We start from the raw sequence: 115343 nt of genomic DNA, 5'->3' as shown, positions 1-115343 counted from the left end.
ACCTATCGTATAGAGAGAACGGGAGGAGTAATTGAGGATGAGGATATTAGTAACTGGGGGAGCCATCATTCGAGACAACCAAGGTAGGATATTACTCCAAAGAAGATCTGATTACGGTAATTGGGGACTTCCTGGCGGTGGGATGGAAGCGGGTGAATCTATTGAAGAGACTATGATACGAGAAGTATTTGAGGAGACAGGATTAGAAGTACAACAATATGAACTTTATACGGTTTATAGTGGTTCACGCATGAAGTATAGATATCCTGACGGGAATGAAGTTGTTTTCGTTATGTTTATTTTTAATGCTAGGGTTGATTTAGAGGGGAGAATTGCTGAAGACAGGAAAACTCTTATTTATTCCGATGAAACCCGAGAATCATTAAAACTTGAATTCAAATCAATCGAGGATATTAATATTGAAGACATAAGTACTGTACAAAGACCTGTATTTGATGACCTAAAGAAAGAGGTAAGTACATTATTGAGGACATAAAGAAATCACTACAAGATACATAACAATAATCAAAATATGGAGGCAATCAACAATGACAAATGAATTAGCCAAGCAAATTTATGAGATCGCTCATTTAACAGGTGAATTTACTCTAAGATCGGGACAGGTTTCGAGTGAATATTTTGATAAGTACTTATTCGAATCAGATCCAGTTATATTATCTAAGGTCGCAGAAGAATTATTTGATTTATTACCTGAAGGAATCGAAGTGTTAGCCGGTTTAGAGATGGGAGGTATACCTATTGCTACTGCCCTCTCACTGAAGTCAAATATTCCTGCAGCTTTTGTACGAAAAAAAGCAAAAGAATATGGAACCTGCAAGCTTGCTGAGGGAACTAGTATTGTAGGCAAGCGGATTTGTGTAGTAGAGGATGTAATTACAACCGGTGGGCAAGTGATTTTAAGTACCCATGATTTAAGAGAAGCGGGAGCTATCGTTACGGATGTTATATGTGTCATTGAGAGAAATCCAGAAGGTAGAAGTAAGTTAGAAGAGATCGGACTTAAAGTACATTCGTTATTCAAAATGGAAGAACTATTAAGCGCGGGGAACGTTAGATAGATAATAAATCATTCATTTTCTGAAGTAAAGGAAGGTGTCATATGGAAGTAAGACAAATGGCAACGGCTTTTTTGTTTAACCAAGACAATGTATTGATGATGAAAAAGGAAAGAAGTAAGATATTTGATTTCGAGTTTTGGGGCGGTATTGGAGGGCATCTCGAATATGAGGAGCTTAATCATCCCAAGCTAGCAAGTTATCGCGAGATTGAAGAGGAAACTGGATTCAAAAAAAGCGAGATTAAGAACTTTAGACTCAAGTATATTTTAATAGAAAGTGGCAGTGGAGAAATTCGTCAGCAATATGTTTATTTTGGTGATACGGAGCATACGAATTTTATATCTTCCGATGAAGGTGAATTATTCTGGATACATAAGAATGATTTAATGAGTTTACATATGTCTAAAATTATTAAGTTCACGATCGAACATTATTTACATAATCCAAATTCAGAGCATATTTATGTTGGAATAATCACGACAAGTAAAGAACAGATACCTAGCATACAATGGTCCAGGCTTGAAGAGACAAGTACATTTTAAGGTGTATAAGTGTGTGAAATGGCTATAGAAACTGAATTCGACTTCTTATAACAGTGGTATTTTGGTGGTGTATATTTGATTTTCTGAAAAGTATCTAGGATTTTTATATCGTAAATACACATAAAGTAGGTGTGCACTCTGATTCGAACTGCTGCAAGGGCCATAATCATTCAAGGAGGTAAACTTCTTGTCTTAAGAAGAACTGGTGCTCAAGGGGTCTTTTACGTTCTCCCGGGTGGAGGACAAAATCATGCCGAAAGTATTACAGATGCCTTAAAGCGGGAAGTTAAGGAAGAAACCGATTTAGAAGTTTTAAGTCATGAGTTACTATTTATTAACGAGTTTATAGCTAAGAGAGATTCACAATTTTATGAACTGGAACCGGATGTACACCAGATTGATTTTACTTTTCTATGTGAAGCAAGAGCGGATGGAGAAGCTAAAGTAGGACAGACCCCAGATGTACATCAAATCGGAATAGCCTGGATACCTTTAGATGAAATTACTGATTATATGGCGCATCCGAAGCAAGACCATAATTTTATAATGGGTGCCCCTACAAGAGATGTATTAGCTGAATGGATAACGAATAGAAACTCTGTTAAAGTACCAAGATTTATTGAAGGTTAAATTAGTTTGAGTAGAAGAGGAGAGAAGCATATGAACCATAAAATGATTGTAGTTGTTTCCATCCTAACGCTTACTCTAGTTCTATTTGGCTGTCAGAATATCAAGGAAAATAATAGTGCGAACACATGGGAAAATAACAACAATATCAGCGTAGAAAATATTAGTGAAATTAAAATAAAGAATAAAAAAGACTCTGCTCGGAGTCTGACTCAGCAAGAAATTAAAGTGTTTATGAATGCAATAAATAATAGTGTTTACAATCAAGGTAAACTTGATATTCGACCTCCTGATTATGAGGTGGAGATGAGCTTGAAGAGTGGCCAGTCTAAGAAATTATACTTGTGGATAGATGATGGTGGTGATTTATTTATGGATGAAGATGAGAGTGGACATTATATTTTAAATGAAACAGATCGGACAGAACTTAAAGATATTTTTAAATGATTCATTTCCTAAAATCTGGAGATGAAAAAGCTAATCTAACCCCTATATTCATTGCCAATTCCTTCGTCCACATGATATTATTGTGATATCACATTGATATGTAGGGGGTTTGTAGAAATGCACGAGAAACAAGCATTCAAAATGAACGGTTATTACGGTATTATTGTGTCACTGCTCCTTATCGTACTCGCTGGATTTATGTTTATTTCCACGGATACGGTTAGCGCAGCTTTGGTTATTCCAGTTCTTTTGTTCATTGTAGCTTTGTTTATTCTTTCAGGCATAACCGTTGTTCAACCAAACGAAGCCAAAGTGCTTACTTTATTCGGAACGTATATCGGTGTAATTCGAGAGCAAGGGCTATGGGTAGCTCTTCCCTTAACCGTTAAGTCGAGAGTTTCTCTTCGTGTCATTAACTTTAACAGTGAAAAGCTAAAGGTAAATGATCTGGAAGGTAATCCGATTGAAATTGCCGCAGTCGTTGTTTATAAAGTATCGGATAGTGCAAAAGCTACGTTCGATGTAGAAGATTACGAAGAGTTTGTTCAGATTCAAAGTGAAACAGGCATTCGTCATATTGCAAGTCAATATGCGTATGATCATTTTGATAAAGATACGGATATGTCACTACGGAAGAATAGCGATGAGATTGCTGACTTTTTGGCACAAGATCTTCAAAGTCGTCTGGCGGTAGCTGGCGTTGATGTTATGGAAGCACGTATTATGCACCTAGCTTACTCATCTGAAGTTGCATCTGCTATGTTACAGAGACAACAAGCACAGGCCGTATTATCAGCACGTAAAGTCATTGTAGATGGGGCTGTCGGTTTAGTAAAAAGCGCAATAGAGCAATTAGCGGCTGAAGGGGTAGTTGAGTTAGATGATGATAAAAAGGCACAAATGGTGAATAACCTGATGGTTGCGATTGTTTCTGAAAAAGGGACGCAACCTGTCATTAATACAGGAAGCATCCACTAGGATTAACTAAATGGCCAAACGTAAAGCTTACCCGCTAAGAATTGACCCCAAGCTCTATGACGCGCTTGAAAAATGGGCAGATGACGAGTTGCGAAGCGTCAATGCTCAAATCGAGATTATTCTAAAGCAAGCAGTGAAGAAAGCTGGAAGATTGAAAAAAGATAGTGATGACAAGGAAAGTCATGAGTAGGAAGTAAATAGTGTCTAAATAAATACAGACTGAGCAGTAAAAAGGATAGATACATCAGATCATCTTATCTGTTATGTATCTGTCCTTTTGTATCTTATAAGAGGAATTAGTCTAGAAATACCGAATTCTAAGATTAATTAATTCTTATAACAACGTATCTTGGAGTAGATGAACATGGTGCAAAACTCTAAGGGAGGAATGAATATATGAAAGAACACACCATTAAAAGCCAGGAGGATCTCTTTAGGTTGCTAGATTCCCAATTCAAACCTTCAACTCATTTTTGGGATCCTTTTTATTCAGATCGGGAACGAAAGGTTCCCTTTTTCAACAATAAACCAGATGAGAATTTAGTTTCTTATGTACATACTGGCATGATTCAAAGGGGCAGAGTTTTGGAGTTAGGATGTGGGCCTGGAAGGAATGCTCTTTTTCTAGGTGCTAATGGATTTGATGTAGAAGCAGTCGATATATCCCAAGTGGCGATCGATTGGGCCAAAGAAAGAGCGGTAAAGTTATCTTTGGATGTTCAATTTAAATGCCAATCGGTTTTCGAATTATCTCCAATCAACGAATATGATTTTATTTACGATTCAGGGTGTATGCATGGACTACTTCCTCACCGCAGGATTCAATATCTTAAGATGATTCATGATGGATTAAAGTCTGGAGGATATTTTGGTTTAACTTGTTTTGCTCCGGGATTTGGTGGATTAGGCGGGCCAGAGTTTGAGTTGAGTGATTGGGATGTATATGAAGAGCAGGGAATGAGAGGCGGGCTTGCATTTACAGAAGAAAAGATTCGATATCTTTTATCTGATTATTTCGAGTGTATAGAATTAAGGATGATGAAGGAAATGAATGAAGACAGTGAACGGTTCGGTGTGCCATTTTTGTGGACGTCGCTGTGGAGGAAAAAGTAAGAATTATGAAGCGCGAGTGATCACAAAAAAAGATACATAAAGAGGGAACCCCATTGGAGTTAATCGCTGAAATACTTGAAAGTGAAATCATTGAAAGCAGTAGTGAACTTGAAAATATTAAATTTCATGTTAGAAAAGCATGTAGAGCTGTATTGGCGAACTGCGAAGGAAAGATTGCCTTATTATATGTCTCCAAGAATAATTACCATAAACCCCCTGGCGGTGGTGTTGAAGGAGAAGAGAGCTTACATACTGCTCTGAAACGAGAAATCATAGAAGAAGTTGGATCACAGATAGATATCATGGACGAGATAGGAATGGTCATTGAGTACAGAAATAAACATGAATTACTTCAATTATCCTACAGTTACTTCTGTAAGGTGGTAGGAGAGATTGGCTCGCCTAAATATACTAACCAAGAATTAGATTCAGGTTTCCAGCTTATTTGGATTGGAATTGAGGAAGCAATTTTAACACTTAGGAATGATAGACCTAACAACTATATCGGGCAATTTATTCAGCGAAGAGATTTAGCGATTTTAGAGAAGGTTAGAGAAAAAGTGAATGGTTGATTTGAAAATAGCTAGATGAAGTACTAAGAAAAAAATATTAATAATAGTAAAGGAAAATGCATAATGTCTTTTTCATTTGAATTGTTTAGAGAGCGTATTGACCGGATAGCCAAACGGATTAGAGAAATCGGTGGAGAGGTTCATGAACTAATCATTAAAGATCCTGCTACGAAAGATCAAATACAATCCGTAGAGAATAAGTTGGGCGTCTTATTACCGGAAAGTTTTAAGTATATCTTGTTAAATTTCTCAGCTGAATTTAGTTTTCGCTGGTATTTACCAGATAATTTTGAACTTCCTTATGAATATAGAGGGGTTTTTAGTGGACGAGTTTACTGGAACTTAAACAAAATTGTGGAGCTTGATGAAGAGAGAAGAGGATGGGTCGACCATGTTTTTCCTGATCCAGAAGACAATTATGATAAAGTGTGGCACCAGAAGCTAGCTTTTCTAGAAGTAGGGAATGGTGATTATTTTGCATTTGATTTAAGTAAACAAACAGAATATTCAATTATATATTTGAGTCATGATGATGGTAATGGACATGGTTATACGCTAGGCCATAATTTTATTGCGTTTATTGATAATTGGTCAAGAATTGGATTCGCTGGACCTGAGGACTGGCAGTGGATTCCATTTGTTCTAACGAGAGAAAGTGGAATAGTACCTGAAAGTGATTTAGCACATGAGTTAAGAGATTTTTTAGACATAAATATATAAGTAAGGTGGAAAATACGAAATAAGGAGTCTTCATATGGGAGTTCAGTTAAAGAATTCAAATCAAGTTTCTGGTGGAGGTGAGGAACATAAATATGATTGATATTCCAAGTGTCATTCCTCATCGATATCCATTTTTAATGATAGACCGGATTACAGCGATAGAACAGGGCAAATGGGTTAAGGGTTATAAGAATGTGACATGGAATGAGTGGTTTATTACTGAATCACATCAATGTATGCCGAGTATGATGATTGTGGAGGCATTAGCGCAATTGGGAGCATTTGCAACAATTGAGCAAGAGAAAAGTTTAGGATTTCTTTCGTCTATTAGTGGTGTAGAAATTTTAGGAGAGGCATATCCTGGTGATCGAATTGAATTGTTTTATGAGGTTGTGAAGAACCGAAGAGGCTTTGTACTAGGTAGAGGAGAAGCTACAGTTGAAGATAAAGTCATTATCAGAGCAGAAGAGATTATGATATATATCCAAAAGTCTACTGAGGGATAGTTCATCAGAGAGAAAAGAAGAAAGCGGAATAGATACCGTGGTTTCCCACTTGATTGGGGTTTATTCGAATATAGTACTTATAGAGGAATATCTAGGGGACAGGAATACGAATGGATTTATTACTGAGCTGAAAGAGTCTAGTTTATGAGAATAGAAGACTGGAGATACGCTGCTCTATGCGAAAATAAAATAATACATATTGGCTGAAAAGGACTGAGCATACGAGCTCTAGTCCTTTTTCATTGCTTAATCATCTTCCAGATATTAGTATGAAGGTGCTAGATGCTGTTACTTCTGGTACAAAATTATTGATGTAAAAAGGATGATACTCATGAGACAACGTGCCCAAGCAATAATTATTAGAGATCAAGCGATGTTATTCGCATATGGGATGGCTTCTAGCCATAACGAATTACGTCATTCTTTCATTGGTGGAAGGATCGAACAGGGGGAAACTCCAGAGGAAGCGGTTTTACGAGAACTGATGGAGGAAGCTCAAGTAAAAGGGGAGATTCTTTTTAGGTTCAATCAAGAAATAGCAGAAGGACATCATACCTTCCTGATTGATATTGGGAACCAGAGCTGTAAGTTAGGATGCGACCCAGAAGAGATGCACCTAACTATGGATGAACGAAATCTGAAGGATTTAATCTGGATTAGTTTATTAGATAAGGAATCTTTTACAGAATGTGATCGTGAGTATATTGCAAGATTAATTAATGAATGTAAAGAACGTGATTATTATCCAGAGTGGCTTGGTAGTTTGCAGGAAATAATAGAAGAAGTATAGGGCCATGCTGTATAAGAGGAGGTATTCGTTCATGTTTTATGTTAATGCAAGGGCCTTTATTGAACGTGAAGAGAATGGCACAACTGAAATCGTTATTCAAACTCGAAATAAAAAGAACGAGCAAGCATTGGAATTACCAGGAGGAAGATTAGAACTATATGAACCCATCTTAGATGGGTTAAAGCGTGAGGTACTCGAAGAAACGGGTTTAACAGTTGTTGAGGTGGAGGGTAGTGAGAAGCGTATCGATACCCGGGGAATTAACCCGGATTTCGAAGTGGAATGCTTGGAACCTTTTTGTGTATACCAGACGGTAAAAGGGCCAGTAGATTCTGTAGGGATGTACTTTATTTGTAAGGTGGAAGGAAGTCTCCTGACCGTTGGGGATGATACTAAGGATGTTCGATGGGAAAAGGTAGAAGAGGTTAATAGATTAATGTTTGAAAATCCAAGGCAGTTCTCTGATGTAGATCGGGCAGGGTTGCAATATTATTTAAAACATAGGGTTTAAGAAAGCTTTTGATTAAGAAGGTCTATCTTTTATAGTAGAAGTTATGACAAAAGGAGGAAGTCTGATTTTTAATCTTTTACCAAGGAACAAGCATGATTTCGAAAAAGTAAATGACTTAAAAAAATTACCAAAAGAAGACATCGTTCAACTTATACCGGAATTGCTAGGTTGGCTTCAAGATATAAACTGGCCAATAGCTATCAATATATCACAAATCCTATTAACAATCCCTGAAGAAACAATCCCACACATAAGTCTTGTACTCTCAGGTGATGATGATATTTGGAAAGAATGGTGCCTAAGATATTTTGTCATGGAATTACCGGATGAGTTGATACTATCTTTACAAGAAGAAATTAAGAGAATAGCTTATACACCAACGAAGGGAGAAGAACTTGAGGAAGTACATATTACAGCTCTGGAAATTCTAAAAGATTTAAAATAATGCGAAACACCGTATAAAGTGAGGTCAAGTCGTTCATGAAACTATACCATTTTAGTGAAGAGTCAAATATTCAGGTCTTTGAACCAAGGAAGATATAAAAACAGGAAGAGGCAAAGGTATGGACCATTGATGCATATCATGCTCCCCATTATTATTTTCCTCGCGAATGTCCGAGAGTGTGTCTATGGCACAAAGAAGATACTACTGAGGATGATCTAGTAAAGTTCTTTGGAATGTCAAAGACTAAGCGGATTATTGCGATTGAGGCAGGTTGGTACGACCGGTTAAAAAAAGGAACCATCTATAGATACACGTTTGATTTCGATGGATCTAAATTAGAGGAACCGAATGCAGGTTATTACACCACAAATCTTACCGTTAAACCCTTAAGTATCGAGAAAATTGATGATTTGATAAGCGTAATTTTACATAAAGGGATAGAGCTGAGAGTGACCCCCTCATTAATCCCATTGAAAGAACGTATTTTAGAGTCTACGGTCAATTTCTCTATGATTGGTATGAGGAATGCGGTACAGGAGTGATGGGAATAGGTGGAAGGATGAAAAATGTCTATCAGTAATTATGTTTTTGATAAAACTATTATGATTAAAGCTAAGCTAGGGTACAAGTTATCTGTTCCTATTCAATATGGACGGAGTAAACAATGGCCAATCATCTTATTTTACATGGAATTAAGAAACGAGGCTCTGGTATTAGTTTTTAGATGATTATGAATTATTGAAATATGCTGAGAAGAACAGTGATTTTCCTTTTTTTATCCTAGCTCCTCAATGTCCTTCATTTGCTTCTTGGCCGGTAGTAAGGAACGAAGTGATGGGGTTGTTAGAGCAAATCCTAACGGAATTTAGAATAGATTCAAGGAAATTTGACTGGCTTTAGTATGGGTGGACATGGGGTTTGGGACTTCGCTGCCCATTCATCAAATGTCTTTGCGGCAGCTGTCCCCATTGCTGGTTGGTATGGACCAGAAGCAGCCAGCAATATTGATATACCTGTCTGGGCATTCCATGGGGAATAAGATGATATTGTTCCTTTTTCGGGATCACTTGATATGGTTAGAGCCATGCAAGCAATTGAAAGGGAGGTAACATTTACGAGTTATTCTGTATTAAAGCATGAACATCATGTCATGGATATAACGTATTCAAATCCAGAATTATACGAATGGTTATTAATTAGATAATGAAAGGAGTTTGAACATGATTGTATTTGTTTTTATTGGTATATATTTAATGCCTGTTATCGCTTTTTTCTTCATTTTTGCATTATTAAGAGCCATCAAAAAAATCGTTAAGAACAAACCTTATAAAGTAGAATTATTCTGGTCAGGATCATTATTTGCACTAATCGTTTGGACCATAACCATGATAGCTTATATAAGTACACAATATTAAAAGGAAAAGGATTAGTATGATGAACCACATTTTATATCATTATTTTGATTGGTACCAAACAAGAAATAATGAAAGTGATAGAGGAATTTGGGTTTCCACAGCATTGGAACAGACATGGAGACAAGGGGCCGGAAAGATATATTGAAGTGCAGGTTTGGGATGACGAAGTGATTAAGAACTATTTAAGACATACATAACGCATGGGGTGAGGATGAATGTATGGTGTCATCGCTTTATTCGATGAACAAACAGAACAGATCATCAGAAGCATTTGGGATGAGCTGAAGGAGAGATCTATTTCTTTTTATGCAGGTGAAGTGGTAGATAGGAGGCCTCATATTACGCTGGCGAGCTATAACCATTTCATTAAATCTGAATTTATAAAACAAATGGATGATTTCTATAACAACGTCCCCGAGTTAGATATCTCACTTAGCTCATTTGGATCTTTTTTGAGATCAGGAGCATTGTATTTCACGCCCATTGTCACAAGAGAACTACTGGATTTTCATTCTAATCATCACAAATGTTTTGAACCGTTTAACGATGATCCTGAGTCTCTATATCTGCCTGACAGATGGATACCTCATTGTACAATCGCGAATCGATTGTCACCCGAGAAGTTAGCCGAGGGATTTCACTTTTGTTCTAGAAGGAATGACGCGATCTACGGAAAAATAACAGAAGTGGCCGTCATTGAATTTATTGATAAGAATAATGTGCCTGTAATCTATTCGAAAAAATTAGTGAGGTAGTAAATGAATGATTGAAATTAAACCACATATCGTAAGATCAGGCAGACAGATTGAGGAAAAATACGGGGTTAAAAACTGGTTGGAACTTATACACACGGATAAGCAGTATGTTGATATCGATAATGTAGAAGAAGTATATGAAATCATACATGATGATAAATTCTCAACTCGACATATTCAGATGCTTTTTACTATTACATATGATCAAGAAGTTATCGCCGGATTTAATGTGCCTAGTGCACTTGATTTGTGGCTGACATATTTAAATGCTGCTGAGGAAGTAATTAACTATGGTGAATCTAGACGACAATATGGTATTGACCCATACATTATAGAGTTGAAATCGCTCAATCAAGAGTTCCTTCATCTATCCATCTACCAAGAGTTTGATATATCTAATAAGTGTGTGGATGCGCAGCTTCCATATCAAGCGTTCTTGGTCTCTTTACTAAAAGCGATTCAACATTTTTATACTAAAATGAACAATGACTATGATCAATCCTTCGAGGATGAGGGAATAGAAATACGGATTGAGAATCTTATATGCCGAGTTGTGAATTATCCTATATAGAAGCGGTGATATCAATGAACATTAGAGACTTCAAACCTAGTGATTTAGAATTTTGTGTCGAGTTATTTATAAATGTATTTAACAGAGAGCCTTGGAACGATCAGTGGACAAATGATAGGGCTAAGCATTATTTAATGGATTTTGTAAGTACACCGGGCTTTATTGGCGTAGTAGCAGCGAACGACTCAGGAATTCATGGATTTATTTTTGGAGTAAGTAAGTGTTGGTGGAAGGGGAATGAATTCTTCATTCATGAATTGTGTATTAGATCGGATTTCCATCGTACTGGAACTGGAACGAACATGCTTCAATATCTTGAGCAGACATTAACTACAGAGGGCATAGAGGACATTGTTTTACTTACGAACCGAGATATACCCGCAGAGAAGTTTTATGTGATGAATGGCTTTAAGGAAGTCAACAGAATAGTCTTTTTAGCGAAAAACCTCAATGGATAATATGGGGTGGAGGTGAATATACATGAGAATAACGATAGAAGACGGATCGCCAGACGATGATTGGAATCCAGATGATTTTAAGGTAAGGGAAATTGAGTATATCGAATAAAGAGTTTGAACTGAAATCTTCGTGGTATGACGGGAGTGAGGGCATGGAGAGGGAAGCTGGGTTTTGGATCAGATTAGGCGCTCTGGTGTTGGATGGTCTGATTATCGGGATTCCATTAGGTTTTCTTTCTTATCAAATTGACGGAGGAATGGATCGGGAACCGATTACTGACATTTTGTCGATGTTATACTCGCTGCTACTACCGATATTCTGGTATGGTTACACAATTGGAAAGCGTATTTGCGGGATACGTATTCGCAAGGTATATGATCATATGCCTCCCAGTTTCGGAACCATGTTAATGCGCAACGTTGTCGGGGGCGTAGTCTACGCACTGACTCTAGGTATAGGATTAATCGCAAGTATTATTATGATCAGCATGAGAGAAGATAGACGGTCACTGCATGATTTAATTGCAGGCACAGAAGTGGTTTATGATCGTGAATAGTAAGCGTTCTAGCCTATGGCTGGGGCGCTTTTTAGTTTTGATGATTCTTTATGTAAACTCACACCATTGACTTGCTATCCCTTTACCTTATTGTAGTTACATGAGCAAGCGCTTTCATTTTGTTGTGAATAATGAATTGAGCATCACGCAGGCAGTAAAAAAACATCAATAATCGGTGTAAAACACACATGTAAACCATGAATTCAAAAGGTTATATTTAAAATGCTCATTACAGTAAGGAGAAGAATAGAAAGGGAGGGTGAATTCATGAAAAAAAGAAAGGGCTTGTGGAATAAGTACTTTAGTTCACTTCTAGCTTTAACGATGTTACTCGGGCCAAGTGCAGCATATGCCCAAGACCAAGCTCAGGTTGATGCATCGGTTACTACAGAGGCACAGCAGTCGAATGCAGCTTTTGAAGCACAATTGGCGAGCGCTGCTGCAGAAGTACAACTAACAAATGTTGCTCTTAAAGGTATTGCGAGCGTTAACAAAGGAGGGAGTTCCGATCGACCAGCAAGGATGCTGAATGATGGTATCATTGGTACAAATTCAGATGTTAACTACGCAGAAACCGGAAGGGATATGGCTCAGACCAAGTTAGACCCTTATTATGTACAGATCGACTTGGGTAAGAACTATGATCTGGAAAAACTGAATTTGTGGCGTTATTTTAATGATAACCGATCGTATAAAGATACGATTATCTTCATTTCGGAGGATGCTAATTTCTCAGCTGAAGATATTGTGTACAACGCAGATGAAAGCGATTTCTTTGGTTTTGGTGCAGGTACGGAGAAAGCATATGCAGAAACGGCTGCAGGTAAAGAAATCAGATTCACTGCACCGATTACGGGTCGATATATCCGAATTATCAACAATGGGCACGATAAGGGAGGGAAAAAGGGGGGACATTACGTCGAGTTACAGGCTTGGGCTAAGGCAGAGTCAACCAATCCAATAGTAAAGTTGCCATTCCCAAATGCTGAGCAGCCACTTGATTTAGGGGATATTTTCACAGCTAACGGCAAGCAAAAAGGGGAGACGCATCCCGATGTGCTTTATTTTAAAAATGGTTGGAATGGCTACAAGTACTGGATGGCTACAACACCTAACCAGAACGGAAACTCACAGTTCGAGAATCCAGCACTACTTGCTTCTAACGACAATGTAACGTGGGTGGCTCCGAATGGTATAAGTAATCCGTTGACAGGGGTTAAGGAAGAACCACGTCCGTATCATAACTGTGATGCAGAGCTTGTCTACAATCCGAAGAATGACTCCTTGTACTTCTACTATAACTGGGCAAAAGATGACCCTGGTTATGGTGGCAATGGATTTGCACCTTCAGAGATTCGATTGTTCATTATCTCTAAAGGAGAGAGTGGCGCAAGTGTCGTAACTCCAAAGTACCAGACGGTAATTAAGACTACATATCGTTATGATGCTCTTTCTCCTTCGGTGATTAGGGGGGATGATGGGATCTGGAAGATGTGGACAGTAAACACAGGAGATCGGGGCTACAATAACCAATCCAACCGGATCGACTACAGACTATCCAAGGACGGTATCCATTGGAGCGAGCCTGTATCACTGGCTGACACCTTTGATCTAGCTAATTATCAAATATGGCATATGAACGTTCAGTACATCCCTGAGAAGAATCAATACTGGGCTATCTTCCCGGCCTATCCAGATGGGGGTAGTTCTGCGCAAACGTATCTCTTCTTCGCAAAATCGAATGACGGGAAAGTATGGACAACTTACGATAAAAAGGTCATGGATGTTGCTCCAGGGAAGTGGGACAGCAGCTTTATCTACCGATCAAGCCTGATTTATGATGCTGCAACAGATAAGGTAAGAGTTTGGTATAGTGGCGGCACGAATGGTGTTCAAAATGGCTGGAGAACAGGATACACAGAGAACACATTCGCGAACCTGAATCTTTATCTGGGTCAAGGAAGTACACCAACTATAGCACCTCCAACTGATCCTATTATTCCAGATGTAGGGCCAGGTGTTGAGGCAACATGGCATGATGTTGATGCCCTAGGTAAAGATATTGTCTATGATGAAGGCTGGGGTAATCTGGATAGCGAAGGAATTGCGATTTCATCTACGAAGGGCGCTAAAGCTACTTTAACGTTCTATGGTACTGGTATTCGCTGGATTGGGCAGAAGGATGTGAACTTTGGTATCGGCGAAGTATGGCTCGACGGTGTAAAAGTTGCAACTGTGGATACCTATGGACGTGGAGCGGATGCTACGTTTAACAAAGTTCATTATGAAAATATGAATTTAACCGAGGGTGTTCATACGATTAGTATCGTACCAACGGGAACTAAGAATCCTAGTTCGTCAGACCATATTATCGATATCGATAAGCTTGTAGTAAAGTATAGCGATTCTGCGGTAATTGGTGTAAATGATTTCACAGTAACTCCTGCTACGGTAGAAATGTACAAAGATGAGTCTATTCAAGTCATCGCAAATGTGCAGCCTTACAATGCAAATAATAAATCCTTATCTTGGTCAACTTCCAACAGTAGCGTGGCTAGTGTTACGAGTGCAGGATTCATTACTGCATTAACAGCAGGAGACGCTGTGATTACAGCAGCGTTAACAGGTACAGATATTACTCGTACGATTAAGGTACATGTGAAAGAATATCCTGCCGGTGTTCCACTCCGAATGACAGTTAACAATGAGAATCCGTTATTCCTACATCACCTGTATCGTCAGGTTAACTCTAATCTGCCTGGACCACTGCAAGGTGGAAAGAGTATTCAGGGATTCTGGGATAGCATCGTAAACGGTGATATTAACGGAAACCGAATTCGGGAAGATCTGGTCGATAACCAAGTTATTATCATTCATGCTTCTGGTAGCGTAAAAGGAAACGCAAGTACTCTTGCTTGGTACGAGGAACGCTTTGCTGAGACTTTGAACAATACACCAAATGATACGAGTGATGATATCCCGTTCTTTATCATGGTGTCCAATTCCGGAACATCTGACGGTGGAGAATACACGCCTCCATCCATCGAATGGACTAGAAAAATGTATGAGCAATATCCGAACATGCGAGGTGTACTCTTCTCTGAGAATCACAATGCAACTGCAGGATGGCAGAGAACTGCACGTTCTGAATATATGAAACAACAAGTTTTACTTGCCGCCGAGCAAGGTGGATATGTGGTTTATTCGGATATGAACGACAATAGTGATTATGTCGAAAGTATTCTGGATCATGCGGGCTTGTTCAATACACTGAAAGAGTTCAAACAGAACTTTATCCTGCTCGCTAAAACAACAAGTGCATGGAGTAATGTAAGTTACAATTCCCATGAGAGCGTAGCACAAGGCGCATGGATGGCAGATATTGCTGGCAACTGGGGGTCCTTGATCGATTCATGGATGTGGTTTATTGAAGGCTTCGGACCATTATATGGTGATGAGACCTTTGGTGTAATGGGTGGTGCAGAAGAGTGTAGAGGTCCATTCACATTCCCAGAACTACTCGCTCCAATGCGGATGATCCAGCAGGCAAGAGTAGGAGCAACGGTATTCTCTTATGAGCATCCGGATCATATGACATCCATTGCAACGAACAATGGTGCGAACAATCAATTTACACCCGTATTTACAGAGGCGATTGCAAAAGCGATGGAGTATATGGAAGATTACGATATCCCAACGAAGGATGAGGTTATTGCGAAGACGAAGTTTGCTTACTCCGCGGAAAAGGGAACACTCGATAGTCTTTCACGGACAGCTACTGGTAATCTTCTGAATCCATTATATGGTGATAAGAACAATAATGGATACAACAATACGACGATGATGACTTACTTCACAGGAAGATATGGCACGATTCCATCCTTACCTAAGCGTACGGGTGAAGATGTGAAAGCTAAGTTCCAATACGTTTATGACAAGGATCAAGTTGTTAGTATTCTCAAGAATCAAGCGGGCATCAAAGCATTCTTTAATGAGCTGTATCCTGAGACCTATGAAGGAACCGCTTATGCTCAAGAGCTGAATAACACATGGTTCCTGTATAACCATAACTGGAATATTGACAGTAGAGTAGATGCAGAGCTTGATGCTACACAATTCGCAAAAGTAAGTCTGAGTAACAACCGTGTAACGGCCAATGTTGAGTTTGCACCGTATACGTATGTCATGATTGACGACCAAAAGCAAGGTGAAGTATTTTTCAATTTTAACAACTATCTGGTGGATAAGAACGATGTCTGGGATGGTTACATTCCTGGAAACGGTAGACCAGGTGATGGATCTACATGGCACTGGGATTCGGATAATGATCGTCAGTTCTATGATTATGTATTAGATCATTACATTCCAGATGCAGTACGAAATGATGACAGATACAGAGCGGCGACGATTAAGTTGACGGGATTTACACAAGAACCGGCTTTGGAGATCAAGCAAGGTTTGACGAATAACGATGGTACGCATCAATATGCAGAGCCAGTTACTACTTGGGATGCTGCAACAGGTACCTTCACGATTCAGATCAGTGCAAATGGCTGGGTGGATTTCACTGTGAAATCGGATGGGTCCGTACCAAGCACTTCATTGTCAGGCATATTATCCGGCGCGAAAGAGGTTCAAGTGGGTGATGAGGTTAGCCTTACTTATGGATTAAAAAATGTTACAGATGCCATTTATGCTAAAGATGTAACGTTTGACTACGATCCAGCTCTTCTGGAATTGGTGTCCTATAATTCTCTCTTTGAGAACTTTAAGATTGTGGATGCCGTTGAATCGCTTGGAAAACTACGTATTATTGCTGCGGGCCTCGGAAGTGAGGGCGGTATTTCTAAAGATAGTGATGTACTGCAACTCAATTTCGCAGCTAAAGCGGTTACTAATGCTGGTGGAACCGCGGTTCAAGCGAAAAATGGAGTTGTATCGAATGCTGATGGGGAAGAGACGATCATAGCGAATACTGAACTGGATATCGTCATCAAGGATACTCCTCCTGTTACGAATCTAGAGGATGTTAATGGCGATGGCAAGATCTCCATTGGTGACTTGGCAATGATCGCGGCTGCATATGGAAAGACATCGTCTGATCCGGATTGGGCGAAGTACGCTAAGCTCGATATCGTGAAGGACGGTAAAATCGACATTCAGGATCTTGCAGCAGTAGCATCTAAGATATTGGTAGCTAATTAATTGTAAGATTAAGCATTTTGCAAAAGGCTGAATAGCTATTAGATATTTGAAACATAGGGTGCACCTCTTCTTAATGCAAAGTGATAGTCTATCGATCACTGTCATGCTGATGAGGTGCAACTCTATTAAAATGGGGGACTTGCAGATGAGGAGAAGAACATTCTTTAATCGCTTTTCATGCACATTACTCGCTATATTAGTCGTCGTATGTAGTAGTGTTTCGAGTATGGGAACAGCTAGTGCCCAATCTGAGAATCGACTGATACGGTTCGAAGCGGAAGAATCGGATAATAATGCAGAGATACAGATGAACAGTAATGCATCAGGTGGGATCGCGCTTGGAAATTTTGATCATGTGGTAGGCCGATATGTGGACTTTAATGAGATTTATGTGCCAGCTGCAGGAAGTTATGATGTGAATATTGGATATTTTGCACCATCGAATACCACATTCTCTCTTCAGGTAAATGGTGTTGCGGCAGCGAAAAGCGCTAAAGGCAAAGGGAATTGGAATGCATTAGGCACGGAAACCTATAAGGTTGAGTTAATCACAGGGGTAAACTCTATTAAGTTCGTAAGTGTAGCTGGAACGGTGATGGATGTTGATTACCTTGAAGTGGTTGGTGCAGTAGATGCTCCGTTACAAGCAGGGTGGACTGAGGTGGAGGATGGTTCCAATCTAATTACATATCAAGGACAATGGAGTACGGTAAACAAGAGTGCTAGTAGAGGTGGTAAGGCAAAACAGACAACTGAGGTTGGAGCGAGCGCAACCTTTACATTCACAGGAACAGGTATTCAGTGGATTGGTAAGAAAGCTCCTAATTTCGGATCAGCCAAGATATATGTGGATGACCAACTTGTCGGTCTTCAAAGTGCGAATAACACACTCAAATATCAACAAGATCTCCATACACTTATAGGACTTCCACTTGGCGAACATACCGTCAAGATTGAGAATGTTGGCGGATCAGGCACCAGTGCTAGCATTGAAGTGGATTCTTTAGCATTCACAGCAGATATAACCCCAGTTGAAGCCGATTCGCTTGTAGTTACACCAGAGAAGAGCAGAGTTAAGATTGGTGAGACCAAGCAATTGACTGCGTCCGCCATGAGCGGTTCACAGCATGTATATGGTGGAGGTGTGACGTATAGTTCTAGTGATGTAAGTGTTGCATCCGTAGGCGAGCATACGGGTCTAGTAACTGCGGTAGCAAGCGGGACTGCTATCATCACAGCTTCTTATGGTAGTTTTACTACGACAGCAACAATCATTGTTAGTGAGCCTCTAACAGGAGGTAAGCGAATTCAGATTGATAACGATCATCCATTATTGATCATTCCTGTCTATGGGAAAGAATACAATCCTGTGGAAAGTACATTCCAATGGGAAGATACACTTCTGGGCAGATGGGAATCCATTCCCGATGATGTAAAGCCATATACGGTAATGGAGATTCATGCAGGGAGCATCGGTATGGGAAAAGAAGCCGAGATGAAAGCCTTCTACACACAGCAGATGGAGATTGCAGAAGAGAATAACATACCGGTCCTCTTATTGACTATGACTGCAGGAAACAAGTCGTATTATACTGGGGTAAGCAGTCTTACTCCGGCATGGGCACAAACGATGTACGATCAATATTCCAGCTTAGTAGGCTTAATGTCTTCTGAAAACTACTGGATCTATGATGATAGTCTTGCAAGCTTGGCAGCGGATTACATTAAGGTATCCGCTGATAATGGTGGTTACTTCGTATGGAGTGAACAAAACCAAGGGAACACCATAGAAAAAGCGATCAGCAATGCTAAATTCCGAAAGGCAACTGAAGATCATGGGGATAGCTTTATTTTCACCTTCAAGAACACTCCAACAACAAGCGGCACTAGTGCTGAAACGATTAGTTACATAGCTGGACTGTGGTTAACGAATCATGTTGCTCATTGGGGCGGTCTTATTGATACGTGGACATGGTGGGAACGCAAGGATTGGAAGTTGTTTGAACAATCCAGATTACCTGGCCTCGCGAATGGTGGAGAGGAAGACCGTAGTGTAGCTACGTTCCCAGAGGCATTATTATCGATTCAAATGATGAACATATACTTGAATGGAGGTAATGTATATAACTTTGAGCATCCGGCATATACAACGGGGATTGAAGATAAGACTACACCGGCATTCGATAATGCAATTATAGACTTTATGCGTTATGCAATCGAGCACCCAGCACCAACGAAGGAAGAGATGAAGGCAAAAACAAAGATTGTGGTACACGACAATATTAGTAGCCTTGGTGGAAAGAATTTTTATAACGGTCTAAATGTTGAGGATGCTAAGACGACGACATATTCAACAGGAAGATATGGAATTATTCCGGTAGTTCCTGCATTAATGTCTAGAGCTTCTGTAACGTCTGCATTTCCAGAAGCTACAATATTAACAAGAACTTCTCCAGAGATCGCATCGCAGCAGCAGAAGGTGGATTTCTTTAACCGTGTGTATCCAGCTAATTATACGGGAACAGCTTTCGCACAGGTCATCGATGAGACATGGTATTTGTATAACCATCTGGAGAACAAAAATGTGAATCAAAATGCTAAATTTAAGCTTTCAGAAGCAGATACAACGGTGGATGCTTTGCTCGAACCACATACCTATGTCATTCTGAAAGATAATAAAGGTTCGGTTAACGTTAAGTTGAACAACTATCGTGTAGATAAAGATAACATCTGGGAAGGGTATACAGCGTCCACGCAGCGCTGGAATACAGATGTGAACAACCTATTCCAGGATTGGATCAAGTCAGAGTACATGACCAATACTCAGGACGATGTAATGAGAACAACAACACTGACGTTAGACAATCTAACTGTATCACCTAAGATTGAAGCGCTAACGGGCCTTGCTGAGCATTATGAACAGCCAGAGGTTGCCTTTGATCAAGAGACTGGTGTAGCCACAATTACGATTTCTAGTAACGGATACATGAACTTTAACATTGTGACTGAACCCACAGACCCTGGCCATATTGGAAAATTGTCAGGTGTACTTCAAGGTATTGAAGAAGTCGAGCTCGGTCAAGATTTAACCGTTGTTTATGGTTTACAGCATGTAACAGACCAGATCTCTGCCAAGGATGTTACATTTACTTATGACGCAAGCAAGCTTGAGCTCGTTTCCTACGAGTCGATTAGATCGGAATTCAAAATCGTAGATACCGTTGAAACTCCTGGTAAGCTTCGCGTTATCGCCGTAGGTTTGGGAAGTGAACACAGCATTACTGCTGACGGTGATGTATTGCAACTTCAATTCAAAGCGAAATCAGCTACAGATGGAGCGGGAACGAAGGTTCAGGCGGTAGATGGAGTCGCTGCGAATGGAAGCGGCATAGAGACAGAAGTCGCTGATGCTGCAATGAATATCGTCATTAAGGACGCTCCTGTCACAAATCCTGAGGATGTAAACGGAGATGGCAAAATTTCGATTGGTGATTTGGGTCTTGTCGCAGCAGCATACAGTAAGACATCGTCTGATCCAGATTGGGCGAAATACGCTAAGCTCGACATCGTTAAAGATGGTAAGATTGATATTCTGGATCTTGCCGCAATAGCTTCCAAGATTGTAACTACTCCATAAGGATGTAGAAACACCTCTTCGTTTGAATTCGTGAGGATTTGATCCACACAATGACAATGAAGAGGTGTTTTATGTTACTGGAGTTTTTACGCTTAGTTACTATACCTATCCTTATACTGCTTCGGAGACATGCCGGCGTACTTCTTAAAGAAATGAGAGAAATATGTAGTGTCTTCAATACCAATGGACTCAGCAATCTCATATATTTTCATATTCGTATTACTAAGGAAATCCTTAGCTTTTTCAATCTTCTTATGATTGATCGTATTAATTAACGTGTCCCCAGTTTTCTCTTTAAAGAGTCTGCTTAAGTAGCTGCTATTAACATTCGTGTGCTTTGCTATATCATTCAGCGTAATGTTCTTGGCATAGTTCTCATTAATATAGTGCATCGTCTCGATGATGATATTATTCTTGCCCTTTGATAACTCATATATATAATCACAGGTTGCGATGACCAGTTGCTGCAGGAGTTCCTTGTATTCACTAAAAAACACACTTTCGAGCAAATCGCTTTGCGTCTCAGTACGATACTCAAAAACCTCTGCTAGCGTTGTATTATAAGCAGCTGCATACTTCTTGCATTTATTTTCAATTAGCAACCCGTCTTTCTTAATATCGACTTCACTTGAATGGTTCTGCATTTGAAACTCGAATAACTGCTCTAATATTTGTACAGCATTGTCTGACAACCCCTTCTGGATTTCGATACTAAGCTTATCTATGAATTTATCCGTTTGGTGTGAATAAACGCCGGTCTGCTTCTCTAATCGTCCATAGTGATATATATTTACCTCTTCACTTAGGAATCGAGTTGATAATGCAAGTGCGGCTTGCTGATATGCTTTACTCAGCATATGAGGGGCATCCGCCAGTTCACTGATACCGATATAAACTCGTCTCATCATAAAACTATCAACCACATTCACAATATCTGAACAGATTTGATCAGCGATGTCTGAATAATGACTTGAAATGTGGTGGATAACGACACAGAACGTATTCTTGGTTAGCGGGACAATGGAAGAGTGATACTCGCTCAGTGACATTTTAAGAAATTTCTCCATATTGCTATGTATCTGCTCATCAAGGGGATCTTGTAATGAATTCGAATCTATTTTAATCGCAAGCGCAACGTAATCAGTAAGCTCTAAATTGTATTGAACAGCTAGTTTATTTATGGCGTCTGCTTCAAACACGGTACCATCGATGATTGATTTCATCACACTGATCTTCATGGCGTCCAGTTGACCGAGATTAATCTCGGATTGTTCTCTTTTTAGTAGTTCTTTCGATTTCTCAACAGCTTCTACAATTCCATCCAGTGCACCTGTCTTGGTCACATAATCAACAACGCCATATTTGATAGCCGATTTAGCATAGGAGAAGTCCGCATAAGCGGTTAGAAGGGTTAGCTTCACTTTACTATTCTGTTCCCAGAGGTAACGTGCCACATCGATCCCATCCATTCTAGGCATTTTGATATCAGAGATCAGAATGTCAGGATTGTACAGCTCCAGATGCTCAAGTATGTCTTGCCCGTCCACGGCAGCATAAACGAGCTCACAGTCAATCTTCTTCCAATCTATCAAATGAACAAGCCCTTTGCGTACCATATGTTCATCATCAGCGATCATTACTTTGTACATCTTGATCCTCCTTACGTGAAATAGTGGTGTCCAAAGGAAGCTGAATACTGACAGTCGTCCCAACATTTCGTTTGGTCGTAATCTGAATGCCGTACTCTGGTCCATAAAAATGCTGAATGATCTTATTCGTATTCTGAAGCCCGACCCGATTATGTCCGTCCTTATCATCTCTAGCTTGCAAGGGCAGCTCCACAACTCCGTCCACGTGTTCAAAGCCGATCCCATCGTCGATGACATCAATAATCAAGCGATCATTCTTCGTGTAGATATGGACTTCAACCGATCCATTCTCATACTTGGGTTCAATACCATGAACAACAGCATTTTCAACGATGAACTGAATTGTTAGCTTCGGTACGTAAAGCTCTAGCAGTCTATCATTTTCATAATGAATCTTATAATTCAGCTTCTCTCCAAAACGATAGCTTTGAAGATAGAGATAAAAGTCAATATAAGTTAACTCCTGCTTAATCGTAACGAGTTCCTTATCGGTCCTATATATACTGGCCTGAATAAGCCCTGCAAACGAACTGATCATGCGATAAATCTCTTCATTGCCATCTATCTTGGCTTTAAGAGCAATGGTATTCAGGACATTGAACATAAAATGAGGATTTACCTGAGTCTGTAAGAATTTTAGCTCAGATTCCCTGATGATCAGTTGCTTCTTATAGACATCATTAATTAAGTAGTCCATCTTTTCTGTCATCGTATTGAATACTCTGCTGATATGAGCAAATTCGAGGCTTGAAAATTCAGGCATTCTTGTACTTAAGTCACCATTTCCTACCAGCTTTATATTGTCAGCTACTTCTTTTAACGGTTTGGTTAGCTTATAGATCGTCACAATGGAGAAGATAATAACAATCAATAGGATGAGAAGGAAGATATACACATAAGGCCCAATCGAATCAAAGAGCAGAAAGGACAATTGGTTGCTCGGCACCCCAATCACCATGTTCATTCCCATATCCATGCGTTTCGTATGTATTAAATATTTTCGATTCTGTACTTTTTCTTCATACACGTCATTTTGATAGGTGGATATCATATTCAGCTTGTCATCTAACGTTAATCGTTTAGTCGGATGCTCAAGCAATACATTTCCATACTTGTCGAACATGAACCAGAACGCATTCTCGTAATGGTCGATACCCTGCATCATGCCATGAATGATCTCTTTATTGATGACAAAGATAATAGTGCCGATATTTTGCATGGATTTAGAGTAGAGGGTGAATACCACATTGATGTTTTCTCCATCAAGTACATACAGTACGTCACTGGATTGATTTAGAAATGTTTTGTGAATTTCTTCAAATTTATGGTCGAATTCAGCTTCTAGCTTCTGTAATGGTGAATAGTAGAATTCACTTAAGGATTTACCATTACGATCAAATAAATAAACTTGCTGTATAAAAACTGATCCGGGCGCAACTACATTCTTATCCGAATAAATATCGATCGATTGCTTGAATTGTTCATGAAGTGTGTCACTGGTCTTCGTGGTGTAGGATTGATTTAGAATATCGAGTAAATAATCTTCAAGTATCGCATTATCTCGAACTCTAAGGAGTGTATCTTCGAGGAGTAGTGTTTTGTTCTGAATGTTGTTGTTTGTTTCTTTAAGGAAGAACTTCATATCATTGCGGATAAAGTCTGTAAACACATTGAATATAAGAATGAATAAGATAACGGTACAGAGCACTAACGGTATCAGCGTAGTCATAATATCAAAGAAAATGATTTTGGAACGCAGTGTTTTTTTTCGTTTGCGATAAAACAAAATCAATCCTTTCACCTGCTCATCTCAGTCATTTATAATTTCTAGTATACCAGATACTGTAAAGCGCTTTCATTACATGTTAAGATAATTGGGAAGTACTGATGAAGAATACATATGGGGGATGTTTTATGATGAAGCCACATCCGAGAATCTTCCTGCTTATTTTAATGATGCTACCGATTGTGCTAACTTCTTGTGGGAGTAAGCCAGCGCAGGAGCAAGTGGTCATTACCCTAATGCATGGATGGGGATGGGCTACACCAGATCATGTCGCTATGCGGCAAATTTATAAAGATTTTGAGCTTGCAAACCCCGATGTGAAGATTATATTTGATTCTTCGCCGAATTTGAATGTTGTTATTGAAAAAGCGAATGATATGCTCGCTGCTGATAAGATGCCAGATATCATCTCAACCAATGGATCTAGTCAGTTTCTAAATAATGCGTTAATTAAGAGGTACGCACTAGACCTTAAGCCTTATATTGATGCAGACGAGGAGTTCAGGAATTCGATTCACCCGTCTACTTTGGATGTCTGGATGAAGGACAATCAAATCTATACGCTTCCAGATGCACTTGAAGTCATCGGTTACTGGTACAATGAAGATATTATGCGGCAAGCTGGAATAACTGTCGATTCTACACCGGATTCAGCTATCAAAATTCCAACGACATGGGACGAATTCTGGGAGACTTGTAATCGCATTCAAGGATGGGCGGAAGCGAATAATAAGGATGTTATTCCTCTAATGATGGAGAAAGAGCAGAATACGGCCTTTCTTGGTGCCCGAATTGCTGGTGATAGCCCTAATGGCTATAAACTGATTAATGACTCTATTGATTTTCAAAGTCAAGAATTTAGACATGCAATTGATGATTTACGTAAAGCCCAATCCTATAGTAATGATACAAAAATAAATATATCGGATGCCAGACAAATGTTCCTGGACAAGAAGACCGTCTTCTATTTTAATGGGGTGTGGGAGAGTGCTGATTTTAGTATGAGCTCGATCAAGGACCACATTAAATCTGCAGTCTTTCCAGGTTATGATCAGCATACTATCTCCTATATATCACCTTCCTCAGGCTATGTTATTGGGAACACAGGAGACCCTCGTAAGATAGAGGCTTGTGTCCGGTTTCTGAAATATATGCTAAGCGAAGAGGTCCAGAAACGAATGGTACAGGAAACAAAGCAGGTACCTTCAAATCCGAATGTGAGTTTAAGTTGGATTAAGGAAACCACAGGTCTACTTGGTCAAGCGCTAGAGACCGCCTATCAGGCTGATATACAGATCCGAACGCTAGAGTCATCCGGTAACAAAATATTACTGGATGCCATGCAGAATAATGTTGAAAGAGCAATCAAGAATGAGATAACAACAGATGAATTAATACAGATATTATCTAAGAACCAATAGAATAATAAAGAACAGTTTAAATTCAGCCTATTCCTAGATAGCCGCCATTGGTGGACTATTGGGAATGGGCTTTTTATGTTGCAAGTTTACATAGGGGCTTTTCCCCCTAAAAAAATCAATAAATCCAAAAAAACACAACATTACATTGATGACATTAGAAAGAAAGCGTTTTACGCAAAAGAGACTCAACCATAAGTCAATTTAATGGATTAAGTTTTTTCGTTTAGTTTGTGAAAATAAAGATACAGGGCGGAAGGGGAAAAGCTCAAAACTTAGAAAAGGGGATTACAACATGAAGAAACTATTAAGGACAGTTCTTACTTTAAGTTTCGCATCTATGATATCGCTTACAGGTTGTTCAGGAAGTAATTCGAATGAAGGTTCACCTACACCACCAACAACTCAAAATGAAGAGAAGACGGAACCTCCTGCGAATGCTGAGAAACCAGAAATCACGTTCTATCATTCATTCTTTCAAGATGACTGGCAGCCAGCAGTTGAAATGAGAAAGATATATGATGAGTTCGCGGAGCTACATAAAGATGAGTTTACATTTAAAGCAGTTGCTCTAGAAACAGGTCCCCAGGGGGTCTATGACAAAGCCATTCAGGAGATTTCCAGAGGTCAGTTTCCTGACATCGTAGATACTGCTGGATATAACATTGTCCCTGCTGGATCTGAAGCAGGATTGATCCTTGATCTTAAGCCGTACATTGATGCAGATCCAACCTTCAAAGAAGGCGTTGGTGTTAACTATGAGCAAAACATGGTTGATGGCAAGATTTATACAGTTCGTGAACAGCTCGAAACGATGGGCTTCTGGTATAACGAAGATCTGTTTACGAAAGCTGGTGCAACAACTCCAGATCAATGGAAGACATGGAATGATTTCAACGCAGCGGTGGAGAAACTGAATGCTTCACCTGACGTAAAGACGCCATTCTCCATGAATCAAGGCTGGCCAACAGACATTCTCTTTAATGCTCGTCTAATTGCAACAGAAGAAGGTAGAGTGTTTGCTAGTAAACTGCCAACTACATTTAACAATCAAGCATTCAAAGATACAGTTCAATTCGTAAGTGATAGTGCGCTGAAGAAGATCAAAACGCAGTATTTCGGTGCGGCAGATTCCGAGGCATATCGCGATGACTTCATGAATGGTGATGCAGCTATGCTGTTCAATGGCGTTTGGGAAGCAGGAAGCTTCGTAGGTGATATGAAGGTTAACCCTGACAGTATTAAACCGGCAGTATTCCCAACGAATGAAGAAGGCAAGCGAGCGGCTATTGTATCAGCATCCACGGGTTATGTGATTAGCAGCAAACAGGATGAAGCGAAGATTAATGCAAGTGTTGAGTTTGTTAAGTATATGACTAGCCCAGAGATTGCAGATCGAATCTTCTCTAAAGTTATGGCAATGCCTGCATACAACGGTCTGGACTACGACAAATACATAAATGGTGACGATGCTGGTCTGATAAAACTTGCAGAAGCATGTAAATTAGCTGCAGATGCAGCATATCAGACGAAAGCGATGAGCTCTAACTGGAACCAGGATATTACTGCAGCCATTGGTGGGAAGTATGCTGGAATGCACGATGGTAGCAAAGATGTCACGGCGATCGTTAAAGAGTTGGACTCAACGCTTCAATAAATACACGAAGAAGAATGAATAGGATGATAAAAACGGTGGGAACTAGGATACAGGCTAGTTTCCACCGTTGTCCTTAGGGGAGGCTAAAGCCATCATGGAATCAAAGATTGATATCGAAGCAACTCCGGCTCCCGTCATGAATAACAAAACGAAGATGAGAAAGAGATTATTTATCATTGGCTTCTTAACGCCAGCAATCCTTTTGTTTTTGTTTATTTATGCCTATCCGTTAATTACGATATTTATCACGTCGTTCAGTCAATGGAACTTCAAGAATCTAGCATCGCCCGAATTTCTTGGTGGGGCACATTTATTCGATAACTACAAAAAGTTATTTGTAAGCGACTATTACTTTCCTGTCGCCCTTGCTAATTCTTTGAAATGGGCTGTGCTAACCCTACTAATACAGGTTCCCATATCCATTATTGTTGCACTTGTACTGTCAAAGAAACCAAGGGGTTGGGCTTTTACACGTAATGCCTTTCTGATTCCGAACATTATCTCAACTGCAGCGATTGGTCTTATTTTTGTGAATCTTTATGATCCTACAAGAGGACTTATCACCGAAATCATTCGGTTATTCAATCCAGATGTGAATCTAAATATTCTAGCTAATCCAGATGAAGCATTCTGGGGTGTAACCTTCTCCTTTATCTTATTTGGAGGAACAAGCTGTATTCTGCTTATGTCGCAAATCTTTTCTATCTCACCAGACCTATATGAAGCAGCCACCATTGATGGAGCGAACAAGTGGCAGTGTGACATGAAGATTACTTTGCCGCTACTTAGACCGATGATTGGAACCGTTGCAATTCTCGCAACGAATTATAGCTTGCTTATCTTCAATGAGATTCAACTCTTAACCAAAGGCGGTCCGGATAATTCAACTTACAGTTTGAGCTATTACATATTCAAGACTTCGATTGGAGGTAGTAAGCTGGACTTTGCGCTTGGGAATACAGCTGGCGTTCTCCAATTCATTCTTGGCGTTATCATGGTAGCGCTCATTACTCGCATATTTAGAACGAATGAAAGTCACTAGCATTGGAGGTTACCACCATGGGTAACAATAAGCCCTCGATTATAGGAGCTGCATTAAGTGGAGTATTGAACTATATCGTCATTATTTTCATATGTCTGATATCGGTCTATCCGATATTATGGGTCTTTATCTCATCGTTCAAAGAAGTTCCCGGAGGACTTGGATTGCCAGAGGTTTGGGTGTTCGAAGGGTATATCACGATATTTACGAAGCTAAACATCGCATCCTACTTCGGAAATAGTATCATCGTTACTGTGTTTTCGACGCTGATCAGTATAACGGTTGTGACTATGGCAGCCTATGTATCCGCCAGAATTCAATTTCAGGGTAAGAATCTGATTACACTTATGTTTGCTTCGACCTTGTTTATTCCTGCGATCTCGATCAGTTTTCCAATCTATCGACTTATAGATGTGTTGGGGTTATATGATACAAGAACGGGCTTGATTCTGATCTATGCGGGACTTGGAATCGCAATTACCTTCTTTGTTATTCGAAGCTATCTGCTTACAATTCCAATGGAAATGGAAGAGGCCGCTCAGATTGATGGTGCGGGTCAGGTAGGTACGTTTATTCGAATTATTGTACCCCTCGCCAGACCAGGGATTGCAACAGCAGCCATTCTTGCTCTACTTAACAACTGGAACGAGTTTTATTTTGCAGCATTGCTGCTTGAGAGCAAAGAAAATATGACAATCCCAGCCTTGCTGGGTCAATTCCGATCAGCCTATGCTCGTGATTTTAATGGGATGTTCTCCGCGATTATCGTATCTGTTGTACCTACTATTATTTTATTCAGCTTAACTTCAAAAGTATTTATCAAGAGCTTAACAGCGGGTGCTGTTAAAGGATAGAGAGGGATACCCATGTCAGATTTATTTACTAGAACCGAATGGTTCCGTCAAGATCGCTTTGGCATGTTTATTCACTGGGGGCTGTATTCAATACCTGCACGCGGTGAATGGATGATGAGTGAAGAGCGAATGTCTGTAGCGCAATACGAGGAATATTACCATCGATTCAATCCAGTGGACTATGATCCGGTTCGGTGGGCGAAGGCTGCCAAGAGAGCAGGTATGAAATATGTCGTCATGACCGTTAAGCATCATGAAGGCTTTTGTCTGTTCGACAGTGCACTCACAGATTACAAATCAACGAATACGGCATGTGGACGAGATTTAACAAGGGAGTTTGTGGATGCGGTTCGCGGTGAAGGACTTAAGGTAGGACTATACTATTCCCTGATAGATTGGCATCACAAGGATTATCCTAAATATAACGACATCAACCACCCTATGCGTGGTAATGAAGCCTATAAGAACGATCAGATCCACTTCGATCAATATTTGGATTATATGCACGGACAGATTCAAGAGCTATGTACGAATTACGGTAAGATTGATATTCTCTGGTTCGATTACTCATATGAGGATTTAAGAGGTGAAGCTTGGCGGGCAAAAGAGCTGATGGAGATGGTTCGTACTTATCAACCAGAGGTTATCATCGACAATCGCCTAGAAACAAGCGGTGAAGGCGGTGGCAGTTTACTAACAGCAAACCCGACAGCATGGAGCGGCGATTTCTACAGTCCTGAACAGATCATTCCGCCAGAAGGAATTAGGAATGAGGATGGCGTACCGATTCCGTGGGAGTTGTGTACTACGATGAATAATCATTGGGGGTACAACCCTAACGATACTGCGTATAAACCAGCCTCCATGCTTATTCGCAAGCTTGTGGAATGCGTCAGCAAGAGTGGAAACATGATTCTTAATGTAGGACCGGATGCCAAGGGCAATTTTAACAAGCAGTCGATGGATCTTCTGGAATTCATTGGCGAGTGGATGGATAAGAACAGTGAAAGTATTTATAACTGCAGTTATGCTGAAATTGAGAAGCCGGAGTGGGGAAGATACACGCGTTCCGGGAACAAAATATATGCACATGTACTCGAAGCATCCATTGGTCCAATCGCATTGACAGGTATACCTGCCGATAAAGTGAAATCAATGTATCGTTTGGCTGATGGCGTTGAGGTGCAGCGAGGGGATAGCTGGATTACGAAAGCTTACGACAATATCCTGTTTGCTTGCCTAGGCAGTGTAGCGCACTTTACGTATATGCTTCCAGATGATACCGATACGGTGCTAGTAATTGAGCTTGAGGATTAAGTCAGAAAAATAGAAAAGCAACTATGGTTTCACAAATATCCACCATAAATAGCTGAACACGATAAATGTGTTCGGCTATTGTATTTCTGGATGCATCAAGGAGGATCTAACACACATGGGTATTAATGGTATATTATAGAATTCAAGGGATCACTTTATCGTAGAAAGAACAACAACGGCCACCTTAAAGGGGGCCTTTATTGTTCTTAGCTGAGATCCTGACGAAACAAGTGAAAGATCATTAATGAGGATGTGATCTAATGTTGAATTATACAAACACGACAAAAGAACTTTCGGAAAGCGGGATTGATACCGCAATCATATCGGTAGGCGCAACCGAACAATTTGGGCCATATTTGCCCATGCACTTGGATAATTTGATTGCTGAACGTTATGCTGAAGAATACGGAAAAGCTTTAAATGCATATGTACTACCAACGTTACCGTTTAATACTTCTGAGGAACATGCGAATTTCAAAGGGACAGTAACGATTAGCCCTAATCTAATTTCAACCATGATGGAGGAAATCATTATTAGTTTAATGAGGCAAGGGTTTAAGAAGTTTGTTGTATGTTCAGGCCATGGTGGCTCTTATTGGGAAGGGGCATTCATCAAACATATAAATTATAAATACCCAGAAATTATAGTCATTCACCCTCATCATAATCATGATGCTTGGGTCTTAGCCATTCAAGCAGCAGAATTAGAAGGATTAGATGAAATGCACGGTGGATTGTTATCCGTATGTACTGCGATGTGGCTATGTCCAGATAAAGTGAAGTTAGAGTCCATGGGATCCTCCATTCCTATTGAGAACAAAAAGTATGCTGATTTTATGGGCTGGGACAAGCTTACCTCAGATGGGTGTTGGGGAAGCTTTGATGCCGAATTGTATACTGCCGAAGAGTTAGCTCGTAAAGGTGAAATTTTTTGTAGTACATTTATGAAAAGGAAAGCGGAAGGTCTTAAAGAACTATTAGAAGACGCATATCATAAAAAAACCTGTCGGTGAATGAAAGGAATGATTGAGGAACATGAAAATGATAGATTTAAACGCGTTTCCAGCCCTGTCTGGCGTAATGGATTGGGGGATTGTTCAAGCTGAGTTTGTCATAACAGATAGAATAGACGAAAGCTTAGTAAGTAACGTCAGCATCATACCTTTTTGCGGAAGCAAGTGTGTTGTCTTTCAAATCGATAATGGGAACTGGGAGCTTCCCGGGGGCACATTAGAAGAAGGTGAGCGATATATGGACGGATTAAAGCGAGAAATGATGGAGGAGCTTGGAGCGGAGCTAATATCCTATCAAGTATTTGGTCAATTTAATTGCTTATCCCGTGCAGATCAACCGTACAAATCCCATATTTCTCATCCTAATTTCGTTCGTTTAATCGGTTATGGAGAGGTGAATATCGTTGATGTTCCATTAAATCCAGAAGATGGCGAGACAGTTGTAGCCGTTGAATTAGTGGATATCGAAGAAGCAATCAAGAGATTCGAAGACATCCAAAGGCATGATATAGCGGAGATGTATAAGCTGGCCAACATGATTAAGGAGGTAAGATGATTAAATACAACTTATGCTTAATCAGACAGGGAAATAAAATTCTATTATTGAATCGAGAACGTTCACCTTGGATGGGCTGTTGGACCAAAGAAGGCATTGGTGATTGTCATTATCGTAAGGACATTGTCATTTCATAGCTTTGAGAGGAGATATGATTTATGAGTATATTTAGCAGCTATTTGTACATACCCGTAAGTGATTTTAAGCGTTCCGCAGAATGGTACAATCAACATTTTGGATTTCGAGTTGTTAAAGAAGATGCATTATTCTTAGAGCTTCGGAGTGAGTTTGGTGTACGAGTGATGCTAATTATGAATGAACCAAGCATTAATTCACATATGAATTATTCTACTGGATCACAAGCTGCCTATGGCTTTGTTGTACATAACATTCACGAGATCTATCAGAAGTTAATATCTTTAGGAATTGAAGTTACATCGATGACGGATTATGAAGGAACTTCTTTTAAATTCTACGATCCAGATCGTAATATTATTGAGCTATGGGGTGATTATCCAGAGGCCGGATGGACTACATTCGAACGAATTGATGAGTAGTTTGTTTTTTTATAATGAAAGGGGGGAATTCATGTTTCTAAATGGTTTGAAAGCTGGAGACAGGATACAGTTATCAGGGAAGTCAAAATTCAAATTCAAAGATAAGAAAAAATATTTAATTGAAGATCATAGTTAAATAAGAAGTAATAACCTACTTATTTCTGCAGATAACTTCTTCAACATCGTGGATAGGACTCGTTGATCTTTTTCAAGGAGGAGGTTCACTATGAATCGTAGAGCCAAAATAACAATAGGTATACTCTTAACTATATTCGTTTTGATCGCGAGTGGATTTTTATTTTATCGTAATCTATCACCGGAATTTATGCCAACGAATATAACAATTGAGAGTACAATACATAAACTGAACGCAAATGAATATATGGTTGAATTACAAGTGAATCAAAAAAAGGATGACTATCATTCGAATATGATTTACCCCATCATACCGGGCAAAGGGAATATTTCCTTCATTCAGGATGATGATCTATTTACACCTTCTTCTATCGGGAATGACCACGCTAGTCTTCAGATGCTTACGAACGAAATTTCAAATATGCCAATGGCTCAAGAGCCTTTTGGATTCGGGATTCCGGGCATGAAGGGGACCTATAATATGAAATTCACGGTAGATGCATTAAGTGAAGCACAAGTGAATTTGAACCCCAAAATTTATTATATTCATAAAGAGAAACGTTACGGTAAGGATCTAAGCTGGATTAAGGGTTTCGAGATGACAGTTGAATGATTTTCGTAACTTTTCAAGTGTGAACTTCGTCAAACATATAATAATCGCTATTATGCGGTGGTTTATGGAGGTGCACTATTCTTGAAAAAAATTATTATCCTGTTGCTTTTATCCATTGTATTTACCTCATGTAGCTCAGATCCCATTCAGGAGAACATTTCATTACACAAGAATATGAGTTTTAGTGAGGCAAAATCAGAAGGCTATGTTGTTACAGGACCATTTGGACTGGCTAATGTGGATAGACTGGAAGAGTTCTATGAGGATGTTCAGAACAAAGTTAAGAATTGGATCACAATCGCTCACTATACAGATGAAGGAGATCCGATCTATATTGATCTGGAGTTTGATGGAGAGAAGTTTATATATGTTTACGATAATACATGGGATGCATTCGGAGGACAGGATAAAGGTGTGAACGAGGCAACTTGTACAGAACTGGGTAAACGGGTCGGTCTTTATGGAAACCTAAACGGTACAGAATATTATCTCACCTCGTGCAAGGATGACGTTGGGTATAGCAGTCCGGAGAAGAAAGAGTACTATTTGTTATTTGTTAGTGATGGAGAGAAGTAGTATGAAATAACATCATTCGGATGGAGGTGAGAAAAATTCAACAATTAAGCTATCGTCTAGCTACATCTGAAGACGCTGAATGGTTAGCCACAATGAACAAGGAATTAATTCAAGATGAACACAGTGATAATTCAATGGATCTTGGAGAACTGGTTACTCGAATGCATCAATTCTTAACAGATGAATGGGATGCAGCCATATTATCGTTGGATGACAAACCAATTGGCTACGCTCTGTACCTATTAAGGAACAATTTATATAACGATAAAAACAAAGAAATTTATATTAGGCAATACTTTATCAAGCGTGAATATAGACAACAGGGGATAGGTAAGCGGGGGATTGAATTACTTGAAGAGGAGCTTTTTCCAGAGCATAGTACCTTGGTCATTGATGTACTAAGTGTTAATGAAAGTGGATATCGATTTTGGGAAGCTATTGGATTTGAACCCTACTATATAAACATGAAAAAAAAGAGAGTAGATCAATACTGATTCTTCAATGTTCAGGAGTGAACTTAGATGATCAAGTACTATTATGAAGAGCACGAGAAGACATATCTTGCGATTAGGGATGGAAATTTAGAGGCGTGGGATCAGTACCATGAACCAGAACATTATAATTTTGATAAGTTTATGATGAGACCATTTTTAGAGAAAGTTATAGATTTGATAAAAGTGGATGCAAAAGAATCTGAAGTGTTTGAGTATGGTTGTGGAACCGGGACAGGAGCATGTTTCTTAGCAGATAAAGGATATTCCGTAGATGCGATGGATATTTCCCCGACTGCCATTGAAATTGCAAAGGCCAAAGCATTTGAACGTAACTTGAAGGTGAACTATACGAATCAAGATATTTTGGCGTTGTCAGGAATGAACAAAGAATATGACATTATCTTAGATAACTATTGCTTGCAGAGCATTGTCACTGATGGTGATAGATCAAAATTGTTTTCGATCGTGAGATCGGGGTTAAAAAAATCCGGATTCTATATCATTGCTACGGCAATGTATAGTGAATCACGTATATATCCAGAGGATACCTATTATTGTGAAGACACGGGGATGGTGTATGAAAGAATTGTAACACCGGAACATTACACTGACGCGGTTATGATTAATAAGCTGTGGTGGCTTCCTCATAGAAGACACCTTAAGCCTGAAGAATTGAGAGCAGAGCTGATTAGCAATGGTTTCTCGATTATTTTTCAAGATGGCGGAAATATAGTGTGCAAGAAATGATTGAAGACTTGTCTATTTCAGAACAGCACTCCGGGAGCAGATGAATATTTGGAGAATTATAAAGATTTTTTTAGTATCCAGGGATTAGGAGGTGAGCAAGATGCTATTTAATAATTCGAACAATGCTATCTCGACATATGATTTTCCGGTTCCAGAACATGTCGCAATGATGATGGATGGCAATGGGAGATGGGCAAAAAAGCGAGGATTGCCAAGAACCTCCGGACACTATGCCGGTATGATGACGATGCGTGAGATTATACGGAATTGTCATCAATTGAAGATTAAGTATTTAACACTCTATGCATTTTCAACTGAAAACTGGACTAGGCCAGAAGAAGAAGTGAATTACTTAGTACAACTTCCGAAGCTATTTTTTCGAGATGAAATTATAGACGAACTAATAAGAGGAAATATGCAGATTCGATATATTGGAGACTTATCTAAATTTCCTGAGTCCATACAAGATATTATGCGAAAAAGTGTTAAATTAACTCGAATGAATACGGGAATGATTATTAATTTTGCTATGAATTACGGTGGGAAAGCTGATATTATTCAAGCCATTCATAAATGCATTGAAGATCACCCGAATTCAAGTGAAATAACGGAAGATATAATGGAATCCTATTTATACACTAACGGTTGCCCTTCCCCAGACCTCATTATTAGAACGAGTGGAGAAAAAAGATTAAGTAATTTCCTCTTATGGCAGTCGGCTCAATCAGAGCTATGGTTTACAGATACATTATGGCCTGACTTCAATTTGAATTTGTTGTTATCGGCGATAGATGATTATAGAGAAAGAAAGGTTAGAGAGTATGCCTGATCCTATTATTATTATTCCTTACGATGCAAAGTGGAAGACAGAATTTCGAGAAATTGGAATGAAAATAAGACAAGCTCTAGGCCAGACAGCAATACGAATAGATCATATTGGTTCTACTTCTATAGTAGGCCTTGATGCTAAACCAATAGTAGATATTCAGGTTTCTGTAGCTAGATTAGAGACCATAGAGCTATATAAACCTCACTTCGAAAGAATTGGCTTCAGACATAGAGTCGACAACATCGATTTAACGAAACGATATTTTCGAGAAACACCAGGAAATAAGAGAGTACATATTCATGTTCGAGAGTCGGGAAGCTGGTCAGAACAATTTGCATTGTTATTTCGGGATTATTTGAGAGTTCATCCAGCCGACTGTAAGAAATATGCTGAAGAGAAGTATAGATTGATGGAATTATTCAAAGATGCACGTGAAAGGTATGTTGAAGGGAAAGAACCCGTAATATGGGATATCATGAGAAATGCAAGTCGGTGGAGTCAAGAAATGGGCTGGAAACCAGGGATAACCGACGTTTAATTCAATTACTTATTATGTAGAAGGTAGTGTGACCCATGCACAAAAAAATAGAAGTGTTTTCTTTAAATGCTTGGCCTGCATTACAGACATTTCTCGATGACGGATGGCTGTTACGTTTTGCAGACGGATATACGAAGAGATCTAATTCAATTAGTCCTATTTATCATAGTCATGAACAGAGCCTCCAAGAAATCGAAGAGAAAATCCGGGGATGCGAATCGATGTACTCCCAGGTTGGACTTGATACGGTCTTCAAAATCACCCCTTTTGTGATTCCTGAACATTTAGACAGCATTTTGGAACAGCGAAGCTATGAAATTCTTGACCTTACAAGTGTTCGGATCTTGGATCTATCAGAGATGGAGGAGCCTCAAACTAACAACGTGACAATACAAAATGAAATTAGTAATACATGGTTAGGAGTTGTAAGTTCGCTTAACAACCTTACAGAAGCAAATACAGAAATCACAAGAAAGCTATTATCTAGTTCATATCTGAAAAAAGGTTTCTTTACACTATACGAAGATTCGATTCCTGTTGCTTGCGGAGTCGGAGTCATTGAACAAGATTATGTTGGACTATATGACATCGTCACGGACCATAGATATCGAAATCGGGGATATGGAAGGGAATTGGTTTTACATATTTTGAAGTGGGCCAAGGCAAATGGAGCAAGCCATAGTTATTTACAAGTGCTATACAGTAATGAGCCAGCCAATCGACTATATGAACGACTCGGTTATCGAGAGATATATACATATTGGTATAGGCGTAAAATCCACTTGAATGGAGTGATATAGACCGTGGAACATGAACAACCCAAACATACAGTATCGGTTTCTGCATTCGTGTTGAACAACAAGGATGAGGTTTTATTACTTAGAACGCATTGGCGTTCAGATACATGGGAAATGCCTGGAGGGAATGTTGAAGAAGGAGAGCCTTTAGACAAGGCAGTCTGTAGAGAATTTTTTGAGGAGACTGGAGTTGTCATCCGTCCATTGGGTGTAACAGGCGTTTATTTTAATGCAACTAAACATGTTTTATCTGTCGTGTTTAAAGCTGCGTATGTTAGTGGAGAGATAAATATCCAACCTGAAGAAGTTGTAGAAGCTAAGTATATTGAAATAAATGAATCCAATATAGACGAATATATCACTCGCCCACAGCAAAAATCTCGGACCCTTGATGCGATGAGAGCAGAATGCTTCGTTCCATACGAAACATGGGAAGTAGATCCTTCATACAATTTACTATCGAGATTGTACCCATGACAATTTTCAAAGAATGTATGCCTAGTGGAGAGAGTTTCATGAAGCTTGTGGATAGTACGGGATGGAATGGGATAACGGATAAAGGACCTGAAAGATTAACTGAGGCGTTAAGGAATAGCTGGTATGTCGTTTCAGCCTTTGAAGAAGATGAACTGATTGCAATGGGCAGGGTTATTTCAGATGGTGTATTTCAGGCTCTTATCTGTGATCTGATCGTGCTTCCCGATTATCAAGGAAGAGGGATTGGAAGCGAAATAATGAGACAACTGTTATCGAAATGTTATGAGAATGATATCTTAATGGTCCAGCTTTTTGCAGCTAAAGATAAGCATATGTATTACAAGAAATTTGGTTTCGAGGCAAGGCCGGATGATGCTCCTGGGATGAGATGGGTGAATAGAGATATTCCATTGGACTGATCAGTATTATTTTCGATACTGGAAAGAGAGTTTTGAAGGCAGATAACAAAGAAAGAGTGATATGAAATGAAATCACCAGGCGGATCAATATTTCCATACTACTATAAGGGTGGGGAGATCCACTGTCTAAAGTATGGAAATAAATATAAAGATGCTGACGCTCTCTTTCATGTGATGAAGCAAGAGGAGGAGTTTATATTAACTACAAATCGGCAATTAAAAGTCTGGGTTGATTTCTACAAGACTTCTATTACTGATAACGTATTGATAGCGTTTGTTGAGAACTTAAATCGTCTAAACGGACATATTAACAAATTAGCTGTCGTTGGATTATCCAGCTTCAATATATGGAGACTGAAGAGGAAAATAAGAAGAACGAAGCTCTCATTGAACATATCATTTTATGCAGATCCAGAAGATGCGAAAACTTGGTTAGTGAGTGATAGATAAGTGACCAACTCTAGCAGAGAGATCAAGAGTTTTGCATCTACTAACAACGTAGTATAACTATGTTAATTATTAATTATTAATTATTAATTATTGGGCCGTCACCACAGATGAGACTAGTAAAGGAAGTGAACACGGTTCGAACAATAACGAAGAAGATATTGATATGGATGTTTGTCATTGGAACACCGGTATTCATAATTTTTTATCATTGGCCGAAGGAAATATCCCGAACCTATTCTGCGATGGAGTATAGGGATGACGAATACAGACCCGTTAGCTTAAAGCTGGATCTTACGATAAAAAAGAAGCTGTTCTCAAAACATTTAATCGATGGTTCGATTGAAATTGATGGAAGTGAATTTGAAGTATCGAATCACTTAGTTTTTACGGGGAGAGAAGAGACGAATGACGGATCCATGAAAATTGCAGACACAAGTAATCCTTTAAAATCTATTAAGGATCATTTATTTGGTGATACCTATGAATTCGGACGAAGAGTTATCGGATATAATGGCTTCACATTTACGGAAGGCGAATCAATGACCATAGTTATAACGAAAGATTTTAAGTATTTGAGTGCGTTCAGAACGGACGGAGAAAATAGTCCATTAAATTATATAGCACCGGCGAACAATATGAACGATGTGAAAGAAGTATCACAAATTTTATTCTCACTTCCCTGAACTCGCTGAAGACCATGTCAAAGGAGTAACTATGAACAGACTCATTGTAAGTTTATTGATCGTCATTCTGATTACAGGATGTGCCGGCAAAAATGAATCAACTCAAGAAGAAGATGATATGAATCGTATATATTCCATAGAGTTAAATTCGATTGAGCCTGAACATGTAGATAAGGTATCAACGTGGCTAGATAAATCTCGTATTGAAGCCAAGGAGAAGCAGTATTTTCTATACTCTGTTAAAGATGATAGCAGTGAATATTCCTATGAATATGTTTACGGAAAGGGCTTTACAGATTACGAAGTAACACTAATTCATTCGAAGAGTCAATCTAACCAACAAGGCTCGATTCATGTTACAGGACTTTCATGGAATGATACAGGAGATAGCTTCGTGAAAATTAAATACAGGGATAAGTCCATCGACATGATCGCTCTGTCAGATATACCAATAGCAGAGAAACTAAAATAATGGGGGGTATTCTTCATGAGTAGAAATCATTTCATTATTACAGGAACATCACGGGGGATCGGGGAGCAATTGGCCAAGATGTTACTGGAGAATGGCGACGTTGTCCATGGTATCTCGAGAGGGGCTTCACATGTTCTTAGTGAGTATGAGAATTACACGCATCATCCATTTGATTTAAGTCAAATATCCGGTATACAAGATTTGCTTCAACATATCTTCAGTCTAATGGATCTTAGTAATTCGGAAATGATATGTCTGATCAACAATGCAGCGATGCTTGAACCACTGAAGACAATAGATAAGTGTACACCAGAAGAGATTAACTTGAACCTCCAAACCAGTCTAATCGCCCCGATCGTGTTGACATCTTGTTTTATAAATCAGACGAGTGAAATGCTGATAAGGCGAAAAATCATCAATATTTCTTCAGGATCAGGCTCTTATCCAGCTCCAGCGATGAGTGTATACTGTACTGCAAAAGCTGGAATCAATATGTTTACTGCCTGTGTTGGAGCAGAACAAGCGAATCAGCTATTCCCTGTCGAGATTGTTGCTGTTGATCCAGGCATGGTAGAAACGGAGCTACAAATGATCGCTAGAGGAAAGGCTGATGAACAATTTGAGATGGCAAAATATTTTCGACAAGCACATGATACAGGTCAGCTACTCTCAACCGAGACGTTAGGAGAGCATTTACTGCGTATCATTGAGAAGAAGATCGAACCTGGAAAGCTTGTCGCGTATAGTGATATTTAATCTTTCGAAGCGAGTGATACTATTCTAATGAAAGAAAACATAGGAATCAGCAAGAAAGAACAGTCTTTTCTTAATAGATGGTCGGTTATTAGAAAAAAAGGGAAGCTCCGTTATATCATAACCAGAGGGTTAATACACGGACTTTCACTATTCTCAGTATGGTTCATAGTCACATTAGTAGAGATTCAAATGTCTGAATACAAACAGGCTTTATATACTCCAGAATATTTAATGAAGAGAAGTATGGCGTGGTTAATAACATATGTACTCATTGGTCTGGTCATTGCGCAAGGTAGCTGGAAGGCGAAAGAAGACAAGTTTAGATACCTATCCTAATCAGTTAAGAGAAAAATCCATCCGGCTTAGTGGTTGAGTCACCTGTAACTTCATTCCATAAGCCGTTTGGATAGTAATTCTTAATCGGGATGGATTAAATGAGCTCCACCATTTTGATATAGTTGGCATTCTGGATAAGGGACAGCAGTTGTTTCATATCGTATTTCACAGGCAGCTTCACCGTTAAATTCAGGATAAGATCGGCCGTTTCACTCCTTTTCTCTGCGTGGAAATGCAATACGGTTACACCTTTCCTATGTAGCAATTCCTGAATATAATCAACTGAACCTGGTTCGTTGTTCATGATAATCGTGATTTGTTCGGATCGAGGTGAGCTAAGCCATCCATTTCCACTGTGTAGCAGCATCTGGGCTACTACAATCAGAATCGTCACACCTATCCCTACTTCGTAAAGTCCAGCAGCTATTGCCATACCTATACCCGCAGTTGCCCATATGCCAGCAGCGGTGGTTAGGCCCTTCACGGTTTGTCTCTGCATGAATATCATACCTGCCCCAAGAAATCCGACTCCACTTACAACCTGAGCAGCAATCCGTGATGGGTCAAGTGCAATATCACTGTTTCCTATAATGTCTTGAAAACCATATTTGGATATCACCATCATTAATGATGCGCCGATAGCTACCACAAAATGAGTTCGGATTCCGGCTTCCTTCATTCGGCTTTTACGTTCATAACCAATAATCAAACCACAAATGCCTGCAATAAGTACTCGAAATAAATAATGGTATTCGATGATATTCGCCTCCTCATAAACAGTCTTCATAGAAATAAGTGACATTATATCATACAAGGCTAAAGGGATAAAAATACGCATGTATTACGCATATCGTAACTTCCATTTGGGAATGAGCCATTTATGTGGTACGATTTTAGAGAATAATTCTTAATGATACATAGAGAGCAGGTTTATCTTGAATGACAGAAAATAGACAACAACGCTACCGCTTCAGTAATGCACCCATATGGGATTTGCAGCGGGCTTATTACGAAGAACAAGGCACAAAGGCATGGAATAATGATCAGGTTCCGCAATATATAACCAGTAACCCGATGATTGCTACTGCTTATGCAGAAATGATATTTGGATTTCTAAGAGATCAAGCTGACAAAGGTGAAGTAACAGAAACGGTAACAATCGTTGAATTGGGAGCAGGAGCGGGACGTTTTGCATTTCATGTGCTCCATAAGCTGTGTGAACTGAGAGACTTCGCAGGAATACAGTTACCTCCTTTCCGTTATGTTGTCACTGATTTACCCATTAAAAATGTAAATGCTTGGCGCGAACATCCAGCGTTCCAACCATATATTCATGAGGGGATCGTTGACTTTGCTCGGTTTGATGCTGTACATGATACGGAGCTTAACTTGGTTGTATCGGGACTCACCATTAAACCGGGCGATTTGAAGCAGCCACTGCTGATCATCGCGAATTATTTCTTTGATGGGATTCCACAGGAACTAATTTATGTTGGTGATGGTCATATTTTTGAAACGGATGTGCTGGTGGAGACTCCTCCTGAAGCGGAGTCCTTGAAGCCTTCAGAAGCACTTAGTCTATTGAAACTGAATTATGAGCATCGCAGGGCACCTGAATATGAAGCAGATGATTACCCGTATCGTGATGTAATCGCCTATTATCAGCAGGAACTTGAAGATTCACACATTCTATTTCCTCATGCTGGACTTGTATGTTTGGAGCGATTGAATCAACTATCTCAGGCAGGTTTTCTACTGCTTACGGCAGATAAAGGTGACCACCTTATCGAGGATTTTAAATTCGCTGAACCACCTGAATTAATTCGTCACGGTAGTTTCTCATTTACAGCCAACTATCATGCACTTAAACATGTGTTTGAGCAGAGGGGGGCAGAGACTCTATTCACAGCCCATCACTATAAGAATATTAATGTTGGCTGTATATTTATGCTGGACAAGCCAATGACCTATACGAATACCCGCCTCTCCTTCCGGCAGTTTATTGAACGCTTCGGACCCGATGATTTCTTTAGTATGAAGGAATGGGTAGACCCGCGTTTAGAAACGATGGGACTGCAGCAAATTTTGGCGTTTTGGCGTCTAGGTGGGTATGATGCAGAGTTCTTCATCCAGTGTGCAAAAAGGATCTCAACTCTAATTCCTGAAGCTTGTGATGAAGAATTGCAGGATATTAAAAGAGGCATACACATTATGTGGTCATCGAATTATGAAATGGAGCAGCGTTATGATCTTGCACTGGACGCAGGGCTACTATTGTTCGAGATGGATATGTATGTGGATGCGATGCAGTTCCTTGCAACATCTGTGGAAACAGACGAAGATGAGCCTGTCCCGACCGTTCTTTATTGCCTGGCTATATGCTGTTATGAGCTTGGTTTGGATGAAGCGGCGCTGGAATATACACGTGAAGCGCTTGTTCTTGAACCAGGACATGAAGAGGCTTTGGCTCTGCTGAAGTGTTTTGAGTAAGCGAAAATTTTCTTAAACAAAATAGTACAAACATACGACCGAAGTCTAGGATAAGGATATCTAGGGTTTCGGTCGTTTTTTCTATGTATTCCTCAGATCTGACGCTTGAAAGGTTCTTTAAGGTAGATCACGAATTAAATATAGATCTGAACCTAATATATTGCTCACAAAAATAATTTTGAGACCCCCCCAACCTTTTAACATTTCAACACACTATTTATTTGATAGGAATTTCTGAAGGGTAATTGCAGGAGGCGACAGATGAGGCACTTAAGTCAGAGTGACAATGCAATAGCAGAAATAATCCGGCCATTCATTAAACCCATCTTCGGGTTTGCAATGAACCGGGTAAAGCAGCGGATAGAAGCAGAAGACCTGGCACAGGAGATCCTGTTACAACTACTTAAATCGATCTCTTCAGGGGCGAATATTCAGAACATGGATGCCTATGTCTGGACCATCGCCAGGTATACTTGGGTCAACTGGTTGAAAAAGCGTACGCACGTGCCCCAATCGATTGAGGTCAATGGGATGTCTGAATGGCTGCTCGATCATCAGAAGGAGCCTCTTGAACAACTGATTGAAATTGAGGCTTACCGGATACTGCGCAGGGAAATCGCGTTTCTATCGGACATTCATCGCCGAATCGTTGTTCTCCATTACTATGAGGGCCTAAAGCAAATTGAAATTGCAGGCATTCTTGGTATTCCTGTGAATACAGTGAAATGGCATCTGAGTGATGCCAAGAAGGAATTGAAAAAGGGGATGAAACGTATGAGAACAACGGGTGTTTTAAGTGTAAATCCAATTAAATTGAATGGTACTGGTCACTCCGGTACACTCGGGAAACTTGGTGAGACAAATGATTTCCTTGGACGCACCTTGGCTCAGAATATCGTATATGCAGCTTATCATAAGGCAATGTCTATTCATGAAATCGCTCAAGAATTAGGGATGCCACCGTCTTTGCTTGAAGCTGAGGTTGAGCATTTGAGTGAATACGGCTATCTCATTGAAGTTGTTTCAGGAAAATATCAAAGTAATACGATCATCTGGGATACAACCCCTGAACATATTGAAGCTGGGCATCAGCATTATAAAAATTGTGCTGCTGAAATTGCTGATTTACATTTTGAAGCATTAATGAACATTCGCAAGGATATTGAGGAAAGTGGGGTGTATTTCCCGGATCAAGACTTTAACTTCCTTCTCTGGACTTTACTGCCCAAGAACATCGAAGAACAGTCATGGCGAAGTCGCCCAGCAGAAGTAAACTTTCACACCGTTGCTCCAATGAGGAAGGATGGAGGCCAGTATATTGCTTATGCAACTCTAGAAAAGAGCAAACAACCGGAGTTAACCTTTGATCCACGCAATTATGATATTTGTGGTTCGATGACTCGATATCAGGAAGGTAGCTCCCTATACTTATGGCAACTTAATACACATTGGAGTGACCGGGAAGGTTGGCGGGATCTTCATTATAAAGATGTAGAGGTTTGCAGTCAGTTTTGGAATGGGGGATTACCCGACGACGAATCTCACCGTGAGCACTATGCTTTTCTTCTTGAAAAAGGTTATATCCGAAAATCAGAAGGGAAATATCGTTTTAATGCCGTTTGGATTGATTCACTTGAAACTCTTCAACGTTTAAATCGAGTTATGCCGGACTTGTCTAGTCTTTATACACCAGCGGTTACTAAGCTGTATGAGAATATGCTAGAACTGAGTATTCTAAACCAACCGAAACATCTGGAACCACAGATTGCTCATTTAGTACATGGGAGAGTCTGTGGGGGAATATTGACCGCCTATGTACTGAAGCATCTTGTGGATAATGGAAAGCTGCAAGAACCGCTATCACATCAGAAAAAGACGATCACTACCTGGATGGGTCCGGTTAAGTAGAACAAAAATCTCTTAGAAAGTAAAACCATTTTTTGTATGGCCTTACTTTCTCGAAGGGGTTCTGGACCATGATGACGAAGATTAGATAAGCTCCGAAAGTATGAATGCAGATTCATGCTTGGATCTTATAACAACCATTTAATAATATCGGAGGAATTAAAGACCAATGAACATATCATATATCCGATACGAACCTTTCAGTGAACAAGATTATAATGCCGCCAAAGAATTATTACGTACTGACATCGAAATGGGACAAGACATCCTTCTTGTACTTGAGGAATACCCGGAATTATTTATTACTGTGCTGTATGAAGATAAGCTTGTTGCGCTTGCCCAAGTAAACGAACCTGGACCACAGTCGTATTTAACCGTGTTCGTGGCTCCACAGTTTCGCAGGCAAGGAATCGGATCAGCAGTTGTAAGGTATGGTGAGAGCATATTACGAGCTGGTGGAACTCAAAAAGTCAGAAGCTCCTTTTTTGCCGGTCGTCCTTCGTCCGTTGCGTTTGCACAGAGACTTGGCTATGCCTCTTATTTCTCCTCGGCTTATATGCAGCGAAACGGCGACCCCTTTCAGATCGAGAAGCTCCCAGTAAGGATGTATACGGACGAAGATTATCTTCCAAGTCAATCAATGTATGCTACAGCTTTTCATGAAATGCGCGTCCGTGTGGGTAGATTTCCTGATTCTGTGATTGCAGAGCCTAGTGAAAATGAGCGGCAAGCTTGGAAAGAGAATGCTAAGGACTATTTCGTATACGAATTAAATGGGGGAATAGTAGGGTTTAGCCATATTCATGGCAATGAGATTAGTAGTGTTTCTATACGTACAGACGCTCAGGGGCAAGGGATTGGAAGAAAATTTATGAAGTACTTATGCAATGAGATCTATCAGCGCGGATACGAAACGGTCAAGCTTTGTTGCGTCATCGGAAATGATAATGCCAGAAGTCTCTACGATAGCCTTGGATTCAGGGAAATGTATATTAAGGACATGATGGTAAAAATGTTGTGAGATTAGATGACAGATTTAATTAGGGACATGGAATGATATGGGCTGTGCAAATGGATGATGTACTCACCCTGCAATAGTTGAACTGAATTAATCGGATGTCTTGAAAAATATCTTGCTACTCTTAGAAAGAAGGGAGGTCGTTGGGATGAATGTGCTGGAAAATTTAAATAGGGCATTAGACTATATTGAACAGAATTTGGAGAACGAAATCGACGAACACGAAATAGCAAGGCGTGCGTATTGTTCGGTTCACCATTTTAAAAGAATGTTCTCCTATCTGGCAGACATTTCACTTCAAGAATATATCCGCCGTAGACGTCTAACGCTCGCAGCATTGGAATTACAGAATAGTGCTGTGAAAGTGATTGATATCGCCATCAAGTATGGATATCTTTCACCCGATGCATTTACACGTGCTTTTCAAATTCAGCATGGAATCACACCAGCAGAAATGAGACTGACGAACCAATCACTAAAAGCATATCCCCAAATGACCTTTCGCTTATCTATTGTAGGGGGCGAGCCGATGAAATTTAGAATTGAGAACAAGGAAGCTTTTCAAGTGATCGGGATTACCAATCGAGTTACACCGATTGAAATGGGTGAACACCCTGGTGTCGAGCAAGTGTGGAGTTCAACAGATCCTAACACGTATGCCGAGCTGATATCACTTAATAACGTCGAACCATTTGGAATTCTTCATGTGGATGTAGGAGAAGGGGTGGGACGTAGGAAGGGCGATTACAATTACTATTTCTCAGTTGCTTCAACAGAGTCATGTCCGGTCAAATTCTCTCGGTTATATGTACCGAGTATGACCTGGGTAGTCATTGAAGTGAAGGTTCCTTGGGAACCAGAGAAATGGAAGCAAATTTATGGAGAATGGTTCCCTTCCTCAGGTTATGAGCAAATTGAAGGTCCTACGATACAGGTTGGACCAGAAATCCAAGTAGGTGTAGAGAAGCAGGTATTTACCGAAGAAGTTGAGGTCGAATATTGGATACCTGTTAAGAAGGTCCGGTAGAAGAATTTAATAAAACATTAAAAAAACTCGTCCTATGCCTAGAAAGCACTGGACGAGTTTTTACTACTATATAGCTTCAATTAACGATTTACTTGATCTGGTTTTACTTGTAGGTGGACATGAATAATAATCATGGTTTGATCATCCTTTTTGTCTTGTGTACTTTAAAACTCGCGAATATGTTGAGCAATCGTATATTTGATGTGGGCTTGCTTCGGGCCACCATCCCATAAGCGGGTAATGGCCACACTAACGATGTTTGCGACTTTCTGGAAGGAGAACTGATTTACTTCAGCGACATGGAATTATTTCCACGTCGTTACCGTTTCAACAGGCAGGCGGTAGGTTTGGAATCCCTCGCTAGCTGCTTTCCCGATGGAGATGAGCATGATTGGAATGTAGCGCTTTTCATCAAGACCCAATGCATTTGCGATTTGATCCTTCTCGTAGCCGCCAATAGGGTTGGTATCATAACCATGTGCACGTGCAACAAGCATGAGCTGCATGGAGACGAGACCTGCGTCGAGGATGCTTGTTTCTCGAATTACAGTCTCGGGCATAGCTGCGTACATCGGTTTGAATGCGTTCAATTGATACTCTTTTATGTCAGCAGGCATGTAGCCTAGTTCAACCGCTTTACCATAAATCTCTTCGGCATAATCAAAATTATTCATATCTGCAAAGACAGCAATGACTGCTGATGAACTTAATACTTTATCTTTGTTGAATTTAGCGAGATCGCCAAGCGCTTTTTTTCCTTCTTCGCTATCAATAACGACAAAACGCCAAGGTTGCATGTTGATAGAAGATGGTGCAAGAGTAGCCTCTCCTAATATCTCTGTCATTTCCTCACGGCTTATTTTTACACTTGAATCATACGTTTTGATGGAACGGCGTCCATACACGATTTCGTTGAAGTCGTTTGTTTTTTGATATTTACTCATATTTATCCCTGCTTTCTTGGTTGTTAAATAATATTTGATGGGTCAATGATTGATATGTCAATTAATATAATGCAAGGATAGGTGTAATTGCAACTCGGAAATGAATGAATACACGTGAAATAATAAATATTTTTCCATATCCAAATCTATCTGAATGACTAACAAATTCAAGAGCCATACAGGAACGAATCATCCAGAATAGAGTGGAATTTTTAATTATATTGGATATAATTACCTATAATATCTTCATTCTTTTTGATAGTTTTTGTGTGTAGAGGTAGCAGGGGAGGGAATCATGACCAAACATCAATTGATACTAGATATGGCCGGTGTGCTAGTCACTAACATGTCCCCACGTTATTGGGAAGAGATCGCTGAATTAGATAACGCTACGAATAAAGATCTCAAGACGATGTTCAAGGTACATCTAAGGGATAGTTATTGGTCAGGAGTTTTACCTGAAGAGGCTTTCTGGGATTGGCTCCGTAAGGAGTGTCCAAATGTCGAGATCGCTGCGGCTAAAACGATGCTGTCTAAGCATCTTCAGACCATGCCAGCTTTTGAACGCATCCCTGAATGGAGTCATTTAGCTGATGTTCACCTGATAAGTAATCACCGTGAAGAATGGTTGACCCCGATATTAAAGCCTTTGGCTCCCTACTTACACAGCGTAACTGTATCAAGTAATGTAGGGTGCTGTAAGCCTCAAGCTGAGATTTATGAGCTAGTACAATCGAAATTAGACCGGAATCGTCCAGTCACTTTTGTAGATGATCAACAGAAGAACTTGAAGCCTGCTCAGGATTTGAGATGGAATACGGTGATAGCAGACCGAGAGGGACGATGGATAGAGCATGTGGAGTTTATTCTAGGTAATCGTTGATGTGGAGGGGAACGTATGGCAGTACAATTCGGGGATTATGTGATCAGTACAGATAAGACGCGCTTAAACTATGAAACGATCCATTCGTTAATAGGTGGGAGTTATTGGGCGAATAATAGACCCAAAGAGCGAATGAATCGGGCGATTGAAACCTCTCTTTGTTATGGAGTGTATCACGGGAATCGACAGATTGGATTTGCAAGAATTATTACAGACTGGGCAACGACATACTGGCTGTGTGATGTGATCATCGACGATGAATATCAAGGACAAGGGATCGGCAAAAAACTGATCGAAACGATCACCACAAGCGAAGATCTTAAAGACTTATCCGGGTTTCTAGGAACAGCTGACGCTCATGGGCTGTATGAGCAATATGGCTTTCAGCGGAACGCTGACCGTTTTATGGTACGTCGTCCACAGTAGAGGACAAGTCTATCAACGTTGCTGCATGAAAGACCAGGTGTTCAAGAGCACCTGGTCTTTTCATATATATTTTCTTTTCTTACGATGTTCTCGAAGAATTTGAAAGGGAGCCATAACCATGGAATCTTTTGAACTCTTCGGGTGTCATGCCTTCTAAGCGTTTAAATACGGTGCAGAAATAACTCGGATGTTCGAACCCGGAGTGCTTAGCAATTTCTCGGATTTTCTGATGTGGTTCCAGAAAAATAAGTTGTTTACTAAGGTTAATCCGCTCCCTATTCACATATTCCATAGGTCTCACGTTCATCGCTTGCTTGAATAAATAGCATAGGTATTGAGGAGTCACATTGGCCTTTGCTGCAAGCTGCTCGATGGTGATCTGGTGCTGGCAATGCTGTTTGATGTATTGGATCACCGGCTGTAGCCGCTGAACACTCTGATGTATCGTATGTTGACTCGTGTTTACACGCTGAGCCAAATCCAGAAGAAAGTTATAGATCAGCTTAGAGCAGCGTAAATCCATATATGAATCTTCTAATGAAGCTGCTGTAATGATTGCGAGTAGATCGGCCTTCATGTTATCAAAATCCGTAATATCAAACACATCTGATTGCCGGACCCCTGCTAGGTCGAGTAGTGGACCACATTGAGATCCTTCCATTGAGAGGAAGATGACGCTCCAAGGCTCGCTGACTGCATGATAATGATGAGGTTCGTCTGGAAATAGACAGATCGCTTGTCCTGCTCTTGCCTTCTTCACTTGCCCATCTACATAGATGACGCCTTCACCCGACAGAACAAACAACCATTGATAAGAGGAGAAGCCGCTTGGTCTTCGTACAGTCTCCTGATTCTTCCACTGGCCCGTTATCGTAAGATAGACGGGAAGTCGCTTGGTTGAATCGGTAATTAATCCGAAATAAATGGAATCGATCATCTCAACCGCTCACTTTCATATTTTTATATCATCATGAATATTGTTTAATAGAAATAAGAAATTCCTGACTCTATAATATGAATATAGTAATAGAATACACCATTTACATAAAACTATCGAACAGGAGTGACACCACTTGAACAAACAAAAGCTAGCTTACCAGCCCCCTTCAAATGGTTATCCCGAATGGAATAATAATCCGGAGACTTTCCAATTGAACCGTATGGATGCTCATTCAACTATGATTACTTACGATTCTTTGGAAGAGGCTTTAGCAGGAAAGTTGGAGCAGTCCCGTAGCTACTGTTCTTTGAACGGAATGTGGAAATTTGCATGGGCGGAGAATCCTACTAGCCGAATCGTTAATTTTTATGAACAAGATTATAACTCCGACGGGTGGGCCGAAATCCCGGTACCATCACATTGGCAGCTGCAAGGATACGATTATCCGCATTATACGAATGTGATTTATCCTTGGGTTGAGCAAGAGGATCTAAAACCTCCTTATGCTCCGACGAAATACAATCCAGTCGGCTCTTATATCCGCACGTTTACGGTGCCAGAAGATTGGAAGGATCAGCCTGTATTTATTAGCTTTCAAGGGGTTGAATCCGCTTTCTATATTTGGCTTAATGGAGAACTTGTAGGATACAGTGAGGACTCCTTCACACCGTCTGAATTCGATCTGACGCCGTATCTTGTTCCTGGTGAGAATAAACTTGCGGTGGAGGTATACCGCTGGAGTGATGCAAGCTGGCTAGAAGATCAGGATTTCTGGCGGATGAGTGGGATTTTCCGGGATGTATACTTATTTACGGCTCCGGATGTTCATATCTATGACTTCCACGTTACTGCTGGATTAGATCACAATTATGAACATGGCTCACTATCTGTTAAATCTCGCATACATAACTACAGTGAAACGGATCATAGCAGCGTTACTCTGGAAGTTCAACTGTATGATGAGGAACATAAATCGGTTTGGGCGAGTGCTCTGTCTGAGCAAGTTTCAATCGGTACGAAGCCGGAGGAAGTGTTGGAACTTGGGGCTGAGGTAAGTACACCTAAGAAATGGAGTGCAGAGTTTCCTCACCTGTATACACTTGTCCTTGAGCTTAAAGATCAGGATGGTCAGACGGTACAATATATTAGCTCAAAGGTTGGTTTCCGTTCTTTTGAAATTAAAGATGGTTTAATGAAAATAAATGGGGAAACCATTGAGTTCAAAGGTGTAAACAGACACGAGTTCTCTCAGACGAAGGGGCGGGCAATCGGTGAAGAAGAGATGCTGGCCGATATCAAGCTCATGAAAGCATATAATATTAACGCTGTGCGGACCTCACATTATCCGAACCATCCGAAATGGTATTCGCTTTGTGATGAGTACGGATTATATGTGATTGATGAAGTGAATCTGGAGACCCACGGAACTTGGACCTACGGGCAAAAAGAATTGGAAGATACCCTGCCAGGCAGCAAGCCTGAATGGCGGGAGAATGTGCTGGATCGTAGTAAATCCATGTTTGAGAGGGATAAGAATCATCCGTCTATCGTGATTTGGTCTCTTGGTAATGAATCATTTGGCGGGGATAATTTTATTCATATGTACGAGTACTTTAAAGAAGCAGACCCATCACGTATCGTTCATTATGAAGGTGTGTTTCATTATCGTGCTTCAGAGGCAGCATCAGATATTGAGAGCCAGATGTATACGCATGTCTCAAACATTGAGAAGTATGCAAAGAGCAATCCGCAGAAGCCTTTTATCGTATGTGAGTACAGTCATGCTATGGGGAACTCTTGTGGTGGGTTAAGCACCTACTGGGAGTTGTTTGATCGCTATCCGGTGCTCCAAGGCGGCTTCATCTGGGACTGGATCGATCAGGCAATTCTTACGCGAAATGAAGATGGACAAGAGTACCTGGCTTATGGCGGAGATTTCGGGGATTCCCCAAATGACGGAACGTTCTGTGGAAATGGATTGATTTTTGCAGACCGTACGGTGACCCCGAAAATTTATGAAGTGAAGAAATGCTATCAAAATGTTAGATTTTCCGCGATTGATTATGATCAAGAGACGGTAAGCATCTCGAATCGGAACCTGTTTACGAATCTGGCTGACTATGATTTACAATGGAACGTTTTAAGGAATGGACAGCCTGTGGCTAAGGGAGTCCATCAGGTTGATATTGCACCTGGTGCTACAGTAGCTGTCGGGATTTCGGAGGCACTAGCGGCTTGCTCCGGTGGAGAATTCAGTGATGAATATGTGTTGACTCTTAGCTTTGTGTTGAAAAAAGAGCAATTATGGGCTGATAAAGGCCACGAGGTAGCCTTCGAACAATTTGTATTAAAAGTAGGCGACGATGCAGAAGTTATAAACAAGGACAAGGATTCTAAAAAACCAGTACAAATCACGGAACAAGATGCGCTTATTAGCGTAAGTGGTGATGATTTCTCCTTGAAGTTTGATAAAGCGACAGGCGCTCTGACATCGTACATGTATGCAGATACAGAGTTTATGAAGCAGGCACCGGCTCCTAATTTCTGGCGTGCATTGATAGACAATGACCGCGGGAACAATCTGGAGGAGCGTAGCGGTGTATGGCGTACGGCAAGTGCGGAAAGAACACTGAAGAACCTAACCTGTGAGCAGGGTGCAAATCTCGTGACTATTCAGGTGGAGTACTCGTTACCAACATCACCGGAGTCTACTTGTACATTGACCTACATCGTAAATGGAGAGGGAGCAGTGCATGTACAGCAAGAGCTAACTCCAGGTACGGATTTGTCAGAAATCCCTGAGGTGGGGATGATGTTCGAGCTGGATGGATCCTTTGATACGTTGACTTGGTATGGAAAAGGACCATTTGAGAACTATTCAGACCGGAATACAGGTGCGAAGATAGGACTTTATTCTGGATTGGTCAAAGATCAATGGGTTCCATACCTCCGCCCGCAGGAATGTGGGAACAAAACAGAGGTGCGTTATGCTTCCATTCATAACAACCAAGGGCTTGGAATGGAAATTCAAGGTCTGCCGAAGTTTGAATTGAACGTACTTCCATTTACACCAATGGAGATTGAGGCTAGCGATCATGCCTATAAACTTCCAATATCAGATAGAACCGTTGTACGCGTAATGAGCCAGCAAATGGGTGTTGGTGGTGATGACAGCTGGGGATCGAAGCCACATCCAGAATATACATTATATGCAGATCGAAGCTATCGTCTATCCTTCTCATTTAAAGGAACGAAGAAATAAGAAGTTTAGATCTGATTATGGAGCAGCATCCGTATTGATTATTAGGATGCTGCTCTTTTTGTATTCGAATGACACGGTGAACGAAGCTCCTTGAGATTATACATATAGGGAGTATTGAATTATCTGTGACATGTCGTAATTTTATATATGGTTTGTCGTATACTTCTACTAAAAAAATGATTCGTGATGTGATACCTTTATAGGTGAATGTCAGGATATTATATATCGGGAGGTAAGGCGAAGTGAGCATTAGAATCGGCAAGATTAGCTACTGGCACGTTCATGCATGGGATTACACAAAACAAGCGCAGGAGCATGATGATACAGACATCGTTGCAGTTTGGGACGAAGATCCGGTTCGCGGAAAGAAAGCTGCCGAGAAGTTGCAAGTTCCTTTTTATGATCATTTAGATGACATGCTTGCTCAAAAAGATATCGACGCAGTCATTGTTGATGCACCTACGAATAGACACCGTGAGGTTATGGTCGCTGCTGCTAAGGCAGGTAAGCATATTTTCACTGAGAAGGTGGTTGCACCTACGCTCGCGGAAACCAATGAAATTGTGTCTGAAACCGAGAAGCAAGGAGTTAAGTTAACAGTCTCGTTACCCCGCTTAAATGACGGTTATACCTTAGCTGTTCAGGACGTGCTGAGACAAGGACTGCTTGGCAAAGTTACATATGTTAGAGTTCGCCTTGCTCATGGTGGAGCTCTTGCCGGCTGGCTTCCCGATCATTTCTATAGTTTGGAGCAATGTGGTGGTGGCGCCTTGATCGATCTAGGATGTCACCCGATGTACTTGACCCGTCTATTCCTTGGAGAAGAAATTACGGGTGTAAGTGCAAATTTCGGTTATATCACAGGTAAAGAGGTTGAGGATAACGCTGTTGCAACACTTCAAACCGCATCAGGAGCGATCGGTGTTGTAGAAGCCGGCTTTGCGAACAGTCATTCACCATTTACCATCGAGATTCACGGTACCGAAGGAACTTTATTGTTCGGAACACCAGAAGAGAAGCTTCTGCTGAAAACGAACCTTGCTAAAGATGAGACACCGGCTTGGACAGAGATCCCGGTATTCGATTCTCGTGAGAGTGCATTCCATCAGTGGGTTAGTCACATCCAGAACGATACAACCGCTGACGATAATATCGCTATGGCTGTTGAGTTGACCAAGTTAATGGAAGCTGCGAATCGTTCAGTTGCAGAAGGAAAAGTAATCAAGCTGGAAGAATTACAAGCATAGAACGATGGATGAGTTAAAGAGAGGCACTACTTTTCCTTACGGAGTGATGTTTGAGAAGCAGGATATGCTCGAACGGCTGGATATTCGGATTTCATGGGGACATTATGAGATTCATGTATTAAGGTTTCATCTTACGAAATTCCCTCCGGGAAAAGTGGTTGATTTTCATAACCATGCCGAATTCGAATTTCACTTTATTCCAAGAGGAAAAGGTAAGGTAATTCTCGAAGAACAATCTTACTCTTTATCGGAAGGAATGTTCTATCTAACAGGCCCTGGTGTTATGCACTATCAGGAGGCAGATGCGCAGGAAGATATGGATGAGCTCTGCTTGCACGTGAATATTACAGAGAAAGCAAGAGATGAAGTGGACCCGTGGGAAGCCGCAGAGGCGGAGGAGTGTATCGAGAAGTTACGACAGCTTCCTCTCATTCCAGCCTATGACTCGCATAAGGCGATGAGTTGTTTTCTTGAAGCTTATCAAGCATGTGATGGTAAATTCGCAGGCTACTATACTTCTATTAAACATTTAGTGGTTAGTATTTTAGTGAAAGCAGTAAGAGCCTACGATTCTGATGGGATTCGAGTAGAGGCGCCTGTGAGGGATATGCTCTCCTACCGTTACCAATATGCCATTCATTTTATGGAGGCTAATTATTCGGCTAGTCTTACACTGGAAAGTGTAGCGGAGAAACTGAATATTAGTCCTAGGCAGTTACAGCGGGTATTCAAACAGGTGAATCCGAGCAGTTCATTCAGCAAAGTGCTTGAGGATATTAGATTGGAAGCCGTATGCCGAAGGTTAGAGGAAAGCTCCTTACCGATTGAGCAGATCGCACAACTTGAAGGGTTTACGAATGCCACCTATTTACATGCTGTGTTTCGCAAGCGAGTGGGCATGACGCCTGGCGCTTATCGCAAGGAACAACAAAACAAAAACTATGAAAAGTGAAGGTGATTAAGAATGAGTAAAGTATATCGTGTAGGAATTATCGGATGTGGCGGTATTGCAAACGGAAAGCATTTGCCTAGCTTAAGCAAGTTGAAGAATGTTGAGCTTGTCGCTTTTTGTGATATCGTTGAAAGTCGTGCAGAAGAAGCAGCGAAGAAATTTGGTACAGACGAAGCAAAAGTGTATGCTGATTACGCAGAGCTTTTGAAAGACAATACGATTGATATTGTTCATGTTCTTACACCGAATGATGCTCACGCTGAAATCTCTATCGCTTCACTTGAGTCCGGTAAGCACGTCATGTGTGAAAAGCCAATGGCTAAGACGGCTGCTGAAGCAAGAAGCATGGTTGAAGCGGCTAAGAGAACGGGTAAAAAACTCACGATTGGATACAACAACCGTTATAGACCTGATAGCTGGCATTTGAAGCAAGTATGTGAAGCGGGAGATCTTGGTGATATCTATTTTGCCAAAGCACATGCAATCCGTAGAAGAGCTGTACCTACTTGGGGCGTATTCTTGGATGAAGAGAAGCAAGGTGGAGGTCCACTTATCGATATCGGAACCCACGCACTTGATTTAACACTGTGGATGATGAATAATTATAAGCCAAAAGTTGTTTTGGGAACAAAGTATCACGAGCTTGCGAAAAAAGAGAATGCAGCAAATGCTTGGGGACCATGGGACCCAGAAAAGTTCACTGTAGAGGATTCAGCATTCGGTATGATCGTTATGGAAAATGGAGCAACTGTTATGCTGGAGTCCAGCTGGGCTCTTAATTCCCTCGAAGTGGATGAAGCGAAGTGCAGCTTGAGCGGTACCGTTGCTGGCGCGGATATGAAGGGCGGTCTGCGTATTAACGGAGAACAGCACAGCCGTTTGTACACGCATGAAGTGGATTTGAAGTCTGGCGGAGTCGCTTTTTATGCAGGTAGTTCGGAAAGCGATGCAGATATTGAAATGAGAAAATGGATTGAAGCGGTTGATCAAGATCTTGAGCCGGTTGTAACACCTGAACAAGCTTGTGTCGTTTCTGAAATCCTAGAAGCTCTTTACGAATCCGCTCGCACAGGAAAAGCTGTTTACATGAATCAGGGGTAATAAACAAGGGAAGCATCTTAACTTATCGAAACAACATCAAGAGACTTATTAGCGCATTAGATGCTGATGTATTAAAAAGGAGCTGTGTATCCATGACAACGACCAAACACGCTATCGTAATTGTAGGCTTTGGCGGTATGGGAAACTACCATTCTAAATTGATTAAAGACAATCAGAAAGTTGAAGTTACTGGAACTTATGATGTTTTGGAAGAACGGCGTAAAGCGTCTGTGGAAGCGGGTTATCCTGCTTACGAGAGCTATGAAGCTGTTCTCAATGACCCTAAGGTAGACGTTGTTCTTATAGCTACACCGAATGATGTGCATAAGGAATTGGCAATTAAAGCTTTTCAGGCAGGTAAGCATGTGATCTGTGAAAAACCGGTGACCCTTTCCGTAAGTGACTTTAAAGAAATGCTCGCTGCTGCGGATGAAGCTGGCCGGGTACTTATGGTTCACCAAAATCGCCGCTGGGATGAGGATTTCTTGACCATCAAGCAAATGTACAATGAGAAGACGGTTGGGGATCTGTTCCGAATCGAATCCAGAGTTCATGGAGCTAATGGAATACCAGGAGACTGGCGTCATCTTGAAGAATTCGGCGGAGGTATGCTCCTGGACTGGGGAGTGCATCTGCTGGATCAGATGATCTTCATGATTGACAGTAAGATCACGAGTCTGAGCAGCCGACTTAGTTTCATTCTAGGCGATGGTGTAGATGATGGATTTGAGGCTTATCTTCAATTCGAAAATGGTGTCTCTGCTGTAGTCGAAGTAGGAACGACGAATTTCATCACATTGCCTCGCTGGTATGTGAAAGGTACCGAAGGAACGGGTATCATTGAAGATTGGTCCATGAACGGTCGTATCGTTACTCGAAATCAGGATGCTGTAAAAGTGGAACCGAAGCCAATTCAAGCAGGGGTAGGTTTAACCAAGACGATGGCCCCTCCTTCAGAAGAAGCAACCATTACGGGTGCACTTCCGGAAGCGTTCCGCCAACCTAGCAGCTTCTTCGATAACTTCGCAGATGTTATAGAAGGCACAGCAGAACCAATCGTTAAGAATGAAGAAGTACTGCGCGTACTGAACATTATTGAAGCTGTGTTTGAATCGGCTAGAACAGGCGAAACGTTGAAGGATTTTGATATATATCCTGCATAACCTGAAAAATTAGTCCACATTAAAAAGTACCACTGCTCTCGAAATTTATTCAGAGAGCGGATGGTACTTTTTTTATGGGAAGTTGTATGATCGATATTCCAAATAAAAAAAATGTTGAATTTTCAATCCGAATATTCTCGATCTTTGCGCCGTATGATGGGATGAACATATCGCGAAGGGGGAAAATGTGTGGTATTGAAAGGACACAGTAATGGATTAATGAGGTGGCTTGTAACAATTATGGCATTATGTTGGCTGCTAAGTACTTCAATCGTCAACGCCTCAGATTCCGAAACCGCATTGGATCCAGTAATCGACACAGTAACGATTAGCGAAGATGCCAATCCGGCTGGAGAGATGGAGATGGCTAGCGAAGATGCAAGTACCGCAGCCGATATGGAAACGGATCGTGAAGATGTAAATAATGCATTTGGTGGGGCAGTGACAGCGTTAAGCACTGGTGGGGTCTCGGTTACAAATATTGCGAATAACGGTGGCAATTACGGAACAAGTACCCTTAATAAAGCAATCGACGGAAATCCGGCTACGCACTGGGAGACGGGCACGCCGAATTCCTCCAGCTTTACGAACAAGGTTACTTTCACTTTTGATCAGGTGTACACCCTATCAAGAATCGAATACCTCGTTCGTCAAGGTGCGGATTGGAAGGGATTTCCACTTCACTACAAATTATATGCAAGCGCTACCGAAACAGGTGAGAATTTTACTCTTTTCAAAGAAGATACTTATGTTTCAGCCATCGGCACGTCCATCGAATTTGAATTTCCAAGCATCGATGCCCGCAGAGTCCGTTTGGAATTCGTTCAAGCGAAAGAGAATTGGGCGAGCATCGCCGAAATCTCCTTTCATCAACCGGATGCCCTTCGAGATCAATTTAAGCAGGTCTTTACGGATCAAACCTATTCGAAATTAACCCCGGCTTACAACAACACATCGTCCATTCAGAACTTGATTAATATAGCGAGCGGTCATCCTGATGAGAGTAAGTATGTACCGATTCTGAATGACGCGCTTACCCTGGTCAATCAACCAACGGCGTTTGATAGCAAGCTCTATACTGCAATACAGCGTGGCAATATTAATCAAGAAGCGAGCCGTGGACAGATGGATTCAAGACACACCATGGTTCCTACAGGCTACTATGTCACGCCTGGAGAAACGCTTCGTGTCTATGTAAAAGCTGATTATAATGGAATCCTTCCACAGCTTGTGTTAGGGCAGGCATTGACCGTAGGAGGAAACTGGGGAAGCTGGATAAAAGTCTACGATCTGGTGCCTGGGATCAACATCATCAAAGCTCCTCCATTAGCCGTTGATGACACGGATGGAAGTAAGATTAGACCTGCAGCAATCTATTTGCAAAACCAAGCCTATCCAAATCAACAGCCCTACGCGCCTCAGATTCGTCTTGTGGGTGGGACGAAATTCCCAATGTATGTTCATGGGGTAACTAATGTGAACGATTTCATGTCAGAACTTACAGCCTATGTAAGTAATGTGGAAAACAATGACTTATATTTTGATTACGATACGATCGTAAGTTCAGGGCAACCACCTAAATTCTACAACATCATGGAGCTCGTAACCGATAATACCATTACGACCACAAGTGCGAGAGCTGCACTAGAGGGGCTTAATGAGCAGTTTACCCAGAGTGGTCAGACCATAGCTGATACCGCAGAGACTTGGGAGAGATTCTATAGAGTTATGAACGAATATTCTGGTTTTGATGCCAACGACCCGAATCCTCTTCACCATGCGCCGAACAGCATGATGATGTCTAGATTGTTTACGAAGGGAGCTCATGCTTGGGCCGGCGGTGGACTTACAGGATATCAAGCCTATGACGATTTAAATAATGGTCCGCGTACGGGCGGATTTGCCAAAGAACTCATTCAGGTGGTTGGTCCTGGAGGAGGATGGGGCGAAGCTCATGAATGGGGACATATCTTTGACAACTATGCTATTGAAATTGGCGAGATTACGAATAATATGTACGCCTTACGTATGGAACGCGAGTTCGGCCTTGCTTCAAGAATAGAACGCGAAAACCGCTGGGATACCATGAGAAGGTTCAATGAGGGAGAAGCGGTCGAACTGAGTGTATTCGAACAAACAGCGATGAATTATCAGCTTGAGATAAAGTACGGCTTAAATACGTTATATCCTTTAGTTAATCGTTATTTACGCGAAGAATCTTTAAAAGGAACATTTGCAGGATTAGACAAATGGCAGACGATGGCGGTTGCAATGAGTCGTGTTATTGGTGTGGATGTCACACCACACTATGCGCACTACGGCAAATCCATGGATCTTCAAAAAGTTCGTGATCTGGTAAGCGGACTGCCTGTACTGCCGGACAAAACTTGGCTTATTACCGACAAGTCCCGTACGCTTGGGAATTTCGTCAACGGAGCGAAACCGCAAATTACATCGGTAGACCGTTTTGATGTAGGCGTAGAGCTAACCCTCGGAATAAATGAACCTTCGAATACAGTGCTTGCCTATGAGATTTATCGAAATGGAGTGCTGCTCGGGATTAGTTATGGTTCAACTTTCGTAGATATAACGGCTCAGCCTAATCAGGTCTATGAATATGAGGTTATCGCTTATGATGGCAAAGCAGTCGCTTCACCAAAGAGCGACAAATATTTGCTTCGCGGTAAAGCAGCTTCCATCTTTGCAGCAGATTGGACATTCAACGCAACACCTGCTGCACAGTCGGCATTCCCGCTTGCGAATGCTTTTGACAAGAACACGGGGACTTTCTTCGAGTCACTCAAACAAAGTGGTAATAAGACGATTACCATTGATATGAAAAAGGAGTTCTATATCAAAGGCTTTTCCTATGTTGCAAGACCATTTGATCAATGGGATGAAGGTATGTTAGTTAACTATAACTTCTACGTGAGTCTGGATGGAACGAACTGGACGAAGGTAATCAATAATGGTACTTTACCTAATCCGAATGCTAGAGGGAACAACTATAACAACATTAATCTGCCTACCATTACCAAAGCGAGGTATATTAAGCTGGAGTCCTTGTCTGTTGTGAATGGTACAGCGCTTGCGGTAGCTGAATTCTCAGTCACGGGAAGTGAGACATTATTTGACCCGAGCGGCACGTACAAAATTATTTCCAAATCAAGTGGGAAAGCAATTGGTGTTCAGGATGGTGCAACGACAAATGGTTCTCAGGTGAAGCAGTTTACTTATACGAGTAAGGATAGTCTGCACTGGAACATTGTCCAGAACTCCAATGGTACCTTCAAGCTTGTCAATAAGCTGAGTGGTAAGGTGGCGGATGTGAACGGTGGCTCGACTGCGAACGGCGCGAATATTATTGTGTATGCTGATTCGGGAGCAGCTAATCAACAATGGCAGCTTTCTATAGGAACACAAGGCTATTACACAATCACAAGCCAACATAGCGCCAAAGTCATGGATGTCAACGCGAATTCAATGCAAGATGAAGCGAATATTATTCAATACGCACCAAGCGGAGCGAATAATCAACAGTGGAGTATTGTACGAGTGGATTAGTAAATAGAATAGACCCAGATCAGCCGATATTTGGCCGATCTGGGTCTTTGCTGTATTATCAAACGATGCAATTTGCTTATAGCGTATCTGTTTTTAGATCAAGCCAGTTCATTTCATCCGTTGTGAGATGGATCAGTGCGCCTTCCTCACAGGAGCGCAGTTCTTCTTCACTTTGAGCTCCGATTAGTGCGCATGTTGGAAATGGTTGATTGAGTACATAAGCGAGTGCAATCTGGATTGCAGTGGCACCTTTGGATGCACCAAGCTGCTTAGCACGTTCTAGGCGCTCCCAATTATCGTCATTGTAGAATACACGGACAAGATCCGCATTGTCACGGATTTCTGGTGAGAATCTTCCGGTGAAGAATCCTCTAGCTTGTGAAGACCAGGACAGGAGTGGAAGCTGCTGCGCTTCATGCCATGCACATGTTTCTTCATCTGCGGACACACAGCCAGACCAGAAGGGCTCATTGGGCTTAGCTAGACTGAGATTTGGGCTGCTAAATGAGAAGCCGGCAAGTCCATACGCATCAGCATATTCGTTCGCAGCTTGAATGCGTTGCCAGGTCCAATTAGATACCCCAATCGCACCAACCGTTCCAGCTTTCACATATTCATTCAAGGCTTCTACAATTTCACCAACTGGTATATTCGGATCATCCCGATGAAGAGCATATAAATCGATGAAATCGGTCTGCAGGCGTTCAAAGCTTGTTGTAATATCTTCACGAATGTGTTTGGCAGTAACACGGGGGCCGTTTTGATCATGATGAGCGCCTTTGGTTAAAATGACCCACTCATCCCGGTTCCCTCTTTCCTTCATATAGCGCCCGATGACTTCTTCACTCTGACCACCACAGTAAATATGTGCGGAATCAATAGAGTTACCACCACTGGCAAAATAAGCATCTAGGTTGGCAGCAGCTTTCTCATAGTTGTCATGATAAAAATAATCAGAACCCTTCATTAAAACAGAGACAGGTTTATTCAATCCTTTAATGGATATCGTGTTCATATTCTCCTAACTCCTTTCAACTTTAGAGTGTGACTCTAATTCGTTCATGGGCAGAGCGAAGACATGCATCGATGACCTTCATGTTGTTTATAGCATCATCGACTCCGTATCGAATCGGCGCGTTATTCAGAACGACTTTAGCGAAATGATCTCCCTGTTCACTATAGGCATTTACAGATGGAACTGGCATCTCTTTACGTTCACCATTCTGGGTAAGAAAGATGCTGGCACCATTAGCTGGGAAGCTATAAGCGTGAGGTACTTCAATAATTCCTGTAGTACCGATGATCTCCAGTGGATTCCGCCCTGCAGCCCACATACCGCAATCAAAAGTGAGTCCTACATTCCCGTCAAATTCAATCAGGCCAGAGGCCATCATATCTACGTTATCATGTTCTGGGGAGAAGAAGGCTTGGACTGTTACAGCTTCAGGTTCAGAACCAAGTAAGATTCGGGCAGCGTTGATCGGATAACAGCCGATATCGTAGATGGAGCCGCCTCCCCAATCTTTTCGGAAACGTACATTCTGAGAATTACCTGAATTATTAAAAGTAAAGGAACTGTGAATTGCACGAATCTCACCAATAGCTCCTGAATCAAGCAAATCTTTAATGATATCGTACCGCGGATGATAACGGTACATGAAAGCTTCGCTTAGATGAACACCTGCCTTTGCTGCAGCTTCCACCATGTCAACTGCTTCGGCTTCCGTTAGTGCCAGTGGCTTCTCACACAGAATATGCTTTCCAGCTTCTGCGGCTCGGATCGTCCATTCCTTATGTAGATGATTCGGCAGAGGAATATAAACAGCATCAATACTAGAGTCTTCCAGAAGTTCTTCATAACTACCGTAAGCTTTCGGGATTTGAAGTTCTTCCGCTGTAGTTGTAGCTTTATCAATATCGCGGCTCGCGATAGCTGTTACTTCATTTAATTCGGATTGTTTAAGGCCGGGAATAACGGCACCCTTGGCGATATTGGCGCAGCCTAAGATACCCCATTGTAGTTTGCGACTCATAAGAGATAATTCAGCTCCTTCGGATGAATTAATATTATATTGCGATTATATTAGACAGGAATTAAAATTAATATAATATTATTTTGCAGTCACTTATAACAATATTGTCATGGAGATGCGATTCGAATGAAAAGACAAATTCATCTGCTAACACTACCGCAAATGCCATTTTTTTGTTTCCCGGAGTCGGTCGGTATTTATAGAGATGAACCTGATCATCGTGTTTTTCGAAAGGCTGGGGCACTGAATAACTTCAATATTCACTATGTAGCTTCTGGCAAAGGATATGTAGAGGTAGATAATAAAGTATATGAGCTTGGGGCGGGGGAGGCGGTACTGTACTTACCGATGCAGACCCAGCGATATTACAGCAGTGAAGATGACCCTTGGGATGTGAGGTGGATCCACTTTTATGGAAGTGGTCTGCAAAATTATTTCATTGAGCGGGACTTTCATAAAAGTCAATTGTGGAGTTTACGTCACCCAGCTACATTTGAGCAAGCACATGAGGCACTGCTTCTAGAAGCTGAAACGCATCGAATGCTGGATTTACCGCATCTATCAACGCTAACCTATGCTCTACTTGCGGTTTTCGTTGAACAAGCTTCTCCTTTAACCGGAAATAAACACAATACCTCGGGCAAGCGTATTCTGGAGCTGCTTCCTATGATGCAGCAGGAGGCGGCAGAGCCATTCATTTTAGAGGAATGGGCAGAGAGGCTTGGGGTTAGTTCGTATTATTTTTGCAAATTATTTCGAAGTGTCATGGAGATGACACCGATGGATTTCATTACACGCTGTCGTCTTCAGATGGCCAAGCAGTGGTTACTTGAGAGGAAGGATATAACGATTGGCCAGATTGCAGTAGATGCCGGATACCCAAGTGTCAGTTACTTCAATAAGCGATTTATGGAGCATGAGGGGATGACACCATCCGAGTACAGACGATTATATGAAGTGTAATACTTGAAATGAAAATGATAGAAACAGCAATAAGCACCTGTATATCGAGCGGATTATCGCCGCTTACAGGTGCTCTTATTCCTCAGGATTCACACATGATCATGATCCTGAGTCCGAAATGTTAATCTAAAAGATTAGTAGGAAGATAGATTTTGTAGTATATGCTGGCTACCTCGTTCTAACACCATTGGATAGAGCTTTACTTTTTCTGGTGACATTGCTTTTACTTCCTCATAGGCAGCTGCGGAAGCATAGATGGTGTCCGATCGCTCGAGCTGTTGAAGTAAATGTTCAGTATCGTTGATACTAGAAATATAAGAATGGATGTTGGTTAGACCAGCTTCTTGAACCCGGTTTACCATCCACTGTGCGCCGGCTCTGCCCAAACATACAAATGTAACGTTACAGCCGGATTTAAGTTTAGAAATATCGAGAAGTGCTGACATGTCAACGGAAGCCCCGATGATGTGTATTTTTTTGTCCAGCTTTTTGAGTAGGTCTTTCACTTCGGTATCATGATTTAGAGTCGTGATGATATGCGTAAACGATTTAAGCGCCTTCATTTGATCCTTTACGGAGCCTCTCAAATCCTCTAAAAAGATAGAATGAACATCTGCACCCGTATAGCGCCTGATCGCTTCTAGGTAGAAAGGGTGATCATGCTCTTTGCACTCTATAAAAAGGATGTGTGCTCGTTCGTGTTTCACGTGATCTCTCATGAGAATGAACGCAAGTGATGCTGTGAAAAATTCATCCAGCGAAATACCCTTCGACTCCGCATCTTCAATCGTACGCAGAATCAGTTCATACATTGGTTTTCTACGGTGGGATAGGTCCTCCACACATTGGTTATCTAGGACTTTTGTTCCTCGTCCCGCGAGCATGGATACGATCCCTTCGTCTTTTAACTGGTTATAGACCATATTCACGGTGTTACGGTTTACCTTGAGCTGCTCTGCTAAATTTCCTGCAGCCGGAAGTAGATCCCCTGGCTTAATATGTCCAATTCCAATTAACCATTTAAGCTGTTCTTTGACTTGGGTACTAACACTGAAGGTCGTATTCGGATCGACTTTAAGGATAAAATCATCATTCATATCCAACATTCCAACCTCTTTTCATAGACCGGTAGTTATTTAACTGTAACGAATTACGAAGGACTAAGCAAGAAAAACTGTTGACAGACAAAGTAAAGTTCGTTTAAATTACAAACAACCAAATAACTAGTTAATTGTATATTATGGAGGAGTTAGATGAAGAATAGCGTGTTGGTTAGCTTACGAAGTGTCTTGAAGAGCAATAGTCCGTTAACAGTTCATCCGAGAAATATGATCATCGGTTTTGTGGGAGGTGCGATGTCCATTGGACTACTTGCCTTATTTTCCTTGAATGGTCATAGTATCTGGATTATGGCGCCTTTTGGTGCGAGTTGTGTCCTTGCATTTGGTGTATGGGATGCGCCGCTATCACAACCAAGAAATATCATCGGTGGACATCTCGTGTCTAGCTTGATCGGACTTTCGGTTCTACATTGGTTAGGCGATGGCATTATCGCTATGGCTGTCGCTGTTGGCGCTTCGATTAGTCTTATGCAGCTGACCCGGACGACTCATCCTCCTGCTGGTGCAGACCCATTAGTCATCATCATGTCAGGAAGCAGCTGGTCTTTTCTTCTGACACCTGTGCTTGCGGGTGCTTTGGTTATTGTTCTCATCGCACTCGTTGTGAATAATGTGGTTAAGGATCGAAAATATCCTACCTTCTGGTGGTAGATATCAGGAATGAGAGCAAAGGCTCATGACAGCACAATTGCTATAGTGTTGATCCAACTTAAAAAAGGCAGGTTCCAATTGGCCAATGTATGGCTTTTGGGACCTGTCTTATTTTAATTCTAATAAAATCCGAAAATAAGTTTACTATTGCCGTTAGCAAGCGAAGAAATCACATGAAATGGGAAGTAAGATGTATTTATTGTTACATCGAACTACCTTTTATAGGAGGCTAAGCGCATGAACGGGAAATTAAGTGAAAATGAAGTGCAGTTTTATCAGAAGAATGGGTATCTTCTCTATAAGCAGCCGTTGTTCGGTGCAGAGAAACAAGCAGAGCTAACGAGTATATTTGAAGAACAATGGGAACTTATCGGACGGAAGCTGAATAGTGAACTTGATACTCCACATTTTCGAGATGAGCGGCTGTTGAAGTTTCTGTTAAGTGATGAGGTCCTTGATCTGGTCGAGCCTATCATTGGACCGAATATCGGTCTTTGGTCCAGCCATTTTATTGCGAAGGAGCCGCTGAATGGCAAACAGACGCCATGGCATGAGGATTCGGCTTATTGGGAAGGTAGACTCGACCGTTTCGATAAGATTGTAACCGTATGGCTTGCGATCGACCCAAGTAATAAGGAGAATGTGTGTATGAGGGTAATACCAGGTACACATAAGAATGGATTTTCTGAGTACGAAGAGGTAGACAGTAACGAGAACATTTTCTCGACAGAAATCAAGTCCAGTTCCATCGATGATTCAAAAGCTGTATATTTTGAGCTGGAGCCAGGAGAGTGCTCCCTGCATGATTCTAGAATTATTCATGGTGCTCCAGCCAACAAAAGTCCTCATAGACGATGTGGTTACACGATGAGATATTTCTCTACGGAGGCGAAAGTGCTACCGGAACGTAATGAGAATTTTAAGGTCTGGTTGGCACGGGGGAAGGATATTGCTGGGAATTCATTTGTGAACACTTAATATAATGCACGGAAGGAGACGGGGAGATGTTAGACAACACCCATACACCAGAGAGATTGAGGAATGAGCATTTTCTGAACATGCTGTCTCCTTTTCGGATTTTTCAACATGAGATTGATCATCCGATTCCTACGCATTGGCATGAGTTTTTCGAATTAGCTTTCGTCATATCAGGCGAGGGTAACCATGTGATGAACGGCATAACTCAACCTATTCGACGTGGGAGTTGCTTTCTGTTAACCCCCGCTGATTTTCATGCCATTATTCCCGCACGAGGCCAGTCGATACAGCTTTATGATGTGATTTTTTTGGAACAATTTATTCGGGAACAAGTGATTGATCTATTGTTCGAAGGGCGGACACAGTATGTTCATACGTTTAATACCGAGGAAGCGGACTTGATTGAGCAAGAATATATTCGGCTATGGGAGGAGTCTGAGAATCCTCAGAAGGGTGGGGAGCTTATCAGGCAGGGTGGCTTGGAGCGGATATTAATTGATCTAGCCCGAAAATGTCCTGCTTTATCCGCATCAATCACAAAGAACCCTATGGAGCAAGATAATATGAACCAGATGAATCCACTGATACGAAAAGCACTTCTCTATATTCACCATCATTTCAGAGAGCCTCTAACGTTAAGAGAAACGGCTGAAGTGTGCGGACTGTCGGCTAATTATTTCAGTGAGTGTTTCCGAAAATATGCGGGATTTACATTCCAAAGTTATGTTTTGAACCAAAGATTATTGTTTGCGAAAGCGTTGCTACAGACGACAAAGTTGCCGGTGACGGAGATATGTTATGCTTCTGGATTTAATACGATGGCTCATTTTGAAAGAGCTTTTAAGAAAAGCTTTGATCTATGTCCAAGGGACGTAAGAAAAGGTTAACCTTGCTGTAAGACCTGACACAAATCATGTGTCAGGTCTTTTTTTTGATACACGGAGATTTACATCTTTCATTTATTGCTTTGGCTTATACTCCGTTGGGGATTGACCGGTCCAGCGGCGAAATTGTCTAGAGAAATGGCTCGCTGATCGAAACCCCAGTTTCTCTGCAATATCGGAGACAGACAGATTTGTTGTGACAAGAAGCTCTTTAGCAGAATTGAGTTTCTGACGGCTTATATATTGTCTTGGAGATAGACCATATACTTTAGAGAAAAGTTTACTGCACTGGCTTCGGCTGAGATTCAGTTCTTTGGCTACACCAGCTACGGACATTTCATCATTTAGGCCTTGAGACAATTTCTCTTCAATGGCATGAGCTACATCTGTGGCTGGTAAAGGACCATCTCTAGTGGGGGCAATCGGTGGTGCTGGTAGTTCTCGCAGTAAAGTAAGTAAATCATGGATGATTAGCAAGGTATAAGATTGAAGTAGCAACTTATCTTCGAAGCGGAACTCCGGAGCTGACTCTTCTCCGTCCTCTGCATGATTACGCTGTACGATAACCTCTAACTCTTGAATGTGAGAGCTAAGCTTGGTGCGCTTGGCTATATCGTGAGGGATATGCCGATAAGGTGCACTAGCCAGCATACTACGAATCTCTGGAACGTCGAGATCGAAGTGAACGTTGAAATACCCGTAAGGCAAATCTGATTCATTGATCAATTGATGTCGGACGCCTGATTTAATAAGAAGCCAATCTCCCGTATGTAACGTAATAGTATCCCGATTTATCTCTTGAACGACTTCGCCTTCAAGACAGAAGAGAAGCTCAAATAGGTGATGGTGATGTCTTGGGTAATACCATCCTGGTGGATGAACACCGAAATGGCAGCCTGAGACTTGTAACGTGTTTATTAAATAGGGGAATTCAAATAAATATCCCATTGGAAGCTCCTTTTTAGGTCATGACGTTCTAATCTTATTTCTTGATACAACTATCATAACATCTGTGAATGACTAGTAAATGTTTATTTGGCACAAATGGTATAGAACATGCCCCATTTGGAGATTGAGGGTTTGCTTCATTTCATGGATGATAAAAGTGAGCGTTTTCAACGTAAAGAAAAATAATGAGGTTTTTGTTAATTATACTTTTTGGAGGGATAAACTTGGCACAACTAACAGTGGCGAATAAACAATTTCAATGGGAAGATAAACCGTTACAGATTATCTCGGGTGCGATTCATTATTTCCGTGTAGTTCCTGAATACTGGGAAGACCGTCTCTTAAAACTGAAAGCTTGTGGATTCAACACGGTTGAAACCTATTTAGCTTGGAATCTACATGAGCCTGAGGAAGGACAGTTTTGTTTTGAGGGTATTGCAGATGTAGAGAAATTCGTTCGGACCGCTGAAAAGGTTGGTCTACATGTCATTTTGCGACCGAGTCCATATATTTGTGCAGAATGGGAGTTTGGTGGACTGCCATCTTGGCTGCTCCGTTATTCGGATATGAAAGTTCGCTGCATGGATGAGCAATTTCTGAAAAAGGTTGATAGATATTACGATGAGCTCATTCCGCGCCTGGTTCCTCTGCTTAGCTCCAATGGTGGACCGGTCATTGCGGTTCAAATTGAGAATGAATACGGTAGTTATGGCGATGATCATGACTATATTAATTACTCGAAAGAGGCTCTTATTAAGCGTGGTATTGATGTTTTGCTCTTCACTTCTGATGGTCCTGGTGATGGTATGCTTCAAGGTGGAACGGTTCCTGACGTACTTGCAACTGTGAATTTTGGATCTAGACCTATCGAGGCATTTGAGAAGTTAAGAGAATACCGTTCTGAGGATCCGCTTGTCTGCATGGAGTTCTGGAATGGATGGTTTGACCACTGGCTCAAGCCGCATCATACGCGTAGCGCAGAAGATGTTGCGAAAGTGTTTGACGATATGCTGCAAGCAGGCGCATCCGTGAACTTCTATATGTTCCACGGTGGAACGAATTTCGGCTTTTATAATGGTGCGAATTATGGTGACAAGTATGAAGCAACAATTACGAGTTATGACTATGACTCCCCGCTATCCGAGTGCGGAGATGTTACTGCTAAGTTTGAAGCTGTTCGCAGTGTTGTCGCCAAGTTTAAAGGGGTAGATGTTTCAGAGTTACCTGAGTTGCCAGCACCGTTGCCGAAGAAGGCGTATGGTATTGTTTCCATGACCCAACAGGCTGATTTGCTTGAACAATTGAATCAAGTCTCTGACCCTGTGAAGCGTGTAACCCCTGTTTCGATGGAAGAGTTGGGTCAAAGTTATGGATTTATCGTCTATTCAACTCAGGTGTCTGGACCGCGTTCAGGGGAAAGCTTGTACATTCAAGAGGTTCGTGACCGTGCTCAGGTATATCTGGATGGAGTATACCAAGGTACAATTGAACGCTGGAATCCGCAAAGTTTACCGTTACAAATTCCTGCTGAAGGTGCCCGCCTGGACATCGTGGTCGAAAATATGGGACGTGTTAACTATGGTCCGAAGTTGTGGGATCATAAAGGAATTACCGAAGGCGTTCGTTTGAACAATCAGTTCTTGTTTGATTGGACGATCTATCCATTACCATTAAATGATACCTCCGCAGTTACGTTTAGTGATATTGCAGACCTTGAGTCTAGCAGAACAGATCGCCCGAACTTCTATAAAGGTGAATTCAATGTCGATGAGACTGCTGATACATTTGTTCGTCTAGATGGATGGGGTAAAGGTGTACTGTGGATTAATGGCTATAATCTTGGCCGTTATTGGGAGCAAGGTCCTCAGAAGACGTTATATCTACCTGCTCCATTGCTCAAAGAAGGTCTTAATGAGATCGTTATTCTAGAGCTGCATCATGCTGAGAAACCTCAAATTGAGCTGGTTGATGCACCGGATTTAGGATAAAGGCATATGTAACTTATGCCGTAATAGAAATACACTTCTTAGAATAGTAGTTGGAAGAACCTCCGGGTTTAACTGATAATTCTAGGGAGTGTGTTTTTTATTTCAACGAAAAGATCAGAAGTTTAAGAAATTCAATTTCATGTTAAATAAAAGGGCGGAGCTATCTAAGGATCGTTAGATTAAATAGAAATACAAAATAAGCGTCAGGATCTGGAGTTAAAACTAGAGTTAGACACCGAATATACGAATTAGAAATGCGTAACAGATGCTAAGTATTGAGGAGACGATTTACTTATCGGCGATCAAGGAACTTTATAATGAAGAGAGAGCATAACGAAAATTAAACAAGCTGACTCCTTAAGTAAAGGAGTCAGCTAACTGATATTCAGAAGAAATTCGGGGCCAACAGTGATTGGAAGAATGATCCGCATTCGTAGTGATGCCTGGACTATCAAATTTCACCAACTAACATAGGTGATTTTCTAGAGACTTTTTTATTTCATGCTCCCCAGACTCTCGGCATCGGCATAGACTCTTTGCCAAGCTCTGCGGATATGTATTTCAGCATGAGTTCAGACTTTAAGGATGCAAATGCAGGGTCATCCCATAAATTATTTAGCTCTTGCGGGTCTTCCTGCAAATCAAAGATTTCGCCATATGTTTGATTATAGTACACCGTAATTTTATATCGTTCATTCACATAAGTCTTCTGATGGATCGTGGTAGGTTCATGTCGGAACTCGCAGATAGCATGGTCTCTTACAGACGCTACAGATCCGGTCCACACCTTACTCTGATCAACACCTGTCATAGCGTAGGGGATAGGGATATCACACAAGGATAAGAATGTAGGCGCTAGGTCCACTAAAGATTGAATGGCCTCGGATGTTTTTCCCGCCGGGACATGTCCTGGATATCTGACGATGAAAGGTAATTTGATGAGATCTTCGTAATGGAATCCGCCCTTCGCCTGCAGTCCATGCTGACCGAAGAAATGCCCATGATCCGTGGTGAATACAATAACCGTGTTATCGGTAAGTCCGAGTTCATCCAACTTATCGAGGATCTGTCCGATATATTTATCCATCATGCTGATCATACCGTAATACGTAGACATTTGTTTTTTCTTAAGGGAGTCATCCAGCTTTACATTCTTGCCATAGCCATAGTATAGATGTGAGTGATAACCGTGAATTCCCTTACCACTTTCGCTTAGATGAGAAAAGTCCGGTTTCTCTTCTTGTGTCATTCCGAAATGTGGAGGGTTCTTCTCATGCTCTCCAGGAACAATGTCAGGAACCGTTAAATCCGCTTCATCGTACATTGTATCCCATGGTTCAGGAACTAAGTATTCAGGGTGAGGATCAAAAAAACTAGACCATAGGAAGAAGCTCTCATCTTCTTCTTGATATTGTTCTAGTAGAGCATTGGTGCGTTCAGCGATCCATGTATTGTAATGATATTCTTCAGGAATGGGCCATTTGTAAGATATGTTCGGATCCATCGTCCCCGTTGGAGCTAGGAAGTAATCTCGCCAGTTCGTGCATCCTTTCTCTTCCATCCATAATACATAATGCTGGCCGACATGTGCCTCATTCGTATGGTTCCTTGCAAGTTCAACATGATCGAATCCATAAAAAGGTTCTTTAAAAGCTTTCCAGTAATCAAGATCCTGCATGAGCGGATAAGACTCTAAAGAAGGAAACTCATCTGTCGAACGAAGCTGCTGAAAATGAGCCTTCCCAATTAGAGCGGTCTTGTAACCAGCTGCTTTAAAGTCTTCACCCACGGTATGACGGTCTTCAAGGAGCTTCGTTCCAAGTGTCCAAGCACCGTGTTGACTTGGATACATTCCAGTTATAATGGAAGCACGGGTTGGTGTGCATGTCGGATTGGGACAATAAGCCCTACCAAAAGTCGTTCCTTCTCTGGCTAGACGGTCTAGATTAGGTGTACTGATCTCATCGTTGAACATGCCAATCGTATTCCAATGCTGTTGATCACTTGTAATAAGTAAAATGTTCAGTTTCTTCATAATAAATGATCACCTCCATCACTTATTCTAGCGATTGATAAGGTATAGAAGAATGGCATCTTGTAAGGTGAATTTATCATTTTGTCAGGTGGAAACTTGAAAAACAAGGGTGGATTGTATGCAGGATTATGGTCACGAAATTGCAGAGTACCTTTACTATTTACCAGAATCTTTAGATAAGGAAGGGGTTTTCTGGCTGCTAAGAGCAGGTATAATGACGGCAAAGCCAGGATATTATGCGGGGCCGAAGCGTATTAGCAGCTATAGTATGCATTTTGTTAGCAAGGGGAGGGTGATACTGGAATATGGCCGGGAGCAGGTTGTACTGGAACAAGGAGATATCTTTTGTCTATTCCCCATGCAAACCTATGTTTACCGTGAATCTGAAGATACGGATAATCTGGAGATGTGCTGGCTGAACATGGATGGGCCGGGAATGGAACAAATGCTGAAAAGATCAGGCTTCACACCGTCCTTGCCTTACGTACAGAATCGATGGACTCAGTCCTTACAGAATACGATTAATTCTATTATCGATCGGATGAAGCAAGATAAACCCATAACATCTGCCTTACGCTTAGAAAATCAAAGTCTGTTATATCAGCTATTCTCACAGCTTCTGGATGGAAGTTGGGAAGAGTCGAATACAGAGCCTGACAATTGGTTGAAGCGGAGCATCGAATATATTGAAATGCATGCAGCCGAAGGGATCTCGGTACAGCAGGTAGCAGAATGGGCAGGGGTTAGTCGTACGTATTTTTCCACAATGTTCTCGAATCAGACGGGGATGACACCGATGATGTATATTACTAAAGTTCGGATGGATCGAGCGATGCGCATGCTCGTGGATACAGATTGCTCGATCACGGAAATAGCCTATACTTTGGGATACCCGACGCTCTATTCCTTTACAAGAGCCTTTAAGAACAAATTTTCCCTATCTCCAACCGAATACCGCAGTCATTCAAAGTCACTACATACGATTCGAGCTCCTAAAGAATAAGTGATGATCCAGTTAGAGCGGGTAAAATAACATCTTTAATACCCAATATATGGAGAATTGACGCATTTTTCACCGGTTTTGATTCTAAAAGACTGTATATATCAGGATAAGATTACTGGTCTTTATTATAGAAGAAACTCATAAGTAGGTGTATTTAACCATGATACGGAATGTTGAATTATGGAAGAATGAAGAGAGTCCCGGTGCGGGACTCTCTTCTTATTTTTAGTGACATCCTAATTATTTACAATCCTTTAATGACGCGGTTTATGGCGTTTTGCATGTCGTACTTTGGTATCAATTCTGTAATATCTATGGATAATGATGTAAAAAAGACCGGAACTTTAACAGTTTTTCGGCGTTTAACTAATCGATTCAAGAAAATTTTCTGAAAACTGTATCTCTTTTTAACGCGATTTACATCCCAATGTTCCCTGTTCTACCTATAGCTGATGCGGGAACAGAGGTTGTTAATCGATGCAATGAAAATGAGAACATGGCTCAGAGGATTTCTTTTGAATTGCTGACAAATAGGTGTTCGGGCTGATTAGGGCAGGAGAGAATCCTGTTGCTTCTTTTTGCCTACGATGGTGATTAGCAAAGTTGGTAAATCAGGTGCATAGCGCTGAGGACGTTGTCAGACGTAGAATTGCCTGTATAGCTGTTGCCGACAAGCGCAGCACAACAGACCGAAGAATTTTGAAGAAAATGAAGAAGGTGAGTTGAGAAAGACAATGAGCAAAAGAAAACGATGGATGCTGCTAGGTATGCTAACCGTCGTACTGCTCTGTGGTGGTGCCGCCATTTTTGGATATCTTCAATCCTCATTAACGACGTTCGCGGATGCTGATGGGAAGAAGATGAAATTCAAAACAGAGGGTACAAGCTTTCTTCTATACGGTGAGGATGAGCAGTGGAACGATATTTTTGTGAAAGGCGTCAATCTGGGAGCTACGGTTCCAGGGCATTTCCCCGGAGAGCTTCCCGCGACGGAAGAGGATTATCTCCGCTGGTTTAAACAGATTGATGATATGGGAGCAAACGTTATACGGCTGTATACCGTACACAATCCGGTTTTCTATTCAGCACTTGTGAAATATAACCGGAATAAAGGTGAAGACCCGCTTTACTTTATGCAAGGCATATGGTCACCAGAGGAGCAGCTCATCGAACAACAAGACGCTTATGCGGACAATATTCATCAGATGTTTAAGGATGAGATCCGAAAAGCGGTAGCTGCAGTGTACGGTGATGTCACGGTAGAAGCGAAGCACGGGGCATCAAGCGGCAAATATAAGACAAACGCAGGGAAGTATTTAATGGCGTGGCACGTTGGTACCGAATGGGACCCGGCCATGGTTAAAAATACGAATAACAAGCATAAGGGTGTTTCTCTTCACAAAGGTGCTTATTTCTCCGCGGCACCAGAAGCAAGCCCTTTTGAGAATTGGCTCGCTGGGCTTCTCGATTACACAGCTACGGAGGAGCAAAAATATGGCTGGCAGCATCCGATAACCTTTACGAACTGGGTTACAACCGATGTACTTGAGCATCCGGGAGAGCCATTGTTTGAAGAGGATATGGTTTCTGTAGATGCCAGACACATAGAACCCGTGAATTGGGATGCAGGGTACTTTGCTTCCTATCATGTTTATCCGTATTATCCTGATTTCTTCCGGACGGATAAAAGCTTACAGACGATTTCTGACGGGCAGGGAGGCTTCAACACCTATAAAGCGTATCTACGAAAACTCAAAGCGGAATATAAAGATATGCCTATTATGGTGACGGAGTACGGAGTTCCTTCCTCTATGGGTGTCTCCCATCATGGCCCTGGAGGTCGTGATCAAGGTGGGCATGATGAACAGGAACAAGGTGAGATCAACGTATCCTTGACGAAGGACATCTATGATGAAGGCTACTCAGGCGCGATTCTATTCATGTGGCAAGATGAATGGTTCAAGAAGACATGGAATACGATGCCCTTTGAACTTCCAGCGGATCGTCGGTCGTTCTGGCTGAATGTGCTGACGAATGAAAAAATGTTTGGTGTTCTAGCCATGCAGCCTGGCAAAGAAGAGCAGATTACTATCGACGGTAATCTGGAAGACTGGGATGAACTGCCTAAAGAAGAAGTTACGCATTGGGAAGGCAAGACCGAGGGTGTGAAAGAAATGCGGATAACTCACGATGAGGCATACCTCTACATTGGGATGAAGCTTGATCAAGCGTTTGACCCGAAGCGCTCTAAACTGTATATCGGTGCAGATACGATTGATGGCGGTGAATTGCCCGAGGAAGAGTTGGCAGGTCGAACCATAACCGGTGGCGGACTAGAGGCATTAATCGAATTAGGCCAAGATCGTGAGTCTCAGGTTAAAATAGCTCCATCTTACGATTTTCATCAGCGTCTTTATGGAAAAGACGGATATTGGATGCTTCCAGAGGAGGAAGAGGGCGCTGGTTCTGATCGTTCAAATAAGCGAATCCAGTTCAACGAATGGAAGCTGGGAATCAGCTTATTAATGAATCCACCGGATACCCGCTTTGCTCATCCGTTTGTCGATGAGAAAGTCGGACTGCTGAAGCGAGGGTCAAGTGATCCGGAAGCACAGGATTTCAGTTCACTTTCGTCATGGCAGTATCAGGGTGACACTGTAGAGATGCGAATTCCGTGGATGCTTCTGGGATTCTCAGATCCAAGCTCGCTGCAAGTCATTGATTACAGCCCAATCGAGGATCGTAGAACATTTAAGACAACAAAGATTGAAGCGATAAATCTGTTGCCGTGGATTACGGAGCGGGCCAAAACGGAGCAATCTGAAAGTAGCACCTCTACGAAGCAATTAACAGAGGGTCAATCAGGTGAAGTACTCAGTTTGGATAACGCCGCTACCTATACATGGGAGCCATGGGAAGCAGTCAAGTATAGTGAACGCTTGAAGCAAAGTTATTATGCGATGCAGGAATTTTTCAACAAAATACCTGATATACGCAAAGAATAATAGAGATGAGAAGGAGGAACCATCGGATATGTTTTCAAATTTAGCCTTGGCTTATATGTTTATCTATGTCTGTCTAGGCATGATCGTGTTCGGCATAATCCTGTTGTTCCAAATGAAAGTGAAGCATAATGCTGAACTTAGGCAAATAGAGCAGTACACTGAGAAACATCGTGATTACTTCATTTACGTGCAGGCTCATCTGCATGACGAAGTTACACTTGAACTTCCACCAGGGGTACTTAAACCGCTGGAACGTAGAGTGATTCAAGATAAATTCATGGAGTGGATCGAACAATTTAAAGGCGATGCACGGCAGAAACTGATTGGTTTGTGCAGTGAAGCTGGATTTGTTAGTCAAGAAATACGTGCCCTTTCAAGTATTCGGTATGGTCGCCGGATCGAATCAGCTTATCGACTGGGTGGCATGCGGGCAGAAGAAGCGGTGCCGGCTCTTGAAGCATTGCTGGATCGAACGAAATATGGACCACAGACGATCATTATTGCTCGGGCTATATCCAAAAGTGCATCTCGTCCGGATCAGATTCGTGCGATGCTTGGGAAGCTATTATCTTATAACAAACCGATTCACCATATGGCGGCAGATATTCTGCTGGAAACTCAGCTTGATTCAGCTTCGCTGATCCGTAAGCTGCTTGATGATCCGAACCCAGACTTAGTGAAGATTGCTTTAGTTGCCATGTGGGGACAAGCCGTACCTTCTGTCGTTCCTGCACTTAATCGACTTGTTGGATCTGACCAGAAAGATGTACGCGCTGAAGCAGTCAAGCTGTACCTTAGCTCCAATCCAGCTTTAAAAGACGAGACTATAACACAGCTGATGAATGATGAAGAGTGGGAAGTAAGAGCAGCAGCAGCGAAAGCGCTTGGTTTACTTCATGCGGCAGGTAGTATACCCCTTCTGACCGCTGCACTTGAGGATGAGAGCTGGCATGTTCGTAATAACAGTGCTGAAAGCCTATCTTTACTTGGAGAGCAAGGCTTTGAAGTTCTATGCCAAGTAGCATCTACAGGGGTGGGAGTCGCGAGGGAGACAGCAATCCACCGAATTGAACGAATGATGGATAAAGAGAACAATCATAAAGCCGTTGAGCAGATGGTTGCATTTAACAAGAATAAATTGATGTATGAAAGTTATTTCGGCATGGAGCCGAACAAACGGACTGTACAAATGGCAAGAGTAGGAGGGGATTCCACTGCTTAGAGATATCCTGCTTACTTATGGAATGATAGCCATTTACTACGCTATGACCGTCAACGTGCTGTATTTTGTAATTCTGATGTTCTCTTTCAGAAACATCGGGAACATTTTCAGAAGGTCCGTGTATTCCAAATTTAATACTTTATCAGGTTCGGAGTTGGTTCCGTCAGTTTCGCTACTGGTTCCGTCCTATAACGAAGAGTTAACCATTATTGAGAATGTTCGCTGTCTGATGACTCTGAATTATCCGACATATGAAGTCATTGTAATCAATGATGGGTCTTCGGATCAGACATTAGACGTACTTATTAAGGAATATGGGCTCAAACGTGTTCAAAATCCCGAGTTTAGAGGGAAGATTAATACGAATAAAGTCCGCGGAGTTTACCATAACGAAAGATATCCACATCTATTGGTTATCGATAAAGAAAATGGTGGGAAAGCAGATTCTCTCAATGCGGGGATTAACATGTCTCGTTATCCGCTTATCTCCTCCATCGATGCAGATTCTTTATTGGAAAAAGACGCACTCATCCGTATGGCAAGGATGTACATGGAGAATCCAGAGGAAACCGTAGCCATCGGCGGTGACGTTCGTATTGCTAACGGCTGTGTAATTGAGAATGGAGCGGTGAAGAATGTATCTCTGCCTCGCCGGATCTGGCCGATGTTCCAATCCATCGAGTACCTAAAAGCGTTTCTTGGTGGACGGATCGGCTGGAGTCACATTAACGGGCTCATCATCGTCTCCGGAGCATTTGGTTTATTCCGAAAGGATTATGTCATTGCAGTTGGCGGTTATCGCGGTGGTTATCCTGGTGAGGACATGAACATTATTATCAAGCTGCATCGATATATGCTCCAGAATAAACTTAAATACCGGATTGCATTCTGTCCTGAAGCCGTGTGTTGGACCCAGGCACCAGATAGCTATCAAATTCTGTCCAATCAGCGCAAACGCTGGGGCAGGGGAAATCTGAAGAACATGATCGAGAATCGCGATATGTTGTTCAATCCGAAGTATAAGACCATGGGCATGATGACGATGCCGTACAACATTTTTTTTGAAGCGTTAAATCCTTACTTTAGAATCACGGGCCTGCTGGCTCTGATAGGATATGTTTTGATGGATATGACCAATTGGCAGATTCTTGTTGTGTTCGGACTTGTGAACATTCTGAGTGGCTACTTGCTCAGTGTAGGAGCACTTCTGTTGGAGGAAATTGCATTCCGCCGATATAACAAGCTGTCTGATCTGGTGAAGATGCTCTTTTTCTCAGCGCTTAAATTTGTTGGATATCATCAATTGGGTGTGCTGTGGAGAGTGCAGGGCCATATTCAATACATGCAAAATAACAATTCCTGGGGAACTATGACTCGGCAGAGCTGGAAAGATAAGAATGAGGCCGCCTGACAACCAGGCCCGTATGATTTTACATTTAAGCATGAATGATGAGAAAGGTGGATTCGATCATGTCTCAAACCGCAACACTGCAAAGAGAGAAAGGCACGGAGCTGTACAATCTTTTGATACAGGAAGTACGTAAAGATCCAAGCGGGACGTGTGCTCTTCTATTTCTTTATTGCGCCGGAGATTCGCCGGGTCTAGAGGATCAGGTGAAAGGATTTTTCAACCCAATGTCCGGTATACAGGCGGAGGTCCGGAAGGACCCCGTCACCAAGACCTTGGCGATTATTCTTCCGGGGGTGACGCTTGATGCAGCCCATTATCAAGCACTGCTGCTAAAGCAGCTTCTGCTTGAGATGAATGAGAATGCTGATCCTCGAATCACGTTGTCTGTGAATTCTGAGGCTCCTTCGCCAAAGATGCTTAAACAGATGGCTGAATCGACTCGTCTAAGCTCATCATCTGATATTCAGATCTTTAGTGAAGATGAATCCGGATCGGATTCAAGTCGTATTCTGATCGTTGATCATGACGCTACAGTGCGTGAATTTTTACAGATTCGCCTGGCCATGCAAGGATATGAAACGCTTGAAGCAGTGGATGGCCTGGAAGCGCTGGAGATGATTCCTAAGTGGGAGCCTGATCTGGTATTAACAGAGCTGAACTTGTACGGCATCGACGGACTTCCATTTATTCATCATATTCAGCAGTTAGATGTGAAGGCACCGCCCAAAATAGTCGTGTTAACCGAGAAACGGGTTGAGCAGACGATTAGTCAATGCTTTCAGAATGGTGTAGATGATTATGTAACAAAGCCCTTCTCACCCGTGGAACTGGATGCTCGCATTCGTCGTTGTCTTCACTAAACAATTGATTCACCCGCTTGTGATCTTCTTAAGATAATACACCAATGGAGGTAGAAAATTATGAACGAAGAATTCAAAACTTTATTAAGCGCAATTGAAACGAAGAAAGCTGTTCTAGGGGTAGTTGGACTTGGGTATGTAGGTCTTCCTCTAGCTGTAGAGATGGTTAAACAAGGATTTACGGTCGTTGGTATTGATTTGGATCCTGATAAAATTGATCGAATTTACCGAGGCGATTCGTATATCTCAGATATATCATCCGAAGAACTTGCAGCTTGTATGCAAACAGGAAGATTTAAGCCTACAACGGATTACAGTATGATTGCTGTGATTGATGCAATTAGTATCTGTGTTCCAACACCGCTGAGTGAGAATCAGGACCCGGACACTTCTTATATCACAATGGTTGTAGACCAGCTCAAGCGCTTTATGAAGCCGAGATTGTTGATCACCTTGGAGAGCACTACATATCCTGGCACAACGGAAGAACTGATTCAGACGGAGATCGAGGCACTTGGCTATGTTGCAGGCAAAGACTTCTTCTTGTGCTTCTCACCAGAGCGTGTCGATCCGTCGAACAGCCGGTTTAATACCCGTAACACGCCGAAAGTTATTGGCGGAACGACCGAAGCCTGCTTGAAACTTGGGGAGGCATTGTACAAAGAATATGTCGATACCGTGGTACCTGTGAGCTCTCCAAAAGTTGCGGAGATGTCCAAGCTGCTTGAAAATACATTTCGAAGCGTGAACATCGCTTTTGTGAATGAGATGGCTATGATGTGTGACCGCATGGGTATCGATGTATGGGAAGTCATCGATGCTGCGGCAACGAAGCCTTTCGGATTCATGCCGTTCTATCCGGGTCCTGGAATCGGAGGTCACTGTATTCCACTTGATCCGATGTACTTATCCTGGAAAGCGAAGGGCTTCCGCTTCTACAGTAAATTTATCGAGCTTGCGCAATCGACGAATGACAATATGCCTTACTACGTCATTACGAAGACAGCGACAATCTTGAACGAATATGCGAAATCAATCAAACGTTCGAACATCTTGCTACTCGGAATGGCTTATAAGCCAGATATTAGCGATCTTCGCGAATCACCGGGACTTGAGGTGTATGAGCAATTCAAAGAGAATGGAGCGAATGTAGATTACTATGATCCACATGCAAGTAGCTTCGTTGACAAACATGGTATAACCGTTCACAGCGTGGACTATGACATGAACAAATTCCGTAAATATGATTGTATGGTCCTTATTACGAACCATAGCAGTCTGGACTATAGCTTAATCGCTTCCATGGGCATTCCAATTCTCGATACTCGTAATGCGTTCAAGACCCATGCACAGCCTCATATTTACAAAATCGGTCACTCGGTTGAGCACGTTGCAGAACCGGGCGAAGCGGTGCTGGTTTAAGGTGAACCGGAGGAGAAGGATAAGTTTTTTGTCGGCAAAAGCCAAGTTGTACATCTTTGCTGCGATCTTCTGTCTTTTGCTGATTATCGTTCTTCTCCCATCCAAGGCCGTGAAGCAAGATAAAGCCACATGGCTTTGGGATACGAGTATCATTCGCAGTGATTCCGATGAGATTATCGATTTCAGCAAAAGAGAAGGGGTAACAACCATATTTCTTCAAATTCAAGAAAAAGTGGAGATGGAGGAGTATCGCCAATTTATCCGTGCTGCACACAAGGCGAATATTTCCGTTCATGCCTTGGGTGGTGAGCCGGACTGGGCTTATGCTGAAAAGCGAGAAGAAGGAGAAGCACTATTGTCCTGGCTCGAGGAATACAATATGGATTCAGATCCAGAAGAGAGATTTGAAGGAATTCAACTGGATGTAGAACCTTATATTTTAAAACGCTGGGAGCGTGAGCAAGAGAAGGTTGTCGAGGAATGGAGCGGCAATATGGATTCTTGGCTTCAGGAAGCAAGACGTCAGAAGCTAAACATCAGCGTGGCAGTTCCTTTCTGGCTGGATTCTATTCGAGGACCTGAAGACTCAGATAGCTTTAGCTACTGGATTCTGGAGCGCTCAGATAGTGTTGCGGTGATGTCTTATCGTGATGACGGAGAGAAGATGTATGAATTGTCCAAGGAAGAATTGGAGCAAGCAGATGAGCTTGGAAAATCGGTCTGGATCGGCATGGAGCTGACGGATACGGCAGAAGGAGAACATCTAACTTTCCATGGTAAAAGTGAGAAAGTGATGAATGATGAAGCGCAACGTGCAGCTAAGTTAGGTACGCCGCATAAGTCATTCGCTGGTCTTGCGGTACATCATTATGAAGCTTGGCATCGGAAGTTGACAGCTTCTGCTGAGGAGAAGCATACCAATTAAACAACAAGCAAAAAGGAAGTAGTACCCATCCGGGGGTTCTGCTTCCTTTTTGCATTAGCTTAATGAATGATCTTCGATTCCCTAGCTTTGCGCACGAAATGGTTACTAGCGCGGTTAATAGGTCCTTTCAGTCCGATGCCGACGACAACAGCGACAGCGGCAAAAATCATGAGGATGAGTAGATCCCGTTGGACGATATCCCATAAGATACCTCCGACCGCTTCACGCATCATACTGATTGCATAAGTGAATGGAAGATAGGGGTGTAGTGATTGAAAGAAAGCCGGCGTCATCTGAATCGGAAATGTCCCCCCAGCGCCAGCGAGTTGAAGTACGAGCAGAACAATCGCCATCGCTTTACCTACATTGCCGAAGACCGATACAAGCGTGTAAACAATCAACATAAACACGGAGCTAATAAGAACAGCGAATAGGACAAACCATACGGGATTAACAACATAGGTTCCAAGAATGAACAAATCACCGATTGTGACGAACAGCGCTTGGAGGATAGCAATGGATAAGAAGGTAAAGAAACGGCCGAAATATACTTCAATGCTGCGGTAGTTTATATTTTCATGGTGCACTTCAACAGTCAATAAGGATACCAGAAGCAAGGCACCGACCCATAGTGACAAGGTTGTAAAAAAGGGTGACATCCCTGACCCGTAATTCGGAATCGGATAGAGTCGATTTTCCTTCAGCACGACAGGCTCTGCGAAAAATTGACTCTCCTTCTCGAAATTGTTCTTGAGTAGACTAATAATTTCTTGGAGTTCTCCGCCTTGTTCCAGCTTCCGAAAGCGGTCTGCCAGATTCTTGATTTGCTGTTCAGCCTCGGGAAGGTGGTTCTGCACGGCTAAGGCTTCTTTGCTACCAGCAGCAAGTCCTGAACTAGCATGTTGAAGCAGTTGTTTTACATCAGGTACGGCCTTTAGTGCTCGATTCAGCTCCGTTTGAACGGTTTGCGCTATGGTTCCGGTCTTCGCGAGCCCTGCCGAAATCTGTGGACCAATCTCGGAGTCGTATCGGTTAAGGATTTCACTTGATACTTTTGCTACATCGTCTGCAAGTTGCTTTAATTTTGCAAGCTGTTCAGCGCTAACCTCGCCATTCTGCTCTAATGCGAGTTCTGCATCCTGAAAACCTTTTTGCAAAGATAACCAACGGTCACGAATGGATATTAGATTAGTGGCCGCAGTTGCTGCACCCGAACCTGGAAATGCCGTATCTAGTTTTCTGAACAACTCCGATAGACGTTCTGCAATGTGTGCAACTTCTCCAGCACGATCACTTCCTTGCTTCAAAAGAGTTTTGACCTCTTCAGGTGAAATATCGGATTGCTGAATTCTAGTGATAACCTGCTGAACTGAAATGGCGGCTTCATTCAGGATGGCCAGGTCTTGTTTCACTCGCGGTTCGAGAGACTCGGAAGAAGCAGATACCTGCTGAGCAAACCCTGCCAGAGCTTCTGCTGCCTCTTGCCCTTTTTGTGCTATTTCCTCCAGCATGGGTAGTGTCTTCTGTGACTCGTTGACAAGCTTTGAAGCAGAGTTCATATCCTTGATGGCCGTATCCATTGCCCGGTTGAGATCAGGAAAATGACTTTCTATGCGGAAAACTAAGTTCTCAACTTTTTTAATTGTTGGTAATTCATTCTCTAGCTCAATACCGAGCTCATTAAAGATTTGAAAAATTGCTCCGTTTGCGGTTTGAATGAAGTTTTTACTAACCTCTTCAACGATACCAGAAGCACCTTTGCTCGTAACCTTAGGAGCAACAGCATTAATTTTTTCATTCGTATAATAAATTATCTCAGCTTTAGTTAGTTCTTTTGAAAGTACGGTTCCAATACGGGCTGAAAAATCTTCAGGAATGATGATAGCCGCATAGTCATCACCATGACGGACGCCCTTTACAGCTGAATCTTCATCCGTAAATCGCCAACCGAGACTGTGATTGTCTTGTAATGAACGGATGATTTCCTCCCCAGCATTAATGGAGGTTCCGCGTAAGCTTGTGCCTTGATCGAGATTAGCTACAGCAATGGATATGCTCGACGTTTGGCTGTATGGATCCCATGAAGATGCGATATTGAACCAAGCATATAGAGAGGGAAGCACGGCTAGTCCCAAAATGAGCACAGTCGCAACCCAGTTCGTTGTTATATTTTTAAGGTCGGTGATGTAGATATGGATAATATTCCGGATGACTTATCCCTCTCTTTCAAGTTCATTTTAGGCTAGTATGCCGCGATTGTTGAGCTAGAATACCGAAACCGTATACTTTGGAAAATATCGTCCGGATAAGAGACCTTATCTTTTTGTTATAATGAATAGATAGTTTCTAAATGGGAAGGGAAAGAAGTGTATGATCTTACATAAAGGCGAAGTATTATTTCATCAAGGAGATAGCGGTCAATTCTTATACCATATTAAGAGCGGATTATTTAAGGTAACTCGATTACATCAGAACGGGAATATAGTGTTGTTTAATATTTTGTATCCTGGTGAGACCGTACCTCATCATTCATTAATAAGTCCCAAAGAAACACACGGTACGGCTACAGCAGTCATTCGAAGCGAGATTGAGATTATTCCGGCGAACGAATGGTATCGTGAACTGCAAGAGAATCCGGAAAAACCATTGGAAGTAGCAAGATTATTGCAGGAGAAGTTGCGATTTATGCAGCAGCGTCTTGATCATCTGACGGTCGGTACGCCCGCTGAGCGGCTTGAATTACTAACACAGTGGATGAACGATTATTCCCAAGGAATGGATTTAGCTGAAATATTGACTCAAGAAGAGATCGGGCAGTTAATTGGGGTACGGCGTGAGACGGTTAATCGATTGTTAAGAGGAGTGTAAATCGTCTTCTATCATGGAAATGGGGGATGTTAGATGTTGCATCATGTAGAGATAAATACAAGTGATTTGAGGCGCAGTCGAGAGTTTTGGGGATGGTTACTTACGGAACTCGGATATGTGCAATTTCAAGAATGGGACGGTGGGGTTAGCTGGAAACAAGGTAATACCTATCTTGTATTCGTTCAGACAGAGGAACGTTTTCTCGGGGTTCCATATCACCGCCGCACTACAGGTCTTAACCACCTAGCATTTCATGCATCATCAAGGCAGCAGGTGGATAATATGGCTTCTGAGCTGAAAAAAAGAGAGATACCTGTCCTATATGAGGACAAGTATCCCTATGCTGGTGGACCAAATCATTACGCGCTTTTTTTCGAGGATCCTGATCGAATCAAGGTTGAAATTGTAGCGCCTGATAATGAATAGCCTAATCTTAGGCTTCTAAAGATGCTGCGGGTCCAAAGAATTCATAATGAATATTTTCGTCTGCTACGCCCAGTGCCTTGAGGTTCTTGTAGACCGAAGCCATAAACGGTTGAGGTCCGCAGAAGTAGCAGTCGGACAACGGAGCTATTTTATCTGCTAAGAAGGTTTCATCGATGTAGCCTTCTTTATGGCAAACTTCACCTTCGCGTGGGCATTCATAAACGATGTAGGTGCTGAGTTGATTATGTTTTGCTGCAAGCTGCTCAACATGGTCCTTCATCGCATGATAACTGCCGTCGATCGCAGCATGAATGTAGGTTACAGGACGCTCAGGTTGATTTACGAGAACTGTTTCAAGCATGCTGATCATTGGAGTTAATCCTACACCCCCACTAATAAGCACAAGAGGTTGATCATTCTTCATATCTAGAGTAAAGGATCCAGCTGGCGCACTAAGCTCAACAACTGTTCCAACCTCAGCATGGCGATGAAGCCAAGATGAGACGACACCTTCTGGTTTCATATCTGTTGCGTCTTCGCGCTTAACACTGATTTTGTAGTAATTCTGACCAGGAGCTGTAGATAGGGTATAGTGACGAATGTGAGAATACTGTTCTCCATCTGGTTTAACACGCAATGTAATATATTGACCTGGTTCATACTGAGCAATTGGTTGTCCATCTTCCGGCTTTAGATAGAAAGAAGTGATTACGCTACTCTCTTGTTCTTTACGGTCAATGATGAAGTTACGATAGCCTCTCCATCCACCCGTAGTTGATTCGGCAGCTTGATACATTTCAGCTTCTACACTAATAAATGCATCTGCGATGACCTGATACGCTTTACCCCAAGCATCAATAATTTCTGGTGTAGCGGCATCGCCAAGCACCTCTTGAATAGCAGCAAGCAATGTTTCACCAACAATAGGGTAATGCTCAGGCAGAACGTTAAGTGCGCGGTGCTTCTCACCGATCTGTTTTACAACGGGTAGAATGTTCTCTAGTTGATCAATGTTAGCTGCTGCAGCGTAGACTGCACCCGCAAGTGCTGTTGGTTGTTTACCCTGACGCTGATTCGCATGATTAAAAATGTTCAGGAGCTCTGGGTGATGGTGAAATAGCTTTTGGTAAAATACAGTCGTTATGTTTTTCCCGTGGACTTCCAGAACGGGAACCGTGGATTTAATAATTTGAATGGTTTGTGTGTCAAGCATAGTAATATCCCTCTTCTCCAAAGTGCTAAATATCCTTGCCCTATTAGTATATCCAGCCTAGAAGAGGGGGATTAGTGATTATGATCACACTGCATATTTCAGATTGATGAACATATATATTATTCATAAACCCTTTCTATGAATGTCTTCGATGAAAGCGAAAGACATTCATCATAGAGAGCAAGCTGTTTAGTTAACATTGTAATTGTGTTATAATATATTTAGCGAAAGATTGAACGGAAGGTGATTTCACCGGTGAATCCCTGCGTCAGTTCAATCTATTTAATACAAAATTAACAACAAGAAAGGATCAGGATACCATGTGTCCCCGAAGGACGAATCCCCAAAGGACGATTTGGAAACGTTATGATCTCTCATACACTTAGCTTCTTCCGTAGAGCAAAGTCGGACGTCTGAAGACAAGGACAGCCTCTGCGAAAGGAAGGAAGCTTTGATGCGAAGGATGAACTCCTCAAGGGTACCTTACCGTGGAGGTTGGCCGTTGTCTGACCAATCTACTAGGACAAGAGGGAACCTGTATGAGGACAAGAAAAGACATCAAAATGTTGATGTATACTATGTTAGCTATGTTATTCGGAACTTTTTTATTAGCGTTTACTTATTACCACATTAATTTTCAGAACCATTTATCAGAAGGCGGATTTATGGGGCTAGCCCTACTAGGCAAATATACATTAGATATTCCGCCGGCACTTAGTATGCTCCTGATGGATATACCTGTGCTAGTGATCGCCTGGTTTTTAAAGGGTCGGAAATTTATTCTGAATACGATGATTGCATCCGGCATGTTTACATTCTTTTATGCCATGATGGAGCGGTACTCTCCGTTAGTGATTGATCTTAACCATAACTTACTGGTAGCCGCAATTTTATCGGGACTACTTACTGGTTTTGGAGCTGGAATTGTTCTTCGCTTCGGCGGAGCGACCGGTGGAGACGATGCGATTTCCGTTTTGGTGAGTGAATGGAGCGGAATGAAGGTGGGAACGGTGTTCTTCATTATGGATGCCGTAGTACTTCTATTATCGTTATTCTACATGCCGCTAATTGAAACATTATATACAATTCTTGCTGTATCCATTGCTGGACAGATGATTACGATTACGGCAACGTATGGACTGATCAAGAAACCAGCACGTGTGCAGCGGAATAAGGTTACTCGGACCGCACCACAATCGGTTGGAGGCCGTTAATTTTATTACGAGAAGCTCGCCCGGATCAGGGCGAGCTTTTTTAGTTGTGTGAAGCAATAATATGCATTCTTGAAGGCTCACAAGGATATACAGGTTCAACAAAGGAAGCCTAAGATTTCCCGTGCTTTGGATGGTTATCATTCCATTCCTCAGCCTTAGATGTAGCGATTGCAATGGCACGACCTTCTTCATAATTTTCTTCCAGCAATGCATTCGCAATTTCGATAGCTTTGTTTCGAACACGTGGCTCCAGATTTTTCATGGATGTGGGGTAATCCTCTTTATTCCAAGGCATACCATGACCCTCCTCAAAGTTAAATGTAATATGTAATTACCCTTTTACCTTGATCGTAATCGAAAACATGAAAAAGCCCTCTGCTAAGAGGGCTTTTGATTCAGGTCTATTCAAATAGTTGCAGATATTCAGCATATCCTTCTTTCTCCATGTCCTCTTTTGGGACAAACCGGAGAGCAGCAGAGTTGATGCAGTAACGTAGTCCGTTCGGGCCGGGGCCATCCTCGAATACATGACCCAAGTGGGAATCGCTGTGTTTACTGCGGACCTCAGTACGTATCATCATATGGCTTAGATCGGTTTTTTCTTTAACATTATACTCACGAATCGGACGGGTGAAGCTTGGCCAACCACAACCAGCGTCATATTTGTCTAGAGAACTGAAGAGAGGCTCTCCAGAGACTATATCAACATAAATCCCTTCGCCATCATGATCCCAGTACTCATTACGGAAAGGTGGCTCTGTGGCACTGTTCTGTGTCACTTCATATTGCAGCGGGGTTAGACGAGATTTGAGTTCTTGTTGATCAAAGGATGCTGACCAATGGGATTCAATGAAATCTTCACGTCCAGAACCTTTACGATAACGCTTGTAGTGAGCTGGATTTTTCTTATGATACCCTTGATGATAATCTTCAGCCTCATAAAAATCACTTGCTGGAATAATAGAAGTTACAATCGGTTTGTCAAATCGACCACTTGCCTCAAGTGCTTGCTTGGATGCTTCAGCCTTCATCTTCTGATCTTCATTATGATAGAAAATAGCTGTACGATAAGAAGCACCTCTGTCATGGAATTGCCCTCCGGCATCGGTTGGGTCAATTTGCTGCCAGAATAGCTCAAGCAGCTTCTCGTATGGGAAAACCTGAGGATCGAACGTTATTTGTACGGCTTCATAATGTCCGGTTGTATTCGAGCAGACCTGTTCATAGGTTGGGTTTTCAATATGTCCGCCGGTATAACCGGAGACAACCTTAATGATGCCAGGCATCTCTTCAAAAGGAGAGACCATGCACCAGAAGCATCCTCCCGCAAATGTGGCTAGCTCTGTTGCGTTAGATTGTATATTATTCATGATATCCCTCCATAAGTCATAGATAAATGGTTGCAATCTTCATTATATCGCATTTTAGTGGAGTAACCAAAAAAATACTATACCCGCTTTTTTCGTCGGTTTAATCCATAATGAATTGCGAAACTGATTACTGCAATTCCGGCAATCATGGATGTAATTATCGTAACCTGAACCGGATTATTGGCAAGTCCATTCCCAATGAAGGAATAGATAAAGATCGCAGGGATCTTTCCAAGACCGGAGGCTATCGTATAGATCCAGAAAGGAATCGATGCGACACCCGCATAGACATTTACCGCCATCTGAGGAACAATCGGTATCAATCTTGCGATAACCATGGTTTTGAAGGGATGCTGTTCTAATGCTGATGTAAATCTATCCAGTGATTTGAATTTGGCCAGAAACCTTCTTCCAGAATTCCTATAAATGCTGGCTGCTGCAGCGTAGATAATTATTGCGGCAATGGTCGTGCCAAGCCATGCAACTAAGGCCCCCCAGAAAGTGCCATAGGTATATCCTAATACAGCGATGACGGCTTTATAAGGGAGGATAGGAAATAGAGCAAGTACTGTGGCTAACCCAAGAAGAAGTAAGAAGGAATCATTTGTTTGTAACCATTCAAATATTTCATTTCTATAAATAAACGCGAAGGTTAGCGCTACGACATAGATAACAGGTGTGATCCATTTTTTCATAGAGATTCCTTTCTACACTTATAGAGAATGGATTGTATAGGATAATCATAACAAATTACAGGCAAAAAATAATAGTTAGCCAAGAAAGTAAGCCTTATGCTATAATATGTCCAACCGAATATTTCCCAAAGGGGAGTAGCTTTAAGCAGTAAAGTCGTCATTACGGGATCTATTCAATCCCCGGCTTTATTGGCAACGAATTATAGTTGTTAGCGAGACCTTTGCCTATTCTTGAATAAGGTAAAGGTCTTTTTATGTGTCTAAAAAGCGCCGTTACCTTATTTAAGGGGATGGCGCTTTTTTTTCATGGGATGGAGGTCATCGGGAAGAGGAAACATAGAGACATACAAAGAAAGGTGGGGGAAGCATGGATATCATGACCATGGAATTTTGGATGGCACTCCTGTCAATCGTCGTCATTGACTTGGTGCTGGCTGGAGACAACGCGATTGTCATAGGTCTTGCAGCTAGAAATGTGCAGAAGGAAGACCAGAAAAAAGTAATTATTTGGGGTACCGTCGGTGCGATTATAATCCGCATTGTTGCCACGCTTCTGGTCGTTCAGCTCTTATTGATACCGGGCTTGAGACTGGTCGGAGGTCTGGCATTGCTGTGGATTGCCTACAAGTTGCTTGTAGATGAGAAACAACATGAAATATCTGCAGGCAGTCAAATGTGGGCTGCAATTCGTACGATTATTATCGCGGACGCAATGATGGGACTCGATAACGTACTTGCAGTGGCAGGTGCAGCTGAAGGCGACTTCATGCTTGTTATTATCGGACTTGCAATTTCGGTTCCGATTATGGTGTGGGGAAGTACTCTCATCTTGAAGTTAACGGATAAGTATCCCATCGTCATTACAATTGGAGCGGCTGTACTAGCTTGGACGGCATCCAAAATGATCGTGGAAGAACCGATGATCCACAATTGGTTTGCTAATTCGATCGTGAAGTATGGCTTTGAAATTGTCGTTGTAGCTCTTATTATTGGTCTAGGCACATGGATCAAGAAGAAGAAAGATGAAAAAGCAAAGCATGATCCTGTTCATGTCAAAATGGTGGATTAGGCATTATTTTTAATTTTGACCATAAAAAAGGTATAATGACTTCATGAACAGAAGGAAGGCTGCTGACAGTGCTTCCCTCAGCATGAGGAGGAGAAATTTATGGAATCTGCGGACAAATCCGTAGAAGAGCGGATTGTGGAAAGTTACAGACAAGATGAGGATATGATGATTCTCGTCTTTGCACAGTGGTGTGTAAATCACAGTATAGATCCTGCTGAATTATACAGAAAGGCTTATCCTGATCAAGTAGAGAATGAGTCTTTAACGCGTGTGCTTGAATTAACTGTTCCTAAAGAAGAAGCTGGAGATATTCCGGATCAGACATTACTGGGAGTACTCTCTTTGTTCGGTAATGATGATCTAGCGATGACCGTTACCGAAGCCATTAAACAACGGGATCAAGTCAACTCCACTCCTAACGAATAAGTCCTTATCATTCATACCGATACACGAAAGCCCCCTGAAACAGGGGGCTTTGTGCTGTTCATATGTACACAGGAATGAGTTCTACATGGATGTTCGACTAGCAATTCGAAATTGTTTAGGTGATATGCCGAATCGTGAACGGAAAACTCGGTGAAAATATGTATAGTTCGCAAAACCAGATGTTTCAGCTACATCTTCAAGTGACATTCCGCTAAATATGATTCTTTCGCGTGCCATATCGATGCGAACGTCAAGCGTGTACTGCATAATCGTTGTACCAAATGCCTCTTTGAACAGATGAACGGCACGTGACACACTAATATCAACATGTGCAGCCACATCTTCCAGTTTAAATATGGATGAGGCATTTTCTTCAATATAATTTTTCATCCGATGTGCAAGATACAGTTTAGGCGTAGTGGATGGTTGCTCTGAAAGTAAACGATCGACCTCAAGGCAAAGTACACGGACGGTATAATCTGATATTTCTGGACAAGGATTCGATAATCTTCGCTGTTCCATGATAACCTGACGGAAGAGTCCGATATGACGTTCATCGAGTGGAATACGTATCCGCGTTGGTCGTCTGCGTGATTGCCACCATGAGTCTATCCAAGGTCCTTTGAAAAAAATGTGGTAATCGCCGCTCTCTACAATGCATTCTCCCTGTGGATTCATTTCTTCATCGATCCTCAGCTCATATGGTTCTCCAGGGCTGAATATGAGAAGATCACCTGATTCAATAAGTGACAGTTCATTGTCGATTCGAGCACGACAGCGGCCATCGGTTTGAAGGCGCATTAAATAGGTATCAAAACCGTTTAACATCGTCATTTCGAATGGTTTTCGATGAAACGAGAAATTGGCTGCCATGACTTGTGTGGAAATATCTTCAAGCATTGGTGAGTCCCCTTTAAACAAAAAATAATGACCAGATTGTTCATGTTTTGATCATATAATTCATTTTAAATGAATTCATTTCAGAATACCATGATACTAGTTGCTCGGGCATCTTCACAGTCATAAAGTGACCATAATAATCGAGCAATTATGGGGGCAATTAGCGTCAAGCCTATTACAATACAGATGCCGATACACATGACGGGAATAGTGGACATCGAGAACGGCGCCATTTTAACCATGATTACGAATGAAATAATATGTTTGGTCGCTCTGGGGTAACTGCACTTGACGAGATAGCTAAAGGCTCTCTAAACCCAACCCACCCCTTGAAGGAGGAAACATAAGTGTCTAAGACATTAAAGATTGGAATTATCGGATGCGGTGGCATCGCAAACGGCAAACATATGCCAAGTTTGAAGAAACAGAAGCAAGCAGAGATGGTTGCGTTCTGTGATATTATTTCGGAGCGTGCAGAACAAGCTGCAGCAGATTTTGGTGCAGAAGGCGCGAAGGTATACACAGATTTCCGTGAACTTTTGAAAGATGGAGGTCTGGACGTCATTCATGTATGTACGCCGAATGATTCTCACGCCGAGATTACCATCGCTTCTTTAGAAGCTGGTAAGCATGTAATGTGCGAGAAGCCAATGGCAAAAACGGCTGCCCAGGCTAAGGACATGCTTGATGCTGCGAAACGTACAGGCATGAAGCTGACGATCGGCTATCAAAACCGTTTTCGTAATGACAGCTTATACCTGAAAGAAATGTGTGAGAACGGAGAGCTAGGAGATGTTTATTTTGGTAAGGCATTAGCAGTACGGCGCCGTGCAGTTCCAACTTGGGGTGTGTTCCTTGATGAAGAGAAACAAGGTGGCGGACCATTGATCGACATCGGTACTCATGCTCTGGATTTGACACTTTGGTTAATGGATAACTACAAGCCGAAAAGTGTAATGGGATCTACATTCCATAAACTTGGTGGACGTGAAAATGCAGCTAATGCATTTGGTCCTTGGGATCCAAAAGAGTTCAAGGTAGAGGATTCAGCTTTTGGTTTCATCACGATGTCCAATGGAGCTACGATTGTTCTTGAATCCAGCTGGGCGTTGAATGTAGTTGAGACAGGTGAAGCCAAGACTATTCTTGCAGGTACTGAAGGTGGAGCGGATATGAAGGATGGTCTGCGCATCAATGGTGAAAAAATGAGCAGACTGTATGAAACAAAAGTTGATCTCAGTGCGGGCGGCGTTGCATTTTATAGTGGATCATCGGAGAATGAAGCAGATCGAGAAGCAAGACTTTGGATCGAAGCCGTTCTCGAAGATAAAGAGCCAGTTGTGAAGCCAGAGCAAGCCTACGTTGTTACACAGGTGCTTGAAGCTATTTATGAGTCTGCCAAAACAGGTAAAGCAGTCTATTTTGAAGATTAAGCTATTATAAAATTAAATTATACTTACTACACAATGAACCAGGAGGGATCGTATGAAACTCGGAGTATTTATGGTATTGCTAAGCGGTCGTAAATTGGAGGATGCACTTGATTATGTGGCTTCAAAAGGTCTTAAGGCTGTAGAGATTGGGACAGGTGGTTTTCCTGGGAACGCTCACTGTAATCCAGCAGAACTACTTGAGAACGAAACTGCACTGAAGAACTTTAAAAATGCGGTTGAATCTCGTGGTCTAATCATTAGTGCGCTAAGCTGTCATGGTAACCCACTTCATCCTCAAAAGCAGATCGCTAAGGAATTTCATGACACATATGTAAAAACCGTAGAGCTGGCAGAAAAGCTTGAAGTTCCCGTCGTAAATACGTTCTCCGGTTGTCCTGGTGATCATGAGGATGCCAAATACCCTAACTGGCCTGTAGCGCCTTGGCCCAATGATTTCCAAGAGATTTTGACTTGGCAATGGGATAATAAAGTAATTCCTTATTGGACCGAGTGGGGGAAATACGCTGCTGATCGCGGAGTGAAGATCGGTCTGGAGCTTCATGGTGGATTCTCAGTGCATACCCCTGCTACGCTGCTTCGCTTGCGTGAAGCTGCGGGAGAGGTTATCGGAGCGAACCTTGATCCAAGTCACATGTGGTGGCAAGGTATTGATCCGGTTCAAGCCATTCAAATTTTGGGTCGTGAGGGAGCAATTCATCACTTCCATGCAAAAGATACAGTCATTGATCCCGTGAACGTGAATAAATATGGTCTAACAGATATGCAATCCTACACGAATATGATGGATCGTGCTTGGCAGTTCCGCAGCGTAGGTTATGGACATGATCTGAAAGCTTGGGCAGATATGATGAGTGCTCTGCGTCTCGTAGGCTATGATTATGTTGTAAGTATTGAGCATGAAGATGGTCTAATGTCCGTTGAAGAAGGTTTCTCTAAAGCGGTTCAAAACTTGCAGCAGGTATTAATTGAAGAGCCACTTGGTGATATGTGGTGGGTGTAAGGCTCAACACATTGAACATGTAATACAATAGGGGGAAACAAACAATATGTTGAATGTTACCATTTGGAACGAGTTCGTTCACGAAAAGATTCATGATGAGGTTAAAGCGGTATATCCGGAAGGAATTCATAAGGTATTAGCTGATGGATTGAGCGATCCTGAGTTTAACATCCGAACAGCAACCTTAGATGAACCGGAACACGGCTTAACAGATGAGGTTCTGAACTCGACAGATGTGCTTCTATGGTGGGGACACATGGCTCACGATCGTGTTGAGGACGTAATTGTAAATAAGGTTGTTAAGCGGGTACAGGAAGGTATGGGTCTGATCGTACTGCACTCGGGACATTTCTCGAAGCCGTTTAAAGCACTAATGGGTACAAGTTGCGATTTGAAATGGCGCGAAGCGGGAGAGCAGGAAATTCTGTGGTCTGTGAATCCAACTCATCCAATTATGGCTGGAGTGAATAGCCAGATCATACTGGAGCATGAAGAGATGTATGGCGAGTTTTTTGACATCCCTGCACCAGATGAGCTGATCTTTGTTAGTAACTTTGAAGGTGGAGAAGTATTCCGGAGTGGGTGTACTTTCAAGCGTGGACAAGGGAATATATTTTATTTCCGCCCTGGACATGAGACGTATCCTACGTACTACAATCCTGAGATCATTAAAGTAATCTCTAATGGTATCCGTTGGGCAGCGCTAAATGCCCTTACAGTTAAGCCTGTATTCGGAAATAGCCAGCCAGTCCGCTCATTGCGTGTTCTAGTATAGTCAAATTCTGTTCTGAATAGAAGGTTGCCCATAGCGATGTTTGGGTGACCTTCTTTTTTCTGTTTCATGCATATAAAGGTTATAACTGGGTAAATGTATATATTAAGTAGAATCTTATAAAATATTCCCCCTTTTGTATTCGGTAAGTCATCGCTATAATAGATAGATAATATAGAGAGACAACAATTTACAGATCAATGGTTTTCAGTTCCAAGAATATATGGTATTATTATATGTACTAACTAATTGTAAGTTTTATGAAGAAACACAACTAGGTAGTGTGACTCTGTAAAGAGGTGAATGATATGGAAGCTACGAATCTCTGCTTATGTCCTCGTTTTGAGTCCGCATTTGCTTTCCTAGGAAAGCGCTGGAATGGGCTGATTATTCAGACACTGATGAGTGGTCCCAAACGTTTTAAGGATATTTCAAACTTCATTCCATCGATGAGTGACAAAATGCTGTCCGAACGAATGAAAGATTTGGAAAGTGAAGGGATCTTAATCCGCCATGTTTATCCTGAAACTCCAGTTCGGATTGAATACGAGTTGACTGATAAGGGAAGAGCACTGAAACCCGTTATGGAACAGATTTCGAACTGGGCTGAGCAATGGGTAAAGTAAAAAGATAAGATGTTTCACAGAAACCCTAGCCCAAAGCTTAATGCTTTGGGCAGGGTTTTTTCTAATTTAACAAGAGGACTTGCACCACAAGTTATCCTGTGTAGTATAATTTGAAAAAAGCTCTGAAACACATTCAAGGAGGCGATTCTTTATGAAAGATACGGTCAAACTACCGCATATTCATTATGGACAAGAGGAAGCCGCCGAGCTTGAGAGGGCTTCTTTAAGAGTACAGCATATTTTTGATAAGACTCAGAATCTTTTGGAACAATATTTGCCCGTTTCTTTAAGAAATGCGCTATCTGGAATAGATTCTGATGCGAGGGATCAAAGGTACTCGATCCGAAGCAATCAGGAAAGTGGAATATTTCAGAAATGGGTTAAGAGTCCAAAAGGATGGAAGTGTATTGGATACGAGAGATACAACGAATTGCTGATGGATGGAGATTCATCGAAATCGAGTTCAATCATGGATGCCCAAGAAACAGCTATACTCCATGACAAGGGTCTTACCGGCAGAATGCTGCAAATGGTCATTTGGTCATTGTTCGAGAAGATACAGCTCCTACATCCATTTTTGGGTGATGATCCGTTTTTTACTGACGATGAAATGGAAGTTATATCTAATTATTTAGTGCCAACATACTTAAGTCCTTTACCCTTGAAGGAAAGAGGTAAAGATTTCAAGACCCTTTCGACGAGAATTCCTTTATACCAGGAACATATTCCAGCGCCTTCACTAGTTATGTCCACAGAAGGTGTCAGTGTATCGGGCAATTGGATGACAGGAGTTGATCTAAGTTCGAAAGGTTTTACCGGTCTTCGTCCGTATCTAAAAATTCCTCAAGGTGGGCGAGCATACTTGAAAGCGTTAATTGTATAAATGAGATTATGATGAGACAGTGAAAGCTGTCTTTTTTTTGTATCTTTTTTAATAAATATTGTGAAAGTATTCACAATTGGTGTGAACATAATCACAATAAGCATTAAATTTTAAATGTATAATGTTGCCATAGAGCATAATTTTGGAAATTCAAAGCGCAGGACATTCAAATCTGAACATGAGGACGGCTTGCTCACAGACATATCAAGCAGGCTGGTTATGCCTTTAAGGAGGAAGAGAACATGACTGGAGATCACAAACAAAAGCTAGTTGTCGTCGGTAATGGTATGGCCGGAATCAGTACGGTGGAGCAAATCATTAAATTAGGTGGCGCTTATAATATTACCGTGTTCGGCAGCGAACCACACCCGAACTATAATCGGATTATGTTATCTTATGTGCTTGAGGGAAGCAAAACGGTAGATGATATCGTACTGAATGATTGGAATTGGTATAAAGAAAATGATATTACACTTTACACCGGAACAACCGTCACAAAAATAGATGAAGAAAACAAGGTAGTGGTGGCTGAGAATGGCCTCGAGGTTCCATATGATCGAGTAATCATTGCCACAGGTTCAAATCCGTTCATTCTTCCTGTACCAGGTAGCGACAAAAAAGGTGTTGTTGGTTTTAGAGACATTGCTGATTGTAGCCAAATGCTTGCAGCGGCTAAGTTGTATAAGAAAGCTGCGGTTATAGGCGGTGGCCTTCTGGGTCTTGAAGCTGCTAAGGGACTTGTCAATTTAGGCATGGATGTGACAGTCGTCCACTTGATGAAAGATCTTATGGAGCGTCAGCTTGATCATCAGGCATCGGCTATGCTTCAAGCAGAGCTGGAGAGACAAGGAATAAAGTTTGCCATGGGCAAACAGACTGCCGAGTTGTTGGGTGAAGATCGAGTTACTGGGCTTCGTTTTAGTGATGGAACAGAATTAGAAGCGGGGTTTGTCGTCATGGCTGTCGGGATTAAACCGAATGTGGCTGTGGCACAGGCAAGCGGAATTGAAGTTAATCGCGGGATCGTGGTGGATGATTATCTTCAGACATCGATGGCAAACGTGTATGCTGTCGGAGAATGTGATGAACACCGGGGAGTTTGCTACGGCCTCGTAGCACCATTATTCGAACAAGGTATGGTGCTTGCGAAGCATCTATGCGGTGTAGACACCATGCCATATGAAGGATCGGTCGTTTCGACCAAGCTGAAAATCAGTGGAGTAGATGTATTCTCGGCCGGTGAGTTTATTGAAGGTCCAGAGCACACTGTCATTGTAGCTAAGGATGAATGGAAAAAAACATATAAAAAGATTCTGCTTAAAGACAATGTGATCGTTGGTGCTGTTTTGTTCGGAGATGTGACTGAATCGGCAGCTCTGCAGAAGCTAATCAAGCAGGAAGCCTTAATGACAGATGAAATATACAGTACGGTGATGGGTACGGGCTGCTGTGGTGGAGGTGCGAATAAAGGAGCTTCGATCGAAAACATGGCGGACGAAGAAATTGTCTGTGGATGTAATGGGGTAACGAAGAAGAATATTGTGGATGCGGTAACGCTTCAAGGCCTGACCACTGTGGATGAAATTAAAGCATGTACAGGTGCAACCCGTTCGTGTGGCGGATGTAAACCCGTTGTAGAACAGATCTTGCAATATGTCCTTGGAGACGGTTTCCAAACTGTAGCTAAGCAAGGAATATGTGGATGTACGACACATAGCCGTGATGAAATCGTAACTGAGATTCGTGCCAAAGGATTAAGAACGACCAGAGAAGTTATGAACGTTTTGGAATGGAATAATCCTGAAGGGTGCTCGAAGTGCCGCCCAGCGATTAACTATTACTTAGGTATGATTTATCCTGAAACCCATGAAGATGAGAAGGAATCGCGCTTTGTTAATGAACGGATGAATGCTAATATCCAGAAGGATGGTACGTATACAGTTGTTCCCCGGATGTATGGAGGTGTAACGACACCAGAGGATTTGAAGCGGATTGCAGACGTTTCGCTCAAATATGACGTTAAGGTCGTGAAGGTCACGGGTGGACAGCGCCTAGATCTTATCGGTGTGAAGAAGGAAGATTTACCTAAGGTGTGGGAAGAGCTCGAGATGCCTTCGGGTTACGCCTATGCCAAATCCCTTCGTACTGTAAAAACATGTGTAGGTTCGACATTCTGTCGTTTTGGAACACAGGACTCGATGGGCATGGGAGCACAGCTTGAGAAAAAATTCGAGAGACTGGATCTTCCCGCCAAGTTCAAAATGGCTGTAAATGGCTGCCCACGTAACTGTGCAGAATCGTGTACCAAAGATATAGGTATCGTTGGTAATGATGGAGGTTGGGAAATTTTCATCGGTGGGAACGGCGGAATTAAGGCGCGTATTGCAGACACTTTCTGTAAGGTGAAAACGGATGAAGAACTATTTGAAGTATGTGGTGCTATTATCCAGTACTATCGTGAAACAGGTAACTATCTGGAGAGAACTTCGGAATGGGTAGAACGTATGGGGCTTGATCATATCAAAAAAGTTATTCTTGAGGATCATGAAGAGCGCAAAGCTTTAGTTGAAAGAATCGAGGTTGCCCTGCAGCAGGTGGAAGAGCCATGGCAGAAAGTGATCAAGGATAGTCAAATCCGTAAAGCATTATTTCAAGATGTTAGTCCTGTAGTCGCTGAGTAGATTGTAGTAAGGGAGATGATGACATATGAAGACTAGTCAGTATATAGCTATTGGTAAAATTGACGAGTTTATGGTGCGAATCGGAAGGGTTGTGGTAATGGAGAACGAGGAGATTGCGGTGTTCAGAACATCTGATGGCCGATTTTTTGCACTAGAGAATAAGAACCCACACCCGAAAGGTGGGCCAATTGCGGAGGGAATTGTATCAGGTCATTATCTATATGATCCTTTATATGATTGGCGAATTGACTTGGAGACTGGAAATGTGCAGGAGCCTGACAGTGGAAAAGTCCGGACTTATACCATCCGACTAGAGAATGATATTGTACAGATTGCCGTGTAGTGAATAGCGATTACTCGGAATAACAATTCAGGAGGTACCCCTATGTTTACACAGGGAGTGGAAACCATCATTGAAGCAGCAGTCAAGAAGAAGGAACAGATGAATGCGAGTATGACTCGTTATATAGTCTCAGCTATGCTTGCCGGCGCCTACATTGGAATTGGAATCATTCTGATCTTTAAGTTGGGAGCTCCGTTTGCAGTAGAAGGATCACCGTTACAGACTTTAGTCATGGGTGCATCATTCGGGATTGCATTGACATTAGTTGTTTTTGCAGGAGCGGAGCTGTTTACCGGTAACAATATGTTTTTCACGATGAGTACTCTAGCTGGGCGAACATCCATCAGAGATACATTGAAGAACTGGGTGATCGTATTCCTTGGTAACCTTGGTGGGGCAGTGCTTCTTAGCTTATTGATATGGGGAACCGGCTTGTTTAAAGCTATTCCATCGGATCATTTGCTCTTTACGGTTGCAGCTAATAAGATGAATACACCGTTTATGGAGCTGTTTTTCCGAGGCATCTTGTGTAATTGGCTTGTCTGTCTTGCGCTGTGGATGGGAAGTCGTGCAAAGGAGGACACTGCGAAGCTTATACTTATGTGGTGGTGCTTGTTCGCCTTTATTGCTACCGGTTATGAACACAGTGTTGCGAATATGACACTTCTGTCCTTGGCAACGATATTACCCGGCCATCCAGAGACAATTTCGATAACCGGCTGGGTAAGCAATATGATTCCGGTCACGCTTGGTAATATCATAGGGGGAGGCTTGTTCGTTGGGATGGCTTACTGGTTCATGTCTCCGGTAAAAGGGAAAAAGATAATGTAATCTACATTAAAACACAGATAAAGAAAGGGGACGTTCTAAAGCCAGATGTATGGCTTACAGAGCGCCCCTTTGGTTATATCCTCCAAAACAGTCTACCGGTGTTCTACTAAGTCGATCGCACCCAGTACGATGTGGGCAAGACCGAATCCGAGAATTCCAGTTGCGGCAAGTTTGTACTTACTGCTGCTAAATAGAGCGGCGCCAGAAGCAGATACTACTGTTCCAAGAACGGCAGGAATCAAACCTTCTCTCATGCGAAACACTCCCTAGTGATTGATTTGGAAAGACCTCGTTATTGTGGACTGTGTATCGTTTTTTATGCACCCCATAACAAAAAGACACCCGGAATCAAATATCATATTCGGGTGTCTTTAGGCTAACTATACAAACAGATTAGATCCGGCAAATTTCATGCGGGCATAGTTCACAGTGGCATATTTCTTGAAGTGCAGCTAAGTCTTTAATAACGATCATCCCGCTGATATATTCCACGACATCTTTCTTACGAAGATCACTGAGCATGCGGTTTACGCTCTCACGAGTAGCTCCGATCATATTTGATAGATCTGTATGTGTAATTTTCTTATTAATTAGAATCGATTGATCTTCAAGAGTCTCACCATAGGTGTTACTAAGACGGATCAGCGTTGAGCTAAGGGCACCCGGTTTACCATACATCATAAGGTCTCTAAATTTCGTTTGAGTAATACGATGATGGATTCCCATCCATTTCATAAAGTCGATCGCAAAATCACAGTGTTGGCAGATAAGGATTTCTAAATCTTTATGTTCAATGACTCCGACTTCACTTTCTTCAAGAACTTCAGCCGAGAAGCTGTGCTTCGTGCTAAAGAATGGATCCGCCTGACCAACCATGTCGCCAGCTTGATACATATATAGTATAAGTTCTTTTCCTTCGTCAGTCGATTTCGTTAATTTAATACGCCCACGCTTAATGTAATATAATTTATCTGAAAAATCGCCTTCCCAAAAGAGATGTGATCCTTCCGGAATGATACGATCCTTCATGCTTACAAGCAGACGGTTTAGATTTTGCTCCGAGAAACAGCTGGTATTTCCTTGGGTTACGATGACACTATCCAATGTTTTCATGTCTATATCCCCTAACTCCTTCATATTTTCGGTTAAATTTAAATTAATTATAACGTGAATACATTCACTTGTGGGGGAGGAAACCACGGTAAAAGTGGCGAAATTTCAAACATTGTGATTATTTTCACTTTAAACAAGGGGGAACAAGTGCAAGAATACACAGACAAATGCGTCATAGAAGCGATGTAAGCGTTTCAAATCATTTCAGAAAAAAAACATTTAACTTTGTGAAAAAATTCACTATCTTTTTGGAGATCCCTGTGATATGATCAAGGTGTAGAGAGATAATAAACATTTTTTTACAGGAGGATGAGGGGAATGGCTATCAAGAACAATGGAGTTACTCAGGTAAAAGAGCAAACAGCAGGTGAGTATATTCAGGGTTTAATTGACAAAGCGAAACGCGCAAGTGAACAGTTTAAAGCTCTGAACCAAGAGCAGATTGATGGGATTGTTCAAGCAATGGCACTTGCAGGTCTGGAGAAACACATGCATTTAGCTAAATTGGCAGTGCAAGAAACAGGGCGAGGTGTCTATGAAGACAAAATCATCAAGAATATGTTCGCTACTGAATACATCCACAACAGCATTAAATACGATAAAACCGTTGGCGTAATTGAAGATAATCCATACGGTAACTATCAGAAAATTGCTGAACCTGTTGGGATCATTATGGGGATTACACCAGTAACGAACCCAACTTCAACCACCATCTTTAAAGCGCTCATATCCATTAAGACGAAAAATCCAATTATCTTCGGGTTCCATCCATCCGCACAACAGTGCAGCCGAGAAACAGCCAAGATATTGCTAGAAGCAGCGGTGAAGCACGGTGCACCAGAAGATTGTATTCAATGGATCGATGCTCCATCCATGGATAAAACCAATACACTAATGAACCACCCTGATGTTGCATGCATCCTGGCTACTGGTGGATCTGCAATGGTTAAGGCAGCATACAGCTGTGGTAAACCAGCGCTTGGTGTTGGACCTGGTAACGTGCCATGCTTTATCGAAAAGTCTGCCAATCTTGATCAAGCCGTTAATGACCTTATCCTCTCGAAAACTTTTGACAACGGTATGATCTGTGCATCGGAACAGGCTGTTATTATAGAAGAAACTATTTTTGAACAAGTGAAGAAAAAGATGATTGCTAGTGGTTGCTACTTCGTGAATAAAGAGGAAGCTGCTAAGCTAACCGCGGGTGCTATCGTAGCAGATAAATGTGCCGTAAATCCGGCAATCGTAGGTCAACCAGCAACGAAGATCGCTGAAGCATGCGGTATTGAAGTACCGGAAGGAACGAAAATTCTTGTTGCTGAGATTGAAGGTGTAGGACCGAAGTTCCCACTGTCGGCTGAGAAGCTTAGCCCAATTCTAGCTTGCTACAAAGTAAAGAGTGCAGAGCAAGGAATAGAACGTGCTGCTGAAGTCGTTGCTTTTGGTGGTATGGGTCACTCTTCGGTAATCCATTCGAACAATGAAGATATTATTCAAAAATTCTCGGATCGTATGCAAACTTGCCGTGTTCTTGTGAATCAGCCATCTTCGCAAGGCGGAATTGGTGATATCTATAATACTAACCTTCCATCGCTTACACTCGGTTGTGGGTCGTATGGACGCAATGCAACATCTTCGAACGTAAGTGCTGTCAATCTCATTAACGTGAAAAGGGTGAATCATCGTACGGTGAATATGCAGTGGTTCAAAGTGCCGAATAAAATCTATTTTGAAAAAGGATCAACACAGTATCTTGCTAAAATGCCAGACATTACTCGGGTAGCGATTATTACGGACCCAATGATGGTGAAACTCGGATATGTGGAGAGAGTTGAACATTATCTGCGTCAGCGTCAGATTCCTGTTGCCATTGAAGTATTCTCTGAAGTAGAGCCAGATCCATCGACAACAACGGTTGAACGTGGTGCTGAGATGATGAAGAGATTCCAACCTGACTGCATTATCGCGCTTGGTGGGGGATCGCCGATGGATGCTGCTAAAGCGATGTGGTTGTTCTATGAATATCCAGATACAGATTTCAATAACTTAAAACAGAAATTCATGGACATCCGTAAACGGATTTACAAATACCCTCGTCTCGGTCAAAAAGCGAAGTTTGTTGCGATTCCAACAACATCTGGTACAGGATCGGAAGTAACCTCGTTCGCAGTTATTACTGATAAAGTGCTTGGAAATACGAAGTATCCTTTGGCAGACTATGAGTTGACACCTGATGTAGCGATTATCGATCCGGAGTTTGTATACAGTTTGCCAAAAACCGCTGTTGCCGACACGGGTATGGACGTTCTGACACACGCGATCGAAGCTTATGTATCGGTTATGGCAAACGACTATACCGATGGTCTTGCAATCAAAGCAATTCAACTCGTATTCCAGTACCTTGAACAGTCGGCCCTGACAGGCGACAAGTTGGCTCGTGAGAAAATGCATAATGCTTCTACTTTGGCAGGTATGGCCTTTGCGAACGCATTCCTTGGTATCAACCACAGCTTGGCTCATAAATGGGGCGGGCAGTACCATACGGCTCACGGACGTACCAATGCGATTCTAATGCCACACGTTATTCGTTACAATGCTAAGAAGCCTACGAAATTTGCTGCTTGGCCTAAATATACTCACTTCGTTGCGGATGAAAGATATGCTGAGATCGCACGCATTCTCGGATTACCAGCTCGTACAACGGAAGAAGGGGTTAACAGCTTGATTAACGCCATTCGTGAGTTGAACAAGAAGCTGGGTATTGAAGAATCGTTCCAACAGCTTGGCATTGATCCAGTGGACTTCGAAAATCGGGTAGAGTACTTGGCTGATCGTGCGTTTGAAGACCAATGTACGACTGCGAATCCAAAGCTGCCACTTGTAACTGAGCTGGCTGATGTTTATCGCAATGCATTCTATGGACGTTTCTAACAAAAACGACAACTAACAAACAGCCCTTAACACAACGTGACTAATATCACCAACCTTGTGATATTAGTCACAGATGTATATATTGAACAGGACTACAATAAAAGTGTAAAAACAATCTCAGATGATAATTCTTACAGTTTCAAGTTCGCAATCAAACAGGGGATAGTGCCCAACATTGTGAAAAGCGTCACATTTATTGATCTGGGATGTTGGACATGAGAAGATATTCCATAAGCTCATGCCTCAACAACAGAACATAAATTGGAGGGATCAGAGATGTCGGTGATTGAGAAAGAAATTAAAGACGTTCAGTCCGGTTGGAGAGGGTTCAAAACAGGTAAGTGGGCAAAAGCAGTAGACGTAAATGACTTTATTGCTTTGAATATTGAGCCATATTACGGTGTTGATGACTTCTTGGTTGGACCTACAGCGAATACCACAGCATTATGGGACATTGTATCCGATCTGACCAAAAAAGAGCGTGAAGCGGGCGGCGTATTGGATGTGGATGTAAACACACCTTCTACGATTGTGTCGCACAAACCAGGCTATTTGGATAAAGATAAGGAACAAATCGTTGGTGTACAAACCGATGAGCCATTTAAACGTTCGATTCAGCCGTTTGGCGGAATTAAAATGATGATTGATGCTTGTAACGCCTATGGTTTTGAACTTCCAGCTAGCATCGTGGATATGTTCACAAATATTCGTAAAACGCATAACCAAGGTGTATTTGATGCCTACACTCCTGAGATGCGTGCAGCACGAAGAGCAGGTATCATCACTGGACTTCCAGATGCATACGGACGTGGACGTATTATCGGTGACTATCGCCGGATCTCACTATACGGTATTGACTTCCTCATTAAAGATAAATTGAAAGAACTAAGCAGCCTTGAAGTTGATGTGATCGATGAGCCAGTGATCCGTCTTCGCGAAGAGCTGTCAGAGCAAATCCGCGCACTGAAAGAATTGAAGCAAATGGCGGAAATGCATGGCTTTGATATTTCCAAGCCGGCAACAACGGCTAAAGAAGCATTCCAGTGGTTGTATTTTGGTTACCTGGCTGCCATTAAAGAACAGAACGGTGCAGCAATGTCCCTTGGACGTGTATCCTCGTTCTTGGACATTTACATTCAGCGTGATTTGGCTGAAGGTACACTGACTGAAGAAACAGCACAGGAACTGGTTGACCACTTTGTCATGAAACTTCGTATCGTTAAATTCTTGCGTACCCCAGATTACAACGATTTGTTCAGTGGTGACCCTACTTGGGTAACAGAATCCATTGGCGGTATGTCAGTGAATGGTGAGACACGCGTTACGAAGAACAGCTTCCGATTCTTGCACACCCTTTACAACCTTGGACCTGCCCCAGAACCAAACCTGACTGTGCTTTGGTCTGAAAAGTTGCCTGAAGGATTCAAGAAATTCTGTGCAAAAGTATCCATCGAGACAAGCTCGATTCAATACGAGAACGATGATCTGATGCGTCCGATCTACGGCGATGACTATGGTATTGCTTGCTGCGTATCCGCTATGCGTATCGGTAAACAAATGCAGTTCTTCGGAGCTCGTGCGAATTTAGCTAAAGCCCTTCTGTATGCTATCAATGGTGGGCGTGATGAGAAATCTGGTGCACAAGTAGGACCTGAATTCCCTGCTATCACTTCGGAGTACCTGACTTATGATGAAGTCATGAAACGCTTTAAGCCGATGATGGAATGGCTTGCGAAGTTATACATGAATACACTTAACGTAATTCACTATATGCATGATAAATATTCTTATGAGCGGATTGAAATGGCTCTGCATGACCGCGATATTCTTCGTACAATGGCATGTGGTATCGCTGGCCTGTCCGTTGCAGCAGACTCACTGAGTGCAATCAAACACGCAAAAGTGAAACCGATCCGTAATGAGGAAGGTATCGCTGTTGATTTCGAAATTGAGGGAGATTTCCCTTGCTACGGTAACAACGATGATCGTGTAGACAGTATTGCGGTAGAATTGGTTGAGACCTTCATGAGCATGATCCGTAAACATAAAGCTTACCGTGATGCTTTGCCAACACAATCTGTACTCACCATTACTTCGAACGTTGTATACGGTAAGAAGACAGGTACTACTCCAGATGGACGTAAAGCAGGAGAACCATTTGCTCCAGGTGCGAACCCAATGCATGGACGCGACAAAAAAGGTGCACTTGCTTCCTTGAGTTCTGTAGCTAAGTTACCTTATGAACACAGCTTGGACGGTATTTCGAATACATTCTCCATTGTGCCGAAAGCACTTGGTAAAGAGAAAGATATCCGTGAGAAGAACTTGGTAGCTATGATGGATGGATACTTCGGTAGCAATGCGCATCACCTTAATGTAAACGTATTTGATCGTGAGCAATTAATTGATGCTATGGAGCACCCAGAGAACTATCCTCAACTGACAATCCGTGTATCTGGTTATGCAGTAAACTTCATTAAATTGACCCGCGAACAGCAGCTAGATGTTATCAACCGTACATTCCATGGTTCGATGTAATAAGGACGGGTAATGTATTAACAATTCTTGGCTTGTCACAGAGCGGATACGGAAAGGATGACATCATATGATAAAAGGTCATGTGCATTCCATAGAAACGTTTGGTACGGTGGACGGTCCGGGTATCCGCTTTGTACTCTTTATGCAAGGCTGCTTGCTCAAGTGCCAGTATTGTCATAACCCGGATACTTGGGCATTGAATGAAGGACAGGAGATGGAAGTTGAAGAGGCGCTTGCTGAAATAGAGCCATATCTTCAGTATTACCGTTCTTCGGGTGGTGGTCTCACGGTTTCGGGTGGAGAGCCAACCCTACAATATCCTTTTGTTACACAGTTGTTTAAGGAAGTTAAGCGTCGTTGGAATCTTCATACTACACTTGATAGTAACGGTTATAATGAACCGGAGAAAATCCGTGAATTGCTTGAGAATACGGACTTGGTATTATTGGATCTGAAGCATATTAATGATGAGAAGCACATTAAACTGACAGGAAAGTCGAATGAACGAACTTTGAAGATGGCACGCTGGCTTTCCGATAATGGTCGTAAGATGTGGATTAGACATGTATTTGTTCCAGGTATCCATGATCAAGAAGAGGATTTGCTTGAGCTTGGGCGTTTCATTGCAACTCTGAATGGGGTAGAGAAGTTCGAGATCCTTCCTTATCATCAGATGGGAATATATAAGTGGGAAGCTTTAGGAAAAGCATATCCTCTGGATGGAGTGCCTACGCCAACCGAAGCAGAGGTTGCACGGGCTTATGAGTTAATTGAGAAGGGTAGAACGGAAGTTCTATCGGTATAGGATTCGTATTTAATCATACTTGGTCATGTTACACATACCCTTGCCTATTCAGGCAAGGGTATTATTGTTTTATTAGAAGATTTTATCCCTATGTAAGAAAAATATAGTTCTATCGTAACTTGAAACCGCTTTCTATAATGAATATATAAACACAAACATTTTTTAGGAGGGTCAAATAATCATGAAGAAAAAAAGCCTAGCACTGATGATGTCGCTGCTTTTGGTTACTTCAGCTTTTGTGTCCGGTTGCGGTAGTAACAAGACAAGTGAAGAACCAGCTAAAGGAACAGATACTCCGCCTGCAGCAAGTACCGAACCGTTTGAAATGACAATTCGACACACACAAGTTGGCGATGCTAAGAAATTCAGACTGGCTTTACTTCAAGATGTCGTGAAGAAGACAGAAGAAGCAGTACCCGGATTGAAACTGAATCTGGATGCTGTAGATTCGGAAGTGAATCGTAAAGAGAAGCTGAGAGGCGAGATGGCTTCCGGTAAACCACCTGAGATTTTTGATGTGTTTGGTAGCCCTGATGCTGGTGTGTATGCGAAAGAAGGCTTGATGCTGGATATTACACCGATCATCGAGGAGCTTGGTATTAAAGATAAATTTACAACTTTGGATCCATTTACACGCGAGGGTAAAGTATACGGATTGCCAATTGGCGGTTCCATTGAAGGGATCTTCTACAATAAAGAGTATTTTGACCAAAAAGGTCTAACGGTTCCTAAAACACTTGCTGATCTAGAGAAGATTGCTGAGACCGTTAAAGCTGATGGTAAAATTCCATTTGCACAGTCCTCTAAAGATGCTTGGATTCCGTTAATGACAACAAACAATTTATGGGCTTACTATGCTGGACCAGAAATTACTTACGGATTTAAGACTGGTGAGACGAAGTGGACGGATCCTAAAGTGGTAGAAGGCGTGAAGAAGCATCAAGAGTGGGTTGAAAAAGGGTATTACAAAAAGGGTGAACTTGGGTTCGAATATGCAGATATGAGAAACCAGATCATTTCCGGCGAAGCAGTCATGATGATGGATGGTTCTTGGGCTAACAGCGTATTCAGAGATCCGAAACAAGCTGGTGATATGGTAGGAAAGATTGGATTCTTTAACCTGCCTCCTGTAAATGAAGGTGATCCGGTAGTTGTCATGCAAGATGCGAACAATGGTTATGGCTTCTCAGCTTCTATTCAGGATGACCCTAGAAAGATGGCTGCTGTAAAAGAATTCATCAAGAACATGTGGACGGATGAAATGCAGCTTCGTGGTCTGAAAGAAGATGGCGTATTGCCAGCGATGAAGATGGATGTAGCGACAATGAACTCTACGTCTGATGAGGCAATCATGCAGGATATTTTCAAAGCAGTAAGCGAAATCGACAAATCTTTCCCTGCGTTTGATGCATTGGTTCAAGCAAGTGTGAATACGGCACTGAGCCTTGGAATTCAGCAGGTGATCGGCGGCGAAATCGATGCTGAGAAGATGCTCCAAGATGTACAATCTGCACAAGATGCAGCCAATTCATCTGAAGAGTAATTAAGGAAGAATAGTTAGGGAGAGGGCGCACCCGCTAGACTGGGGGTGCCCTTTCCGCTAAGTATAAGACATGAAACTACGGAGGTTACCATGAATAAAGCGCTAAGAAATCCTCTGATTTATATTCTGTTTGTTCTGCCGGCATTCATCTTGTTCTTGGCCTTTTTCATCTATCCTATTTATACAGCGATCGATAACAGTTTTACGAGCTGGAATGGGATATCTAAAGACGTTAAGTACATTGGTTTTGACAATTACACGCGAGCATTTGATGATATTGCTTTTTGGAAATCCGTTAGAAATAATTTGTATTTCATTCTATTTTCATGTTTTATCCAGGTTCCTATTATTATTTTCTTCTCATTACTTATTGCAAATGTTAAGAAACTTAAAGGTCTTTATAAAACGGCTGTATTTGCTCCATCTATCATGTCCACCGCTGTAATCGGTATTTTGTGGGGCTTCATTTATAATCCAGACTTCGGTTTAATGAATGAAATCGTGGGTTTGTTTGGAGTCGAGCCGATCTACTGGCTGTCTGAGAAGAAATGGGCTATGATCTCGATTTTGATAACTAACGCATGGCAGTGGACCGGATTTTATATCGTTATGGTGCTTGCCGCGATTATTTCGATACCTAAGGAATTAGATGAGGCAGCCGCGATTGACGGTGCGACCGGATTTCAGAGAGCAATCAAAATTACACTTCCTCTAATTATGCCGATTATATCCGTTGTCATTATGTTATCTATCGCTGGAGCGATGAAAGCTGCAGACATTGTTCTCGTTATGACCAAAGGTGGTCCTTTTGGTTCAACCGATGTAATGGCAACCTACATGATTCGATATGCTATTACAAGCTTCCAGCATGGATTCGGAAATACAATTGCTGTTCTAATCTTTGCATTTACCATGATAATAACGGTAGTTTATCAGTTGCTGATTGCAAGACGTAACGAAAGGATTGAATACTGATGAGAGCATTGAAAAAGTCTATCCCACACATCTTTTTATTAGCTTACATGCTCGTCATTTTATATCCTTTTCTCTTCGTGTTATTCTCTTCCGTGAAAGTGGATAATCAAGCGATAGCAACGAATCCCTTCGGACTTCCGAATACATTCGTATTTGATAACTATGTAAATGCTTGGGTGAATGCCAAGATTAGCACTTATTTCTTTAATAGTTTGTATATTGGTATCTTATCTGCGTGTTTATCCATTCTGTTTGCGGCAATGCTAGCTTTTGCAGTAACTCGAATGAGATATAACCGAATCAGCGCGATTATATTTCAGCTCATATTAATCGGTATGTTGATTCCGAATAACTCCCTCTTACTACCAATTTACGGTATAATGAAAAAACTAGATATCCTTAATACACATATGGCACTGATCCTGCCTTATGTTGCGAATGCTATCCCGTTCTCCGTAATCATTCTTGCCGCCTTCATGCGTTCATTGCCTGGTGAGATTGAGGAAGCGGCTGTAATTGATGGATTACGATCGGGTGGCTTATTTATGAGAATTATTCTCCCATTGACAGTGCCAGCCATCGTAACGGTTTTTATTATTAACTTCCTAGGTAACTGGAACGAGTTCTTGTTAGCTAACTATTTCTTATCGAACGAAGAACTAAGAACACTTCCTGTCGGCATGGTCGGATTTAGGGATGCGTACAATACGAATTACGCGCAGATGTCTGCCGGAATTGTATTTAGTGTACTGCCTGTCCTAATTATATATGCGATTCTTCAAGAGAAGATCATTGAAGGGGTAACAGCAGGCAGTGTGAAAGGTTAATTTACAATGAATTAGGGGATTGTGTATGAACCTGAGGAACAAGTTGTTTACAGCATTTTTGGGACTAATCATCATTCCTTTACTTGTATTGGGTTTGTTCACCTTCTTTGTCACGTATAACTCAATAGAGAAGAAATACAGTCAGCAAGCCGAATACTCCTTAAAAGCGATCAGTTACAGTATCTTAAATGTATTTGATGAGATGGAGAATGTAACGGATAGTGGTATCGCATCATCGGTTTTTACAACTGCGCTAAAAGCCGATGATCCTGATTCTCAAGACTTTATTACGAACTCGGAACAACTAACGTTGAATGCGAGTCAGCGGAATTTTCGTAATCTTCTATATAACCATCCAGCCATCAGCTTTGCATTTCTATACAATATGAATAGAGAGTCGAGTCATGTGCCGTTATTTACGAAGGAGGATTTCGGTGCCCTTCCATTTTCAGAGTTCAAAGAGAGTCATCTCTACGAGGAAGTCATTAAACTTAACGGGGTTCCAAAGTGGATCGCACCGCATGAATATCCTGAACTCAGTGGAATGGAGCCGGTATTTACACAAATTCGACTCGTGAAGAACATGGAGACTTTTCGTAAAGAAGGGATTCTCGTTGTGCAGATTAAGCGACTTGAATTCGAACGGATTTTCCGTAATTTGACGATTCCGAATAATCTGCAGGACACATCGTTCTTACTTGTGAATGATGAGGGTCTGATTCTTTTTGATCCAAGAGAGCAAAATGACGGAAAGAACATGAACACGTTCATGAAGCATGATATCGATTATCAATCCGAATATCAGAGCTTTAAGTCTCAATTCAATGGAGAAGAGAGTGTTGTTTCTATCCATAGGCTTGAAGGATATCCCTGGAGCGTCGTCTCCGTAACGAAATGGGATTCGTTGTCCCAAGAGGTAACCTCCTTTGCAAAGTGGTTTATTGTCATTCTAGGTCTTTGCTTGATTACGGCAATTGCATTTAATAAATTTTTTATGAACCGAATTACAGGAACGATCGCAGTCATTGTTCGTTTTATGCGTCGTGTGGAAGATGGGGACCTGAGTGCTAGGGTTGAGGAAAAGGGTGAGGACGAGCTCCTCCTCTTATCAAAAGGATTTAACGATCTGATGAATCGCATCAATCGATTATTCGACCAGATTCGTAATGAGCAGCGATTGAAAACAGAAGCGCATATGCGGTTGTTGCAAGCTCAGATTAAGCCACATTTCCTTTTTAATACGCTAGAATCTATCAATGTTCTTGCTGTTCAAAATGAGGGACGTAAAGTCAGCGAGATGGTATATCGTTTAGCTAGTATTTTACGAATTAGTATTCAGGATAAAGAAGAAATTACACTTGAAGAAGAATTGAAGTATTTAAGAAGTTACTTGGAGATCCAGAAGTTCCGTTTCGAAGATGTGTTTGATTATGAGATTGATGTGCCCAAAGAGTTGTTGTCGTGCCGAATCATGAAGCTTACTCTGCAACCGCTTGTCGAGAATAGCATTCAGCACGGCTTTGAAGGCATTGATTACACAGGGAAACTCTTGATCAAAGCATGGAGCGAACGTGGGAATCTGATTGTTCGTGTTGAGGATAATGGTCTGGGGATGTCTTCTAAGCAACTGTCGGTCTTTGAATACATGATGCCTGAAGATAAAGAATCGCCTCTTATGGATGGAAAGGACTTAAAGTTGAATCAGGAAAGACGGGGGCTTGGTATTCGTAGTGTCGCCGATCGAATTCGAATTCAATATGGTGATGGATATGGGTTATTTATATGCTCAAGCCAGCCTGGAGGTACAGTGATACATTGTGTGATACCCAATTATGATGGGGGGGAAGGGCAACGTGCTAAAGGTATTATTGGTTGATGATGAGGCCCCTATTCTTAATAATCTTAACAAGGTCATCCCTTGGAAGGATATGGGCATGGAAGTGGTTGGGCTTGCTCGAAGCGGGATGGAAGCTCTTGTCATTGCAGAAGAGCATGATCCTGATTTGGTTTTATGCGATATACGTATGCCGGTGATGGATGGATTAACGTTTATCATGAAACTAAGAGAAAAAGGAAGCACAGCAGAAATATTTTTGCTCACGGGTTATCAAGAGTTTGAATATGCTCGTGAAGCAATCAAGTTACGAGTTAAGGATTACATTAGCAAGCCGATTAATTATTTTGAATTACAAGATCGAATTCGTGAGATCGGTGAAGAGATCCGGAAGAAGCAGGTGAAAGAGAAATATTTCACTTCGGTTTCTCTAATCGATAGTGATCCAGATCCTGATTCAGTCAAGAAGCCACCAGAGCAATTGATGATGTCCGCCCTTGATTATATCAATACACATCTGGGTTCGGATTTGGGGA

Annotated in this window: 107 protein-coding genes and 1 pseudogene (2 of these 108 running past the window's edge); 90 read left to right on the top strand and 18 right to left on the bottom strand. The window is 41.7% G+C overall.

Going from position 1 to position 115343, the window contains the following annotated elements; translation table 11 throughout:
• From AC3WJJ_RS06065 to AC3WJJ_RS05955, 23 genes and pseudogenes are all read left to right on the top strand, one after another.
• Nucleotides 1-13 carry the end of a hypothetical protein gene (locus AC3WJJ_RS06065; RefSeq protein ID WP_492538868.1) on the top strand. The gene continues 377 nt to the left of window position 1, outside the view, so 13 of the gene's 390 nt are visible here — the last part of the coding sequence; its start codon lies beyond the left edge, outside the window; it ends in the stop codon at nucleotides 11-13.
• Between the two features lie 24 nt (nucleotides 14-37).
• Complete coding sequence (locus tag AC3WJJ_RS06060) at nucleotides 38-496, top strand: NUDIX domain-containing protein (protein WP_422660584.1); 459 nt, start codon at nucleotides 38-40, stop codon at nucleotides 494-496.
• Between the two features lie 52 nt (nucleotides 497-548).
• A complete protein-coding gene (gene pyrE, locus AC3WJJ_RS06055; protein ID WP_492538865.1) occupies nucleotides 549-1079 on the top strand; it encodes an orotate phosphoribosyltransferase in 531 nt (176 codons plus the stop codon).
• Between the two features lie 41 nt (nucleotides 1080-1120).
• Nucleotides 1121-1621, top strand: a complete 501-nt coding sequence (locus AC3WJJ_RS06050; RefSeq protein ID WP_492538863.1) for an NUDIX domain-containing protein — start codon at nucleotides 1121-1123, stop codon at nucleotides 1619-1621.
• A gap of 129 nt (nucleotides 1622-1750) precedes the next feature.
• Entirely contained in the window at nucleotides 1751-2251 is a 501-nt protein-coding gene (locus AC3WJJ_RS06045) for an NUDIX domain-containing protein (RefSeq protein WP_492538861.1), read from the top strand.
• Nucleotides 2252-2281: 30 nt separating this feature from the next.
• Nucleotides 2282-2695: a YhfM domain-containing protein gene (locus tag AC3WJJ_RS06040; protein ID WP_492538859.1), complete on the top strand. Its 414-nt coding sequence runs from the start codon at nucleotides 2282-2284 to the stop codon at nucleotides 2693-2695.
• Between the two features lie 117 nt (nucleotides 2696-2812).
• Nucleotides 2813-3673, top strand: coding sequence for an SPFH domain-containing protein (locus tag AC3WJJ_RS06035; RefSeq protein WP_492538857.1), 861 nt, complete (start codon nucleotides 2813-2815; stop codon nucleotides 3671-3673).
• Nucleotides 3674-3683: 10 nt separating this feature from the next.
• Nucleotides 3684-3863: a type II toxin-antitoxin system antitoxin gene (locus tag AC3WJJ_RS06030; protein WP_492538855.1), complete on the top strand. Its 180-nt coding sequence runs from the start codon at nucleotides 3684-3686 to the stop codon at nucleotides 3861-3863.
• Nucleotides 3864-4069: 206 nt separating this feature from the next.
• Nucleotides 4070-4786, top strand: coding sequence for a class I SAM-dependent methyltransferase (locus tag AC3WJJ_RS06025; RefSeq protein ID WP_492538853.1), 717 nt, complete (start codon nucleotides 4070-4072; stop codon nucleotides 4784-4786).
• A gap of 53 nt (nucleotides 4787-4839) precedes the next feature.
• Complete coding sequence (locus tag AC3WJJ_RS06020) at nucleotides 4840-5358, top strand: NUDIX domain-containing protein (RefSeq protein WP_492538851.1); 519 nt, start codon at nucleotides 4840-4842, stop codon at nucleotides 5356-5358.
• A gap of 63 nt (nucleotides 5359-5421) precedes the next feature.
• Nucleotides 5422-6078 carry an SMI1/KNR4 family protein gene (locus AC3WJJ_RS06015; RefSeq protein WP_492538849.1) on the top strand — a complete coding sequence of 219 codons (657 nt, stop codon included), beginning with the start codon at nucleotides 5422-5424 and terminating at the stop codon, nucleotides 6076-6078.
• Between the two features lie 86 nt (nucleotides 6079-6164).
• Nucleotides 6165-6584, top strand: coding sequence for a 3-hydroxyacyl-ACP dehydratase FabZ family protein (locus AC3WJJ_RS06010; protein ID WP_492539608.1), 420 nt, complete (start codon nucleotides 6165-6167; stop codon nucleotides 6582-6584).
• 331 nt (nucleotides 6585-6915) lie between these two features.
• On the top strand, nucleotides 6916-7374 hold the full coding sequence (locus tag AC3WJJ_RS06005) for an NUDIX domain-containing protein (protein WP_492538847.1): 459 nt from the start codon (nucleotides 6916-6918) through the stop codon (nucleotides 7372-7374).
• A 31-nt stretch (nucleotides 7375-7405) separates the two neighbouring features.
• A complete protein-coding gene (locus AC3WJJ_RS06000) occupies nucleotides 7406-7885 on the top strand; it encodes an NUDIX hydrolase (RefSeq protein ID WP_492538845.1) in 480 nt (159 codons plus the stop codon).
• Nucleotides 7886-7928: 43 nt separating this feature from the next.
• On the top strand, nucleotides 7929-8330 hold the full coding sequence (locus tag AC3WJJ_RS05995; protein WP_422660597.1) for a DUF5071 domain-containing protein: 402 nt from the start codon (nucleotides 7929-7931) through the stop codon (nucleotides 8328-8330).
• A 113-nt stretch (nucleotides 8331-8443) separates the two neighbouring features.
• A pseudogene (locus AC3WJJ_RS05990) lies at nucleotides 8444-8872 on the top strand (DUF6886 family protein); the annotation flags it as partial.
• A 359-nt stretch (nucleotides 8873-9231) separates the two neighbouring features.
• Nucleotides 9232-9369, top strand: coding sequence for a hypothetical protein (locus AC3WJJ_RS05985; RefSeq protein WP_492538843.1), 138 nt, complete (start codon nucleotides 9232-9234; stop codon nucleotides 9367-9369).
• A 591-nt stretch (nucleotides 9370-9960) separates the two neighbouring features.
• On the top strand, nucleotides 9961-10500 hold the full coding sequence (locus AC3WJJ_RS05980; RefSeq protein ID WP_492538841.1) for a 2'-5' RNA ligase family protein: 540 nt from the start codon (nucleotides 9961-9963) through the stop codon (nucleotides 10498-10500).
• Between the two features lie 7 nt (nucleotides 10501-10507).
• On the top strand, nucleotides 10508-11071 hold the full coding sequence (locus tag AC3WJJ_RS05975; RefSeq protein ID WP_492538839.1) for a hypothetical protein: 564 nt from the start codon (nucleotides 10508-10510) through the stop codon (nucleotides 11069-11071).
• Between the two features lie 14 nt (nucleotides 11072-11085).
• Entirely contained in the window at nucleotides 11086-11529 is a 444-nt protein-coding gene (locus AC3WJJ_RS05970; protein ID WP_492538837.1) for a GNAT family N-acetyltransferase, read from the top strand.
• A 152-nt stretch (nucleotides 11530-11681) separates the two neighbouring features.
• The gene (locus AC3WJJ_RS05965; RefSeq protein WP_492539606.1) at nucleotides 11682-12086 is read left to right on the top strand and encodes an RDD family protein; all 405 of its coding nucleotides are present in this window, start codon (nucleotides 11682-11684) and stop codon (nucleotides 12084-12086) included.
• 267 nt (nucleotides 12087-12353) lie between these two features.
• Entirely contained in the window at nucleotides 12354-17291 is a 4938-nt protein-coding gene (locus AC3WJJ_RS05960; RefSeq protein WP_492538835.1) for a glycoside hydrolase family 98 domain-containing protein, read from the top strand.
• A gap of 145 nt (nucleotides 17292-17436) precedes the next feature.
• Nucleotides 17437-20928 (top strand): glycoside hydrolase family 98 domain-containing protein, encoded by a 3492-nt coding sequence (locus AC3WJJ_RS05955; protein ID WP_492538833.1) that lies wholly within the window; start codon nucleotides 17437-17439, stop codon nucleotides 20926-20928.
• A 92-nt stretch (nucleotides 20929-21020) separates the two neighbouring features.
• On the opposite strand, the gene AC3WJJ_RS05950 is transcribed toward AC3WJJ_RS05955, so the two are convergent.
• Entirely contained in the window at nucleotides 21021-22577 is a 1557-nt protein-coding gene (locus AC3WJJ_RS05950) for a response regulator (RefSeq protein WP_492538831.1), read from the bottom strand.
• Nucleotides 22555-24378: a sensor histidine kinase gene (locus AC3WJJ_RS05945; protein WP_492538829.1), complete on the bottom strand. Its 1824-nt coding sequence runs from the start codon at nucleotides 24376-24378 to the stop codon at nucleotides 22555-22557. Before AC3WJJ_RS05945 ends, AC3WJJ_RS05950 begins: the two co-directional genes overlap by 23 nt.
• A 113-nt stretch (nucleotides 24379-24491) precedes the next feature.
• On the opposite strand from AC3WJJ_RS05945, the gene AC3WJJ_RS05940 reads away from it, so the two are divergent.
• The 22 genes from AC3WJJ_RS05940 (at nucleotide 24492) to AC3WJJ_RS05835 (ending at nucleotide 41099) form a co-directional block, all read left to right on the top strand.
• Nucleotides 24492-25784 (top strand): ABC transporter substrate-binding protein, encoded by a 1293-nt coding sequence (locus tag AC3WJJ_RS05940; RefSeq protein WP_492538827.1) that lies wholly within the window; start codon nucleotides 24492-24494, stop codon nucleotides 25782-25784.
• A gap of 292 nt (nucleotides 25785-26076) precedes the next feature.
• A complete protein-coding gene (locus AC3WJJ_RS05935; RefSeq protein WP_492538825.1) occupies nucleotides 26077-27438 on the top strand; it encodes an ABC transporter substrate-binding protein in 1362 nt (453 codons plus the stop codon).
• A gap of 94 nt (nucleotides 27439-27532) precedes the next feature.
• Nucleotides 27533-28480: a carbohydrate ABC transporter permease gene (locus tag AC3WJJ_RS05930; RefSeq protein ID WP_492538823.1), complete on the top strand. Its 948-nt coding sequence runs from the start codon at nucleotides 27533-27535 to the stop codon at nucleotides 28478-28480.
• 17 nt (nucleotides 28481-28497) lie between these two features.
• Nucleotides 28498-29334 carry a carbohydrate ABC transporter permease gene (locus AC3WJJ_RS05925; RefSeq protein WP_492538821.1) on the top strand — a complete coding sequence of 279 codons (837 nt, stop codon included), beginning with the start codon at nucleotides 28498-28500 and terminating at the stop codon, nucleotides 29332-29334.
• A gap of 12 nt (nucleotides 29335-29346) precedes the next feature.
• Entirely contained in the window at nucleotides 29347-30651 is a 1305-nt protein-coding gene (locus AC3WJJ_RS05920; RefSeq protein WP_492538819.1) for an alpha-L-fucosidase, read from the top strand.
• Between the two features lie 260 nt (nucleotides 30652-30911).
• On the top strand, nucleotides 30912-31664 hold the full coding sequence (locus AC3WJJ_RS05915; protein WP_492538817.1) for a creatininase family protein: 753 nt from the start codon (nucleotides 30912-30914) through the stop codon (nucleotides 31662-31664).
• 22 nt (nucleotides 31665-31686) lie between these two features.
• Complete coding sequence (locus tag AC3WJJ_RS05910; RefSeq protein ID WP_492538815.1) at nucleotides 31687-32220, top strand: NUDIX hydrolase; 534 nt, start codon at nucleotides 31687-31689, stop codon at nucleotides 32218-32220.
• 158 nt (nucleotides 32221-32378) lie between these two features.
• Nucleotides 32379-32777 (top strand): VOC family protein, encoded by a 399-nt coding sequence (locus AC3WJJ_RS05905; RefSeq protein WP_492538813.1) that lies wholly within the window; start codon nucleotides 32379-32381, stop codon nucleotides 32775-32777.
• Nucleotides 32778-33003: 226 nt separating this feature from the next.
• Nucleotides 33004-33525 carry a hypothetical protein gene (locus tag AC3WJJ_RS05900; protein WP_492538811.1) on the top strand — a complete coding sequence of 174 codons (522 nt, stop codon included), beginning with the start codon at nucleotides 33004-33006 and terminating at the stop codon, nucleotides 33523-33525.
• Between the two features lie 81 nt (nucleotides 33526-33606).
• Complete coding sequence (locus AC3WJJ_RS05895; protein WP_492538809.1) at nucleotides 33607-34101, top strand: DUF4362 domain-containing protein; 495 nt, start codon at nucleotides 33607-33609, stop codon at nucleotides 34099-34101.
• A gap of 26 nt (nucleotides 34102-34127) precedes the next feature.
• Nucleotides 34128-34595 carry a GNAT family N-acetyltransferase gene (locus tag AC3WJJ_RS05890; protein WP_492538807.1) on the top strand — a complete coding sequence of 156 codons (468 nt, stop codon included), beginning with the start codon at nucleotides 34128-34130 and terminating at the stop codon, nucleotides 34593-34595.
• Between the two features lie 27 nt (nucleotides 34596-34622).
• Nucleotides 34623-35342: a class I SAM-dependent methyltransferase gene (locus AC3WJJ_RS05885; RefSeq protein WP_492538805.1), complete on the top strand. Its 720-nt coding sequence runs from the start codon at nucleotides 34623-34625 to the stop codon at nucleotides 35340-35342.
• Between the two features lie 100 nt (nucleotides 35343-35442).
• A complete protein-coding gene (gene uppS, locus AC3WJJ_RS05880; RefSeq protein ID WP_492538803.1) occupies nucleotides 35443-36171 on the top strand; it encodes an undecaprenyl pyrophosphate synthase in 729 nt (242 codons plus the stop codon).
• Nucleotides 36164-36709 carry a GrpB family protein gene (locus AC3WJJ_RS05875; RefSeq protein WP_492538801.1) on the top strand — a complete coding sequence of 182 codons (546 nt, stop codon included), beginning with the start codon at nucleotides 36164-36166 and terminating at the stop codon, nucleotides 36707-36709. The genes uppS and AC3WJJ_RS05875 overlap by 8 nt, the downstream gene beginning before the upstream one ends.
• Before the next feature lie 35 nt (nucleotides 36710-36744).
• Nucleotides 36745-37509, top strand: a complete 765-nt coding sequence (locus tag AC3WJJ_RS05870) for a GNAT family N-acetyltransferase (protein WP_492538799.1) — start codon at nucleotides 36745-36747, stop codon at nucleotides 37507-37509.
• Between the two features lie 3 nt (nucleotides 37510-37512).
• On the top strand, nucleotides 37513-37983 hold the full coding sequence (locus AC3WJJ_RS05865; protein ID WP_492538797.1) for an NUDIX hydrolase: 471 nt from the start codon (nucleotides 37513-37515) through the stop codon (nucleotides 37981-37983).
• A 38-nt stretch (nucleotides 37984-38021) separates the two neighbouring features.
• Nucleotides 38022-38402, top strand: a complete 381-nt coding sequence (locus tag AC3WJJ_RS05860; RefSeq protein WP_492538795.1) for a GNAT family N-acetyltransferase — start codon at nucleotides 38022-38024, stop codon at nucleotides 38400-38402.
• A gap of 66 nt (nucleotides 38403-38468) precedes the next feature.
• Nucleotides 38469-38852 carry a hypothetical protein gene (locus AC3WJJ_RS05855; RefSeq protein ID WP_492538793.1) on the top strand — a complete coding sequence of 128 codons (384 nt, stop codon included), beginning with the start codon at nucleotides 38469-38471 and terminating at the stop codon, nucleotides 38850-38852.
• Between the two features lie 107 nt (nucleotides 38853-38959).
• The gene (locus tag AC3WJJ_RS05850) at nucleotides 38960-39535 is read left to right on the top strand and encodes a hypothetical protein (RefSeq protein WP_492538791.1); all 576 of its coding nucleotides are present in this window, start codon (nucleotides 38960-38962) and stop codon (nucleotides 39533-39535) included.
• Nucleotides 39536-39566: 31 nt separating this feature from the next.
• Nucleotides 39567-40007: a hypothetical protein gene (locus AC3WJJ_RS05845; protein ID WP_492538789.1), complete on the top strand. Its 441-nt coding sequence runs from the start codon at nucleotides 39567-39569 to the stop codon at nucleotides 40005-40007.
• A 15-nt stretch (nucleotides 40008-40022) separates the two neighbouring features.
• A complete protein-coding gene (locus AC3WJJ_RS05840; RefSeq protein ID WP_492538787.1) occupies nucleotides 40023-40763 on the top strand; it encodes an SDR family NAD(P)-dependent oxidoreductase in 741 nt (246 codons plus the stop codon).
• Between the two features lie 27 nt (nucleotides 40764-40790).
• Nucleotides 40791-41099 carry a hypothetical protein gene (locus tag AC3WJJ_RS05835; RefSeq protein WP_492538785.1) on the top strand — a complete coding sequence of 103 codons (309 nt, stop codon included), beginning with the start codon at nucleotides 40791-40793 and terminating at the stop codon, nucleotides 41097-41099.
• A gap of 94 nt (nucleotides 41100-41193) precedes the next feature.
• Here AC3WJJ_RS05835 and AC3WJJ_RS05830 read toward each other — a convergent pair whose 3' ends face one another.
• Entirely contained in the window at nucleotides 41194-41886 is a 693-nt protein-coding gene (locus AC3WJJ_RS05830) for an MgtC/SapB family protein (protein WP_492539604.1), read from the bottom strand.
• A gap of 152 nt (nucleotides 41887-42038) precedes the next feature.
• On the opposite strand from AC3WJJ_RS05830, the gene AC3WJJ_RS05825 reads away from it, so the two are divergent.
• From AC3WJJ_RS05825 to AC3WJJ_RS05810, 4 genes are all read left to right on the top strand, one after another.
• The gene (locus tag AC3WJJ_RS05825; protein ID WP_492538783.1) at nucleotides 42039-43589 is read left to right on the top strand and encodes a tetratricopeptide repeat protein; all 1551 of its coding nucleotides are present in this window, start codon (nucleotides 42039-42041) and stop codon (nucleotides 43587-43589) included.
• Between the two features lie 261 nt (nucleotides 43590-43850).
• Entirely contained in the window at nucleotides 43851-45497 is a 1647-nt protein-coding gene (locus AC3WJJ_RS05820; RefSeq protein ID WP_492538781.1) for a sigma-70 family RNA polymerase sigma factor, read from the top strand.
• 166 nt (nucleotides 45498-45663) lie between these two features.
• Nucleotides 45664-46515: a GNAT family N-acetyltransferase gene (locus tag AC3WJJ_RS05815; RefSeq protein WP_492538779.1), complete on the top strand. Its 852-nt coding sequence runs from the start codon at nucleotides 45664-45666 to the stop codon at nucleotides 46513-46515.
• Nucleotides 46516-46660: 145 nt separating this feature from the next.
• Nucleotides 46661-47539: an AraC family transcriptional regulator gene (locus AC3WJJ_RS05810; RefSeq protein WP_492538777.1), complete on the top strand. Its 879-nt coding sequence runs from the start codon at nucleotides 46661-46663 to the stop codon at nucleotides 47537-47539.
• A gap of 305 nt (nucleotides 47540-47844) precedes the next feature.
• Here AC3WJJ_RS05810 and AC3WJJ_RS05805 read toward each other — a convergent pair whose 3' ends face one another.
• Nucleotides 47845-48483: a nitroreductase family protein gene (locus AC3WJJ_RS05805; protein WP_492538775.1), complete on the bottom strand. Its 639-nt coding sequence runs from the start codon at nucleotides 48481-48483 to the stop codon at nucleotides 47845-47847.
• A 295-nt stretch (nucleotides 48484-48778) separates the two neighbouring features.
• Between AC3WJJ_RS05805 and AC3WJJ_RS05800 the strand changes: the two genes are divergently transcribed.
• Both AC3WJJ_RS05800 and AC3WJJ_RS05795 read left to right on the top strand, forming a co-directional pair.
• Nucleotides 48779-49366, top strand: a complete 588-nt coding sequence (locus AC3WJJ_RS05800) for an HAD-IA family hydrolase (protein WP_492538773.1) — start codon at nucleotides 48779-48781, stop codon at nucleotides 49364-49366.
• Nucleotides 49367-49381: 15 nt separating this feature from the next.
• The gene (locus AC3WJJ_RS05795; protein ID WP_492538771.1) at nucleotides 49382-49792 is read left to right on the top strand and encodes a GNAT family N-acetyltransferase; all 411 of its coding nucleotides are present in this window, start codon (nucleotides 49382-49384) and stop codon (nucleotides 49790-49792) included.
• A gap of 79 nt (nucleotides 49793-49871) precedes the next feature.
• Here AC3WJJ_RS05795 and AC3WJJ_RS05790 read toward each other — a convergent pair whose 3' ends face one another.
• Nucleotides 49872-50729: a helix-turn-helix transcriptional regulator gene (locus AC3WJJ_RS05790; protein WP_492538769.1), complete on the bottom strand. Its 858-nt coding sequence runs from the start codon at nucleotides 50727-50729 to the stop codon at nucleotides 49872-49874.
• A 136-nt stretch (nucleotides 50730-50865) separates the two neighbouring features.
• Between AC3WJJ_RS05790 and lacZ the strand changes: the two genes are divergently transcribed.
• The 6 genes from lacZ to AC3WJJ_RS05760 all read left to right on the top strand — a co-directional run bounded on the left by lacZ (nucleotide 50866) and on the right by AC3WJJ_RS05760 (nucleotide 62021).
• The gene (lacZ, locus tag AC3WJJ_RS05785) at nucleotides 50866-53994 is read left to right on the top strand and encodes a beta-galactosidase, LacZ type (protein WP_492538767.1); all 3129 of its coding nucleotides are present in this window, start codon (nucleotides 50866-50868) and stop codon (nucleotides 53992-53994) included.
• Between the two features lie 242 nt (nucleotides 53995-54236).
• Entirely contained in the window at nucleotides 54237-55241 is a 1005-nt protein-coding gene (locus AC3WJJ_RS05780) for a Gfo/Idh/MocA family protein (protein ID WP_492538765.1), read from the top strand.
• Nucleotides 55242-55245: 4 nt separating this feature from the next.
• On the top strand, nucleotides 55246-56193 hold the full coding sequence (locus AC3WJJ_RS05775) for a cupin domain-containing protein (protein ID WP_492538763.1): 948 nt from the start codon (nucleotides 55246-55248) through the stop codon (nucleotides 56191-56193).
• A gap of 12 nt (nucleotides 56194-56205) precedes the next feature.
• Nucleotides 56206-57294, top strand: a complete 1089-nt coding sequence (locus AC3WJJ_RS05770; RefSeq protein ID WP_422660635.1) for a Gfo/Idh/MocA family protein — start codon at nucleotides 56206-56208, stop codon at nucleotides 57292-57294.
• A gap of 92 nt (nucleotides 57295-57386) precedes the next feature.
• Nucleotides 57387-58457 carry a Gfo/Idh/MocA family protein gene (locus AC3WJJ_RS05765; protein ID WP_492538760.1) on the top strand — a complete coding sequence of 357 codons (1071 nt, stop codon included), beginning with the start codon at nucleotides 57387-57389 and terminating at the stop codon, nucleotides 58455-58457.
• Nucleotides 58458-58646: 189 nt separating this feature from the next.
• Nucleotides 58647-62021, top strand: coding sequence for a discoidin domain-containing protein (locus AC3WJJ_RS05760; protein ID WP_492538758.1), 3375 nt, complete (start codon nucleotides 58647-58649; stop codon nucleotides 62019-62021).
• 76 nt (nucleotides 62022-62097) lie between these two features.
• Here AC3WJJ_RS05760 and AC3WJJ_RS05755 read toward each other — a convergent pair whose 3' ends face one another.
• Both AC3WJJ_RS05755 and AC3WJJ_RS05750 read right to left on the bottom strand, forming a co-directional pair.
• On the bottom strand, nucleotides 62098-63036 hold the full coding sequence (locus AC3WJJ_RS05755; RefSeq protein WP_492538756.1) for an aldo/keto reductase: 939 nt from the start codon (nucleotides 63034-63036) through the stop codon (nucleotides 62098-62100).
• A gap of 22 nt (nucleotides 63037-63058) precedes the next feature.
• Complete coding sequence (locus AC3WJJ_RS05750; protein ID WP_492538754.1) at nucleotides 63059-64054, bottom strand: Gfo/Idh/MocA family protein; 996 nt, start codon at nucleotides 64052-64054, stop codon at nucleotides 63059-63061.
• A gap of 126 nt (nucleotides 64055-64180) precedes the next feature.
• Between AC3WJJ_RS05750 and AC3WJJ_RS05745 the strand changes: the two genes are divergently transcribed.
• Nucleotides 64181-65017 (top strand): AraC family transcriptional regulator, encoded by an 837-nt coding sequence (locus AC3WJJ_RS05745; RefSeq protein WP_492538752.1) that lies wholly within the window; start codon nucleotides 64181-64183, stop codon nucleotides 65015-65017.
• Nucleotides 65018-65151: 134 nt separating this feature from the next.
• On the opposite strand, the gene AC3WJJ_RS05740 is transcribed toward AC3WJJ_RS05745, so the two are convergent.
• Entirely contained in the window at nucleotides 65152-66114 is a 963-nt protein-coding gene (locus tag AC3WJJ_RS05740) for a GntR family transcriptional regulator (protein WP_492539602.1), read from the bottom strand.
• A gap of 156 nt (nucleotides 66115-66270) precedes the next feature.
• Between AC3WJJ_RS05740 and AC3WJJ_RS05735 the strand changes: the two genes are divergently transcribed.
• The 3 genes from AC3WJJ_RS05735 (at nucleotide 66271) to AC3WJJ_RS05725 (ending at nucleotide 68654) form a co-directional block, all read left to right on the top strand.
• Nucleotides 66271-66789: an HPP family protein gene (locus AC3WJJ_RS05735; protein WP_492538750.1), complete on the top strand. Its 519-nt coding sequence runs from the start codon at nucleotides 66271-66273 to the stop codon at nucleotides 66787-66789.
• Between the two features lie 237 nt (nucleotides 66790-67026).
• Nucleotides 67027-67767, top strand: a complete 741-nt coding sequence (locus tag AC3WJJ_RS05730; RefSeq protein WP_492538748.1) for a phytanoyl-CoA dioxygenase family protein — start codon at nucleotides 67027-67029, stop codon at nucleotides 67765-67767.
• 26 nt (nucleotides 67768-67793) lie between these two features.
• A complete protein-coding gene (locus tag AC3WJJ_RS05725) occupies nucleotides 67794-68654 on the top strand; it encodes a helix-turn-helix domain-containing protein (protein WP_492538746.1) in 861 nt (286 codons plus the stop codon).
• A gap of 72 nt (nucleotides 68655-68726) precedes the next feature.
• Here the strand turns inward: AC3WJJ_RS05725 and AC3WJJ_RS05720 are convergent, their stop codons facing one another.
• Nucleotides 68727-69599 carry a helix-turn-helix transcriptional regulator gene (locus AC3WJJ_RS05720; protein WP_492538744.1) on the bottom strand — a complete coding sequence of 291 codons (873 nt, stop codon included), beginning with the start codon at nucleotides 69597-69599 and terminating at the stop codon, nucleotides 68727-68729.
• Between the two features lie 224 nt (nucleotides 69600-69823).
• Between AC3WJJ_RS05720 and AC3WJJ_RS05715 the strand changes: the two genes are divergently transcribed.
• Nucleotides 69824-71587 (top strand): glycoside hydrolase family 35 protein, encoded by a 1764-nt coding sequence (locus AC3WJJ_RS05715; RefSeq protein WP_492538742.1) that lies wholly within the window; start codon nucleotides 69824-69826, stop codon nucleotides 71585-71587.
• Between the two features lie 499 nt (nucleotides 71588-72086).
• Here AC3WJJ_RS05715 and AC3WJJ_RS05710 read toward each other — a convergent pair whose 3' ends face one another.
• The gene (locus AC3WJJ_RS05710; RefSeq protein WP_492538740.1) at nucleotides 72087-73622 is read right to left on the bottom strand and encodes a sulfatase family protein; all 1536 of its coding nucleotides are present in this window, start codon (nucleotides 73620-73622) and stop codon (nucleotides 72087-72089) included.
• A gap of 118 nt (nucleotides 73623-73740) precedes the next feature.
• On the opposite strand from AC3WJJ_RS05710, the gene AC3WJJ_RS05705 reads away from it, so the two are divergent.
• From AC3WJJ_RS05705 to AC3WJJ_RS05675, 7 genes are all read left to right on the top strand, one after another.
• Nucleotides 73741-74625, top strand: coding sequence for an AraC family transcriptional regulator (locus AC3WJJ_RS05705; protein ID WP_492538738.1), 885 nt, complete (start codon nucleotides 73741-73743; stop codon nucleotides 74623-74625).
• Between the two features lie 734 nt (nucleotides 74626-75359).
• Nucleotides 75360-77630, top strand: a complete 2271-nt coding sequence (locus AC3WJJ_RS05700; protein WP_492538736.1) for a hypothetical protein — start codon at nucleotides 75360-75362, stop codon at nucleotides 77628-77630.
• A 28-nt stretch (nucleotides 77631-77658) separates the two neighbouring features.
• Entirely contained in the window at nucleotides 77659-78852 is a 1194-nt protein-coding gene (locus AC3WJJ_RS05695) for a HEAT repeat domain-containing protein (protein WP_492538734.1), read from the top strand.
• Between the two features lie 43 nt (nucleotides 78853-78895).
• Entirely contained in the window at nucleotides 78896-80263 is a 1368-nt protein-coding gene (locus AC3WJJ_RS05690) for a glycosyltransferase family 2 protein (RefSeq protein ID WP_492539600.1), read from the top strand.
• Between the two features lie 59 nt (nucleotides 80264-80322).
• Entirely contained in the window at nucleotides 80323-81123 is an 801-nt protein-coding gene (locus tag AC3WJJ_RS05685; RefSeq protein ID WP_492538732.1) for a response regulator transcription factor, read from the top strand.
• Nucleotides 81124-81183: 60 nt separating this feature from the next.
• The gene (locus tag AC3WJJ_RS05680) at nucleotides 81184-82545 is read left to right on the top strand and encodes a nucleotide sugar dehydrogenase (protein ID WP_492538730.1); all 1362 of its coding nucleotides are present in this window, start codon (nucleotides 81184-81186) and stop codon (nucleotides 82543-82545) included.
• A gap of 28 nt (nucleotides 82546-82573) precedes the next feature.
• Nucleotides 82574-83470 (top strand): hypothetical protein, encoded by an 897-nt coding sequence (locus AC3WJJ_RS05675; RefSeq protein ID WP_492538728.1) that lies wholly within the window; start codon nucleotides 82574-82576, stop codon nucleotides 83468-83470.
• A 59-nt stretch (nucleotides 83471-83529) separates the two neighbouring features.
• Here the strand turns inward: AC3WJJ_RS05675 and AC3WJJ_RS05670 are convergent, their stop codons facing one another.
• Nucleotides 83530-85680, bottom strand: coding sequence for a YhgE/Pip domain-containing protein (locus AC3WJJ_RS05670; protein ID WP_492539598.1), 2151 nt, complete (start codon nucleotides 85678-85680; stop codon nucleotides 83530-83532).
• A 160-nt stretch (nucleotides 85681-85840) separates the two neighbouring features.
• On the opposite strand from AC3WJJ_RS05670, the gene AC3WJJ_RS05665 reads away from it, so the two are divergent.
• Both AC3WJJ_RS05665 and AC3WJJ_RS05660 read left to right on the top strand, forming a co-directional pair.
• Nucleotides 85841-86338: a Crp/Fnr family transcriptional regulator gene (locus tag AC3WJJ_RS05665; RefSeq protein ID WP_492538726.1), complete on the top strand. Its 498-nt coding sequence runs from the start codon at nucleotides 85841-85843 to the stop codon at nucleotides 86336-86338.
• Between the two features lie 33 nt (nucleotides 86339-86371).
• Nucleotides 86372-86764: a VOC family protein gene (locus AC3WJJ_RS05660; RefSeq protein WP_492538724.1), complete on the top strand. Its 393-nt coding sequence runs from the start codon at nucleotides 86372-86374 to the stop codon at nucleotides 86762-86764.
• Nucleotides 86765-86771: 7 nt separating this feature from the next.
• Here AC3WJJ_RS05660 and hmpA read toward each other — a convergent pair whose 3' ends face one another.
• Nucleotides 86772-87977, bottom strand: coding sequence for an NO-inducible flavohemoprotein (hmpA, locus tag AC3WJJ_RS05655; RefSeq protein ID WP_492538722.1), 1206 nt, complete (start codon nucleotides 87975-87977; stop codon nucleotides 86772-86774).
• A 539-nt stretch (nucleotides 87978-88516) separates the two neighbouring features.
• On the opposite strand from hmpA, the gene AC3WJJ_RS05650 reads away from it, so the two are divergent.
• A complete protein-coding gene (locus tag AC3WJJ_RS05650; RefSeq protein WP_492538720.1) occupies nucleotides 88517-89191 on the top strand; it encodes a YitT family protein in 675 nt (224 codons plus the stop codon).
• A 109-nt stretch (nucleotides 89192-89300) separates the two neighbouring features.
• On the opposite strand, the gene AC3WJJ_RS05645 is transcribed toward AC3WJJ_RS05650, so the two are convergent.
• The 3 genes from AC3WJJ_RS05645 to AC3WJJ_RS05635 form a co-directional block, all read right to left on the bottom strand.
• A complete protein-coding gene (locus tag AC3WJJ_RS05645; RefSeq protein WP_492538718.1) occupies nucleotides 89301-89486 on the bottom strand; it encodes a DUF2188 domain-containing protein in 186 nt (61 codons plus the stop codon).
• 106 nt (nucleotides 89487-89592) lie between these two features.
• On the bottom strand, nucleotides 89593-90561 hold the full coding sequence (gene msrA / locus AC3WJJ_RS05640) for a peptide-methionine (S)-S-oxide reductase MsrA (RefSeq protein ID WP_492538716.1): 969 nt from the start codon (nucleotides 90559-90561) through the stop codon (nucleotides 89593-89595).
• A 77-nt stretch (nucleotides 90562-90638) separates the two neighbouring features.
• Nucleotides 90639-91256: a TVP38/TMEM64 family protein gene (locus tag AC3WJJ_RS05635; protein ID WP_492538714.1), complete on the bottom strand. Its 618-nt coding sequence runs from the start codon at nucleotides 91254-91256 to the stop codon at nucleotides 90639-90641.
• A 367-nt stretch (nucleotides 91257-91623) separates the two neighbouring features.
• Between AC3WJJ_RS05635 and AC3WJJ_RS05630 the strand changes: the two genes are divergently transcribed.
• The gene (locus AC3WJJ_RS05630; RefSeq protein WP_492538712.1) at nucleotides 91624-92325 is read left to right on the top strand and encodes a TerC family protein; all 702 of its coding nucleotides are present in this window, start codon (nucleotides 91624-91626) and stop codon (nucleotides 92323-92325) included.
• A gap of 99 nt (nucleotides 92326-92424) precedes the next feature.
• Nucleotides 92425-92751 (top strand): protein YxiS, encoded by a 327-nt coding sequence (yxiS, locus tag AC3WJJ_RS05625; protein ID WP_492538710.1) that lies wholly within the window; start codon nucleotides 92425-92427, stop codon nucleotides 92749-92751.
• An 81-nt stretch (nucleotides 92752-92832) separates the two neighbouring features.
• Here yxiS and AC3WJJ_RS05620 read toward each other — a convergent pair whose 3' ends face one another.
• Nucleotides 92833-93651: an AraC family transcriptional regulator gene (locus tag AC3WJJ_RS05620; protein WP_492538708.1), complete on the bottom strand. Its 819-nt coding sequence runs from the start codon at nucleotides 93649-93651 to the stop codon at nucleotides 92833-92835.
• 347 nt (nucleotides 93652-93998) lie between these two features.
• On the opposite strand from AC3WJJ_RS05620, the gene AC3WJJ_RS05615 reads away from it, so the two are divergent.
• From AC3WJJ_RS05615 to AC3WJJ_RS05580, 8 genes are all read left to right on the top strand, one after another.
• On the top strand, nucleotides 93999-95084 hold the full coding sequence (locus tag AC3WJJ_RS05615; RefSeq protein WP_492538706.1) for a Gfo/Idh/MocA family protein: 1086 nt from the start codon (nucleotides 93999-94001) through the stop codon (nucleotides 95082-95084).
• A 52-nt stretch (nucleotides 95085-95136) separates the two neighbouring features.
• Nucleotides 95137-96105 (top strand): sugar phosphate isomerase/epimerase family protein, encoded by a 969-nt coding sequence (locus AC3WJJ_RS05610; protein WP_422660664.1) that lies wholly within the window; start codon nucleotides 95137-95139, stop codon nucleotides 96103-96105.
• A 46-nt stretch (nucleotides 96106-96151) separates the two neighbouring features.
• Nucleotides 96152-96880, top strand: coding sequence for a ThuA domain-containing protein (locus AC3WJJ_RS05605; RefSeq protein WP_422660665.1), 729 nt, complete (start codon nucleotides 96152-96154; stop codon nucleotides 96878-96880).
• A gap of 305 nt (nucleotides 96881-97185) precedes the next feature.
• Entirely contained in the window at nucleotides 97186-97503 is a 318-nt protein-coding gene (locus AC3WJJ_RS05600; RefSeq protein ID WP_492538703.1) for a winged helix-turn-helix transcriptional regulator, read from the top strand.
• A gap of 151 nt (nucleotides 97504-97654) precedes the next feature.
• The gene (locus AC3WJJ_RS05595) at nucleotides 97655-98386 is read left to right on the top strand and encodes a hypothetical protein (RefSeq protein ID WP_492538701.1); all 732 of its coding nucleotides are present in this window, start codon (nucleotides 97655-97657) and stop codon (nucleotides 98384-98386) included.
• A gap of 242 nt (nucleotides 98387-98628) precedes the next feature.
• Nucleotides 98629-101067 (top strand): nitrite reductase large subunit NirB, encoded by a 2439-nt coding sequence (nirB, locus tag AC3WJJ_RS05590; RefSeq protein ID WP_492538699.1) that lies wholly within the window; start codon nucleotides 98629-98631, stop codon nucleotides 101065-101067.
• A gap of 25 nt (nucleotides 101068-101092) precedes the next feature.
• Nucleotides 101093-101410, top strand: coding sequence for a nitrite reductase small subunit NirD (nirD, locus tag AC3WJJ_RS05585; RefSeq protein ID WP_492538697.1), 318 nt, complete (start codon nucleotides 101093-101095; stop codon nucleotides 101408-101410).
• Nucleotides 101411-101452: 42 nt separating this feature from the next.
• Nucleotides 101453-102241 carry a formate/nitrite transporter family protein gene (locus AC3WJJ_RS05580; RefSeq protein ID WP_492538695.1) on the top strand — a complete coding sequence of 263 codons (789 nt, stop codon included), beginning with the start codon at nucleotides 101453-101455 and terminating at the stop codon, nucleotides 102239-102241.
• Nucleotides 102242-102333: 92 nt separating this feature from the next.
• Here the strand turns inward: AC3WJJ_RS05580 and AC3WJJ_RS05575 are convergent, their stop codons facing one another.
• Both AC3WJJ_RS05575 and AC3WJJ_RS05570 read right to left on the bottom strand, forming a co-directional pair.
• Nucleotides 102334-102495, bottom strand: a complete 162-nt coding sequence (locus AC3WJJ_RS05575; RefSeq protein WP_422660671.1) for an asparagine synthase — start codon at nucleotides 102493-102495, stop codon at nucleotides 102334-102336.
• 139 nt (nucleotides 102496-102634) lie between these two features.
• Complete coding sequence (locus AC3WJJ_RS05570) at nucleotides 102635-103354, bottom strand: Crp/Fnr family transcriptional regulator (RefSeq protein ID WP_492538693.1); 720 nt, start codon at nucleotides 103352-103354, stop codon at nucleotides 102635-102637.
• 318 nt (nucleotides 103355-103672) lie between these two features.
• On the opposite strand from AC3WJJ_RS05570, the gene adhE reads away from it, so the two are divergent.
• From adhE to AC3WJJ_RS05530, 8 genes are all read left to right on the top strand, one after another.
• Entirely contained in the window at nucleotides 103673-106285 is a 2613-nt protein-coding gene (gene adhE / locus AC3WJJ_RS05565) for a bifunctional acetaldehyde-CoA/alcohol dehydrogenase (RefSeq protein WP_492538691.1), read from the top strand.
• Between the two features lie 276 nt (nucleotides 106286-106561).
• The gene (gene pflB / locus AC3WJJ_RS05560) at nucleotides 106562-108823 is read left to right on the top strand and encodes a formate C-acetyltransferase (protein ID WP_492538689.1); all 2262 of its coding nucleotides are present in this window, start codon (nucleotides 106562-106564) and stop codon (nucleotides 108821-108823) included.
• Between the two features lie 67 nt (nucleotides 108824-108890).
• A complete protein-coding gene (gene pflA, locus AC3WJJ_RS05555; protein ID WP_492538687.1) occupies nucleotides 108891-109628 on the top strand; it encodes a pyruvate formate-lyase-activating protein in 738 nt (245 codons plus the stop codon).
• 181 nt (nucleotides 109629-109809) lie between these two features.
• Nucleotides 109810-111171, top strand: coding sequence for an ABC transporter substrate-binding protein (locus AC3WJJ_RS05550; protein WP_422660676.1), 1362 nt, complete (start codon nucleotides 109810-109812; stop codon nucleotides 111169-111171).
• A 90-nt stretch (nucleotides 111172-111261) separates the two neighbouring features.
• Nucleotides 111262-112146, top strand: coding sequence for a carbohydrate ABC transporter permease (locus tag AC3WJJ_RS05545; RefSeq protein WP_492538684.1), 885 nt, complete (start codon nucleotides 111262-111264; stop codon nucleotides 112144-112146).
• The gene (locus AC3WJJ_RS05540; RefSeq protein ID WP_422660678.1) at nucleotides 112146-112973 is read left to right on the top strand and encodes a carbohydrate ABC transporter permease; all 828 of its coding nucleotides are present in this window, start codon (nucleotides 112146-112148) and stop codon (nucleotides 112971-112973) included. The genes AC3WJJ_RS05545 and AC3WJJ_RS05540 overlap by 1 nt, the downstream gene beginning before the upstream one ends.
• A 25-nt stretch (nucleotides 112974-112998) precedes the next feature.
• On the top strand, nucleotides 112999-114849 hold the full coding sequence (locus AC3WJJ_RS05535) for a cache domain-containing sensor histidine kinase (RefSeq protein WP_492538682.1): 1851 nt from the start codon (nucleotides 112999-113001) through the stop codon (nucleotides 114847-114849).
• On the top strand, nucleotides 114827-115343 hold the 5' portion of the coding sequence (locus AC3WJJ_RS05530) for a response regulator transcription factor (protein WP_492538680.1). Its footprint extends 272 nt past the window's final position; only the first 517 of its 789 coding nucleotides appear in the window; its start codon is at nucleotides 114827-114829; its stop codon lies beyond the right edge, outside the window. The genes AC3WJJ_RS05535 and AC3WJJ_RS05530 overlap by 23 nt, the downstream gene beginning before the upstream one ends.

Source organism: Paenibacillus sp. FW507-14B1B (genome assembly GCF_058781425.1).
Note: the sequence above shows the minus strand (reverse complement) of the source record. Positions and strands in the feature narration are given on the sequence as shown.

What these genes read in the sequence shown, in the direction of transcription:
- AC3WJJ_RS06060 (WP_422660584.1), top strand. Translation starts at nt 38, where the DNA reads ATGAGGATATTAGTAACTGGGGGAGCCATCATTCGAGACAACCAAGGT.
- AC3WJJ_RS05975 (WP_492538839.1), top strand. Translation starts at nt 10,508, where the DNA reads ATGATTGAAATTAAACCACATATCGTAAGATCAGGCAGACAGATTGAG.
- AC3WJJ_RS05905 (WP_492538813.1), top strand. Translation starts at nt 32,379, where the DNA reads ATGAGTATATTTAGCAGCTATTTGTACATACCCGTAAGTGATTTTAAG.
- yxiS (WP_492538710.1), top strand. Translation starts at nt 92,425, where the DNA reads ATGGAATCTGCGGACAAATCCGTAGAAGAGCGGATTGTGGAAAGTTAC.
- pyrE (WP_492538865.1), top strand. Translation starts at nt 549, where the DNA reads ATGACAAATGAATTAGCCAAGCAAATTTATGAGATCGCTCATTTAACA.
- AC3WJJ_RS06035 (WP_492538857.1), top strand. Translation starts at nt 2,813, where the DNA reads ATGCACGAGAAACAAGCATTCAAAATGAACGGTTATTACGGTATTATT.
- AC3WJJ_RS05705 (WP_492538738.1), top strand. Translation starts at nt 73,741, where the DNA reads ATGCAGGATTATGGTCACGAAATTGCAGAGTACCTTTACTATTTACCA.
- AC3WJJ_RS05925 (WP_492538821.1), top strand. Translation starts at nt 28,498, where the DNA reads ATGGGTAACAATAAGCCCTCGATTATAGGAGCTGCATTAAGTGGAGTA.
- AC3WJJ_RS05875 (WP_492538801.1), top strand. Translation starts at nt 36,164, where the DNA reads ATGCCTGATCCTATTATTATTATTCCTTACGATGCAAAGTGGAAGACA.
- AC3WJJ_RS05575 (WP_422660671.1), bottom strand. Translation starts at nt 102,495, where the DNA reads ATGAGAGAAGGTTTGATTCCTGCCGTTCTTGGAACAGTAGTATCTGCT.
- AC3WJJ_RS05720 (WP_492538744.1), bottom strand. Translation starts at nt 69,599, where the DNA reads ATGGGATATTTATTTGAATTCCCCTATTTAATAAACACGTTACAAGTC.
- AC3WJJ_RS05645 (WP_492538718.1), bottom strand. Translation starts at nt 89,486, where the DNA reads ATGCCTTGGAATAAAGAGGATTACCCCACATCCATGAAAAATCTGGAG.
- AC3WJJ_RS06025 (WP_492538853.1), top strand. Translation starts at nt 4,070, where the DNA reads ATGAAAGAACACACCATTAAAAGCCAGGAGGATCTCTTTAGGTTGCTA.
- AC3WJJ_RS05940 (WP_492538827.1), top strand. Translation starts at nt 24,492, where the DNA reads ATGATGAAGCCACATCCGAGAATCTTCCTGCTTATTTTAATGATGCTA.
- AC3WJJ_RS05580 (WP_492538695.1), top strand. Translation starts at nt 101,453, where the DNA reads ATGTTTACACAGGGAGTGGAAACCATCATTGAAGCAGCAGTCAAGAAG.
- AC3WJJ_RS05650 (WP_492538720.1), top strand. Translation starts at nt 88,517, where the DNA reads ATGAGGACAAGAAAAGACATCAAAATGTTGATGTATACTATGTTAGCT.
- AC3WJJ_RS05755 (WP_492538756.1), bottom strand. Translation starts at nt 63,036, where the DNA reads ATGAACACGATATCCATTAAAGGATTGAATAAACCTGTCTCTGTTTTA.
- AC3WJJ_RS05775 (WP_492538763.1), top strand. Translation starts at nt 55,246, where the DNA reads ATGGATGAGTTAAAGAGAGGCACTACTTTTCCTTACGGAGTGATGTTT.
- AC3WJJ_RS05815 (WP_492538779.1), top strand. Translation starts at nt 45,664, where the DNA reads ATGAACATATCATATATCCGATACGAACCTTTCAGTGAACAAGATTAT.
- uppS (WP_492538803.1), top strand. Translation starts at nt 35,443, where the DNA reads ATGCTATTTAATAATTCGAACAATGCTATCTCGACATATGATTTTCCG.
- AC3WJJ_RS05795 (WP_492538771.1), top strand. Translation starts at nt 49,382, where the DNA reads ATGGCAGTACAATTCGGGGATTATGTGATCAGTACAGATAAGACGCGC.
- AC3WJJ_RS05920 (WP_492538819.1), top strand. Translation starts at nt 29,347, where the DNA reads ATGTCAGATTTATTTACTAGAACCGAATGGTTCCGTCAAGATCGCTTT.
- AC3WJJ_RS05750 (WP_492538754.1), bottom strand. Translation starts at nt 64,054, where the DNA reads ATGAGTCGCAAACTACAATGGGGTATCTTAGGCTGCGCCAATATCGCC.
- AC3WJJ_RS05805 (WP_492538775.1), bottom strand. Translation starts at nt 48,483, where the DNA reads ATGAGTAAATATCAAAAAACAAACGACTTCAACGAAATCGTGTATGGA.
- AC3WJJ_RS05665 (WP_492538726.1), top strand. Translation starts at nt 85,841, where the DNA reads ATGATCTTACATAAAGGCGAAGTATTATTTCATCAAGGAGATAGCGGT.
- AC3WJJ_RS05660 (WP_492538724.1), top strand. Translation starts at nt 86,372, where the DNA reads ATGTTGCATCATGTAGAGATAAATACAAGTGATTTGAGGCGCAGTCGA.
- AC3WJJ_RS05620 (WP_492538708.1), bottom strand. Translation starts at nt 93,651, where the DNA reads ATGCTTGAAGATATTTCCACACAAGTCATGGCAGCCAATTTCTCGTTT.
- AC3WJJ_RS05770 (WP_422660635.1), top strand. Translation starts at nt 56,206, where the DNA reads ATGAGTAAAGTATATCGTGTAGGAATTATCGGATGTGGCGGTATTGCA.
- AC3WJJ_RS05695 (WP_492538734.1), top strand. Translation starts at nt 77,659, where the DNA reads ATGTTTTCAAATTTAGCCTTGGCTTATATGTTTATCTATGTCTGTCTA.
- AC3WJJ_RS05915 (WP_492538817.1), top strand. Translation starts at nt 30,912, where the DNA reads ATGTTGAATTATACAAACACGACAAAAGAACTTTCGGAAAGCGGGATT.
- AC3WJJ_RS05955 (WP_492538833.1), top strand. Translation starts at nt 17,437, where the DNA reads ATGAGGAGAAGAACATTCTTTAATCGCTTTTCATGCACATTACTCGCT.
- AC3WJJ_RS05965 (WP_492539606.1), top strand. Translation starts at nt 11,682, where the DNA reads ATGGAGAGGGAAGCTGGGTTTTGGATCAGATTAGGCGCTCTGGTGTTG.
- AC3WJJ_RS06015 (WP_492538849.1), top strand. Translation starts at nt 5,422, where the DNA reads ATGTCTTTTTCATTTGAATTGTTTAGAGAGCGTATTGACCGGATAGCC.
- AC3WJJ_RS05910 (WP_492538815.1), top strand. Translation starts at nt 31,687, where the DNA reads ATGAAAATGATAGATTTAAACGCGTTTCCAGCCCTGTCTGGCGTAATG.
- AC3WJJ_RS05980 (WP_492538841.1), top strand. Translation starts at nt 9,961, where the DNA reads ATGTATGGTGTCATCGCTTTATTCGATGAACAAACAGAACAGATCATC.
- AC3WJJ_RS05810 (WP_492538777.1), top strand. Translation starts at nt 46,661, where the DNA reads ATGAATGTGCTGGAAAATTTAAATAGGGCATTAGACTATATTGAACAG.
- AC3WJJ_RS06005 (WP_492538847.1), top strand. Translation starts at nt 6,916, where the DNA reads ATGAGACAACGTGCCCAAGCAATAATTATTAGAGATCAAGCGATGTTA.
- AC3WJJ_RS05595 (WP_492538701.1), top strand. Translation starts at nt 97,655, where the DNA reads ATGAAAGATACGGTCAAACTACCGCATATTCATTATGGACAAGAGGAA.
- AC3WJJ_RS05550 (WP_422660676.1), top strand. Translation starts at nt 109,810, where the DNA reads ATGAAGAAAAAAAGCCTAGCACTGATGATGTCGCTGCTTTTGGTTACT.
- AC3WJJ_RS05685 (WP_492538732.1), top strand. Translation starts at nt 80,323, where the DNA reads ATGTCTCAAACCGCAACACTGCAAAGAGAGAAAGGCACGGAGCTGTAC.
- AC3WJJ_RS05995 (WP_422660597.1), top strand. Translation starts at nt 7,929, where the DNA reads ATGACAAAAGGAGGAAGTCTGATTTTTAATCTTTTACCAAGGAACAAG.
- AC3WJJ_RS05900 (WP_492538811.1), top strand. Translation starts at nt 33,004, where the DNA reads ATGAATCGTAGAGCCAAAATAACAATAGGTATACTCTTAACTATATTC.
- AC3WJJ_RS05800 (WP_492538773.1), top strand. Translation starts at nt 48,779, where the DNA reads ATGACCAAACATCAATTGATACTAGATATGGCCGGTGTGCTAGTCACT.
- AC3WJJ_RS05690 (WP_492539600.1), top strand. Translation starts at nt 78,896, where the DNA reads ATGACCGTCAACGTGCTGTATTTTGTAATTCTGATGTTCTCTTTCAGA.
- AC3WJJ_RS05970 (WP_492538837.1), top strand. Translation starts at nt 11,086, where the DNA reads ATGAACATTAGAGACTTCAAACCTAGTGATTTAGAATTTTGTGTCGAG.
- AC3WJJ_RS05960 (WP_492538835.1), top strand. Translation starts at nt 12,354, where the DNA reads ATGAAAAAAAGAAAGGGCTTGTGGAATAAGTACTTTAGTTCACTTCTA.
- AC3WJJ_RS05855 (WP_492538793.1), top strand. Translation starts at nt 38,469, where the DNA reads ATGAAATCACCAGGCGGATCAATATTTCCATACTACTATAAGGGTGGG.
- nirD (WP_492538697.1), top strand. Translation starts at nt 101,093, where the DNA reads ATGAAGACTAGTCAGTATATAGCTATTGGTAAAATTGACGAGTTTATG.
- AC3WJJ_RS06050 (WP_492538863.1), top strand. Translation starts at nt 1,121, where the DNA reads ATGGAAGTAAGACAAATGGCAACGGCTTTTTTGTTTAACCAAGACAAT.
- AC3WJJ_RS05885 (WP_492538805.1), top strand. Translation starts at nt 34,623, where the DNA reads ATGATCAAGTACTATTATGAAGAGCACGAGAAGACATATCTTGCGATT.
- AC3WJJ_RS05830 (WP_492539604.1), bottom strand. Translation starts at nt 41,886, where the DNA reads ATGAAGACTGTTTATGAGGAGGCGAATATCATCGAATACCATTATTTA.
- AC3WJJ_RS05630 (WP_492538712.1), top strand. Translation starts at nt 91,624, where the DNA reads ATGGATATCATGACCATGGAATTTTGGATGGCACTCCTGTCAATCGTC.
- hmpA (WP_492538722.1), bottom strand. Translation starts at nt 87,977, where the DNA reads ATGCTTGACACACAAACCATTCAAATTATTAAATCCACGGTTCCCGTT.
- pflA (WP_492538687.1), top strand. Translation starts at nt 108,891, where the DNA reads ATGATAAAAGGTCATGTGCATTCCATAGAAACGTTTGGTACGGTGGAC.
- AC3WJJ_RS05570 (WP_492538693.1), bottom strand. Translation starts at nt 103,354, where the DNA reads ATGAAAACATTGGATAGTGTCATCGTAACCCAAGGAAATACCAGCTGT.
- AC3WJJ_RS05745 (WP_492538752.1), top strand. Translation starts at nt 64,181, where the DNA reads ATGAAAAGACAAATTCATCTGCTAACACTACCGCAAATGCCATTTTTT.
- pflB (WP_492538689.1), top strand. Translation starts at nt 106,562, where the DNA reads ATGTCGGTGATTGAGAAAGAAATTAAAGACGTTCAGTCCGGTTGGAGA.
- AC3WJJ_RS05600 (WP_492538703.1), top strand. Translation starts at nt 97,186, where the DNA reads ATGGAAGCTACGAATCTCTGCTTATGTCCTCGTTTTGAGTCCGCATTT.
- AC3WJJ_RS05730 (WP_492538748.1), top strand. Translation starts at nt 67,027, where the DNA reads ATGAACGGGAAATTAAGTGAAAATGAAGTGCAGTTTTATCAGAAGAAT.
- AC3WJJ_RS05835 (WP_492538785.1), top strand. Translation starts at nt 40,791, where the DNA reads ATGAAAGAAAACATAGGAATCAGCAAGAAAGAACAGTCTTTTCTTAAT.
- AC3WJJ_RS05725 (WP_492538746.1), top strand. Translation starts at nt 67,794, where the DNA reads ATGTTAGACAACACCCATACACCAGAGAGATTGAGGAATGAGCATTTT.
- AC3WJJ_RS05825 (WP_492538783.1), top strand. Translation starts at nt 42,039, where the DNA reads ATGACAGAAAATAGACAACAACGCTACCGCTTCAGTAATGCACCCATA.
- AC3WJJ_RS06000 (WP_492538845.1), top strand. Translation starts at nt 7,406, where the DNA reads ATGTTTTATGTTAATGCAAGGGCCTTTATTGAACGTGAAGAGAATGGC.
- AC3WJJ_RS05635 (WP_492538714.1), bottom strand. Translation starts at nt 91,256, where the DNA reads ATGAAAAAATGGATCACACCTGTTATCTATGTCGTAGCGCTAACCTTC.
- AC3WJJ_RS06030 (WP_492538855.1), top strand. Translation starts at nt 3,684, where the DNA reads ATGGCCAAACGTAAAGCTTACCCGCTAAGAATTGACCCCAAGCTCTAT.
- AC3WJJ_RS05950 (WP_492538831.1), bottom strand. Translation starts at nt 22,577, where the DNA reads ATGTACAAAGTAATGATCGCTGATGATGAACATATGGTACGCAAAGGG.
- AC3WJJ_RS05535 (WP_492538682.1), top strand. Translation starts at nt 112,999, where the DNA reads ATGAACCTGAGGAACAAGTTGTTTACAGCATTTTTGGGACTAATCATC.
- AC3WJJ_RS05840 (WP_492538787.1), top strand. Translation starts at nt 40,023, where the DNA reads ATGAGTAGAAATCATTTCATTATTACAGGAACATCACGGGGGATCGGG.
- AC3WJJ_RS05540 (WP_422660678.1), top strand. Translation starts at nt 112,146, where the DNA reads ATGAGAGCATTGAAAAAGTCTATCCCACACATCTTTTTATTAGCTTAC.
- AC3WJJ_RS05710 (WP_492538740.1), bottom strand. Translation starts at nt 73,622, where the DNA reads ATGAAGAAACTGAACATTTTACTTATTACAAGTGATCAACAGCATTGG.
- AC3WJJ_RS05860 (WP_492538795.1), top strand. Translation starts at nt 38,022, where the DNA reads ATGAAGCTTGTGGATAGTACGGGATGGAATGGGATAACGGATAAAGGA.
- msrA (WP_492538716.1), bottom strand. Translation starts at nt 90,561, where the DNA reads ATGAATAATATACAATCTAACGCAACAGAGCTAGCCACATTTGCGGGA.
- AC3WJJ_RS05870 (WP_492538799.1), top strand. Translation starts at nt 36,745, where the DNA reads ATGCACAAAAAAATAGAAGTGTTTTCTTTAAATGCTTGGCCTGCATTA.
- AC3WJJ_RS05845 (WP_492538789.1), top strand. Translation starts at nt 39,567, where the DNA reads ATGAACAGACTCATTGTAAGTTTATTGATCGTCATTCTGATTACAGGA.
- AC3WJJ_RS05605 (WP_422660665.1), top strand. Translation starts at nt 96,152, where the DNA reads ATGTTGAATGTTACCATTTGGAACGAGTTCGTTCACGAAAAGATTCAT.
- AC3WJJ_RS05680 (WP_492538730.1), top strand. Translation starts at nt 81,184, where the DNA reads ATGAACGAAGAATTCAAAACTTTATTAAGCGCAATTGAAACGAAGAAA.
- AC3WJJ_RS05850 (WP_492538791.1), top strand. Translation starts at nt 38,960, where the DNA reads ATGAGACTAGTAAAGGAAGTGAACACGGTTCGAACAATAACGAAGAAG.
- AC3WJJ_RS05820 (WP_492538781.1), top strand. Translation starts at nt 43,851, where the DNA reads ATGAGGCACTTAAGTCAGAGTGACAATGCAATAGCAGAAATAATCCGG.
- AC3WJJ_RS05765 (WP_492538760.1), top strand. Translation starts at nt 57,387, where the DNA reads ATGACAACGACCAAACACGCTATCGTAATTGTAGGCTTTGGCGGTATG.
- AC3WJJ_RS05735 (WP_492538750.1), top strand. Translation starts at nt 66,271, where the DNA reads ATGAAGAATAGCGTGTTGGTTAGCTTACGAAGTGTCTTGAAGAGCAAT.
- nirB (WP_492538699.1), top strand. Translation starts at nt 98,629, where the DNA reads ATGACTGGAGATCACAAACAAAAGCTAGTTGTCGTCGGTAATGGTATG.
- adhE (WP_492538691.1), top strand. Translation starts at nt 103,673, where the DNA reads ATGGCTATCAAGAACAATGGAGTTACTCAGGTAAAAGAGCAAACAGCA.
- AC3WJJ_RS05610 (WP_422660664.1), top strand. Translation starts at nt 95,137, where the DNA reads ATGAAACTCGGAGTATTTATGGTATTGCTAAGCGGTCGTAAATTGGAG.
- AC3WJJ_RS05935 (WP_492538825.1), top strand. Translation starts at nt 26,077, where the DNA reads ATGAAGAAACTATTAAGGACAGTTCTTACTTTAAGTTTCGCATCTATG.
- AC3WJJ_RS05930 (WP_492538823.1), top strand. Translation starts at nt 27,533, where the DNA reads ATGGAATCAAAGATTGATATCGAAGCAACTCCGGCTCCCGTCATGAAT.
- AC3WJJ_RS06040 (WP_492538859.1), top strand. Translation starts at nt 2,282, where the DNA reads ATGAACCATAAAATGATTGTAGTTGTTTCCATCCTAACGCTTACTCTA.
- AC3WJJ_RS05985 (WP_492538843.1), top strand. Translation starts at nt 9,232, where the DNA reads ATGGGTGGACATGGGGTTTGGGACTTCGCTGCCCATTCATCAAATGTC.
- AC3WJJ_RS05790 (WP_492538769.1), bottom strand. Translation starts at nt 50,729, where the DNA reads ATGATCGATTCCATTTATTTCGGATTAATTACCGATTCAACCAAGCGA.
- AC3WJJ_RS05740 (WP_492539602.1), bottom strand. Translation starts at nt 66,114, where the DNA reads ATGAATGATGATTTTATCCTTAAAGTCGATCCGAATACGACCTTCAGT.
- AC3WJJ_RS05545 (WP_492538684.1), top strand. Translation starts at nt 111,262, where the DNA reads ATGAATAAAGCGCTAAGAAATCCTCTGATTTATATTCTGTTTGTTCTG.
- AC3WJJ_RS05700 (WP_492538736.1), top strand. Translation starts at nt 75,360, where the DNA reads ATGAGCAAAAGAAAACGATGGATGCTGCTAGGTATGCTAACCGTCGTA.